This window comes from Candidatus Poriferisocius sp., from assembly GCF_965204015.1.
Lineage (GTDB): Bacteria > Actinomycetota > Acidimicrobiia > Acidimicrobiales > Bin134 > Poriferisocius.
Window position 1 is genome coordinate 173,014 of the sequence record NZ_OZ241965.1, and the last position, 113,480, is coordinate 286,493.

Consider the following 113,480-nt stretch of genomic DNA (forward strand, 5'->3'; position numbering starts at 1 on the left):
CGCTCGTACTGGAAAGCTGCGGGCTTCACAGGATCGAGCCGTCGTACGACACGCCGTAAACGTCGGTGCGCCGGTCGTCTCGGGGATGGATGAGCGAACCTCGGATCTGAGAGCGCCGCACATCGTCAAAATCCACGTCAACAACATGCTGTTCGTCTTCGGCACCCCCCAGCGGACCAGCGACAACTTTCCCAAAGCTGTCCACCACGACCGACGAACCCAGGAACTCAAAACCCGAATGTTCCCCTACCTGGCTCGCGCAGGCAATGAAGACTTGGTTGAGATTGGCCTGCAACACCGCGCCGTGGGCCTGGGGGCAGAATCCACCGGCGTCCCACCGCTGGGCATCGAATCCGGTGATCCAGGCGGATGGAACACAGATGAGCTCGGCCCCCGAGAGCGCCAATACTCGGACCACCTCAACAAACCGCAGGTCATAGCAAATGCACAGTCCAATGCGGCCCACCTGGGTATCGACAACGGGGAGACCCCGATCACCGGGTGTGAAGCACATCTTCTCATCGGCGAACAGATGCAGCTTGCGGTAGTGGCCGATGACCCCGGTTTGATCGACGACGACAGCGGTGTTGAAGAACTCACCGCCGTCGCGCTCGCAAAAGCCGCCAACGATCAAACCCGAGTGATCAGCGGACGCCGCCGCCCAGGCATCCACCGTGGGCCCCCAAAGAGGTTCCGCATGGTCATCCACTTCTTCTGGGTTGACCGTGTACCAGGGCACGGCCAGTTCGGGAAGCACGACCAATTGGGCTCCCTGGTCAAACAGCAGCTTCGCTGCTTCGGCCGTTGCAGATCGATTGGCACCTGCGTCTCCCGGTGGGCTCCCCATCTGGGCCAGCCCAATCGAGACGGGGCGCGTCATAGGGCGCCACTCAGTTTGAGCAGATACCGGTCTGGAGGGCATGGCCCGCCAACGCTGACGATCCGGCTGTCACGGTCGGCTCGAACTGCGTGCTTCACGCCGGTAGGTACATGGACCGCGTCCCCGGCCTCGAACTCGTGGACGATGTCATTATCGAGGTCGGCCACCGAACCGCGGCCCTCAAGGATGAAAATCGTGTCCTCCGACTCGGAGTGGGCATGAGGAACGTTTTCTTCGCCGGGCTCGAGCACGACGTAGTTCATGTTCGCCATCTCCGAACCCACCCCCGGCCATACCACCAGGCGGGCGTCGTTGGAGATCAACGGCATGTAGTGATCGGGCTGGTCTCGATGGAACTGTTTGATGGCCATTGCTCAATCTCCTATGTGGGCATAGAGCGCGGGATCGGGTGGACAAGGACCGCCCAAGATCACGGCCCCTTCCGTGCCCGCGGTGAATTGGTAGCTGGTTCCTGGCTCGATCAAGAACATCGACCCGGTGATCGCTTCGTAGCTCTCCTCGGCATCGAGGTCCACCATGGTGCCGGAACCCCTAGAGACGTGGTACACACACTCCGACTCATGGCTCAAATCGACGGTTCGCCCACCGGGGTCGAGGGTTATGAGGTGCATCGAGCGTTGCTCTGCCCCTGAGCCGGGCCACACGACCGCATGAGCCGACCCACCGGCCTCAACCACCGACAATCCCGGTCCGGGCTCAGAGGCTCGGACAACCTGTACTCGTCCACGCCGCATGTCTTCGATGGCATTGAACGCTACCACGACCCCCAATCGCTGAGTTTCGGGCGGTTCAGCCTTTTTGAGCGATATCTGAATGCCGCGACTATTCTCCCGCCTACCGACAGCGGGGTGAGTAGGTGAGTCAAGTCGAGAACATCGAGCAACCCGCCCGACCATGGTGGAAGCTCCCGCCAAGCTCTGAGCTGCCTCCTTCTGTAAACACGCTCCTCTCGCTGGCCATCACGCTCGCACTGGTCGCGGTGTTGATTCTCGCCATCGGAGCCAACCCCTGGGAGGCGGCCAAGGCGATCATCGAGGGATCGCTCATCGAGCCGTTCTTCCTCGGTCAAACCCTGATGATCGCGTCCATCCTTGCCCTTACCGGACTCGCCGCGGCCCTGCCTTTCACCTCGAGGCTGTGGAATATCGGTGGCGAGGGGCAGATGTTCGCCGGCGCCATCGCCGCGGTGGCCCTGGGAATCGAGTTGCCGTCGGGCACCCCGAAGGTGCTGTTCATCGCCATCGTCATCGTGGGGTCGTTCCTCGGTGGAGCGATTTGGGGGCTCATCCCCGGCGCATTGAAGGCGTTCTACGGGGCCAGTGAGATTGTCACGACGCTGATGTTGAGCTTTGTCGCTGTGTTCATCGCCAACTACATCATCTCCGAGGTTTGGCCCGACCCCTTTAGCCAGAAGACCGTTTCGATTGCCGAGAACGCCAAATTCCCCACCATCTGGGACGACGGCACCGTGGACATCAGCGTGATCATTGCCCTCGCGGCGGCGGCATTGGCTTGGCTGCTGATGGCCAAGACGTCGCTCGGTTTCTCCATCCGGGCAATCGGGGCCAATCCCAACGCGTCCCGGCTGGCCGGCGTTCGGACCAGACAGGTAACGATGCTGACCTTCTTGGTGGCGGGCGGCTTCGCGGGCTTGGCCGGCGGAGTGGCTGTAGCGGGGATCTTCGACGACCTCGATCTCAACTTCTCCAGCAACTTCGGGTTCATTGGCATTGCCGTCGCGCTGCTGGCTCGCCTCAAGCCGCCGCTGATCATTCCGGCCGCTTTCTTGTTCTCGATGCTGCGCGTCGGGAGCAACAGCCTCCAGGCCTCGGCAGACATCTCGCCCTCTTTGGGCGACATCCTGGTTGCCACCTTCGTGATCCTTTTGATGGTCACCGGCGCCATTCGATTCCGCTACGCCCAGAACGTGAGCGACTGATGCCAACCGAAGCCGTCGTAATAGCGTTCTTCGCCACCGGCTTGCAGTTGATGGTGCCGATCCTGTTAGCGGCGCTGGGCGAAACGGTTTCGGAGCGAAGCGGCGTGCTCAACGTGGGTATCGAAGGCTCCATGCTGATCGGGGCGCTGGCCACGGCCCTTGTCGGGATCAGGGCCGAAAATGTCACGTTGGCCCTGGCTTTCGGCTGGTTCGCCGGAATCTGCGCCGGGGTGGTCTTGGCGTTCCTCTATGTCAATCGCGGGACCGATCAGATCGTCACCGGCCTGCTCTTCAATGTGTTCGCGTTCGGCCTCACCGGATTGCTGGACGACCGGTACGTTGGAGGCCAGATCGGACCGACGCTGTCTCCAATTGACATACCGCTGATTGGGGATATCCCCAAGGTCGGAGATGTGCTCAACGGACAGGACGCGATGTTCTGGATAACGCTGGCCATCGTTCTCCTCGTCTTCTATTTGATGAATCGCACCTGGTGGGGCTTGTACGCCCGGGCCGCCGGTGAGCGACCGCACGCCACCGAATCCGGAGGGCTCGACGTCCAGCGCCTGCGCTACCCCGCAGTGATCCTGGCCAACAGCCTGGCCGGGCTCGGTGGAGGCGCCCTGGTCATGTCGTCGGCCGGCGGTTTTGTCCCCGGCATGACCGAGGGTCGAGGCTTCATTGCCCTCGGCGTTGTGGTCGTGGCCCGCTGGAACCCGATCTGGGCATTGGCCGTATCCGCCCTGTTCGGCCTCAGCCAGGCCCTTCAGTTCGTCGCCGGCCGAGTGGACCTGCTCGACGGCATCCCCAGCCAGGTTTGGCTGGCCCTGCCCTACGTTGCCACCGTGCTAGCCGTCTTGTTGTCGCGCGGCAGTCGGTATCCGGCGGCGGTGGGAATTCCGTGGAGGCGAGAAGCCGCCGGCCGAGCATGACTCGCTGGCGCTTACGTTGATTGCCCTCTACATTTATAGCAAGGCCAAAAGGGCCTAAATCCTAGGGGGGGATATGTCACGTCATCGACTACCGAAATTCCTGGCCATCTTTTTTGCGCTCGCACTGGTCGTAGCCGCTTGCGGAAACGACGATGACGAGCCTGCGGCGCCCGCGCCAGAGCCGGAGCCAGCCGCAACAGAGGCGCCCGCGCCAGAGCCGGAGCCAGCGGCGACAGAGGCGCCCGCGCCAGAGCCGGAGCCAGAGGAGATGGAGCCGTTCCGCGTGGCGTTCTTCTACCCGGGCACCAACGACGACATCAGCTGGTCGAACGCGTGGTGGGACGGCGCCCAAGCGGCGGCGGCCAATATCCCCAACCTCGAGCTGGAATTCGTCGAGCTGCTCAATGAGCCGGATGCCTATGTCCAGCAAGGATCGGCGTTCGCCGATCAGGGCTACGACTTCCTCCTGTTCGCCCATGGCGCCATGGTCGATCCTGCGATCCAAGTTGCCTCCAACTTCCCGGACACTCAGATATGCATGGCACCACACCATCCTGCGCCTGACGCACCGCCAATTCCCGACAACATGTGCTGGGTCGAAGTCGACCAGCACAACGCCAATTTCTTGACCGGTGTCATTGCCGCACTGGCCACCGAGACCGGCACCATCGGGTCGCTCAATGGCTTTGAGTTCCCGGCACTGACCCGTCAGCCCGAGGCCTTCCACCTTGGCGCCCGGTGCGTGAATCCCGACATCAACTTCGAACAGGAGTACATCAACACCTGGGTCGACACCGCGGTGGCCAAGGCGGCCGCGCAGTCCCTCATTGCGGGGGGTGCCGATGTGATCCTGTCGGCCACTGACCAAGCGGTGCTGGGGATCATCGATGCTGCCCAGGAAGCAGACACCCAGGTTTGGGTGGTGCCGTCCTACTACGACAGCTTCGACATCGCTCCTGACGTGGTTCTCACCTCGGCGGTTCACGGACTGGCCGATGCTGGCCAGGTCATGATCGAACGGGCTTATGCCGGTGAGATCGGTCCGGGGTCGTACCATCAGTTCGACGTCACCAACACGGCGGGTATCATTGCCGCACCGCTGTACGACAACGCCGGTGTGCTCAGCGATGAAGACTGGGCGATCTTCGAGGACATTGATGCCAAGGTCCGTACCGGAGAAATCACCATTCCCGACGAGACCGCTGGCGATCCCACCATCGGTACGTCTGGTTCGGCAGCTTCCATTGACGTAACAGCCCTCGGCTGCACGCCACGCTAACCAGCCGACGGTATTGAGTAATGGGCTTGCCCGGGGGCATGGAACTGCGGTTTCAGCCCCCGGGTGAGTTCTTTGGCAGTGCTAAGGATGCTTGCCGCCGCGACCTCGCGCCAGAACGACGAACGACTACAAATGAACAGGCAGAAACGAACAGGAGAGGACATCATGGCTGAGAACGATCGAGTAGCCGTTTGGGGGGGCGAGCCCAAACCCCTTATGCCCTACAGTCCAGCAATCAAAGCGGGCGGTTGGGTTTTCGTGGCCGGCCAGCTCGCGTCGGATTTTGTGACGGGCCTCGCGCCAGAGGCCGGGGGCGACGGCCGAAACCCCAACGGGTACGACGCCCTCGAGCTCCAATCTCGATTCGTGTTGGAGAATCTCCAGCTCACCCTGGAAGCGGCCGGCTGCGACATTGGCACCGACATCGTGCGCATCTACCAGTGGTTCTCGTCTCCCCATCCCACCATCGATGAGTTCTGGGAGGGGAACTCCTGGCCAAAGATCAGCATCACCCCGTATCTGCGGACCCGAGACGAGTTCGTCCATCCGCCGCGGCCAGCGTCAACCGGTATGGGAATCCGCGAGACAGGGCTCCTGGTCAACAAGACCATTCTGGAAGTCGACATGATCGCCATTCCCGGCGGCGGGAGCGAGGGTTTCGAGGTCCCTGAAGGCGTCCCATCGCCGTTGGCCGGGTACTCCCCCGCCATTCGGCGCGGCGATTGGATCTTCTGTGCCGGCGAAATCCCCGTTGACTGGATGGGCGACTACATGCAGGGCAACGACATGGGGACCCCCAGCGGCGTCGCTCCCGAGGCTCGCGTTAACCCGTACTTCTGGTATGGATCGGAGATCGAGAGCCAGACCGAATACGTCCTCCAAAAGCTGGACAAGATCGTTCAGGCTGCCGGTGGCTCCATACAGAACACCGTCAAGGCAACGGTGTATCTGGCCAGCCCAGCCGACTTCGCCGGCATGGAGCGGGTCTGGAAGCAGTGGTTCCCCGAGAATCCTCCCGCTCGCGTGGTGATCCCGTACATGGGTCTTGGCGGCAAGGGAAGCCGGGTCGAGATCGCTCTCAAGGTGCTCGCCGACGACGCTTCAATCGAAATCGAGACCATCGAGACTTCCGATGCGGTCCAGCCGCCGTGGCATGAGCCCCAAGCGGTCAAGGCTGGCGACTTCCTGTTCTTCAGTACCGCCATTGCCTATGACGAGCTCGGCAACCTGCCCGAGTCGGTACAGCGCCATCCCGAGTTCCCGTGGTACGGCCAGCCCCCCAAGCTCCAGATGGCCTACATCATGGACAACGTCTCGGCGATCTGCGAGGCGGCCGGAACCAGCGTCGAGAACATCGTCCGACGCCAGTGCTTCCACGATGACTTCACCCATTTCCAGCAATCGATTGAAGAGTGGGCCAGCTACTTCCCTGGTGACCGGCCCGCTTCTACGACGTTAGAGATCGGTGGGCCTCTCCAAGTCCCCGGTGCCCAGTTCCTCATGGACCTGATCGCCTACGTGCCGCCTAGCTGAGCAACCAGTAGTTGAGCATCCTTGGCAATTCCGTCCTACGGGTCGAGGATGATGGGCTCCTGACGGGCAGCCGCCCGTTCACCGCCGACCTCATCACCGGCGGCACGCTTCACGCCCGCTTCATCCGCTCCTCCGTTGCCCACGGGAACCTCGTGAGCGTCTCCGGCGGTCCCAGTCTCTACACCGCCGCATCGCTGGAGTTGCCCAAGCTCGTGCCGTGGCCGCCGACCCCCGACCGGTACGCCCGGGATCTGCTAGCGGTAGACAAGGTCCGCTATGTCGGCGATCCCATCGCCGTGGTTACCGGTACGAGCATGGCTGAGGCTGAAGACCTGGCCGGTGACGTATACGCCGAAATCGAGCCGCTTCCTCCGGTGGCCTCACCTCTTGAGAGCGACGAAGTGGCTTTCGAAGTGGAGCCGATGGTGGATCCCTCGGTGCTGGATGAAGCGGACGTGGTGGTCGAGGCCACGTTCTTGAACCAGAAACTGGCCCCGGTCCCCCTCGAGACGAACAGCATTCTGGTTGTGCCCGATGAAGACGGTGAAGGCCTGTGCCTCTGGGTCTCCACCCAGTTTCCGTGGGACAACCAGGCCGCGGTGGCCGCTGCACTGGAGCTCGACACCGACCGGGTCCGGGTGATCGCACCAGCAGTCGGGGGAGGATTCGGAGCCAAGGGCCACACCTATCCCGAACACATCGTGGTGGCGGCGATCGCCCACCTAACCGGCAAACCAGTGGCCTGGCAGGAGACCCGGTCCGAGAATCTCCTCAACATGACCCATGGCCGGGCCCAGGTTCAGCATGTGGCCTTGGGGGCTAAACGCGACGGGACTATCACCGGGCTTCGAGTCGAGGTTGTCGCCGATGCCGGGGCCTATCCCCACGTGGGCGCCTGGCTACCTAACTACACCCGGCTTATGTGCACCGGGACCTATCGCATTCCCCGAGTGGCCTTCAGCGCTCGAAGCATGGTGACCAACACCGCACCGGTCGGCGCCTACCGGGGGGCCGGGCGGCCGGAAGCCACCGCGTTCCTCGAACGTTCCATCGACCTGCTGGCCCGCCGGCTCGACATCGATCCGGTAGAAATCCGGCGGCGCAACCTGCTCGATTCGCACAACACCAACCACGTCACCCCCAGTGGTGCGGTGTATGACTCCGGGGACTACCGCGGAACCTTGGACCTAGTCGTCCAAGCCTCCGGCTATGAGACGTTGCGTCGAGAGCAATCCATGCGTCGGGCTCGGGGAGACCGGTGGCTTCTCGGCATCGGGGTATCCACCTACATCGAGGTGACGGGCAACGGACCCACTCAGGAGTTCGCCTCCGTCACCATCGAGACCGATGGCAGTGCGACCGTCCTCAGCGGTGTCTCGTCTCACGGACAGGGCCACCAGACCACCTACGCCCAAATCGCTGGCGCGCAGCTGGGTCTGCCGGTGGACAAGATCCGGGTGATCCAGTCCGACACCGCCGTCGTTCCCCGGGGCAATGGGACCTACGGCTCCCGCTCCCTCCAGTTGGCCGGCAGCGCGGTCGACAAGGCAGCAGAGGCGGTCGTCGAAAGAGCCAGCCAGGTCGCCGCCGAACGGCTGGAGGCCAATCCTGCCGACATGGTGGTTTACGACGGCGTTGGGGTCGGGATCATAGGCAGTCCCGCCACCGCCATCAGTTGGGCTGAACTGGCTCCACTGGCTGTCGAGCTAGATTTGGATCAAGGAGCGCGGACCTATCCCTCGGGCGCGCATGTTTCGGTGGTGGAGGTTGATCGGGAGACCGGCGCGGTTCGGTTGATCCGTCACATCACCGTGGATGATTGCGGGAACGTGGTCAACCCGATGCTGGCCCAAGGCCAGCAACACGGTGGAATCGCCCAAGGAGTGGCCCAGGCCCTGTGGGAGGAGATGGTCTACACCACTGACGGCCAACCGGTGACCTCAACTCTGCTCGACTACCTCGCCCCTACCGCTCAAGAGCTGCCCACATACGAAATCAACAGCATGGTCACGCCGACTCCCTTGAATCGGCTGGGGGTCAAAGGCATCGGTGAGGCCACCACTATCGGGTCGACGCCGGCGGTCCACAACGCGGTTCTCGACGCTCTTGCGCCAATGGGTGTAGAACATCTTGATATGCCCCTCTCCCCTGAGAAGATCTGGAGGGCCATCAATGGATGACATCCCACAAGTCAACGGCTATCCGAGATACTCGCCCGAGGAGATGGCCCAGCGGTACCGCCAGCTCCGGGAGCTCATGGACCGCGACGACCTGGATGCGGTCCTCATCGGAGGGGCCACCGGGCCGCACGACACCTCGGTCCAGTACTACTGCAACTGGCCGCCCCTGTTCCCGGTGTACTTGATCGTGCCCCGTGACGACGACCCCGAAATGGTGGTCCGGCTCTGGAATCACATTCCTGATGCCGAACGCATCTCGGTCATCCAGAACATCAGCTTTGGCGGCGACGACCATTCCGATCTGGTGGCTCGCGTCGCCGAGCGATTGTCCGGCTACCGCCGCATCGGCACGATCGGCGTGGTGCCCTACACCGACGCTTCTGCCTTCGGACCCGAGCGCCTGGTCAATCTCAACGCCGACTATTTCGCCATTCGAGTGGTCAAGACCGAAGAGGAGATGAAGTACGTCCGCATCGCCTCCCGCATGAACGATGACGCCGTGGCCGCGCTGGCGTCGAACACCGTTCCGGGGATGAACGAGTATGAGCTGGCCAAGGTGATCGAGGACGCTTACCTGCATCGCCGGGGAACCAACCTCATCCACTTCACGTTGACCACCTCGATGGCCAACCCGGAGTTCTTCGTGCCCCACCAATACCAGCCCGACCGGGTTATCAAAGCCGGCGACGTCTTGGTGACCGAGATCAGCACCACCTTTTGGGGCTACACCGGGCAGATCCTGAGGACGCTGTGCATCGCGGGAGAGCCCACTCCGCTGTACGAGGAGATGTACGAGGTGGCCGAGAACACCTACTCGGACATTGTGAGCGTCATGCGGTCTGGTGTGACCATCGGAGAAGTCTTGGACCGGGCCCAGTCCATACACGAGGCGGGCTTTGACATTTGGGACGATCTCGTGCATTGCTACGGGGGCGGTGGCTATTTGGCGCCAATTGTTCGCACTCGGCCGAACCGCGGCGCCACCCACCCCGACGACTGGGCCTATCCCGACGGCACGGTCTTGGTCGTTCAGCCGAACGTCATCTCCCCCCGGGCACGGGCCGGTGTTCAAGTGGGAGACTCAATGTGGCTTCGACCCAACGGAGTTGAGGTGACCCAAAACCACCCGAGGGAAATGATCCGCTGTGGATGAGAAGGTTGTAGAGCTTCGCGGCATCTCCAAGCGATTTGGCCATGTCCAAGCCAACGACAGCATTGACTTTGATGTGCGCGCCGGTGAGATCCACGTCTTGCTCGGTGAGAACGGAGCGGGCAAAACCACGCTCATGAACGTGATGTTCGGCCACATTCTCCCCGACTCCGGAACCATGTTGGTCAGGGGCCAAAAGGCCGACATCCAGTCGCCCCATGACGCGCTGGCGCTGGGAATCGGGATGGTGCATCAGCACTTCTCATTGGTGCCCACCTTCACGGTGGCCGAGAACATTGTGCTCGGATCGCGGCCTGTTCTCGATCTCCGCCTCAAACCGCTGGCCATCCGCCGCGAGATCTCCTCGCTGGCTGAGCAGTACAGCATGCCGCTCCCCCCCTCCACTCCCGTTCGCCAGCTCCCCGTTGACCTTCAGCAGCGGGTCGAGATCTTGAAGGTGCTCTACCGGGGCGCCAACATTTTGATCCTCGACGAGCCGACTTCGCTGCTCGGGCCCCAGCAGATCGAGAACCTGTTGGGCATCCTCGAAGATCTGCGCTCGAAGGGGCACTCGATCGTGCTAGTCACCCACAAACTGGCCGAGGTCACTCAAGTCGCCGACCGGGTTACCGTCATTCGCGCCGGCAAGAAGGTGGCCGAGGTCGAACGGGGGAACTTCGACGAGCGCACCCTTACCAGGGCCATGACCGGCCAAGACATCACCGCCGTCAAAGTGGACCATACGTCGCTTGGGGATGAGGCTGAAACCCTTCTTGAGGCAAACGGGCTGGTGACGACCGGTGTCGGGGGCAACTCTCTTGATGGCCTGAGCCTGTCGGTCCGCGCCGGTGAGATCCTCGGCGTTGCCGGAGTCGAAGGGAACGGACAACGAGATGTCGTCAGTGCCATCACCGGGCTCAGCCCCCTCGAGTCCGGCACCGTGGTGATCGACGGGGTGGATGTGACCGGATCTGAACCGGCCAAGCTCCGCGACAGCGGCTTGGCCGTCATCCCCGAAGATCGCCACGGATGGGGGCTGATCCTCGATATGTCCCTGGCTGAGAACCTCGCCATGAACGAGATCCCCGCGGGCCGGTTCTCCCGTCGAGGACTGCTCGACTGGAAGCGCATCAAGGATCAGGCCGCCGGACTGCTTGAGGAATACGACGTCCGACCGGCCGATTCCGATCTCTTTGCCGGCACCCTGTCGGGCGGCAACCAACAGAAGGTGGTGTTAGCCCGGGAATTCTCGCGGGATCCCAAGGTGCTCATCGCCGACAACCCCACGTGGGGGCTCGATGTCGGCGCGGTTGACTATGTGCACCGTCGGTTGCTCCAGGTCAAAGAGGCGGGGGCGGCGGTACTGCTGTTGACGTTGGATCTGGAAGAGCTCCTCAAGCTCAGCGACCGGGTTGTGGTGATGTTCCGGGGGCGGGCCGTGCTGGAGCGCAGCGTGGATGAGTTGACCATGGATGAGCTCGCATTGGCCATGGCCGGAAGCCCAACGGGAGTGTCGTAGCGGCCCAGGGAGGAGCGCAATGAGTTTCGTCGGGAGCTCGGTACCTCGACTCGAAGACCCCCGGCTCTTGCGTGGTGCGGGTCGATTTGTGGACGATGTCGATCTGCCCGGCCAACTGTGGATGAGGGTCGTGCGCTCAACCTATGCCCACGGCCAACTGGCGGGGATCGACACTGCCGCGGCGGAAGCCATGGCCGGGGTTCGGTTGGTGCTCACCGGCGCCGACGTCGCCCATATAGAGCCCATTCCGTTGCGGCTGCCGTTCGACGGCCTCGGGCTTGAAACCGCTCTTCAACCAGTCCTCGCCCAAGAGCGAGTTCGCTACGTGGGCGAGCCCATAGCGCTCGTTCTAGCTGATGACCCCTATTTGGCCGAGGATGCTGCGGAGGCGGTGGTTGTCGACATCGAGCCGCTGGATGCGGTGGTCGACATGCTCCGCGCCCCCGGCCAACAGTCGCTGTGGTCGGACTCGTCGAACGAGCTCTGCGTCCTTCAGAAGGGCTACGGCGATATCGCGGCGGCGTTTGAACTGGCAGAGCGTGTGGTGGTCACAGAAGTCGCTATCGGGCGTCACTCAGGCGTGCCCCTTGAAACCAGAGGACTGGTTTGCGATTTCGATACCGGCCGTGACGAGCTCACCGTTTGGGGTGCGACACTGGTCACGCACTACCACCGCCAGGTCTTGGCCCGCCTCTTGGGGCGGTCGCCGGCCACCATCCACATGCGCTCGACCGACGCCGGCGGGAGCTTTGGGGTCCGCGGCGATTTCTTTCCCGAGGACTTTCTGGTTGCCCACGGGGCGGTTTTGACCGGACGTCCGGTTAAGTGGATTGAGGACCGGGCTGAGAACCTCACCACCACCAACCATGCTCGCGAGCAGACCCACCGCTTGCGGGGCGCCTTCGACCCCGAAGGGCGCCTTTTGGGGCTCGAGGCTGAGGTGTGGCACAACAAGGGGGCGTACATCCGTCCCACCGGGGTCATCGTGTCTGAGCTGACCCTGGGAATGATCCCCGGCCCCTATCGACTGCCGGCCTACGCGGCCAAGATCCATGTCATCACCACCAACAAGACCCCAGTGGGCCCCTATCGGGCGCCCGGCCGCTATGAGCTCACCGTGGCCCGGGAGCAGCTCCTCGACCTGGCCGCCGCGGAATTCGACCTCGACCCGGTAGAGATTCGCCGCAGGAATCTGCTCACGGCCGCCGAATTGCCCTATGAACCCGGATTCGAGCTGGCCGGCGAGTCGTTTCTCCTCGACTCCGGGGACTTCATTGGATTGATTGAACAGACCGGGGCCAAGTACGCCGAGTGGTGCGACCACATCAAAGACATGAACGACCACCGTCGGGGAATCGGGCTGTCGATCTTCATGGACAAGAGCGGGCTTGGCTTCTATGAGACCGGGGCCGTTGATATCGATACGACCGGGACCGTCCGGGTCTTCATCGGGGGCGCGTCCTCAGGGCAGGGCATCGAGACCGTGATGGCGCAGATTGCCGCCGACGAGCTGGGAGTTGACCCTTCGGTGATCCACGTCATCTACGGAGATTCCGACCTTGTCCCCGACGGAGTGGGCTCGTGGTCCAGCCGCTCAACGGTGATCGGCGGGATGGCCGTGCAAACTGCGGCCCGCCACACGGCCGACAAGGCCAAGCGGATTGCCGCCGACCTGCTCGAAGCCGCGGCCGACGATCTGATTTTGGCCGACGGCGGCGTGCACGTCGCGGGGGCTCCGGCGAAGTCGGTGACTCTGGGCCAAGTCGCCGAAGCCTGCGGGACGCTGGAAGCGGCCGAACGGGGTGAGGAGCCGGGACTCGGTGCTCGTGAAGTGCATTTCGACGAGCGGATGAACTATCCGTACGGGGCCGTGGTGGTCGATGCCTCCCTGGATCCCGAGTCGGGCCAGGTGCGACTACACCGAGTGTGGCTGGGGTGCGAGGTCGGCAAGGCGGTCAATCCCAAGCTCGTCGAAGGCCAAGTACTCGGGGGGTTCGCACAAGGCTTGGGCGGCGCTCTGCTCGAGGAATTCACTTTCGATGAGAACGGGCAGCCCCAGGCGGCCAACTTCATGGACTACCTGATGCCCACGGCAGCCGACCTTCCCCCTATTGAAACGGCGATCCTGGAGAACGCTCCCACTCCGACCAACCCCCTGGGGGCCAAGGGCGCCGGTGAAGCCGGCATCGCGGGGGCGGGCGGGGCAATCGCCGCCGCCGTGGGCCACGCGCTGGGCGACCCCGGCGTGGTGAGGGCGCTCCCGATCACCCCCGATTGGGTATTGACTCAGCTCTCGGCCCAACAAGAGGGTTAGGGCTTGTGGCGCACATGACGCACAGCCATTAAATTCAGTTCGGTAGAAGCCCAGCCTTTCGAGGCAACACACGAAAGCCGAGCCACCCATGAAGACCGAGATGTACGCATACCTGGAAGGCAAAGACCGCGTTGTGTTGCCCTCGGGCACCAGCAACTTCGAGGATGCCTTCGAGCGCTGGCTCGACCCGGACAAGACCGCTATCGCCTGCATCGACATGCACCGCGGCCACATCGGTCCTGAGGAGGAGCTGACCTGTCCGTGTCCGCGGGCTCGGGCGAAGATCCCCGCCCACGACATGTTCCACCGAATGGCCCGGGCCATCGACATCCCCATCATCCATGTCCAGCACTGGCAGCGGTACGGCGGGATTGACGACTTGAACTCCAAGCAGTACAACCGCATGGCCAACTGGCGGGTGCTCTACGAGCTGTATCTGCCGCCGAATCCGTCCATGGATGAGCACAGCTGGGAAGGCACCAAGTGGCTGGACATCATGGTCGAGGAGGAAGAAGGCGACTACTACGTCCGGACCAAGAAGCGCCTGTCGTCGTTCGTCCCCACCGATTTCGAGTTCTTGCTCCGCCAGCTCGACATCAAGAACCTGGTGCTTACCGGGACGATGACCGACGCCTGCGTGCTGTCGACGGCCTTCGATGCCGCCAACCGCGATTTTCGGGTCATTGTGCCCGGCGACATCGTGGCCGGGGCCAGCGAAGAGGCTGAAGCCGCCGCGTTGCTGGTCACTTCCCTCCACCTTGGACTGGTCACCGACGGCCCGGCCCTGATTCGCGAGTGGTATGCCCGCAAGGGCGTAGCCGTTCCGTGGGAGCTGGACGGCGTGGTGAAGATGACCGAGGCATCGGGCGTCCTAGAGGACACCGAGGTGTTTGCCTAGAGGACGGTCAGACGGCGGTGTAGCCCCCGTCCACGTACAACAGGTGCCCGTGGACGAAGTCTGACGCCGACGAAGCCAAGAAAACAGCCGAGCCGGCAATATCGTTGGGCTGCCCGACGCGCCCGGCGGGAACCCGGGGAAGGAATGCCTCCAAAAAGCCCGGGTCGTCGAGCAGGTACGCGTTCATCTCGGTTCGAACCGCGGTGGGCGCGATGGCGTTGACGTTCACCCCGTGGGGGGCCCACTCCAAGGCCAACGTCCGGGTCAGCTGCATGACCCCGCCCTTGGAGGCGCAATAGGCGGCGAACCCGGGAAAGCCGACCTCGCTGAATGTCGAGGCGAGATTGATGATCTTGCCCGCACCCGCTTCGACAAAGCGATGGCCCGCCGCCTGGCAGCAGAAGAACAGGGCCTTCAGGTTGGCATCGATGGTGGCGTCCCAGTCTTGCTCGGACACATCGAGTGCCGGCGCCGTCAACTGCACGCCGGCCGAGTTAACCAGAATGTCGAATCCGCCGAGCTCGTCGGCCAGCTCCCCGAACACTCCGGGAATACCGCCCACATCGGTCAAGTCGGCGGCTCTGACCCCGGCAGACTGGCCGAGGGCCCGCACCTCCGTCGCTGTCTCGTCGAGCAACTCAACCGTGCGGCCGATCACGGCAACATCGGCACCGGCACCAGCCAGGGCAATGGCGATGGCCCGACCGATCCCCCTCCCACCACCGGTGATGATCGCCTTCTTGCCGGACAATGCCTTTTCAGTCATGTGTGCCTCGATTCTCTTGAGCGTCTCTGCCCGTCTCCTGTGGGACGACCGGTCAGCTAGCGTCTTGAACCGCCCGATAGACCGTTTCCGGCCCCAGCGGCGTCTCGGTGATCTTGGCTCCCAGTGGAATCAGCGCGTCGGCCACCGCGTTGGCGATGGCGGCGGGGGCGCCCACCGCACCGCCTTCACCTGCCCCCTTCATCCCATCGGGATTGAGGGGGGTGGGGACGATCATGTGTTCGACGACCATCTCGGGCATGTTGCCGATGGCGGGAACCAAGTAGTCCATGAAATTCGCGTTCTGGGGTTGGCCGTCATCGCTGTAGGCGATTTCCTCGAGGAGCGCACCCCCGATGCCCAGGGCGACGCCTCCCTGCACCTGTCCGTCCACCAGGAGGGGGTTGATCAAGGCCCCCGAGTCGTTGACCACGACATGGCGAAGCAGGGTGACCACACCGGTGTCGACGTCGACCTCGACGGTGGCAACGTGGCAACCGTAGGAGAAGGCGTTAGTCGGAGGGTGATAGATGTCGGTTGCATCCAGGGTGTAGTTGTCGACTCCTTCCGGCAATGGCTGACCAGGAGCCACCCTGCCGGCCACCTGGGCCAACGAGACACTGCTGGCCGGCGATCCCTTGACCCGGACCTCTCCCTCGACCAGCTCAAGATCCTGTGGCGAAGCCTCCAGCATCTCCCCGGCGATCTGGATGGCTTGCTCTTTGATAGAGCCGGCGGCATGACGCACCGCGGTGCCGCCAATGGGAGCGCTGCGGCTGGCGTAGGTGCCCACGCCGCTGGCCACCAGATCGGTGTCTCCGTGTACGACCACGATGTCATCGAAGTCGACGCCGAGCTCATCGGCGGTGATCTGGGCCAGCACGGTGTCGTGGCCTTGTCCGCTGCTGCACGCCCCCGTGAACACAATGACCTGGCCGGATGGTTCGACTCGGACGCGACCACTCTCGTAGGGGCCGAGACTGGTCTCCTCGACGAAAAAGCCGATGCCAATGCCCAGGTAGCGACCCTCAGCCCGGGCGCTCTGCTGCTCGCCGCGGAAATTGTCCCACTCAGCCGCTTCCATGGCCCGGCGCAAGCACTCCTGATAGTCGCCGGAGTCATAGATGATCTCGCCGGCCAACACGTTCCCGATGCCACGGTGGAGCGGGAACACATCGTTGGAAAACATGTTGCGCATCCGCACTTCGCCGGGGTCGATGCCAACGGCTTCAGCCACGAGGTCGATGATGCGCTCCATGGTGAACGCCGCTTGGACGTGGCCGACGCCTCGGAAGGGGTTGAGGGGGGTGGTGTTGGTCATGACCACGGTCGACACCAGTTGCTGATGCTCGATCACATAGGGACCGGACAGCATGGAGACCCCGATGAAGGGCTCCACCAAGGTCAGTCGCTGGAGATAGGCACCGGTGTTGGTGACCGCGTGGTCGTGGATGGCCAGGATCCTGCCGTTGTCGTCGTAGCCGACCTCCACGTCGTGGTACTGCTCGCGGCCGTGGGTGGACGCCAGAAAATGCTCGTAGCGGTCCTCCACCCACTTGATGGGACGGCCGACCTGCTCGGCGGCCAATCCGAGGACGATTTCCTCGGGATAGGGCTGGAGCTTCACGCCGAAGGCGCCGCCCACATCGGGAGCGATCACCCGGACGGCGTTCTCCGGCAGCCCCAGATAGCCGACCAGGGTGGCCTTGAGGCTGTGGGGAACCTGGGTGGACGACCACATGGTCAGGCCGCGGCGCGGCTCGTCCCATTGGACGATCACTCCCCTGGTCTCCAGCGGCGTACCGGCATAACGCTGGGTGACGAACCGCTCGGTGAGCGTGTGGGGGGCGGCCGCCAGCGCCGAAGGGGCGTCGCCCACCGAGTACTCCAAGACATCAACCACGTTGGATTCGAAGTGGACCAGTGGTGCCTCGGGGGCCATGGCGGCTTCGGCCGTCGACACCGCGGGAAGCGGCTCATAGTCGACGTCCACCAATCCGGCTATATCTTCGGCGATGTAACGGTCGCCTTCGACGACCACCAGCGCCACTGGCTCGCCCACGAAGCGGACCTTTTCGGTGGCCAGGATGGGCTGGTTGAACGGTTTGGTGGTCTCCTCAGCGTCAATGCAGGGCAGCGGGGGCAGCTCGGGCGGGAGATCGTCGGCTGTGAGGACGCAAACCACTCGAGGATCGGCCGTCGCCGTGCTGGCATCTATCCCCCGGATCAGCGCATGGGCATGGGGACTGCGCACGAACACCGCGTGGACCATGCCGTGCAGCTTGATGTCGGACAGATACCGGCCATTCCCCTGGAGCAGGCGGGGATCTTCTTTTCGGCGAATGCTCGCTCCGAACAAGCTCACGCTCCACCTCCCCGGAGGCTGACCGCCTCCTCCACTGCTTCCACGATCTTGACGTAGCCCGTGCACCGGCAGAGGTTGCCGCCCAGGCCTTCGATGATCTCTTCGCGAGTCGGGTTGGGGTTTTCGTCGAGCATCTCGGCGATGGTCAACACGAATCCGGGGGTACAGAAACCGCATTGCATTCCGTGCTTGGCCCAAAACGCCTGTTCGATGGGGCCGAGCTTGTCGCCTTCGGTGAGGCCTTCGAGCGTGGTTACCTCGCTGCGGTCGGCCTGCACGGTGAGCAGCAGACACGCTCGGGCGGTCTCGCCATCCACGAGCACGGTGCAGGCGCCGCAGACGCCGTGCTCGCAGGCCAGGTGGGTGGCAGTGAGGTCTAGCCGCTCTCGCAGGAAGTCGGCCAGGGTGAGACGGGCCGGCACCGATTCCGACCTCTCGACGCCGTTTACTCGGATGGTGACTGCGTGATCGCTCATGCGGCCCGCTCCAGGGCTTGGGTGAGTGCCCGCCGGCTGGTCACCGTGGCGAGGTGCAGACGGTAGTCACTTGAGGCGTGTACGTCACTGCCGGGGTTGAGCCCGTCGGGCGCCAGCGTGGCGGCCTCGGTCGGGCTGGCCCCACTGAGGACGGCGGCCTCCACGGCGTGGGCCCGCATGGGACGATCCCCGACCCCGATCAGCGCTAGATGGGCATTCAGGACGGTGCCGTCGCCATCCAATTGAACCTGGCAGAGCGCGCCGCACAATGCGTAGTCGCCGGGTCGTCGGGCGACCTCCACCACCGACCATCCGGTCCGAGGGCCCGATGCAGGAATTTCGACAGCCGTCAATACTTCCCCGTCAGCAATCGAAGTGCTCAGGAACCCCTGGAATAGTTCTTCGGCTTCGATGGCCCGGTCGCCAGCCGGGCCGGTGACATGCACCCGGCCTCCGAGGGCCAAGACCACCGCCGGTAACTCCCCTGCCGGGTCGGCGTGGGCCACACTTCCGCCGATCGTCCCCCGCGATCGGATTTGCGGATGCCCCACATGGCGCAGTGACTCAACCAGAAGGGGGCACCGCTCGGCCACCAGAGGGTCTCGCTCGGCCCGGCGCTGCCGTGTCATTGCCCCGATGACCAGGCTGTCGCCATCGTCGGTGATGTGGTCAAGCCCGTCCACCCGGGCCAAGTCCACCAAAAGCGAAGGCCCGGCCAAGCGAAAGGCCAGTAGCGGAATCAGGCTCTGGCCCCCAGCCAGTACCTTGGCCTCTGAATCACTCCCCAAGGCCTTGACTGCGTCGTCCACCGAAGTCGGCGCCACGTAGTCGAAATCAGGCGGTTTCATCAGACCTCCCTGCGAATCCGCGCCCAGGCATGTTTCAGGAGATCAACGTTGGACTCCCGCCAGCACTTCAGGGCCACCGACCCTTCGTGCATCAAACAGATGTTGCAAGAGACGCAGTCCACCATGCCGGTTCGACCCGCTTCGATCTGGCGAACAAGATCGGGCTCGCGAATGAACGGACGGGCCAGCGAGACGAAATCGGCCGACCCGTCTTCGATCACCTCGTTCATCAGCTCGATGGTGCGAACGCCACCAACAAGGATGGTCTTTCCCTTCGCCGTTGCTTTATGGCGGCGAGCCTCCTCCCGGTAGTACGCCTCTTTCACCGGTGCGGCCAGCACACGATGAAGAAGCTTGTCTTGCAAGGCCCGCTTCCGGGTCACACCCGCGTATCGGGCCGCGCTCTCCGCCTTGGGCGACATGAGGCCGGCAGAAATCTCAATGGCATCGACTCCGGCGTTGTCCATCATCGTGACCGTGGCTCGTCCCTCCTCAACCGTCAGCCCATCGGGTACGTAGTCCCAAAGCCCGATTTTGTTGGTGATCGGAAAGTCGTCGCCCACCGCAGCCCGCATGGCCCTGTAGGTCTCGAGCAGCAGGCGTTGGCGGTTCTCGAGCGATCCGCCCCATTCGTCCTCCCGGTGATTGGTGGCCGGCGACAGGAACTCGGACAAGAGGTAGCCGTGGCCCGCGTGTACGTGGACACCGTCGAAGCCGGCTTCCCTTACCCGCCTGGCCGCGTTGCCAAATCCCTCGATGGCCTCCCAGATCTCGTCGGAGGAGGCCGCGGCCAAGGGCAGGCGGTGGAACTGCGGGTTCTCCACCACCGACGGGGCTAGCGGCTCGATCGACTCGTCCCGGCTCTGGCTTCCCGCGTGGTTGAGCTGGGCGAATATCTTGCCGCCTTCGGCGTGGATGGCATCGGTCAGCTTCTGCATGGGCGGAATTACTTCGTCGCGGTCCAGCGCCGTCATACCTCGGATGTAGTTCCCCCGGGGGTGAACGGAGCAGTGGCCGGTGAAGATGAGCCCGACGCCATTGCGAGCCAGCCGGGTGTGGAAGTCATGGTATTGCTGGGTGATGATGCCGCGGTCGTCGGCCATGGTCTCTGAGGTGGACGACCGGATAATCCGATTGCGGGTCTCCACCCCTGCGAGATTCCCCGGCCTCAGTACCGCTGGCGTCAACATGGGCTACTCCCTCAAGTTCCGGGCCAAGTAATCGGCCATTCGGGGACGGACCACCGGTCCCATGTTGTGACAGCAGTGATCGCCATCGGGCTCGACCATGATCTCGGCCAAATCGTTGTGGGCTAGCCCAGCTTGTAGCAGCTCGGTCTGGTGCGGGGGGAAGATGGGATCGTGAACCCCCTGGAGCAGGAGGGTGGGACAGGTCAGGTCGCCGATTGACTCCGATAAGTCGAACGTCTCTTGCAGATAGGCGCGGCCCTCTTCGAGATCTTCGAAGCCCGACACGTATACGAATCCACCCCTGGTGTGAGGAGGCATGCCGTCGAAATCCGACATGTCGGAGAATCCGCCCCACGCCACACAGGTCTTGAGCCGCTTGTCGAAGGCCGCCGACTGCATGGCGTAGTAGCCGCCCAGGCTGCGGCCGAGCACTCCGATTCGGTTGCTGTCCACATCCGGCCGGGCGCTGATGGTGTCGAGGACGGCGGAGGTGTAGCGATGGAAGTCGGCGCAGAGCTTCACGTCGAAGTACATCTCGCCTTGGCCGGGACCGTCGAACGCGAAGGTGGCCAACCCGCGGCGGTGGCACAGCGCCTCAAAATGGTAGCTCTCCTCTTTGGTGGACTCCAGACCGCCGATGAGGACCGCGCATGGGTGAGGTCCGGGCCCGGCGGGTAGCCGGAGATAGCCGGGGATGATCGTCGATTCGAATGCGATCTCCACCCGCTCGGCCGGAGCCACAAGATGGGGCGCAGCCCGCTTGTACAACTCGACCTTCTTGTGTTGGCCGTGCTCGCGGCGGTCGGGTTCGTGGAACCACATGAGCTGCCCGTAGTGCCACGACAACGACGAGTGCCACAGCCACTCGCCGGCGCTGACCCGATCGCCAGCTTCCAACGCGGCCATGCCCAGGGCTTCGTAACGCTCGGCGGTGTCGGCCCAAAACGGCAGCCATTCGGCTAGGTCGTCCAGGGCACGGGCAGCTTCGAAGTCCGGGTAGGGGATGCCGTCGGCGAGCATCCGGCCCGGGTTCAGGATCGCCTCGACCTTTTGGGGCACCAAATCGTCAGCGCTCATGAACGGCCTGCGTTCCCAAGTGCGGACAACCGGTCATCGACGTTGGGCACTCTTATCCCCCCTCTTGGACACTAAACGCTGCTGGGAAAATCCGCTAGCGACTCTCCTGTTGATGGCTGGCCAGCGTGGCCTGGACTGCTTCAATGATGCCTTGATAGCCAGTGCAACGGCAGATGTTGCCGCTGAGCGCTTCTCGTATCTCAGCCTCCGTCATTGCGGCCAGCTCATCGAGCATCGAGTCGATCGTCATGAGCAATCCAGGAGTGCAGAACCCGCATTGCAGGGCGTGCGCGGCGCTGAAGGCTTCTTGAAGCGGGTGCAGGTCGTCGCCGTTGGCCAGTCCCTCCACGGTCTTGATGGCGCAGCCGTCGACCTGCACCGCGAAAAGCAGGCATGAGCGCACCCCTTGTCCGTTGAGTTGGACGGTGCACGCCCCGCACACGCCGTGTTCACAGCCCACGTGGGTCCCGGTCAGGTGCAACTCGTGACGCAGAAAGTCGGAAAGCAGCAGTCGCGGCGGGACCGTTCGGTCAAAGGCCACGCCGTTGACCTCAACCGTGATGGCGTGGGTCGTCATTGGAGTTCGCTCTGTGGAGGGACCGCTCACCAGCAGCTTCTGCTAATCCTCCGCCACCTGATCCAAGTGCTTCGGGCCCTTCATGTAGTTCACAATCCACCAGCTGAAGAACACATACCGAAGTACCTCCGCATCGGTCTCACCGAATTCTCCCGTCGCCACAAGCTCATCAAGCATGGTTTGATGCTCGGGGCTCAAGTTGACGGGGACGTCGGTGAGCACAATGGGGTAGTTGACGTAATTCGGGACGTACGAAGGGTCTTTGTACAGCTCTCGATCAGCCTTGATGGGCTGCGCCGCCAAGTCTTCAGTGGTGAGCTGAGATCGGTATTTGACCAACTCCGGCCGGCCTTCAAACTGGGCGAGGTCTTCAGGCAGGCCCTCATAGATGGCCAGCCGCAGAGGCTTCAGCTCGAAGCTGCTAGTGGCGAAGGTATCCGCACCACACACGTTTGGCACCGCTAGCAGATCGATCAAGGCGATGATCTCGATGTAATCCCCGTGCTTGGCCACGTTTTCGGCGATATACGGATGTCCTGCTTGATCGACGCCGGTGTGCATGAAGAAATTGAACGAGTCATGCACGTCGTCGCTGGTCAACCCGTATTCTCGCTGGGCTTCGGCTTGAATGTCGTGACAGTTCGTATGCGGATCCACCCCGAATTGGTATTCGAACAGCAAGCCGCTGCATCGGGGATACAGCACATCGTTGGTTCCAACGGTGTCGGTGATGATCGCCGCTATTGGCCGGTCTCGCGGCGGTGCCGACCAGAGGAAATCGCCCGTGGTTGGATGCATTCCATGCATGTGCCTGGTCCGACCGGTGTGGAAGCACTCCTTGTAATCGTGGAGATTGAAGCAATTGAAGTCGGCGCATTGACCGGCGACTCCGATCTGTTCGAGTCGCATGACCTGCCCGGCCAGGAGTTCGACTGCTTTGCCGGTGGCCGGTTCCATGATGTGCTCATACAACAGCCTTCGCTCGGTCATGAGGAATGTTCCTTGTGGAATTCCCGCAAGGCCCGCAGAAGGAGGTCTTCCCGGTCTCCGGAACTCGTTTCATCAACGGAATCGTCAACCAACTCCAGTTGCTGCTGGTTCAAACGGACGACTACTTCTCGGAAATATCCATCATCTTCATCGGCCATGATTTGGTCTCCGCTCGTTCGGGTATTACTGGTCTAAGGCAATTTACCAGACCACGTCCCGCTCAATTCGGGGGAGGATCCACCACCGCGATGGCGTCGATTTCGACCACTAATTCCGGGACGACGAGCGCGCTGATCTCAATTGTCGAGCTCGCCGGGGGATCAGTTGGGAAATACCGGGCCCGCACCTCCTGCACCGCGGGAAGGTAAGCCATATCGGTGAGGAACACGGTCAGCCGCACAACGTCTTTCAACGTTGCCCCGCCCTCGTTGAGCACTCGTTGGAGGTTCTCCAGCGTGGCCTCGGTCTGGGCTGCCGGGTCTCCAACGCCGATAACGGCGCCATCCGGATCGAGGGCAACTTGCCCGGCAGCGAAAACCATCCGGCCGGATTCGCACACAATGCCCTGGGAGAATGGCTGGGGATGTTCGAAGCCCGCTGAGGACGGGTCCCACACCCCCGCAGGGCGCAGTACGTGTTTGTCGACCATCGAACTCGGGACCTCCCCACGGGGAATGCCTGACGGAAAAACCCTATCCAAACCCCATCCCGGTCGCCCGGGCGTCGTCGCCGAGCATGGCCATGACCTCGAGGAGGCGAAACTCACCACCGGGGGCAGCCAGCAAGCCGACTCCCACCGAACGGGGATCGCCATCTCGGTGGACCGAAAACACCGCCTGAGGTGCCCCCGTAAGGCTGCTGGGAGCAGCCAGCCGGAAACACTCGCTTCTGAATTGGGCCAACTGCCGGTCGTCCCAGTCCCGCATCGGGCCATGCCGGAGCATCACCGGGAGCACCACCACCGTTCCCGGCTCGACCGCGACCCGGAGGGATCGGGTGTACGCCAGTCTCTCCGCCCGGTCATTCTGTTGAGCGCGGTCAGGATCCTGGGAGAAGCGCTCGCACCGTTCGAGCCGCATCCTCACGTCTTCGGCCAACGACGAACCGTGCTCGGCGACCCAAGGCCCATGGTTCGACCAGATTTCCCGTCCTTGCAGCCGGGCGAACAAATCACCGACATCGGTACTGGTGAACTCCCCGAATTCGGTCTCCTCAAATGGACCGCCCATTACATCGGCCGCGGCGCTGGCCGCGGCTCTTCCGATCCGGGCCGTCTGGGCATCAGCCTCATCGAACACGTCGGCCGCGAACTTAACTTTGGGAGGTTCCGTTATTTTGTCAGCACCCGGTGCGAGCACCTTGAGCACATCGGCGATGATCGAGGCCTGAAGCCCGAAAACACCGACCACGTCGAACGAGTGCGCCAGCGGGATGACCCCGTCGGGTTCGATCAATCCGTGCGACGGCCGAATGCTGTGCAGCCCGCAAGCCGCTGCGGGCACCCGAATCGAGCCGGCCGTGTCGGTGCCCAATCCGATGTCAGCCAGCCCGGCGGCCACCGCCGCGGCCGATCCCGAAGACGAGCCGCCGCAGAAGAGCCGGTCGTCGAGCACATTGCGCGGTGGCGCACCCTCGCCCACATTGCCGATCAGCGAATAGGCCAGTTGGTCCAGCTTGGTCAGACCGACGAGGTCGGCGCCGGCGTCGAGCATGTGGGTCAATATCGGCGACGTCACCGTCGCGGCGGCACCAGTCGACCGCCAGCGCTCGTGGCCGAAGGAGCTTCGATGGCCTTGGAGGCTGAACAGGTCCTTGGCCACGAACGTGCGGCCCTTCAAGCTGCCCTCCCCCGAGCCACCCATGGCAACGCTGTTGGGCACGAAGGCCTCAACGTCGTTCAGATGTTCCTCGTCCACCATCGGGTTGCAGTCTGCCAAGATTTAGGCGCAGGCGACATGGAGGAGCTTCGTTCCTATGCCTTTTGAAGTGCGCAAGATCCCATTCGAACACGTCACGGACACCTCCGGGCTCGAACAAGCCATCGCGGAGGGCGCCTTCCGGGGCGATCAAATCGTCGGCGTGGTTGGCAAGGTTGAGGGCAACGGCGGCGTCAACGACTTCTCCCGAATCCTGGCCGACCGGGTGCTCCGCGACTTCTTGGTGGAACAATGCGAGCACTCCCGTGAGTCGGCGCTCCAAGTGCCCATCGCCTGGTCTGGCGGAACCGACGGGGTGATCTCGCCGCACATGACGGTCTTTGCCAAAGTCGACGGTCCGGCGGAGCCAGCGGACGAGAAGCGCCTCACCGTCGGTCAGGCCGTTTCGGTGCCAATTCTGCCCGAGGAGATCGGCCGACTGGCCATGCTCGACAAGGTCACCGATGCGGTAAATCTGGCTGTGGCCGATGCCGGCATTGAGGATCCGGCCGATGTCCACTATGTGCAAACCAAAACGCCGTTGTTGACCGCCGAGCGCATCGCCGACGCCCATGCCCGAGGCAAGACCGTCGCCTTGGAGGACACCATGGAGTCGATGGCGGTTTCCAACGCCACGTCGGCTTTGGGCATCGCCACTGCGCTGGGCGAGATCGAGCGGCCCCGCGAGGACCAGATCGCCAAAGACCTGTCGGTTTACTCGTCGGTGGCCTCGTGTTCGTCGGGCGTCGAGCAGACCCAAGCCCAAGTCGTGGTGGTTGGTAATCGCCTCGGCGTCGGCGGCCGCTACCGGTCGGGCCATTCGATCATGGAGGACAACCTCGACTTCCCCGGGATCTACCGGGCGATACGTTCGGCTGGCCTCGACCTGCCCGAGCGGCCGATCCCCGAGGACCTCGACGGTCGGGTGGTCAATTGCTTTATCAAATGCGAGATCCATCCCAGCGGACGATTGCGAGGCCGGCGGCAAGTGTCGCAAAACGATTCGGACATCCACCACACCCACCACACCAAGGGCGCCGTCGGGGGTGTGGCCGCCGCCGCGCTGGGAGACCCGGCCGTGTTCGTATCGGTGGCCGGGCTCCAATCTGGACCGGCCGGGGGCGGGTCGGTCGCCGCCATCGTCGACCTCGGCTGAGATGGCGCGACTACCGGGCCTCCCCCCGGACAATCTCAATCCCGAGCAGCGGGCACTGTACGACTCCATCGCGGGAGGCGATCGGGCCAAGGACGCCTCGTTTCCGCTGACCGACCAGACCGGGGCTTTAGTCGGGCCCTTCAATGTGCTGCTCTACAGCCCCGGGGTCGGTGACGTTATCCAGCAACTGGGGGCCGCATTGAGGTTCCACACCGAGCTCAGCGCGCCCGTGCGGGAGCTAGCCATTCTCGTGGTCGCGACCTACCACGACTGCGAGTTCGAGCGGTGGGCCCACGAGTCCATCGCCCGGCGTGTCGGATTCTCCGATGACCAGATCGACGCCCTGCGGAATGGGACACGCCCCGAATTGGAAGCGGCCGACCTCAACGCGGCTTACGACATCTGCCTGTCGATTCTGCACGACAAGTCCATCCCCGATGATGTGTACGGCCGAGCGGTGGAAGCCTTCGGCCAAGACCGCCTCGTCGAGTTGCTGATGGTTGTCGGCTACTACTCGCTATTGGCCCAGCTCATCGGGGCATTTGAGGCCGAGCCACCCGACTGACCAGGACCCGCTCAGTCGTTGGGGATCTGCGGGACCAGGACCCAATTCGGATGGTCGGGTCCGAAGTGCACCGTGACCTGGTTGTCGAACACTTCTGGTGGTCGACTTCTGACGTCGTCGTGCAGGAACGGGCCGCAACCCCGTAGCTCATTCTTGAAGTTCGACAGCCGCAATCCAGTGGTGTCGCCGTCCCATTCGTAGTCGCGTCCTCGAATGGAGAAGCCGACGCGATAACCCGGCGGTATCACGATCGACGTGGGCCAGATCTCGATGTCGAGCTCGTAGACCTCCCCCGGTGTCAGGGGCTGTTCCTCGTCGTGGGTATGGTACGGCCTCCACTCTTCAGACAGGGATTCATCCAGCTTGCGATGTGACGCCCGCAGCCAGCCCTGGGCGATCGGCGTGTGGGGGTCAATGGCACCCATGAACGTGACTTCCTCGCCATCGGGGTCGAAGACCCGGAACACCAAGAAGAGGTCGGCATCGGTAGTGGACGAGGAGATGTGGAGCTTGGCAGCCAACGGACCGGTCACCTCGATCTCCTCCTCCACAGGCGGCATGAAGAAAGTGAGCCCGTCGCCCATGGCGTCGTAGGTGATCGTCGCCTCCGCGGTGACCGGATCATGCACCAGCGTCAGGTCAGAGGGATCGAGATGCAGCTTGGTCCAGTCGGTCCGTGGAATGGGCCAGTCGGATTCGGCCCGCTCGACAAAGCGGTCGACATGGCGAACCAGAAGCTGTACCCGCGACTGATCGTCCCACGCGGCGTCATCGCCCTGGAGATACTTGGCGAAGAAGCGCTTCTGGAGATCGACGCCGTAATCGGTGTAGTACTCGGTCCAGTGCTCAATCCCATGGCACTCGAGGAATTTCTCAGTGGAAGCGGCCCGGATATAGGCCTCGATGTTGCCGCGGGGGTGCAGTCCCTGACCACCCCAGTTCGACGCCGACAAAAACGGCACGGTCACCTTGGACCAATCAGGAGACCGATCCTGGTGGTACTGGTCGTCGAGGGGATGAGAGGCGATCTCGTTGCCGAAGTCGCATCGATTGGCCCGAAGCTCCTCATCTGTCAGCGTGTCGGGGCCAGCCACCAGCTCGCCGGTCACGATGCTCCTCGCCCCGTTCTCGCCGACGCCGTGCTGCACGGTCTTGATCTGCATGTCGTACCAGTTGTCCCAGAACGTCGACAGGATGCCGCCGTGGTAAGTCATGTCCCGGTACCAGTCGGCGGCCCCTTCCCAGGGAATCATCGCCGTGAGGTGGGGTGGCTGGAGCGAGGCGACATGCCAGGCGTTGATGGCGTAGTACGAGATCCCCGAAATGCCGACCTTGCCGTTGGACCAGGGCTGGACACCGGACCATTCGATGCACTCGTAGAAGTCCCGGGTCTCTCGGGGTGAGAAATGGTCGATATAGCCGGGGCTGCGGCCCGCTCCCCGGGAGTCCACCCGAACACACGCGTAGCCCTCGGGCACCCACTTCTCGGGATCGCAAACCTCCCAGTTCTGATACTTGTTGGTGGAACCAGCGGCCACGTCGGGGTGCTCTTCCACCATCCGGTCCCAAGCGCTGGGATAGCCCTCTTGGAAGGCCAGCCCCTTGGCGTAGGGGCCGTAGCTCAAGATGACCGGGTACTGCCCGTCGTCGTCGGGGCGGAACACGTCGGCCCGCAATTGCAGACCGTCGTCCATCTCTACGATGACATCCCAGTCGATCCGCATGCCGTCTCGCACTTCACTGTTGGCGCTCATGAGTCCCCCTGCCCGTCGGGTCGCTTGCGCTGGCCCGCGCAGTTTAGGAGTCTTTTTCGGAGCTGTTCTTAAGAACTGCTGGGGGGACACAAATGCACGCCTTCACGCCCGGCCGGATCGGTCGCCTTGAGATCAAGAATCGTTTTGTCCGGGCCGCCACGTCGGAGACCATGGCCACCGACCGCGGTGAAGTCACCCCCGAACTCATTGAGCTTCACCAGACGCTGGCCGCCAACAGCGTGGGGCTGTCTCTGCTCGGCCACGCCTTCGTCCACATCCGCGGCCAGTCGCTGCCCAACCAGACGGGAATCCACGACGATGACATGATCCCCGGCCTCGCCCAGCTCACCGGAGCGGTCCATAGTGCGGGCGGCAAGATCTTCGCCCAACTCGCCCACGCGGGCAACCAGGGTGGGATGAGTGACTTCGCCATGGTGGCCCCCTCAGCGATGGCTAACGCCCTCACCGGGTCGGTAGCTGAGCCGGCCAGCGACGAGGAGATCGAAGAGGTGATCGAAGCCTTTGGCGCGGCCGCCGCCCGGGCGCGGGAAGCGGGATTCGACGGCATCCACATTCATGCCGCCAACGGGTACTTGATCAGCTCGTTCGGTTCGCCGCACTCCAACATCCGTACTGATCGGTGGGGTGGTGATGCGGAGCGGCGCTCCAGGCTGCTGACTCGCGTGTACCAGTCGATACGTGACGTGGTTGGGCCCGAGTTTCCGGTAACCGCCAAGGTGGGTATGGAGGATCAGGTCGACAACGGCCTGGAGCTATCCGAAAGTGTGGAGCGCGTCCGGGACTTGGCCGGCCTCGGACTCGACGGCATCGAGGTGAGCGTCGGCCTCATGGCCTCGGGAGCCGACTCCTGCCACAAGTACGTTGCTGTGGATCGGCGGCGGGCGTTGGCCGACCACCTCTACTTCCGGATGTTCTCACCGCCAAGCGGCGAGGCGTACTTCGAGCCCTACGCCCAGGCCATCCGAGCAGTCGTTCCCGACTTGACCCTGCTTCTCGTGGGCGGGATGCGAACCACCGAGACAGTTGAGCGGGTCCTGGCCGAAGGCTCCTGCGATTTCGTCTGCCTCGCCCGGCCGCTCATTCGTGAGCCGGACGTGGTGGCCCAGATCGAAGCCGGGCGTCGGGGCCGGTTCGATTGCACTTCGTGCAACCTCTGCCTCGAGAACGAAGGGGCCACCCGTTTGCAATGCTGGCGCACCCCGCGAGTGCGGCTCATCCACGCTGCCGCGGCGCATATTCGCCGCCGGGTTCAAAGCAAGTCTCACTAGCTTACGAAATCAGGTCACACTTGAAACTCGAATGGATCGCGTGAAGTATGCATCCACGCCACGTTCACCGGCTTCGCAGCCGGTGAACACCCGAGGGAGGAGTCGAGCGTATGGCTGCGCCAGACATCACCGTTGAGCTGTTGCACAAATACTGCGACGAATACCGCAACTGGGGCCGTTGGGGTGATGACGACGAACTCGGGACCATGAACCACATCTCCCCCGAGAAGATCGTCGAGTCGGCTGGTCTCGTTCGTCAGGGAAAGGTCTTCTCGCTACAACTGCCTCTGGACGGAAACGGGCCTCAAACCGGCGCATTCGGCCGGGTCAATCCGATCCATCAGATGGTGGCCACTGGCACCGATCACGCCGAAGGCGCCCAGGATTGGCCGATGGGTTGGGGGGTGGCCGACGACACACTGTTCTTGTTCTTGCAGGGCGGGACCCAGTGGGATGCACTGGCCCACATATTCCACGACGGGTTGATGTACAACGGCTATGACGCCCGGCTCGTGTCAAGCACCGGGGCCGACAAAAACGGCATCGAGAACCAGAAGACCGTGGTTTCGCGCGGCGTCTTGTTGGACATCCCGCGAGTGCGAGGGATTGAGCACTTGGAACCGGGCGATGCCATCACTGGCGAAGACCTGGACGCAGCCTGTGAGCACCATGGAGTCGAAGTGGGCACCGGCGACATGGTTCTGATCAGAACCGGAGACATGGCTCGGCGGCGTGAATTGCCCGGCTGGGATGGATTCTCGGCGGGCGACTCGCCCGGCTTGTCGCTCCTGTCAGCACCCTGGCTGGCTGATCGGGAAGTGGCTGCCATTGCCACCGATACCTGGGGCGCCGAGGTGCGGCCCAATGAGATCGAAGGCAGCTTCCAGCCGCTGCATTTGGTCATGATCGTCGCCATGGGACTGTTCGTCGGCGAGATTTGGTACCTCGATGAGCTCGCGGCCGATTGTGCCGAAGACGGGGTCTATGAGTTCCAACTCGTTGCCCCGCCACTGGTGATACCCCGGGCGGTGGGCTCGCCCCTCAACCCCCAGGCAATCAAGTAGAGACCAAGCAACAGGTGGTAGAAGGACTCGCCGGCCGCCCAACGCGGCTCTCCTCCCACGCCATTGGACTGCTCTTAACCACCCTCGGCGTCCTGGTCCTTTCGCCGGACAGCCTGCTCATTCGGCTCGTGGACGCCGACGTGTGGACCCTCGTGTTCTGGCGCGGCTTCCTCATGGGGCTGACCGTTTTGACGGCAACGGCTGTGTGGTCGCGAGGCGATGCCGTGGCCCAATTTCGCTCCCTCGGTGGCGTGGGGCTCGTCGTTGCCATGTTGTTCGGATCGCAACTCACCCTGTTTGCAACCTCGATCACCCACACCAGCGTGGCCAACACGCTGGTCATCTTCGCCACCGCTCCGTTGTTCGCGGCGGTGCTCAGCAGGATCTTCCTCGGCGAACCGGTCCCCCTACGGGTCTGGCTGGCGGTAACGGCCAGCTTGGGAGCGATCTTGTACATCTTCTTTGGCAGCATCGGCACCGGTCGCATCGGCGGCGATCTCGCCGCAGCAGGCGCCGCTCTGGCCATGGCTATCGGCCTTACCGTCATGCGCCGCAACAGCCACGTCAGCATGGTCCCGGCCTGGGGGGTCGGCGGCCTGTTGGCCGCTGCTTTCGCCGCCTCTTTTGCCGATCCGTTCGGCATCTCGGGTGAAGACGTTGCCGTGCTGCTTCCCAGCGGGATCCTGGTTCTTCCCATCTCCTTTGCCCTGATTGGACACGGCCCACGACGACTCTCCGCCCCCGAAACCGGGCTGCTCATGATTCTTGAAACAATCATTGGCCCCTTGTGGGTGTGGTGGATCTTGGAGGAGCAGCCCAATGCCGAGGCGCTGGTCGGAGGAGCGATTGTCATCGCTGTTCTGGTGGCCAACTCAGTGGTTGGACTCCGCCAGCCCTCAATCGGTTCGTGACCAGCGAAACAGAGTCAATTGTTGGCCTCTGGGGGCAACCCAATCAGTTGCCCGGTCCGAACAACCCGAACCGCCAATCTGGATCACCGGGAACCATTGTCGACTCGAACTGCGCTCGCTCACCCATTCGCCTCGACTTGCCAGCCACGGTTTGAGCCAGTTCGAGTTGTTGGCGCTCCCAATCAGCCAGCGAAGCGTCTAGATCGTCGCCCGTGCCCAGATAGTCGCGCAGCGCCCAGCCGTCGGCGCATGCTTTGGCTGTTCCGGCCGCCACGTGAGGGCGCAGCGCCGTGGCTGCATCGCCGATAAGCGCGATGCGACCGTGGACAAATCGATCGGCGGCCATGTCGAAAATGGCCTGGATAAACGGCTCTTCGCAGACCAAGACGAGTTCCCGCAACTGCGGAGCAAGGAGCCGCTCTGCGTCGTGGCGAATTTCGGTCACAAAACGGTCTTGGGCCAACCCGGGGGGCATGGTGGCCGGGCGGTGCACGCCGTTTCGGTCCACCATGAGCTCTTCGAACTCGGGTCCCGGCGCATTGCGGTACCACACGAAATTGAGGGCCCGCTCTCCGGGGATTATCGAGTCGCCCGGGCCGGGGATGGCGTAGGCCAGTATGTGGGCGTGGTTGAGCACCTGATACACCATGGCGTCCTCGAAGACCGCCGCGGTATCCGCTTGGAGGTCACTCTCCAGCACGGTGCCCCGCCAGGCGACATAACCGGCGTAGTCGGTGGTGGTGTGCGGTGAGACGATGGCGCGCACCGTTGAGGCGATTCCATCCGCGGCCACGAGCAGGTCGCAATCCCGCGATTCGCCGTGCTCGAACGAGACGGTGACGCCCTGCGACGTTTGGGCACACCCGGTGACGTAGTGGGAGAGGTGGTAGCGATCGCCGGGCAGCACCTCCAGCAGTGCCCGGTACAAGGTATTCCAGGACGTGAAGCGGTTGTACGTCGCCGCCTCGTCGACAATGGAGCCGGACTCATCGACATAGCTCCAGTTGGTAAGCGTCAGGGCTACATCAGCCGCGCCGGCTTGGCCCTCCCCTAGCGCAGAACCCCTCTCGGTGAAATAGCGCTCGGTCATCGGCAGCACGACGATGCCCGCGCCTCGACCCTCAAGAGCGTTGGTGGACCGTTCGTAGATGTGTACGTCGTGGCCAAGCTCGTGAAGGAGTATCCCGGCCGTCAGGCCGCCGATGGATCCGCCGGCGATGGCGATTTGGAGCGGGTTGATCCCCGACGATGTCATGCAGCGGTTCCCCAGCGAGGCTCGGTGGCAGTGAGGCAAAGGATAAGAGGCAGGCTTTCGCCGTGCACTCTGGTCAACCGGCAAGGCGGCGTTCCGGCGAGCCTCAGTAGGCTGTGTCCGATCGGAGAACTGATGGCGGGCTACGCAAAAGGGCCATTCGCAGTCGACTGGGAAACCCGATACGACATGGCTCGGCTGCGGATCGAGCGCGTCCAGGCCGCGCAGCGGGAGTTGCGCAATTCGGGAGTCGACGGCCTGTTGGTTTGGAAAGACGAGAACGTCCGCTACCTGACCTCACTGCGAGCCCAACTCATCGCCGGCAAGACCACAGCGCTGAACGGCGCCCTGCTCCAGCCCGACGGCGAGCCGGTGCTGCTGTGCTCCGGCGGTGAGATCGACAAGGCCCGTTTGGGTATGCCGTGGATCGGCGAAGCACACGCCATCCCCATCATGGAACAGGCGGAGTTGGTGGACGGCTTCGTGAAGGACATCCTCCGGCCCATCCTGCGCAACCGAGGACTGGACAGTGGTCGGCTGGGTCTCGACGCCGCCAATATCTCGTTCATCGACGCTGTCCGCAGCCATCTCCCCCATCTTGAGCTAGTCGATGGCGACCGCCTCATGCAGCGAGCTCGGCTCATCAAGTCCGACGTGGAGATCGACATCATCGAGGAGGCCTGCGCCATCGGCGACGCGGTCACCCAACGAGCGCTCGACGAGACCCGCGCTGGCCGGCGCGAGCTGGAGATCGCCGGCGATGCCATGCAGACGCTGTTCTATCTCGGTGGTGAGATGGCCCACGTCATCACCCCGTTCGTCGCCACCGGCGAGCACATGTCGCCGCCTCATCGGCTGGCCACCGACAAACTGACCCGGAACATGGACCTCTGCTTCATCGACATCGGCGCCATGTGGAACGGTTACTTCGCCGACATCGGTCGGACCACAATCATCGGCAAGCCATCCCGGCGCCAGCAGGAGATCTACACGGCTGTCTATGAGGGGCTCATGGCGGGCATCGACAAGATGAGGCCGGGCTTCACCAACCAGGACGCCGCTGATGCCATCGTTGAGACGATCGGCAACCATGGCCTCGCCGAGCACCTGTTCAGCCTGTTCATCGGCCACGGCATCGGCATGGGTGCCAACGAGCCGCCCTACATCGGCGAGAACATGCCCGGCGCCACCGTGTACCCCTTCGAGCCGAACATGGTTTTTGCCGTCGAACCACTGGTTTGGGTGCCCGATGTTCCCGGCGGTGGCGGGGTGAGGATCGAGGACATGGTGTTGATCACCGAGGGCGAGCCCCGGGTCCTCTCCCGAGTCGAATACGAGGAAAAGCTCTTGCTCTGATCCTTTCCGCCCTGGGGAGTAGTTGGCTACAACCCGAACACCCGGGCGGCGTTGCCGCCTTTCATGGCGATCCGGTCGGCATCGGTAAGTCCCTCGGTGCGGTCGATGAGACCCATGGGGTCGGGATCTCCCATGTCGAAGGGGAAGTCGGTGCCGGCCATCACCCGGTCGCTGCCCACCACCTCGACAAGGTGGCGGAGATAGAGCGGCTGGAAGACCATCGTGTCGTAGAGGAGGCGCTTCATGTAGTGGCTGGGGGGATGGTCGGGAATGTTCACCCGGGTCTCGGGGCGGACCTCCCAGGTGTGGTCGGAACGAGAGGCGTAGAACGGCAGGTAGCCGCCCCCATGCACCAGCACCAACTTGAGATCGGGAAGCTCCTCGAACAGCCCGGAGAAGATCATGCGGTTGACAGCCACCATGGTCTCCAGGGGGTTGCCGATGCAGTTGGTCATGAAGTATTCGCCGAATCGGTGACTCTCCTCGTAACCGTTGGGGTGCAAGATCACCGGTATGCCCTTGGCCGCCACCGCTCGCCAAAACGGTCGAAAGCCCGGTTCGTCGAGGTTGCGGCCCGCGATGGTGCCGCCGATCTGCAAGCCCTTGAAACCCAGCTCGTCAACCGCCCTGTCCATTTCGGCGATGGCGAGGTCGATGTCTTGGAGGGGCACCGTAGCGCCGAACGCCGAGAACCGGGACGGCCGGTCAGCCACGGCCTGGGCCAGGTTGTCGTTTTGGAGTCGAGCAGCCTCGGCCCCCACCTCCGGCGGCGCCCAATACCCGTACTCGGACACGAACGTGGACAGGCCCTGAATGTCAACCCCCATCTCGTTCATGTGTTCGATCCGGGCTTCGGGCTTCGTCAGGGCATCGAAGATCTGGGGAAACATGACCTTGTTCTGGTCAAGGGAATCCTGGCCCATGAAGTAGATATAGGGCTCGTCTTGGGGCCGACCATGGGGACTAAGCAGCTCACCAGCCGATGGCGTGGCCAGATGGCAGTGAACGTCGATCGTCGGCCAACTCTCAGCCATTGCCGGTTCCCCTAACCGCATTCTCCAAGGACAAATCCGAACCCTATGTGATGGGGAGTGCGACTAGCCGCCCGGACCCGGCATGAAACGACCCCGGGGTGGGGCCCCGTCTTCGATGGGGTGCCCACGCAGCAGCACCGATTCCACGCGGCCCTGCACGTCGCGACCAGCGAAGGGCGTCCATCCTGCTCTTGAGACCACGGCCTCGTTGGTGATCTGCCAAGTCGCGTGAGGATCGAGGATGACGAGGTCGGCGTCATAGCCCACCTCCACTCGGCCCTTGCCGCGCAGTCGATACTGTTCGGCGGGCTGCTGGGCGTAGGCCTCGACCAGCCGTTCCAGCGTTGTTCGACCGCTCAGGGCGGCGTCCACCATGAGAGGTACGGTCGTGTCCAGCCCAGGCAACCCGAAATGGCACTCCCAAATGGTGCCCTCTCGCTTTTGGGCCTCGGTCGACGGGGCATGATCAGTGGAGAGGTGGCTGATCGAGCCGTCGTTGAAGGCGTTCCACATCCGGTCTTCGTCCTCCGCCGAGCGGATTCGGGCAGGCGGGGTGAATTTGCGGAATGGGCCGTGGTCATGGATCTCCGATTCATGGAGGTAGAGGTACTGGGGACACGTTTCCGCCACGATCGGTGATCCGGCGGCCCGCTCCCGCTGAATCAGATCGACCACATCGGCGCTGCTGGCGTGGGCGACCGTGGCCCGAACCCCGGTGACCTTGGCCAAGAGAGCAGCCGACCCCACCGCCACAAGTTCCGCCTCCCTGGAGCGCCATTCGGGGATGACCCCCGGGTCGATGCGGCCTTCAGCCTTGAGGCGGCGCTCGTTGCGTGCCGTCATCACATCGTCTTCGCAGTGAACCAGGCAAGCGGCGTCGAGGCTGGCCAGCTCCTCGAAGATCTCCAAAAGCATCTCGGCTGTGACCGCGGGGATCCCGTGGGTGGTGCAAGTGAAGATCTTGAAGAACGTGACGCCGGCCTCCCAGAGGCTGCGGATCTCGCCGGCATGCTCCGGAAATGCGTGAGCCGCCAGCGCATAGTCCACATACGACCGATCCCGCAGGTGGTGCCACTTCTCCTCGAAGCGCCCGGCACTGGTGAGCGGCCAGCCGTGGGTGTGCTCCACGATTGTGGTCACGCCCTGGCGGGCGGCGGCCCGAGTCCCCGTCGGGAAATCCTCTCGGGTCGAATCACCCGGCTCCATCAGATGGACATGGGTGTCGACCATCCCAGGCAGCACGAATCGGCCATCGGCGTCAAGGGTCTTATCGGCGGATTCGGGCGAGTCCGGGTCGAGGATTGCCGCCACGCGGCCATCCTGGACGTACACGTCAGCGCGTTGTCGGCCGGTGGCGGTCACCACCGTGCCGCCCCGGACTACGAGATTGAACGTCATATCGATTTCGGCAATCAAACCCGACGCGATGCATCGTGGCTGGCGATGTACGACGATATCAGGATGCCGTCAGCGGCCCGACCGAAAGCAGGTGCCTTATGAAGCTCGACGGGAAGGTCGTCGTTGTCACCGGCGCGGGCCGAGGAATCGGCCGGGAGATCGCCCTGACCTGTGCTCGAGAAGGGGGCATGGTGGTCTTGGCGGCCCGCTCCGTCGGCGCCCTGGAAGACGTTGCCGGCATGATCGAAACCGCCGGTGGCCAAGCCCAGGTGGTTGAAACCGATGTTTCCGACCCCGATGCGGTGACCTCGCTGACCAGTCGGGTCCTGTTTAGGTGGGGCCGCATCGACGTGTTGGTGAACAACAGCGGGATCGGCGGCCCTTCGGCACCACTGTGGGAGGTGCAGCCCGCCGACTGGGAGGAGACCTTCGCGGTAAACGTGACCGGGGTCTACCTGTGCTGTCAGGCCATGCTGCCGTCGATGATCGAGCGCCGGTCGGGTTCGATCATCAACATCGGCTCGATCACCGGCAAACGCCCGCTGCTGAACCGCACTGCTTATGCCGCCAGCAAAGCGGCACTCATCGGTCTCACTCGCACCCTGGCGGTGGAGACCGGACCGCACCAGATTCGAGTCAACCTCGTCTCACCTGGCTTCGTGGAGGGCGAGCGAATCGAATGGGTCTTCGAGCAACAGGCAGCCCAGCAAGACCGTCCCGTGAACGATGTCAGATCCGACGCCGAGAACATGACACCGCTGAAGCGGCTAGTAACCGCGGCCGACGTGGCCCAAACTGTTGCTTTCTTGGCCTCGGATGAGTCCGCGGGGATCACTGGTGCCGACGTCAATGTCACCGGTGGACTGGTGATGTACTGAGCCGGCGAGACCTGGGCCGTCAGTAGACGATCATTTCGATCATGTTGCCCCAGGGATCGTTGAAGAAAACCTGGCGGAGGGCAGCCGGTGAATCAGGGAGCTCCCAAACGGTCACGCCGTGCCCATCAAGATGCTGAATCATGGCCTCGACGTCGTCTACTTGAAAGGCCAGGTGGCTCTCATTCGCCCTGATCGGAGCCTCGGCACCCCTCAAAGTGCCGTTAGTTGTCAGGTGCACAGGGGTGCCGCTGGCGTCGAACCAGGCGCCCGGAAAGCCAAAATCAGGTCGCGGAATCTGGGCCAAGCCCAGCACATCGCCATAAAAGGCAACCGCCTCGTCGATGTCGCCAACGCATATTGAACCGTGGTCGAGCTTGGTGAGTCGCGGCATGAGAGATGGTGACACCTTCGTTTGGCGGGCCTACCACCAACAATAGTTCCATCGCAGGCGACTACGAGGGGCCACTTCACAACTAGTCTCATCAAATGCGCGCCGCGCAACTCACCGCACCCGGGGTGGTCGAGGTCGTAGACAAGTCCCCGCCAGATTCTGAAGGGTCGGCCGTCATCAGGATGGAGACTCTGGGGCTGTGCGGCACCGATCTGAGCATTGTGGCCGGAAAGGTCCCGGTCGAGATGCCTCGAGTGATGGGGCATGAGGGAATCGGCACCATCGAAGTGGCCGGCTCCACTGGGGCTTTCTCAATAGGCCAGCGGGTCCTCATCAATCCCGGGTTGTTCTGCGAACGCTGCGAGCTGTGTCGCCGCGGTTACCCCAATCTCTGTCCCAACGGAGGTCTGCTCGGCCGAGAAGTCGACGGGTTGTTCGCCGACTACGCCGCGATGGACGAACGCCAGCTGCTCGCCGTTCCCGATCACGTGACCGCGGACGCGGCTGGCGTCATCCAGGTGCTGGGCACCTGCGTTCACGCGGTGTCCAAGGCACCGGTTTCGCCGGGCGATACCGCTGTCGTTCTTGGCCTCGGCGTTTCCGGCCAACTCATCGCCCAGATCCTGGCCGCCCAGGGCGCGCAAGTCGTCGGCGTGACTCGGTCGGAGTGGAAGCGCGAGCTCGCGCTTCAGCTGGGGGTGACAGCCACCGCCGCCCCTGACCAGGCAGCCGCGGTGGTGGCTGAACTCACCAACGGCCGCGGGTCCGACGTTGTCTTCGAGGCGGTGGGAACGGTACAGACCTTTTCCCAGGCCATAGAACTGGCCGGGTCGGCCGCCACCGTCGTGTTCTTTGGCACCACGACCGGTGTCGGGAATGGCTTGCCCTACTATCAGCTCTATTACAAGGAGCTGACGTTGCGAAACCCGCGGGGAGCCACGATGGCGGACTACGAGCAGGCAATCGCCTTGGTTGCCGATGGAGTAGTCAATGGAGCTCCCCTTGTCTCGGCGCGATTCAGCCTTGAAGACGTCGACGGAGCCCTCGCCGCAACCCAAGAATCATCAACGCTGAAGGTGCTGATGGAAGTGGAATGAATGGAGCCAACATGAAGGAAGCATTCGGCGTTCTCGCTACCGACTGGCGCGAAGGCATCAACTGGCAAGAAGTCCGCGAATGGCGTTTGCGAAGGGCTCGGGAGGCAATGCGCCGCCACGGCCTCGGGGCGATGCTGCTGATGTACGACGAGAACATCCGCTATGTCACCTCCACGATGACTCCCGGCTGGAACCAGCTCAAGCCGGGCTTGCGCTATGCCGTGCTCACCGAGGGCAAGGAGCCGATTCTCTACGAGCAGGGCGACATCGGCTATCACATCCGCGAGCACTCACCGTGGATCCCCAAGGAGAACGTCCGCTACTCCTACGCCTGGATAAAAGGCGCGGCCGGGCCGGCATCCACAGCACAGGTCGCGAAGTTCACCAATGCACTGGTGAACGACCTGGAAGACGCCGGCGTCACCGATCAGCCCCTGGGCGTTGACTTCATGGATCTCAATATGATCCGCGCCTTTGAAGAGCGAGGCCTCAACTGGGTTGACGGTATGACTCCCATGATGGAAGCCCGGTCCATCAAGAGCCCGAATGAGCAAAAGGCGATGCAGATGGTTGGCTCCATCTGTGACGTGACTCACTACGAGCTGACCCAGTGGCTGAAGCCCGGAATCACCGAGAACGAGGTCACCGCATTCACCATGGAATACCTCTACAACTTCCCCGGGATGGAAAATGTAGAAGACGTCATCGTTTCTTCGGGGCCGAACGCTTGGCCCAATTGGCGAAACCACGGCGACCGGATCATCCGGCCCGGCGACATTGTGATCATCGACCTCGCCGCGCTGACGTGGAACGGCTTCAAGTCGTGTGTCTACCGGACCTACTGCGTGGGCGGGGAGCCCACCGATGAGCATCAGCAGTACTACGACCTAGCCTCCAAGTGGTTGTGGGATTCGATCGACATGGTCCGGCCGGGCGTGACTACGGCCGACATCGCCGCTGTGTGGCCGTCGGCCAAGGAGATTTGGGGTTACGAGGAGGAGGATGAGGCTGCCGCCAACCTCTGGGGCCACGGTCTCGGCTTGGCCCAGTACGACCAACCGGTGATCTCGAGGATCTGGTCGCTGGACCACCCCCAGGAGATCCAACCGGGAATGGTGTTCGCCCTCGAAACCCAACACGGCAAGCTTCATGAATTCGGAGTGCGGCTCGAAGAGATGCTGACAGTCACCGACACCGGCATCGAGATGCTGTCCACCTACAAGAGTCACGAGATCATCCGCGCCGGATGACCGCAGACCGCCTTCAAGTCCGCGGTCTCGACGATCCATCTGCTGTTGAGGTTGCTATCAGCGGCGCCAAGGGCGCTGGTCTGGCCCGCGCCCGGGCGGCAGGGTTCCCGGTGCTCGATGGGTTCGTCATCCCCCCGGCGTGCTCCGAAGAGGCCCTCGACCGAGCGGTCAACTTGCTTGAGGAGCGGGGCACCGGCGGAGCGAGGATGGCCATCATCGGCTACCCGCTGCCCGATTCACTGGTCGACGAGATCAAGCCGCTGGCCGCCGCGCTCGAGCCCCCCTTCATCGTTCGCTCCTCGAGTGTCCTGGAGGGCAGCGGCCAGTGGTCGGGGGCGTTCACCTCGGTTCCCGAAGTCCTGTCTGACGAGATCGGACAGGCGGCCAAGAGCGTGTGGGCCACCAGCTTTTCCATCGAAGTGCTGGAACGATTCGAAGCCGCCGAGTTGGCGCCGGGGAGCGCGCCGATGGGGGTGCTGGTTCAGTCTGAGGTGCAACCTGACTTCGGCGGGGCCGCCATCGTTGATTCCGCCGGCGCGGTGACCGTCAACGCAGTAAAGGGTTCGCCGCGGGACTTGATGGCGGGATGGGTCCCCGGGGTGCGCGCCGTGGTCGAAGACGGCGTTCTCCGGGGAACAGAGTGCGCCGACTTGGTGGGCGAAGATCAGACGCTGACCATCGCCGATATGGCGCTTCGGGTGGAACGGGAGCTGGGCTTCAACCTCATTGAGTGGGCCATCGTTGCCGGAGATCCCATCTTGTTGCAGGTTCAGCGTTCGGCCGGGCACGAACCCGAGGAGGCGATGGTGGTGCCCGCGGCGCTGGCCCACCCGTTTGCGCTGGACTTTGTGCGACTGGCCCAGCGCTACCCCGGCGCAATCGGCGACGAGCTGGTGCTCGGTTGGCTGTCGGCTGCTCCTCCTGGTCTGGAGGCCTCGGCGTATACCCCGACGGGCGACCGGGATGCGGTACTGAACGAGGCCCGCCGAATTGCGGCGACGCTGACCGCTCAAGCGTGGGGGAAGCCCGAGCAAGAAGCGTTGGCCCAGGCCGGGCTCGTGCTGAGGCGGATGAAGAGCGACCGTCCCAACGAGTCAATCGACGCACTGCGAGAGCTGCAGCCGGTCGACCTGGCCCTGGCCCAGAAGCTGTTGGGCATGGTCGAGTACCTCGTGGCCACTGACGCCGCACCCCCTCGACGGGGCATCGGCCGCTGGGAACCGGTTCTGGCGGGGGTGTTGGCCCTTCAGGGAGAGGTCCACGAAGGCGAACCCAGCGTTGGCGGGGTAGGTGCGGGCCGAATGGTGTGGCTCGACAGCTCAAAGCAGACTGGGCATGTGCAACCCCGTGACATCATCGTCACCCAGTATCCGCTTCAAAACTTCTCTCCCCTTCTGTGGGATGCCGCCGGGATTGTGACCGTTGGAGGGGCACCCACCGCCCACCTGTTCGAAGTCGCCCGCTCCTTGACGGTTCCCGCGGTCATCAACTGCCCCATCGCCCACATCGTCAAGGCCGGCCCTCGTTTGGGCATGCTCGACGGTGACGCCGGCCGAGTGGCCATCGCCAAGGACTGAGCGCAGTGGTGGAGAGGGCAACCGTCGGGGTCATCGGTCTCGGTGTCATGGGCTCGGCCATGTCGCGCCACATCATCGCGGCAGGCCATGAAGTGGTCGGATTCGACATCGATCCCGTTCGACGCGCCGAATTCGCCGGTTCGGTTGCCAAGTCGGTAGCTGACGTCGCTCGCCGGGCCCCGATTACATTGCTTTCCCTCCCGTCATCTGAGGCCCTGGCCCAAGTCGCCGCCGAGTTGGCCGACGGCGCCTCGCCCGGGTCGGTTGCGGTAGAGATGGGAACGCTACCGCTGGCCGACAAGGAAGCCGCCTGCGCTCTGTTGGCTTCGAGCGGCGTCGACCTCCTCGATGCTCCGGTCAGCGGAACTGGTCTTCAGGCCGCCGATGCGACCCTTGTGGTGTACTCCAGCGGAGAGCGGGCCGCTCATGAACAGGTGGCCCCGATCTTCGACCTGATCGGCAAGCAGACCTTCTATCTCGGCCCCTTCGGCAACGGCTCCCGGATGAAGTTCGTGGCCAATCTGTTGGTAGCGGTGCACACCCTGGCCGCGGCAGAGGCCCACCAGCTTGGCAGCGCGTGCGGTCTCGACCCCGACGTCGTCCAAGAGGTGATCGCGGCTGGTGTCGGCTCGTCGGCCATGTTCGAGATCCGGGGCCCGATGATGGCGGCGGACACCTATGAGCCACCGTCTGCCCGCCTCGCCATCATTTTGAAAGATGCGAGCATCATCGCCGACCACGCCCGGAGCCTCGACTCCCCCGCTCCTCTGCTCGACGCCGCTATTCCCCTCTATGAGGCCGCAGTGAATGCCGGCCTCGGCAACCTGGACGCCGCGGCCTTGCGCCGGCTGCTTGCAGAGCTCAATTAGCCGTCGACCGGATTGCCGACGGCCAGGACCATGAGGTGGTCGACAACAACGGCTCCCTGGCCGCGGTCGAGCACAACCACAGGGTTGAGGTCGAGCTCAGCCAGACGATCATCCAAGGCTGCCGCCAGGGTTGCGGTGGCCATGATGACATCGACGAGAGCGTCCACATCGGCGGGCGGGCGGCCGCGGGCACCGTCCAGCAGGGGGAAGCCCTTAAGAGACTGGATCATCTCGTAGGCGTCGGCCTTGTCCAATGGCAGTGGGCGGACAGAGGTGTCGGCTAGCACCTCGGCGAAAACGCCGCCGGTGCCCACCATGACGGCGGGACCGAGCGTGGGATCGCGGGTCACGCCCACAATCATCTCGGTGCCACCGGACACCATCTGCTGAATCTCCACTCCGTCGATGGCGGCGCCGGGGGCGGAGGCCCGAGCCCGGTCCAGTATCAGCTGGGCGGCCTGTTCCACTCCGTCGAGGGTGTCCACTCCCAGCACGACCAATCCGGCATCGGACTTGTGGGGGAAATCGGCAGAGCAGATCTTCACTGCCACCGGCAGGCTGATGCGCTCCGCGGCCCGGAGGGCATCGTCGGGCGAAGCGGCCACATCGCTGGCCACCAATGGCAACCCGAACGCGCGCAGCACCGCTCCGGTGTCGGACACCGGAGCACCCAGGGCGGCCTCCGCGGCCTTTGGCACGGCAGCGAGCAACGGTGGTCGCACCCGGAACGTGGACCGATGGCGCTGGTAGCGGTGATAGGCGGACAACGCGGCGAAGCATCCCCGGAAGGAACGAAACAGCGGAATCCCCGATTCCACCAGCCGGTCAAAACCCACCTCATCGACCTTGAAGGAGTTCCAAGTGGCGATGATGGGCTTGTCCACCTCATCGGCCAACGCCACGATGTCGTCGCCCAGCGGGTCGGACATCGACGGAACCGCCCCAGTGATGCCAATCACCGTGTAGCCCACCACCGGATCGTCGTCGATGTCTCTAATCACCTGTCGGCGGATCTCGGCCGGCTGGGTGATGATGAACGTGCCCCCGTTGTCGACGGGGTTGGACACAGCCAGGTAGCGAGGAATGTGGCGGTGCAGCTTCTTCTGGGTTTCCTCAGCCAACTCAGGGGCGGACACACCGGCCAGCTCCGCGGCTTCGGCCATGAGGGTGCTCGAGCCCCCAGAAATGGAATAAAGCCCGGCGCCTTCGCCAACATCGGGCCCCAGCTTGGCGAACAGGGCGGCCGTTTCCAGCAACTCGTCCAGGTCGCGCACCCGCACCACCCCGTACTGCTCGAAAAGGCCGTCGATCACCGCGTCCGACCCGGTGAGGTGGCCGGTGTGCGACGACGCCATGCGCGATCCGGCATCAGTGGCCCCGATCTTCAACAGCACCACCGGCTTGTGCTGGGCGTTGGCCGCCTCCAGCGCGGTGCGCAGCTTGTCAGCCGAGCGGAAACCCTCGATGTAGCCGGCGATCACTGCGGTGTCATCGTCGTAGGCGAAGTACTCGATGAAATCGCTTACTTCTAGATCCACTTCGTTCCCGCAAGGCACTTGGCGGCTAAACCCAATGCCGAAGTGAACCCCCTGAACGATGGGCCGGCCGTTGTGGCCCGACTGGGTGACAACCCCGATCTTCCCGCCCCGCAGCCCTGGCACTTCGGGAACCGGCTCGAAGGCATTGGTGTTGGTGTTGGGGCCGAAGATGCGGATGCCGTTGCGAAGGCCCGCCTCCCCCAGTTCGGCCTCCAGCTTGGCCCCCTCGGGGCCGACCTCGCTGAATCCCGACGAGAACACCAGGGCGTACCGAACCCCCACGGCCCCACACTCGTCCACGATTTGGGCGCATGCCGCTGGCGGGGTCGAGAGCACCGCCAGCGCCACCGGCCCGGGCACGTCGGCCACCGTCTCATGGATGGGAACCGATCCGATCGACCCGCCCTTGGGATTGACCAGATGCCAGTTTCCCTGCCCCCACCGAGAGTCCATTGCGGCCCGCAGCGCATCCTCAGTCTGGGCGCGGTCGACCCCGCCGATTACCGCCACCCCGTCAGGGTGGAAGAACTCCTCCAAGTCGACTCGACGCTGGGCCATGGGAAATCGATGGTAGTGAGCGGGCACCTTGCACCTAGAGGCAGAACCAACCCGGCAGGCTACGCTGGCCGTCATGGAGATCGGCCATGTCTATGAGATGCCGCCCATGCGGCCCGACGACGCCTATACCACTTACTTCGACGCTGGAGCGATCAAAGTCGGGGTGGAGTACCGCGACCTCAACCCCGAGGCGCTCATGGAGTATTACCAGGCCGACGAGGCCTACATCGAGGAACTGCGGCGCACCGCACCTCTGGGCATTGAGGACCGGGGCGTGTCTTTGCATGTTTTCGACGCCGACGGCGAGTGGGAGTATCTGCGCTTCGACTTGTTCGAAGACGCCCCCCACTACCACTACAACCACTTGGGCGGTGGGCGGAACCACATCATCCCCTTCGACGAGACCGCCCACGGCCCCATTGCCGAATGGGCGATAGACAAGATCCGCACCGGTGGGCTGGCCCCCATGCTTAGCCAGGCCGGCGCGCCTGAACTGGCCAACGCGCTGGATGCCGATGTGCTGGCCGAGACCGCCGACAAGGTGGCCTCGCTCACCGCCGATCTTCAGAAACGCCTAGCCACCACGGCCTAAGGGCGAGAGCTAGCCGGCCAACTCGCCGAAGTCCACCTGGCCGGTGATCATCGAGCCCTGGAAGGAGTTGTCGATGTTGACGTTCACACCCGACACGAATGACGCCGCGTCCGACCCCAGATAGGCCAGCAGGTTGGCCACCTCGGCGGCGGTCACATAGCGGCCCCCGGATTGGGCGGCCGTCCAGTCGATCATCTCCTCGCCCATGGTCTTCTTGAAATCGGGCAAGAGCGGGGTGTCGATGGGGGCCGGGCAGGCGCTGGCGATGCGAACGCCGTTGGACAGCATTCCCTTGGCGGCCTGCATGGTGAAGATCTGCACGCACTCCTTGGAGAACATGTAGCCGTCGGCCACCACCTCGGGGTGCTCCTCCACCCAGGCCACCGCCTTGTCCCAGTCGTCGATGGACAACAGCTCGGTGATCTCGCCCTGGTGGGCCGGCCAGTTCATGCCGGCGATCGAGGCGGTGTTGACCACTGCGCCCCCCGCGGGGATCTTGGGCAGCAGGGCGTCGGTGAGCCGCATCAGCCCCAGGGTGTTGACCTTCATCACGTCCTCGGGCGAGAAGGTGGCTGCGATACCGGCGTTGTTGAACAGCACATGTACCGGAGCGTTGATGGCCGCGGCGGCCTCGTCGACGGCCACTGGGTCGCCCATGTTGGTGGGGATGTAGCGGGTTATCGGACCTTGGGGCTCTTTGATGTCCAACGCGGTGATCGACGCCGCTCCGAGATCGTCCAGTAGTTCGACCAGCGCGGCACCCACGCCGGAGTAGGCGCCAGTGACCACGACGTTGCGGCCTTCGTAGCTCATGGGGTTCGACATTTGGGGCCTCCTGGGGCTTCTGGGGGATAGCTCGGCTGGCGAATATTACTGCGCCAAGTATCGTTGGAGTCACACTGGCGAGCGACGTAAACCGACGGAGGACGCTGTGAACCTCAACGAAATGATCATGGTCAGCGTGGACGACCATTTGTGCGAGCCCCCCGATATGTTCGACAACCATCTTCCGGACAAATGGAGGGATGAGGCCCCCAAGGTGATCCACACCGAGTCGGGCGACGACGTGTGGTCGTTCAACGGCGCCATCATCCCCAACGTGGGGCTGAACGCGGTGGCCGGGCGGCCCAAGGAGGAATACGGCATCGAGCCCACCGCCTTCGATGAGATGCGCCCCGGCTGTTACAACGTCCACGACCGGGTCAAGGACATGGACGCCGCCGGGGTACTGGGCTCGATGTGCTTCCCGTCGTTCCCCGGATTCGCCGGCCGGCTGTTCGCCAACCACCCCGACAAGGAGTTCGCCGCCGACCTAATCAGGGCCTACAACGACTGGCACATCCACGAGTGGGCCGGGGCCTATCCGGGCCGGTTCATCCCCATGGCCCTGCCCATGATCTGGAGCGCGGAGGAATGCGCCGCCGAGGTACGCCGGGTGGCTGAACTGGGCTGCCACTCCATGACCTTCACCGAGAACCCGGCCAAGCTGGGCGAGCCCAGCTTCCACAGCGACTACTGGGACCCGCTGTGGCAGGCGTTCAGCGACACCGGCTCGGTGTGCTCCATCCATCTGGGCTCGTCGGGAGAGATGGTGATCACCGCCCCCGACGCCCCGATGGACGTGATGATCCAGCTCCAGCCCATGAACATCAGCCAGGCGGCCGCCGACCTGCTGTGGTCGCCCATCCCCCGCCGCTTCCCCGACCTGAAGATCGCCCTGTCGGAGGGCGGCACCGGCTGGATCCCCTACTTCATGGACCGGGCCGACCGCACCTACGACATGCACCACCTGTGGACCGGGCAGGACTTCGACAACCTGCTGCCCAGCGAGGTGTTCCGGCGGAATTTCCTGACCTGTTTCATCAACGATCCGGTTGGGGTGGCGCTGCGCCACGAGATCGGCATCGACAACATCTGCTGGGAGATGGACTACCCCCACAGCGACTCCACCTGGCCCAACGCCCCCGAGCTGCTGGACGAGACGCTGACCGGTGTGCCCGACGATGAGGTGGACAAGATCACCCACCTCAACGCCATGGCCTGGTACCAGTACGACCCGTTCGCCCACCGGGAAAGGGCCGACTGCACCGTGGGAGCACTGCGGGCTTCCGCCGCCGACCACGACATCTCGGTTCAATCATTTGATAAGGGCCGCCACCAAGGCAAAGACCGCGACTTGGCCGGGTTCACCACCCGGAACAAGGGCGTCAACCGCTGAGGTTGCGGCCAGCCTGACCGCTCCGGCCCTCGGAGTTGTGCGCATCGGCATCGACACCGGGGGGACGTTCACCGACGCTGTGGTGGTGGACTCCGGCCCGGGAGAAACCCGGATCGGCCTGGGCAAGGCGCTGTCAAACCCTGGCGATCTGACCGCAGGTGCACTGGCCGCAGTTGAGGCGGCCGCCAGTGATCTAGGCCAGCCGCTTGCCGAAGTGCTCAAACGGGCCGATTCCATCGGCTACGCCACCACCGTTGGACTCAACGCCCTCCTGACCGGCACGGGAGCACCCATCGGCCTGATCACCACCGAGGGATTCGAAGCCACTTTGCCGGTGGCCCGGGCAGCCAAGGTGGCCGGCTTGTCCCCCGCTGAGGCCACCGAGGCCGTCTGCTGGGCCAAACCCCCGCTGCTGTTGAGCCGTCGGCGCATCGTGGGCGTGCCCGAGCGGATCGACGCCCATGGCGACATGGTTCGCCCGCTAGACGAGGCCGCCGCGGTTGCCGCCATCAAGGCGCTGCGGGACGACGGGGTGACCAGCTACGCCGTCAGCCTGCTGTGGTCGGTGGCCGACCCCCGCCACGAAGTCCGCATCGCCGAGCTGATCGCCGAAATCCACCCGTCTGCCCACGTGTCGTTGTCGTCGGCAGTACCCAGGATCGGCGAATACGAGCGGACCATGACCACGGTGCTCGACGCCAGCACCGCCCCGCTGGTGGCCGAAGAGATTCGGGCCCTAGTCGAAGCCATGGCCGAGCGGGGATTCGCCGGGCACCTGCGCGTCATGCAGTCCAGTGGTAGCACCTGTGCTGCCGGCGGCGCACTCCGATCAGTGGAGACCCTGGGATCGGGGCCGGTTGCGGGGCTGTTGGCGTCAGCCGAACTGGTCCAGCAACTGGGCCGAAGCGAGGCCATCGCCACCGACGTGGGCGGAACCAGCTTCGATGTCGGCCTGATCACCGGCGGCGAACCCACCATGGCGACGCGCCCCATGATCGGACGCTGGGCCCTTGCTCATCCTGTGGTGGAGGTGGTGTCGATCGGCACCGGTGGCGGGTCGCTGGCTTGGATAGATCCGGTGCTGGACAGTCTGCGAGTCGGACCCCAGTCAGCCGGCGCCCAGCCTGGACCGGCGTGCTACCGCCGGGGCGGGACCGCTCCCACCCTGACCGACGCCGCAGTGACCCTGGGCTACCTCGGTGGACTAGGTGAGGTTCTGGAATTGGACCGAGAGGCGGCCGCCTTCGCCTTGGAACAGGAAGTGGCCGCACCGTTGGGGTTGTCGGTGCCCGACGCGGCCGATGCAGTGGTTGGGGTGGCCTGCTCCCAGATGGCCGACTTGATCCGGCGAGTGACTGTCCAGCGTGGCCACGACCCCTCCGGCTTCACCATGCTGGCCTATGGCGGCGCTGCCCCCCAGTACGCCACCCGGTACGCCGCCGAAGTGGGTGTGGCCGAGGTCGTGGTACCCGCAACCGCATCGGTGTTCTCCGCTTTGGGCGTAGCTGGAGGAGAAGCGGGAATTGGGCCGCTGCACACCTCTGGGGCAGAGCCGCCGTCGGTCGGACACCGCGACGCCTGGTTTGGCGGTCACCTCATCTCCTGTCCGGTGTACGACGGCCTTCGCTTGGCGCCGGGCACTCGCTTGGATGGCCCAGCGCTCATCGACTATCCATCCACCGCCATCGTGCTACGCCCTGGTGATCGGGCCGAGATCACCGCTGAGGGCCATACCCGCCTGTTCCCCGGACCACCGTCATGAGCTCAAGTCCCGCTCCCCCGCTGGACGCCGCGTTGTTCGAGGTGCTGCGCAACCGGCTGTGGGCCATCAACGACGAGGCGGTGGACGCCATCGTGGCGGTGTCGGGGTCGCCTATTGCCACCGAGGGCAACGACTTCAATTCCGGCATCTTGACCGCAACCGGTGAGGTGGCCCTGGCCGGACCGTATGTGTTGGTTCACGCGGCAGCACTGGGTCAGGTGGTGAGACACGTCATCGATCAATTCGGCGACGATCCCGGCATCGGGCCCGGCGACATGTTCATCACCAACGACACCTACGTGGGCGCGCCCCACCAGCCCGACGTCATGGTCATGGCCCCCGTGTTCCGGGGCGACCGGCTGATCGCCTGGTGCGGCTCGTGTGTCCACCAAAACGACGTGGGCGGACCAGTACCGGGGTCGATCACCGTAGGGGCCACATCTATCTACGAGGAGGCCGTGCCCATGGCCCCCACCCGAATCGTGGAGGCCGGGGAACTGCTCGCCGATGTGGAGCAGGAGTACCTGGGCCGGTCCCGCACTCCGGAGTTGAACCGGCTCGACCTGCTGGGCCAGATCGAAGCCAACCGGGTGGTGGATGGTCGGATCAGCGGGCTATGCGATCGCTACGGCACCGACACTGTTGTGGCCGTGCTCGACGGACTCATCGACCGCACCGAGGCCGCAGTGCGATCCCGGTTGGCCTCTCTGCCGGATGGGCGGTGGCGCCATCGTGGACTGGTGGAACACGACGGCATCGACGACCGGGTGTACGAGATCGGTTTGACCATGACCAAGCGGGGCAACTCCTTGCACCTGGACTTCACCGACGCCAGCCCCCAGGCCCCGGCGCTGATCAACACCAGCCGAGCCATCACCTCCAGCTACGCCATGGCCGCAGTGATGACCGTGCTGGGCTACGGCCTACCCTGGACACCCGCGGCGTTCTGGCGAGTCATGGAAGTTGACACCACTCCAGGCACCATCGTGGACTGCCTTTGGCCGGCAGGTATGTCCATGGGGGTGACCGCCGCCGGCCAAGAAGTGCGCACCGCGGTAAACGTCTGCTTGAGCCGAATGTTCGATGCCACCGACGACCCCGACGTGCGCGGTCAGATCCTGGCGTCGTGCGTGTCAGGGTCGTTTACCCAGACCATCTCAGGATCGTTCGACGACGGGCGGGAATTCTCGGCCATGCTCCTCGACGGGCTGCCTGGCGGGTCCGGAGCCCGGTGGGGCGGAGACGGCCCCGACACCGGCGGCTATCTCACCTCCCCCGCCGGCCTGTGTACCAACATCGAGACCAACGAACAGCACTACCCCGTGCTCTACCGCTACCGCAAAGAGCGCCCCGACTCTGGCGGCCCCGGCCAATGGCGAGGCGGAGTAGGCGTGGAGAACGCCTACCAGTTGCACCGGGCTACCGGGCCGGCGACTTCGACGGTGTTCGCCCACGGCCAGCAGCCCCCCACCGCCGCGGGCGTGCTCGGCGGCGAACCCGGCATGCAGCACACCGGGGTGTACGAGCGGTCCGACAGCACAATAGAAGTGCCACCCCCCAAACAAGTAGGCGAACTGGCCCCCGGTGATGTTTACACCAACCTCTGCGGCGGCGGGGGCGGAGTGGGCGATCCCTTGGATCGCGACCCCGTTGCGGTAGAGCACGACGTGGCCGAAGGCCTGGTCACCAAAGCCGGTGCCACCCGTGACTACGGCGTGGTAATCGGCGATGAGGCGGCCACCGAAACCCTGCGAGCAGCCCGCCGCCAAGAGCGCATCGGCCGCGACCCGGCTCCGCCGCAAGAAGAGCCTCCCCTAGGTCGACGGCTCAGCTCAACCGTGGTCTTGACCGACGGCCATTACCTATGCCGTCGCTGCGCCCACGACCACGGTCCCACCACCGAGCCCCTAGTCAGTCTGCTAGCCATCGCCCGCTCCCCTGTTGACGAGCGCACCCCTTGGCCCTCATCCCGCCCCGGCGCCAACCGCTTCGAGATCCGCCGCCTCTACTGCCCCGCCTGCGCCGTCCAGGTGAACGTTCAGGTCGCTCTTGCCGACGCCCCCCTCCTAGAGACCGCCGAGCTGCTCGACGACTGACTACCAGCGGGAGCCGCCGGCGACGGTGATGCATTCGCCGGTGACGAACGAGGCCTCGTCGGAGAGCAGGAAGGCGATGACCGCGGCGGTTTCGTCGGGGTGTTGCAAGCGTTCGAGGGCGATCTTGGACCGCACCCATTGGCTGCGATCACCTCCAGACTGCGCCACGGTTTGCTCCAGATAGGGATGGCCGCTGTCGGTGGCGTCGGGATCGACTCCTAGCGGGCGAACTCCGTTGACCCTGATCCGGTGGGGGGCCAGTTCCATGGCCAGCGCAGCTACCAGCCGGTCGACCCCGGCTTTGGCTGCAGCGAATGCCGAGGTGCCGACGGCCGCGGCCACCGTGGCATATGAAGAAAGCAGCACAATCGACCCGCCTTCACCCTGTTCGACCATCTGGCGGGCGGCGGCCTGGGCCACCAGGAACGCTCCGGTGAGGTTCACGTCCGTCGAGCGCCTCCACGACGCCTCGGACAGCTCCAGCAGCGGTGCCCACCCCATGTCGGGCCCAAGCCCGCCGGCCACGTTGACCACCAGGTCGAGCCTCCCGAATTCGGCAATGCACCGCCCCACCGCCTCGTTCACCTGATCGGCGTCGGCCACGTCGGCCTCCAGTCGCAACGCCGCCTGCCCCTCGGTCCGCACCGCCTCCACCGTGGCGTCCAGAGCCTCCGGGGACGCGCAGGCGGTATCCGGGTGGCCAATCTCCACCCGGTCAGCACATGCCACATCGGCCCCAGCCCGGGCCAGCCGCACCGCCACCGCCCGCCCGATCTCCGGTGGACACGCCGCCCCCATCACCAGAGCCACCTTCCCGGAGAAGTCATCCATCCCCCCAGCATCCCCTACCCGCCCCGCTGGCTTCCACCACTGGTACCCCGAATGACGGTCAGTAGGGTGATGCAGTGCAGGTGGGGACGGCGCGATATCAGATGGCGGGGGGGATTCACAGGATTCCGGTCCCCGAAGCGGCCGGGCATCTCCACGCCACCGCATTCGCCGTGACCGGGCCTGATCCGGCGGCGGCGCTGGAGGATGTGGGGGCCGAGGTGATGGTGTGTCTGCTCACCGACGCGGAGATTTCCATGCGCTATCCCGACTATCCCGCTTGGTTGGCCGACCCCACCCCCTACCAGGCCATACATGTGCCGATTGTCGATCAAGGGGTCACTGGCGACGACACTATTCGGGATCTGGTAGACGACATCAACCAGCACCTCGACCAGGGCACGGGGGTGGTGGTCCACTGTGGGGCCGGATATGGACGGGCCGGGATTGTGTGCATCTCCGTGCTGACGTCCCGGGGGATGGACCTCGACCATGCGGTGGCCGCGGTGCGAGCCGCTCGTCCGGCGGCTGGACCCCAGTCCAATTCGCAAGAGGCTCAGATCGCTCGTTTGTCCAACGGAGTCTGAAGGGCTGCGGGTTACATGCCGCCGGCGATTTTGAAGTCGTGGCCGGTGGCGTATGACGAGGCGTCGGAGGCCAGGTACAGGGCCAGGCCGATGATCTCGTCGCAGTCGGCCACCCGCTTCATCATGGTGGCCTTGCCTGATCTCTCCGGAAACTCTGGGTCGAACCGCATCGATCCCTTCATCATCTCCGACATGAAGGGCCCCGGCACCAGGGAGTTGACCCGCACATTGAGCCCAGCCCACTCTCCGGCCATGGCCCTAGTGAGGTTGTGCAGCGCCGCCTTGCTGGAGGTGTAGATCCCCACCCCGGGACCGCCGCCGTAGGCCCCCATGGTGGTCACGTTGATGATCGATCCTCCACCAGCCTCGCCCATGCGGGGGGCCACGAGCCCGGCCAAACGGATCGGCCCCTTCACGTTTACCGCGTACACCTTGTCGAAGTAGGCCTCGGTGCAGTCGGACACGGTGACCGGCGCGGGGTTGATGCCGGCGTTGTTCACCAGGACGTCGATGCGGCCGAAGTCGCCATACACCCGATCGACCAGGGCGTCGATCTGGTCCCACTCCCCCATGTGGCAAGCAATGCCTCGCACCGATTGGCCGCCCAACTCATCATTCAGCTCAGCGGCGGCCTCGTCGCAGCCCTCCTGGCGCCGTCCGGTGATCACCACCTCGGCGCCGGCCATGGCATAGCCCTTGGCAATGGACCGGCCGATGCCCTTGGTCCCCCCGGTAACCACCGCCACTTTCCCCGTCAAGTCGAACAAACTGCTCATGGCCCGATCTTACGAACCGCTCCAGGCTGACCCTCATGCAGGGAAGGATGGTCGCGGCTATTGGGACGTGGACTCAGTAGATGCCCAGATCCAAGCCGGCGGCCAGGGTCATGCCCAGTTCGCGGCAGGCCTCCAGATGGGCATCGGTCAGCTCGCCGGTGGCCACCACCGGCGGAGCCACCGCCTTCCACCCCAGCCCGGTCACCAGAGGCTCCACTGCCCGCACCGCGCCGGTGCCGTCGTTGCCGGCCCTCACGAACAGCCCGTAGGGCCGCCCTCGGGTGTGGTCCAAGCAGTCGTAATACACGGTGTCGAAGAAGTGCTTGAGCGCGCCGCTCATGTAGCCGAAGTTCTCCGGTGTGCCCAGCAGGTAGCCGTCGGCGGCCATCACATCATCGGCGGTGGCTTCCAGCGCGGCTACCTGAACCACCTCCACCCCGTCGATGTCGGGATGGGTGGCCCCGGCTACTACGGCCTCGGTCATGGCTTTGGTCCCCCCGGTCTTGGAGTGGGACACCACCAGCACTCGCACCCAACCGACGGTACTCCTCCGCCGCGAGCGCCCGCGGGTCAGGTGACCGCAGTGCCCACGTCCATGGAAGCGAAACGACGGGTGCTAACCAGCCAGGCGGCCAGAACCACGATGATGCCCGCGCTGATCGACACCGTGATTCGGGGGCCGATCCAGTCGAACAGCGCCCCTTGGATCATGGTGCCGGCGCCGATGGCCAGGTTGATGGCCATCAGGTACAGGGCAATGATCCGTCCCCGCATGGACTCCTCTACTTGGAGTTGGATGACGGTGTTGAGCGTGGAGGCGGTGGCGAGGTGGCAGCCGCCGAGGATCAGTAGGAACAAGATAGCCATGGCGTACCACGGGGCGAGGCCGAACCCGGCCAGCGCCAGGCCGTAGGCGCTCAGCCCGATAGCCAGCAATCGGGATCGGGCGGTGAACTGTCCCCTTCCGGCCACCGGCGGGAAGAAGATCACCGACCCGATGCCGGTGCCGGCGGCCAGCAGGCCGAGTTGCCACCCGGTGGTGTTGAACTCCTCTTCGGCGAACACCACGATCAAAAAGATCAGGGGCTGGGCGCAAGTGGCGGTGATGAGCACCGTCTTGAACGCCCGCTTGATGCCGGGCTGGGTTCTCCAGTAGGCCAGCACCTCCCGCAGATCGGCGAACACCCTGATGGGGGGCGGGTCGTCGGGCAGCAGGCGGGGCACCTGGATGAGCAACACGGTGAATAGCACTGCAAAGAAAGAGACCCCGTTGGCGAAGAACACCCAGCCCGGCCCGAAGAATCCCAGCAGCACTCCGCCGAGAGCCGGCCCCACCGCCCGGGTGGCCTGGAACTGAGTGGAGTTGAGCGTGACCGCGTTCAACAACAGCTCCTTGGGCACCAGCTCGGATATGAACGCCTGCCAGGCAGGCAGCATGAAGCCGTTGAGAATGCCGTAACCCCAGGCCAACAGCATGTAGATCACCGGTGAGCGCACCCCGGCTCCCCACAGGGCGGCAAACCCGAAAGCCCCCACGCACAGCAGGCTCTGGGTCACCAGGATGATGCTGCGGCGGGGCACCCGATCGGCCAGCGGCCCGGCCCACAGGTTGGTGAACACGGTCAACATCATCTGGGTGATCGTCACCAGCCCAACCCACGCCCCCCGGTCGGTGATCTCGTCGATCACATAGGCCAGCACCAAGATCTGCATCCACGTCCCGGTGTTGGAAACCAGAGCCCCGAACCAGAACAACCGGAAGTTGCGCAATCGCAGGGCCCGAGTCGAAGCCCGAAACCCCGGTCGATCAGCCACCCAGCGACCCTACCGCCCGACCAGTTGCCTGGCAGACCGTCGCCGCCACCGCAGTAGGCTGCGCTGCCGTGCGAGCTTGGCGTGTGCATCAGTATGGGAGGCCGTCGGAGGCGCTGCGGCTGGACGAGATTGACGAGCCGGTGCCGGAGGCGGGAAAGATCCGGGTGGCGCCCACTCGGACGGTGCTGAACTTCAACGAGATCGACGGCTGCCACGGGCGCTACCGCACCGTGAACCCCGATCTCCCCTACACCTTGGGCATGGAGGTGCTGGGCACGGTTGACGCCGTGGGAGAGGGGGCCGAGGAGTGGCTCGGACGCCGGGTGCATGCCACCGCCGAGAGCGCCTTCGGGGGCTACGCCGACAAGGTGATCTGCCAGCCCGACATGGTGTTCGACGCCCCCGAGTCGCTGGACGACACCGAGGCGGCCGCCTTCTTCTTCCCCTTCCACTTGTCCTGGCTGGGCTTGCACGAGCGGGGCCAGGTGCAGCCGGGAGAGTGGGTGCTGATCCACGCCGCCGCTGGCGGGGTGGGCTCGGCCGCGGTGCAGCTGGCCGTGGATGCCGAGGCCCGGGTAATAGGCACCGCGGGTAGCGAGGACAAGTGCGAGTTTGTGCGCTCCCTGGGAGCCGAGGCCGCGGTGAACTACCGGGACGGAGACTTCGCCACCGAGGTGCGCGACATCACCGGCGGAGCGGGCGTCGACCTGGTGTTCGACGGGGTGGGGGGCGAAGTTACCGAAGCCTCGCTACGGTGCATGACCCGGGGCGGGAGGCTGATGATCATCGGCTTCGCCAGCAAGATCGAGGCCGAGGACGCCGTCGGCCTCCCCCCGAGGCTGCTGTGCTTCTCCCAAGTGTCGATCGGAGGGGTGCTTTTGGCCTACAGCAGCAACCCAGCGGTCTACGGCGGCATGGCCGGGTTCAACATCAACCCCCGATCACTGGGCGACCGGATCCACGAAGAGCTCTGCGAGCGGCTGGCCGAGGGGCGGATCGCCCCGCTGGTGGGCGGCACCGTGCCCTTCGAGGAGCTGCCCGCCGCCCTCGAGCAGATGGAGGACCGCCTCACCACCGGTCGCATCGTGGTGGTCTGCTGAAAAACGCCCCGGCACGGCCCCGCCGGTGGTCGATTGCCGAGCAAACAAGCCAGAATAGAGCCATGACTGAGCTCGGATATCTCGCCTTCGACGCCGACAACCACTACTACGAGGCCACCGACGCCTTCACCCGCCACATCGACCCCAAGATGGCCAAGCGCTGCATGCAGTGGGCCGACATCGGGGGCAAGCAGCGGCTGATCGTGGCCGGGCGGATCAACCGGTTCATCCCCAATCCCACCTTCGACCCGGTGGCCAAACCCGGCATCCTGGATGAGTACTTCCGGGCCAAGACCTCGGCCAGCGACATGCGGGAGGCCTTCGGCGAGCTCGACCCCATCAGCCCCGCCTACCGCAACCGCGACGCCCGCCTGGCCCTCATGGATTCGCAGGGCCTGGGCGGCTGCTTCATGTTCCCCACCCTGGGGGTGGGCATGGAGGCCTGTCTGGAAGACGACCTCGGGGCCATCACCGCGGCGTTCGGTGCCTTCAACCGCTGGCTGGACGAAGACTGGGGCTTCTCCTACCAGGAGCGCCTGTTCACCGCCCTGTACCTGAGCCTGGTGGATGTGGACTGGGCGCTGGGCGAGCTGGAGTGGGCCATCAGCCGGGGCCTGCGGCTGGTGAACTTCCGGGCCACCTCGGTGCCCGACGGCCACGGCAACTACCGCTCGCTGGGCCATCCCGACCACGACCCGGTGTGGCAGTTCCTCAACGACCACGGCGTGTGCGTGGCCTTCCACTCCGGCGACTCGGGCTACTCGTTCATGAACCACCGCTGGGGGCTCGGCACCGAGACCGAGGCCTTCCGCTACAACCCCCTCCAGAGCCTGCTGTCGCACTCCCCCATCAGCGACACCATGGCCTCGCTTCTGGCCGACGGGGTGCTGGTGCGGTTCCCCAACCTGCGGGTGGCCACCATCGAGACCGGCTCCTATTGGGTGCGACCCCTCATCCAGAAGCTGGCCAAGACCTACGGCCAGCACCGCTACGCCTTCGACGAGGACCCGGTGGAGACGTTCCGCAACCAGGTGTGGGTGTCGCCCTACTACGAGGACGACTTGCACGAGCTGGCCGGGCTGATCGGCACCGACCACATGCTGTTCGGCTCCGACTTCCCCCACGCTGAGGGGCTGGCCGACCCGGTTTCGTTCGTGGACGACCTCGACGGGTTCAGCGACGACGACATCCGCCGCATCATGTGCGACAACGGCGCCGGCCTGTCGCAGCTGGCCGTTTAGCCGACCGGCGAACCCTCATATCCAACCGAAGGAATCAGCGTCATGGCCTGGGATTTTGAAACCGAGCCCGAGTTCCAAGAGCAACTGGACTGGACCCGGGCTTTTCTGGACGAGCACATCCTGCCGCTGGAGACCATCGATCTGGAGGTGACCGACGAGCAGTGGAAGTCCCTGACCGCCCCGCTGAAGCAGCAGGTGAAAGACCGGGGGCTGTGGGCCTGCCATCTCGACCCCGAGCTGGGGGGCCAGGGCTTCGGCCAGGTGAAGCTGGGGTTGATGCACGAGATCTTGGGTCGGTCGTCGATCGCGCCAGCCATCTTCGGCAACAACGCCCCCGACTCGGGCAACGCCGAGCTGTTGGCCATCGGCGGCAACGAGGAGCAGAAGAAGCGGTGGATGGAGCCGCTTTTGGCCGGCGAGCTGCGCTCGGGGTTCTCCATGACCGAGCCCGAGACCGCCGGCTCCGACCCCACCCTGTTGGAGACCAAAGCGGTGCGCGACGGCGACACCTGGGTGATCAACGGCCACAAGTGGTTCACCTCCGGCGGCTCGGGGGCCGACTTCCTGATCGCCATGGTGGTGACCAACCCCGACGTCCACCCCTATCAGGGGTCGTCCATGATCGTGGTGCCCACCGACACTCCCGGCCTGGAGATCGTGCGGGACGTGCCCAACATGCACCACCCCTACCCCGGCCAGTTCGCCCGCCACCCCATGGGCCACTCCGAGGTGATCTACCGCGACGTGCGGGTGCCCGCCGAGAACCTGATCGGCAATCCTGGCGACGGGTTCGTGCTGGCCCAAAAGCGCCTCGGCCCCGGCCGCATCCACCACGCCATGCGCTGGATCGGCCAGTCGCAGCGGGCGCTGGACATGATGTGCGAGCGGGCCCTGTCCCGGTACGCCCACGGCAGCCTTCTGGCCGAGAAGCAGATGGTGCAGGACTTCATCGCCGAGACCCGTATCGACATCGCCTCGGCCCGGCTGCTGTGCCTCCACGCCGCCTGGCACATGGACAAGCACGGCTCATCGGCGTCGCGCACCGAGATCGCCATGATCAAGGTGTACGGCACCAAGATGCTGTACAACGCCATCGACCGTTCCATCCAGGTCCACGGCGCGCTGGGCTACTCGGCCGACATGCCCTTGGAAGAGATGTACCGCAACGCCCGGGCCTCCCGGCTGGTGGACGGTGCCGACGAGGTGCACAAGGTGTCCATCGCCCGCCGCACCCTAAAGGAGTACTCCGCGGTGGACGGCTTCCCCACCGAGCACATCCCCACCCGCCGAGCCGCCGCCCTCGAGCGCTTCGGCGACCTCCTCGACATCGAGGTCATGAACAGCTAGCCGCTGGCAACCCTCAACTTGGCCCGACGAAGGGGCCGGTAGCCTGTCGGAATGTCCAAGCCGCTGGCCCTGCGCTTTCTGCGGTCGGCCAGCGACGCCGGCCAGCTGCCCGAGTCCCGCTGCGAGGTGGCGTTGGTAGGGCGCTCCAATGTCGGCAAGTCGTCGCTCCTAAATGCGGTGGCCAACCGCAAGGGCTTGGCCCGCACGTCCAAGGCCCCGGGAGCCACCCGGCTGCTCAACATTTTCGAGCTGGAGAGCGAGCCCGGCCGCTGGCTGGTGGATCTGCCCGGCTACGGCTTCGCCAAAGCGCCCAAAGCGCAGCGGGTCGGATGGCAGAAGATGATGGACGGCTACCTGATCGACCGCCCGACCTTGGTGGAGGTGCTGCTGCTGGTGGACGGCCTCATCGGCCCCACCCCTCTAGATCTCCAAACCGTGGAATGGTTGGCGCACCACGACGTGCCCCTGCAACCGGTGGCCACCAAAGCCGACAAGGTGAAATCGTCCCAACGGGGCACCCGAAAAGCCGAACTGGCCAAGGGCCTCGGCGTCGCCCCCGGCGATGTCATCTGGACCAGCGCAACCAAAGGCCAGGGCATCCCCGAGCTCCGGGCCGAGATCAACTCCGCCCTCCGGCTCAACCCCTGAGCGAAAACCCCACCACAGCCTCCAACTCGGCCAAAGCCTCGTCGGGATCTACCACCTTGATGGTGGTCATCCCCATAGCCCGAGCCGGTTTGAGGTTCACCCCCAAGTCGTCGAGAAACACGCACGCCGACGGCGCCACGTCCAAAGCCTCACAGGCCATCGTGTAGAACGCCGGATCGGGCTTGCGCACCCCCAACACCGACGACTCCACCACCACGTCGAACCACCCCATGACCTCGGCCAGCTCCGCCGACCGCTCCGACGACGCCATCGGCGAGTAGTTGTTGGTCAACAGCCCCGTCTTGAGCCGCTCCGAACACCGCCGCACCGCCTCAGCCACCTCCGGCCGCAACTCCCCGCTCAGCCCGTTCAGCACCGCCATCCCATCCACCCGATACCCCAGCGCTAGGGCCTCCCCCTCAAACGCGGCCGCAAACTCCTCCAGCCCAATCTCCCCCCGCTCCATCCGCGCCCAAGCATTGGTATCCGAATCAGTCGAATTGATCCTCCGAATCAACCCCTCCGGCAGCCCATTCTCCCGCTCATAAGTCGCAAACCCCTCCCAAGGCCCCACCACAATCACCCCACCCAAATCAAACAAAGCCGCCTCAACCACCGCCCGAGGCTATTTGACCTTTCCCGTTGGTGGCGAGATGTTAGCCAGCTTCTAGGCGGGAAGGATGTTGACCCCGTAGAGCCCCATTTGGGAGTCTCGAGTGACGAGCAGAAGGTCGTGGTTCAGCGCTTGGGCGATGAGCATGCGGTCGAACCGGTCCCGGTGGTGATCAGGCAAAGAACCGGCCAGGCGGGCGTCGTCGTGGGAGATGGAAAGCGGTTCGAAGTCGTCAATTCTCACGTCGAATATGGCGTCGTCAACCTTCAGCTTCCCGCTAGCCCGCTTGATGCTGATCTCCCAGATGCTGGCCGCACTCACATAGGCGATGTTGTCGGGATCAGCGATCGCCGCAAATGCCTCGGAGGAGATCTTCTGCTCGTCGGCCCACCACAGCAGAACGTGGGTGTCGAGCAGGAGGTTCACTCCCAGCTCTCATCGTCAAGATCGCCCTCGAAGGCAGCGATGATGTCCTCTGGCGTTTCGTCGAAATCAGGGGCAATCCACATCTTCCCCGCCAGGCGACCGGGTTTCCGAGGTTGCCGTACCTCCCGGTAAGGCACCAGCCGAGCCATAGGCTTGCCGGCCTTGCCCAACACGAACTCCTCCCCCTCGGCAACCCGTTCGAGCAGCTTCGACAAATGGGTCTTGGCCTCGTAAACATTGATCACCATAAACCTACCCTACCCTATGTTGGTCAGACTAGACCAGACTATTGCTGGTCGGCAGCCAGCTGTACGATGACCAATATGGCGAATCCGAAGAACGGAATCAGGGTGAAGGAGGAAGCCAGGCTTTAGGACATCATGATATTCTAAAGTTTATGTTTGATCGGTTGTTGGTGCTGCCGGCGCCTGGGACGGAGACCTTCTTCTTGTGGGGGCCGCGGCAGGCGGGGAAGAGCACCCTGCTCAAACAGCTCTATCCCGATGGCGTGTGGGTTGATCTGCTGAAGGCGGACGAGTTCCGCCGCTATGCGACGCGTCCCGAACTGCTGCGCCAGGAGCTCGAGGCATCGGGACCGGACCCCTCCCGACAAGTCGTCATCGACGAGGTCCAGAAGGTGCCCGCCCTGCTCGATGAGGTGCATTGGTTGATCGAGAACCGCGGGCTGCGCTTCGCGCTCTGCGGGTCGAGTGCAAGGAAGGTTCGCCGGGGCGCGGCGAACCTGCTCGGCGGACGCGCCATCCGCTATGAGATGCGGGGCCTGACCGCCGGGGAGATTGGCGACGGGTTCGACCTCGACCGCGCCCTCAACCACGGCTACCTGCCCCGAATCTACGAGTCGGCCCGGCCCCGGCAACTCCTCGATGCCTACATTGCCGACTACTTGAGAGAGGAGGTGGCCGCCGAGGGCCTGGTGCGGAACCTGCCCGCCTTCTCCGACTTCTTGGACGCGGCTGCGCTGAGCGATGGCGACCCCGTCAACTACTCGAACATCGCCCGCGAGTGCGGCGTATCTGGCCCCACCGTCAAGTCTTATTTCGACATCCTCACCGACACGCTGCTCGCCCACAGGCTGCCGCGCTGGCAGCGGCGGGCGAAGCGCCGCCTCGCCGGGGCGCCGAAGCTCTACTTCGGCGACGTGGGCGTGGTGAACCGCCTGGCGCGCCGGGGCGAGCTCGAACGCGGCTCCGACAGCTACGGCAAGGCATTCGAGAACTGGGTCTTCCACGAGCTGTCCGCCTTCGTCTCCTATCGCGACCTCGACGAGCGACTGGCCTACTGGCGACTCCCCAGCAAAATCGAAGTCGACTTCATAATCGGAGACATGCGACTCGCCATCGAGGCAAAGGCGACCGCCAGAATCACCAGCAAACACCTCAAGGGCCTCCGCACCCTGGCCGAAGAGCACCCCGAAGTCCGCAAAACCGTGGTATGCCTCGAACCCCGCTCCCGCCGCACCGACGACGGCATCGACATCCTGCCGGCCACCGAATTCGCCCACCGACTCTGGCAAGGAGATCTTGCTTAGCTGAACTGACATGGTGACGAGGACCCCGCCGTCAGTAGCGTTCGAAGCGGGCGTTGAGCTGTGACATGTCCTCGTGGTCTGTGGTGAGGATGAATGTGCCCAGGCTCTCTGCGACGATGGCGAGATGGGCGTCAACCACATCTGAGGTACCGGAGTCGGCGAGCCTGAGCCCCACGCCCACCGACTCGTCGAAAGGGTGGATATAGAAGGAGGGCAGCGCACGGGACAGGTTCGCCTGTCTCGCCGGTTCCCGCCAGACCTGCGCGAGCACCGGATGGGTCGTGTGCAGATCATCGCCGCGCTCGGCGGCCCGCTTGATCAGAGCCCACAACCGGGAGTTCAGGTTCTCGCTATCGAGGATCAGCGGACCAGCGTCCACGATCAACGACCCACCCCCTGCCGGTCAAGAACGCCGTCGGCCCACTCGAGATGCTCGGAGCCGATGGGGCCCTCATCTGCCTCCCACGAAGCGATCATGTCGAGCATCGCGCGACTGCTGCGGCGCCGCTTCACCTCGGCGAGAAGAGACCGCTTGATGGCCAGCTTCTTAGTGCCGTCCAATGCCACCAGCTCCGCGAGTGCTGCTTCCATCTCATCATCGAAGTTAATGGTCGTCTTAGAACCCATATAAGTATGGTATTACAACCATATATGTACGGCAACCCTGGCTCTGGCAGCGACCGTCGAGCCACCACAAGACCCCGCTTCCAGGCAGACCGACAAACCACGTCTCAATTCGGGGTCGACTTAGAACGGAAGTATATTGAAATGTATTTTAGTTGTATTACCGGAGGGCGGAGTGTAAGGTGGTCGCAAGGAGGTTGATGCGTTCATGTCGGTCGATTTGATCCCGTTTTTCGCCACTATGGTGGTGGTCGTGGCTGGGCTGATGCGCTATCAGCACCTTGACAGCACGAAGACCCGTGAGCTCATCGACAAGGCGAGCAAAGAGAACCGCGAGCTCATCGACAAGGCGAGCAAGGAAAACCGCGAGCTCATCAAGGAGAAGAGCGATGAGAACCGGGATCTCATCAAGGAGAACCGGGAGCTGGTGGACAGGAATCGGGACTTGATTGAGAAGTACCACTTGGAGACGGCTGCCAGCATCGGGGAGGTCCGGGAGCGCCTGGCCCGCATCGAGGGGCGCTTGGAGATTTGGCCGACGCCGCCGCCTGACGAGCCCACCGCCGAGGCGGCCTGACCCTTTCGCCCGCAGCCGCCGGGAGCGGGCGGGGTGGTTGTTGCGGGTCGGGTGGGAAACCCTCTCAGGCTTTGGTGCCTTCTCCATTGGCTTCACCGAGGGCTGCCTTTTCCAGGGCAAGCAGCCGCCATAGCATCGCCAACGACGCTCCCAGCACCGCGCCCAAGAACATGTAGGCAAAGCCCACTACAAGAGCCCGCAAAGGCGTTGCCGGCGGAATCGACAGCGCAGCCAGTGCGGCGGCGAAATATGCCACCGTCAGCCCCACGTACACCAGAGACAGGCCGACTTGGACCGCGAATGGGCTGCGGTCTCTACGGCTGTCTCGAAACGCATTCCCCGCCGCTCCGCTGAACACCAAGGTGGCCGATGCCGCCAACACCGCAACTGGGGTCATCGCCGCGCCCAGCACCCCGTTCACCTGCCCAGACCAGCGCCCTTGCGCGGCATATTCCCCACGGTGAGTTTCTATGGCCAGGCCGCCGAGGTAGTGGCGATTCCCCCCCGCCTCCTAGTCTCCATCGCCGACGCCAAAGAAGAAGTACAGGAGGGCGATCCCGGCGATGACAACAAACTCGTGTTCGAGATGAGGTTCAGCACGCCCAACACTCAACGAGTGGAAATCAAACACGAGGGGATAGCACTTATAACAGGCGCGCATTCCGTGGTAGTCGACGAGGGGGAATGCTGCTTTTGGGAAATCGAAGTCCCCGTCATCGGCGACGACGATCACGAGGGAGATGAGACTCTTCAACTTGAGTTGGAGCTAGTTCTCGCAGGCCCGTGCGCCCCCGACGCCCCTGCTCTGGCCAACCCGATGGAGGAGAGTTCCGAGATCGAAATTCAGTGCGACGACAAAGATGCTTCGACGTACAGGATGCCCGTTGATCCCGTCGGGGATCTTAAGCCGGGCTACTGGAAGACCCAGGTGGAGGGCACAATCACAGACGACGACCCACCACCACCACCCAACTCTTAAGCCTGGATCCCCAGGCTCTGTCAGGATGCGCGGTGTTTGAAGGAGGTCTGGTGTGGGCCGCGGTGGGGGTGTGGGCCGTGATGGGGGTCTACGTCTCGATCACCGACCTGCGAGAGGCCATCATCCCCCGCCGGGCCTGCTGGACCGCCGGCGGGGCCATCGCCGCACTGCTGGCCGGCGCCGCCGCGGCCACCGGCGACCCTCTCCGACTGGGGCTGGCCGCGGCCGCCGCCGCGTCGGTGGCCTTGCTGCTTGAGTTGGTCTACCGCCAATGGCCCGAAAAGATCGGCTACGGCGACGTGCGGCTCATCATCGTCAACAGCCTGCTGGCCGGGTGGTGGGGCATCCCCTGGGCCTGGTGGGCCCTGTGCGCCGGGGCACTGGCCGAGTGGCCCATCGCGGCGGCCGCGCTGGGCCGCGAGGGCCGCACCGCCCGAGTGCGATGGGCCCCCGGCCTGGTAGCCGGCACCGCCGCCGTCCTGGCCTGGCGCCTATGGGCCGAAGGCCCCACCGGATAAATCAACGCCATCCAAGGCAGCTATGAGTTGAGATCAGGGGCTATCTACTTGGAGTTCGCGGTTGACAGCTTGGCGGATCCAAGAGGACACCGAGCGGTCGTCGGCTTTTGCGGCTGCCCTGACTTGTTCTAGCACGTCAGGAGGAAACCTCACTGGCACCAACTCGGTCAGACGCTGCTTGCGCCGCCTCCCTGGTCCCTGAGGAGTCAAGTTCTCGGGATTGCTATAGAAAGCGTGCTCCTCTTCAGGAGTCATTTTCGAATCGTTCATCGATCCTCCATGTACTGCATTGCCAAGCGGGCCAACGCGACGTAACACCCAATGGGGCGACACTTCTCTGGTTTGCCAGAATCTGGCGGAGCCAATGGCACGACCAGAACTCTTCCCCCCAAAGCAGACACCATCAGCCAGTGGGCTGGGGGTTTCGCCGGGAAGAAAAGCGGATCGCTCTGCCACATTTCGATGACGTCATCAATGCCCAGAGAGCCATGTTTGAACAGGTGAGCTGCCTGGTAGTCGATCTCAAACGGGTCATTGTCATCGAGAAGGTCTAAATCAAAGCGGTCTTCTAACCGCATATTGTATTACAAGCGGATACGAAAACCAACACGCATCCCCCTAGGGGAAGGCTAAGTTGGGGTCCTCCTCGCCGATTTCTTGGAAGATGGCCCACAGGTCGTCCCCTTCGAGCAGTTCAGTCAAGGCCCGACGACCCTCGGGCGATAAACGCGGGTCTCCATCACCTGGCCCGCTGTCTGGCACACCGTCAGAACTGAACTGAACCGCCAGGGCATGCTCGCATTGGGAAGCTTCAGCACCTGCCTGTTCAACCGGATGGTGAACCATTTTGTGACTATACCGACCGTCTACCTGAAAGACTCCCAAGCTGCCATGGAAGGAGGCCCTTATTGCCGTTGGCGGACTGAGGCGGGGGTTAGATCAGACGCTTTGGGGACGCCGATAAGGGCGAGGGTGCGGTGGAGGTCTTCGGTGAATTGGTCGATTAGGTGGTCTACGCCGGGTTCGCCGGCGGCGGCTAGGGCGTAGAGGTAGGGGCGACCGAACATCGCGGCGTCGGCGCCCAGGGCGAGGGCCATAGCTACGTGGCTGCCGCGGCGGATGCCGCCGTCGCAGATGATGTCGAGGTCGCCGCCTACGGCATCGGCCACCTGGGGGACCAGTTCCAGGATGGGGGGTGCGCCGTCTAGCTGGCGGCCGCCGTGGTTGGAGAGGATTATTCCGTCGACCCCCTGTTCAGCGGCTACCTGCGCGTCGGCCACTGATTGAACGCCCTTCAATACGAGCTTTCCGGTCCAGCGTTCTCGCAGCCAGTCCAGGTCATCCCACGACAGCGCCTGATTGAACTGGTTGTGGGCGAACTCGGCCAGGCCTAGCGCCGAGCTGCCGTCGTAGCCCTGCACTCCGGTCAGATTGGCAAAGGTGATGGGGTCGGACCGCAGCAGCGACCACGTCCAGCCCGGTCGGCGCAGGCCGTCCAGCACGGTGTCGGGACCCAACGTGGGCGGCAGGGTGAAGCCCCGGCGCACGTCCCGCTCTCGGCGGCCGAACACGGGCGTGTCCACCGCCACCAGCAGGGCCTCGTAGTCGCAGTCGACCGCCCGCTGGAGCCATTCGGCCACCAGGCCCCGGTCTCGCCAGAAATAGAGCTGGAACCACAGCGGGCCGTCGCTCACCTCTCTGATCTCTTCAATAGAGCAGGTGCTCAGCGTGGACAGCGAATAGGCGATTCCCTTGCGGGCCGCGGCTCGGGCCACGGCCAGCTCCCCGTCGGGGCAGACGATGCGCGTGAACCCGGTGGGCGATAAGGCCAGCGGCAGCGGGTGGCGCCGGCCCAGCAGCTCCACCGAAGTGTCCAGCGCCGACACGTCCCGCAGTACCCGGGGGACGAACTCCCACTGGTCGAACGCCGCGGCGTTGCGCTCCATGGTCAGCTCATCTTCGGCCGCGCCGTCGATGTAGTCGAACACCCCCGCAGGCAGCCGCCGCCGGGCCATCTCCCGCAGGTCGACCACCGACGCCGCCCGGCTCAACCGCCGCTTGGCCCGTTTCGGCTCAAAGCGCCGAAACCGCGCCACTGACCGCAGCGTCCGGATCATTCCCACCACCTGAACTTACAGTGGACCTGCCCACTGGTGGAGGCGGCCGACGAGATGTTGACGACAACGCCGGCGTACTGCATACCTCAACGGCACGCTTCCCCAAAGCCTGTTACGGTATAGCCCAGCGACCCGGATGGTCCACCTTGAGGTCGGCCAAATGGTCCATATAAGGGGGGGTCATGTCGCGAACACACACACACACATATCGATTGTTAACTGTTGCCATCGCTTTCATACTGCTGGGGGCTGTAGCTGCCGCATGCGGAGACGATGATGATGGCCGACCTAGCAAACTTGTCTTCAGTCAGGTGCCAGCCGAAGATGCAACCGGTATGGCCCAGGCCTACTCAACGACGATTGACATTCTCATTGACAATGTTGAAGGCCTAGAAGAAATAGAGTTCGTCCTAGCCACTGAATACGCTGGAATGGTTGAAGGCATTATCGCAGGGCGCATTGATTTGGCCCAATTCGGTCCTTTTGCCTATGTAATCGCAACTAAGAATGGGGCCAACCTTGAAGTCGCTGGTGCCGCCATTAGGAAACGAGGAGCGGCTCCAGGGTATCGAAGTTATTTGGTAACTGGGAAGGATAGTGGAATTTCAAGCCTCGAAGATCTTGCAGGTAAGTCAGTATGCTTCACCGACCCAGGTTCAACTTCGGGCTTCTTATTCCCCTCAGAGGGTCTGCTCTCAGTAGGTCTTGACCCATCAGAAGGCTCAACTGATATAACACCAGTTTTTGCCGGTGGGCACGACGCATCCGTCTTGAGCGTCGCCAATGGAGATTGTGACGCAGGTTTCGCAGCCGATATCTTCCTAAAGAGCCAACCCGATGACGCTGGTCCCGGCAGGCTCCAAGACTCCGGAGACCTTGATGGCATTCTCGACAGAGTGGATCCTGGATCTGATGTCAACCCTGAAAATGCTGAATTAGCAATCATCTGGAAAACAGAATTCATTGCTGGCGCGCCGTTCGCAATTAATACAGATACACTTCCTGAAGATATGGTCGACGAGATCACAACTGTCCTGAACGAAAAAGCTAATGCTACCTACGCCATAGCCAACGGTTATTGCGAGGGGACTGAAGACGACCATACTTGTAACATCGGTGCAGGAGGTCCTGGAGATTGGGGATACATCGACGTAGGAGGCGACTCTTATTACGATGGTATCCGTCGAGTCTGTGAAATAACTGGCGCTGTCGAGTGTGAAGGCTAGTCAGAGAAGTCACATCTACACGCCAGAACTCTTATTGACAGGAGTCAAGGCAGTATGGCTTCCCCCGATGATGGCAACGTTATCGTTCCAGATTCGGGGGAAGCCGCTGTTAAGGTTATAAATCTCGTCAAGACGTTTGACAATGGGAGCGTTACGGCCCTTGATCGGGTTTCCTTTACCGTGCCTAAAGGTCAATTGCTCGTTATTATTGGGCTTTCTGGTTCTGGTAAATCAACGTTGCTTCGCCATCTCAACAGACTTCATTTACCAACAGAAGGGTCGGTAGAGGTTCTCGGTCAAGACGTGCCTGCACTGACCCGACCAGAACTGCGGATTCTTCGACGTAATATCGGTTTCGTTTTCCAGCAATTTAATATAGTTGGAAGAGTTACCTGCATAGAGAATGTTCTAAGTGGTGCGCTAGGTCGAATACGAGGACCACGTATCGGCGCGATGATGTATCCAAAATGGTTGCGCGTCGAAGCATTCGAACAACTTGACAGAGTTGGGCTGGCCGATCGGGCTTGGCAGAGAACAGACACACTTTCTGGGGGTCAGCAACAACGTGTGGCTATAGCGCGAAGTTTGATGCAGAAGCCTAAGATCGTTCTCGCCGATGAGCCTGTTGCGTCCCTAGACCCTGAAATTTCAGGACAGGTAATGGACTTGCTTGTCCAATGCTGCATAGAAGATGAAATCACAGTTCTTTGCAGTCTCCATCAAGTTGATCTGGCGTTGGGATGGGCACACCGTCTAATAGGGCTTCGCGATGGCAAGGTAGTTCTAGATTCACCAGTTGATGAATCGCTGGACCACAATAGGGTTATGGATGTTTATCGGGAGTTGGACCCAACCGGAGCCAAACGAGATGAATACGCTAGCTCCGATATTGACCCCATCTCATAATGAGTACTCTAGAAACCTCAGATCAACGAACCCAAAGAAACCATAACGGTACGAAAAGCGGCTTCTCGGATCAGGTTTCTCGCCCATGGACCCTCCAGAGGGCACAAATCTGGAGTGTCGTTGTCCTCGTTGTGGTTGCCTTTGTTTGGTCTATTCGCCGTGTAGGTCTCTCATTCAGTGGTATAGCAGAGATCATTGAAGGCTGGCCGGCAACCTGGCGCCTACTCGGTAGAATGGTGCCACCGTTTATACCCAGTGAAGATTGGGATGTAGTCACATCCGCCGCTTTTGATACGTTCTTCATGGCCTTTGCCGGTACAGCGCTTGGATTGGTCCTAGGAATACCACTCGGTCTTCTTTCAGCAAGGAACGTTATGCCATGGGCCCCTGTTCGTGGGCTCGCAAAATTGGCAATAGTCTTCTCACGGGCTATACCTGCTCTGGTCTTTGCAATCTTCTTCGTCAGGATATACGGCATCGGCGTTTTACCTGGAGTGATAGCGATTGGCATTCACTCAATCGGTATGATCGGCAAACTCACCGCTGATGCAGCAGAAGACATTGATCCCGGCCCTCGTGAAGGAGTGGCTTCTACGGGTGCTGGCCCTATGCAGGACCTTTCCACCGGTGTGTGGAGTCAGATGGTTCCAACAGTTATCACAATTTCCCTGTATCGGCTGGAACTTGATTTCCGTTCCGCTCCTATTCTTGGTTGGGTAGGGGCAGGAGGGATTGGGGTTCTTCTCCGCGCCTACCAAGGCAGTCTCCGCTATCAGGAAATGCTTGGAGTCACGCTACTCATCGTAGTCCTTGTGATTGTCTTAGAAGCGCTCTCTGCATTGACTCGCCATGCACTTCTCGGAACAACCGAGAGACTCTCGGGTAAAGTAAAACAGGCAAAGTCCAATAGATTAGGAAGTGGCCTGGCTAGTCCTGGAAAAAAGATAGCAGATTGGATTATCGACAGATCTAGACAAAGAGCCACGCTACGTAATCAATTATCTCCGAGGCGCCTGACCCCACCGTGGACTACAGAGCGGGTAAAAGTAAATACAGTTGGTCTAATATTCTCTGCACTCCTCGTGCTTTCGTTGATCATCCCAGACATCGGTGCTGATGAAGTGATTACTGGTAGTGGGAACATACCAGAGATGCTAAGAAGACTAACCCCCAATGATTGGTCTTGGTTCACCGATCGAATCGTTTCTGACCTCATTGATACGTTGGGGATCGGAATTTCTGCCACGGGGTTGGCACTACTGTTCGCAATCCCATTCTCATTCCTTGCTGCGAGCAACACGGCCCCAGGACGGTTTGTTTATCTCTGCTCACGGTCATTCATGCTTCTTGTCCGTTGCGCTCCCGAACTAGTAGTCGCTGTTATATTTGTTGCAGCAATCGGCCCAGGCCCTAGAGCTGGTTCGCTTGCACTGGCTATTGCAATGTTTGGCTTTATCACAAAACTATTTGCTGATGCCATAGAAGAAGCCCGTCAGGGAATTCGTGACGGGGTGACTTCAACTGGGTCAACCAGGCTTCAGGAATCAACTACTGCAGTTTTGCCGCAGGTAATCACTTCCAAGATCAGCAACTCCATGTATCTATTAGATGTTGCAGTACGAAATTCAGCAGTCGTGGGTATCGTCGGTGGCGGTGGAATAGGATTCCTGGTGATCAATGCCTCTAGACAACTGGAGTGGGAAACTTTAGGCGGAATCATCTTCTGCATATTCGTCGTGGTTTATGCCATCGAACTTCTTGCCACCTGGGTCAGAAGGAAGGTGACGTAGGGGTTGTGAAAATGGGCCTCCTTTTGGGGCAATATGGTCTGTGATGGAAACCGACTACTGGCGGGACGGCTATTTCATTCGGCGCAAGCTGGTGCCCGAGGAGATGATCGACACCCTCAACCAGCGGTTCGCCGATATTGCCGACGGCACCGTCGCCCAAGCCCCCAACATGCAGGTAGCCCGCAACGTGGAGATCGCCAAAGGGCTGGTCACCCCCCGAACTCCAGCGCACGGCATCGCCAAGGTGAACTTCGTGAACGGCGACCCGGTGATGTCCCGCTATGCGCACTACGAGCCGATCATCGACCAGGTGACCGAGCTCATCGGCGACGACCTGATCGCCCTGAACAGCATGTACCTCAACAAGCCCACCGACGTCGACGGCCGCCACCCCCTCCACCAAGACCTGCTCTACTTCCCGCTCCGTCCCGCCGACCACATCGTCGGCGTCTGGACGGCGCTCGATCAGATCACCCGAGAGAACGGCTGCCTGGTGGTCATCCCGGGCACCCACACCGGTGAGCTCCTGGAGCACGACTACCCCGACTGGGAGCACAAGAACTTTCTGTTCTTCGGGGCCAAGGGCATCAAGGTCGACCTGCGGGTGCACCTCGAGATGGACCCCGGCGACACCCTCTTCTTCCACCCCCTGCTGGTCCACGGCTCCGGTTACAACCGCACCGAAGACCTTCGCCGCGCTATCGCCGTCCACTACGCCAGCGCCCACTGCGAAGACATCTGGCGCGGAGAAACCAAAACCATCGGCAACTTCAACCCCCGCCTTGACATCCGCCTTATACGGGGCAACGACCCCCACAACTACGCCCAACCCGCTTCGTAACGACTGCAACCCGCAACAAGTACCCAAGTACGATGACCAGGCGATGACCGCCGCCCGCAACGTTCCTGAGAAGCCCGCGCTTGAGGGCCTCGAAGCCAAGTGGGACGAAATCTGGGAAGCCGACGGAACGTACCGCTTCGACCGCACCGCCACCCGCGACCAGGTCTACTCAATCGACACCCCGCCCCCCACCGTCAGCGGCTCGCTCCACGTGGGCCACATGTTCAGCTACACCCACTGCGACACCCTGGCCCGGTATCAGCGCATGCAGGGCAAAAAGGTGTACTACCCCATGGGCTGGGACGACAACGGCCTGCCCACCGAGCGCCGGGTGCAGAACTACTTCGGCGTCCGCTGCGACCCCTCCCTCCCCTACGACCCGCACTACCAGCCCCCCGACGAGCCCGGCAAAGACCAGCTCCCCATCTCCCGGCGCAACTTCGTCGAGCTGTGCGAGCAGCTCACCGCCACCGATGAGCAGGCCTTCGAGGAGCTGTGGCGCCGCCTGGGCCTGAGCATCGACTGGGCTCTCACCTACGCCACCATCGACGAGCGCAGCCGCCGGGCCTCTCAGCGGGCCTTTCTCCGCAACCTGGCCCGGGGCGAGGCCTACCAGAGCGAGGCCCCCAGCCTGTGGGACGTGACATTCCGCACCGCAGTGGCCCAGGCCGAGCTGGAGGACCGAGAGCGCCCCGGCGCTTACCACCGGCTGGCCTTCCGCCAGCCCGACGGCGGCGACCTGCCCATCGACACCACCCGCCCAGAGCTGCTGGCCGCCTGCGTGGCTGTGGTGGCCCACCCCGACGACCAGCGCTACCAGCCCCTGTTCGGCCAAACCATCACCACTCCCGTGTTCAAGGCGGCGGTGCCCATGGTGGCCCACACCCTGGCCGACCCCGAAAAGGGCACCGGGGCGGCCATGATCTGCACCTTCGGCGACACCACCGACGTGACCTGGTGGCGGGAGCTGAACCTGCCGGTGCGAGCCATCGTCGACCGGGGCGGCCGCATTGTGGCCGACGCCCCCGAGGGGATCGACCCTGCCCCCTACGCTGAGATCGCCGGGCGCACCATCCACGGCGCCCAGCAGCGCATGGTGGAGCTCCTCACCGAGTCGGGCGAGCTGATCGGCGAGCCCCGGCCCATCACCCACCCGGTGAAGTTCTTCGAGAAGGGCCAGCGCCCCCTCGAGATCGTCACCTCCCGCCAGTGGTACATCCGCAACGGCGGGCGCGACGAGGCCCTGCGCGACGCCCTCATCGAACGGGGCCGGGAGCTCAACTGGGTGCCCGAGCACATGCGGGTCCGCTACGAGAACTGGGTCGGCGGGCTGAACGGCGACTGGCTCATCAGCCGCCAGCGCTTCTTCGGCGTGCCCTTCCCCATCTGGTATCCGCTGGACGACGACGGCCAGCCCGACTACGACCACCCCATCGCCGCGGATGAGGCCGGCCTCCCGATCGATCCCTCCTCCGACACGCCCCCCGGCTACGCCGAAGACCAGCGGGACCAGCCCGGAGGGTTCACCGCCGACCCCGACGTGATGGACACATGGGCCACCTCGTCACTGAGCCCCCAGATCGCCTGCTACTGGGAGGACGACCCCGACCTGTTCGAGCGCACCTTCCCCATGGACCTGCGCCCCCAAGCCCACGAGATCATCCGCACCTGGCTGTTCGCCACCGTGACCCGGGCCCACTTCGAGCACGGCGGGCTGCCGTGGTCCACCGCGGCCATCTCCGGCTGGGTGCTCGACCCTGACCGCAAGAAGATGTCCAAGTCGAAGGGCAACGTGGTCACCCCCATGGGCACCCTTGAGCAATTCGGCGCCGACGCCCTGCGCTACTGGGCTTCGTCGGGGCGGCCTGGCACCGACACTGCCTTTGAGGAAGGCCAGATGAAGGTGGGACGGCGCCTGGCGGTGAAGATCCTCAACGCCAGCCGGTTCGTGCTCGGCCAAGAGTCGGCCGCCGACGCTCAGCCCACCGAGACCCTCGATCGGGCCCTGCTAGCCCACCTGGCCGACCTGATCGACGATGCCACCGCCGCCTTCGACAAGGGCGACTACGCCCGAGCCTTAGAGAGCACCGAGACGTCGTTCTGGTCGTTCACCGACGATTATCTGGAGCTGGTGAAGAACCGGGCCTACGGCGGCCGGGGTGGACCGGAGGGCGAATCGGCCCGCTACACCCTGGAGACTGCTCTCACCGCTTACCTGAAGCTGTTCGCCCCGTTCCTGCCCTACGTGACCGAGGAAGTGTGGTCGTGGTGGCAGGAGGGCTCGGTCCACCGCTCCGCCTGGCCCGTCAGCGCCGAGCTGCGGGCCGCGGCCGGCGACGTGAACCCCGAGGCCGCCGCTGTGGCAGCCGACACCCTTCGGGAGATTCGCCGCATCAAGAGCGACGCCAAAGTGCGCCTGGCCACCGCCATCACCACCGCCACCGTCACCGATACCGCCGAGCGGCTGGCCATCTTGGAGCAGGTGGCCGACGACGTGGCCGACGCCGGGCGGTGCCGAGAACTGCTCACCACGGTGGGCCCGGAGTTGTCGGTGACCGCCGAGCTGGAAACCGAGACTGCGGCCTGACATGCGCGCATTGGGCCTCGGTGTTCTAGCCGGGGTTCTTGCCTGGTTGGTGACAGGATGCGGGGGTGGAGGCAAGACCACAGTGACCGTCTACGCCGCGGCGTCGCTGTCGGAGGCGTTCGAGGACTTGGCCACCGAGTACGAGGCGGCCAACCCCGATGTCGACGTGAAACTCAACTTCGCGGGCAGCGCCCGGCTGGCCGCCCAAATCAGCGCCGGCGCCCGAGCCGACGTCTTTGCGTCAGCCAACAGTGCCACCATGAACCGGGTGGCGGCCGAAGGGCGCACAGCGGCACCCCCCGTATTGTTCGTCCGCAATCGACTGGCCTTGGTGGTGCCGATCGACAACCCGGGCAATGTCACCGAGCTGGCAGACCTGTCAGATGGCAGCTTGGTGTTGGCCATGTGCGCCCCCGAAGTGCCCTGCGGCGCCCTGGCCCGGGCCGTGCTGAACGACGCCGGGGTCGACGCTGACGCCGACACCGAAGAGACAAGCGTGCGGGCCGTGCTGACCAAGGTGACCCTCGGCGAGGCCGACGCCGGACTGGTGTATGCCACCGATGTGGCGGCTGGCGGCAACGAGGTGGCCTCCGTGCCCCTCGGCCCCCAGATAAGGTTCAACGACTACCCAGTGGCCGCGGTCAGCGAGCGGGCTGTTGCCGCCGATTTTGTGGATTTCCTCCTCGGACCCGACGGGCAGGACATCCTTCGCAGCCACGGATTCCAATCGCCATGACCGATCGCTCACCCCCCAAAGAGCCGAACAACCGGCCGCCGATCGCGGTCATGGTGATGGCCCTCATCGCGTTGGCGGTCCTGGCGCTGCCCCTGGTGGGCCTGTTGCAGCGGACCCCGTGGTCTTCGCTGGGCACCACCCTGGGTGAGACCGCCACCTTGGAGGCTCTCCGAGTCTCGGTGGTGGTTTCGCTTCTCGCCGCAGCAGTGTCGGTCGTGCTGGGGCTCCCTCTAGCCTGGGTATTGGCCCGACTGACGTTCCGGGGCCGGGCGCTGGTCCGGGCCATCGTGCTGTTGCCCATGGTGCTGCCCCCGGTGGTGGGCGGCATCGCCCTGTTCTTCGCTCTGGGACGAAAGGGGCTGGTCGGACGGGCGCTGCACAACTGGTTCGGCCTTGACACCCTCATCGGCACCACGGCGGGAGCGGTGATCGCCGCGGCCTTCGTGTCGATGCCGTTCTTCGTGATCACCGCCGAGGCGGGGCTGCGACAGCTCGATCCCCGGCTGGAGTCGGCCGCCTCCACCCTGGGCGCCGGGCGCTGGACGGTGCTGCGCCGGATCACCGTGCCGCTGCTGGCCCCGTCGCTGGCCGCGGGGGCCACCTTGTCGTGGGCCCGGGCTCTCGGCGAGTTCGGGGCCACCATTACTTTTGCCGGCAATCACCCGGGGCGCACTCGCACGCTGCCCTTGGCCATTGCCCAGGCCAATGAAGCCGGCCAGCCCGAGGCGGCCATTGCCATGTCGGTGCTGCTGATCGGGGTATCGCTTCTCATCCTCATCGGCCTGCGCCACCGCTGGATCGCCCCCCGCCAGCCTCAGCCGCCCCGTTCGCAAGAGACCTCGCCGTCATGAGCATCCAAGCAGACATCCACGCCGCAACCGGAGACTTCGCCATCCAAGCAGCATTCAACGCGCCGATGGGAAGCTGCACCGCCATCGTCGGCCCCAACGGAGCGGGCAAGACCACCCTGACCCATGTACTGGCCGGGCTGATCCCCGTGCAACAGGGCAAGGTTGTGTTGGCCGGTCAGGTGGTCGACGATCCCGACCAGAGCATCTGGGTACCTCCCGACCGTCGGCCTATCGCCCTGCACAGCCAGCACAACCTGTTGTTTCCCCACCTCAGCGTGGTAGACAACGTGGCCTTTGGCCCCCGGTGCTCAGGACTGGCCGCTCGCCCCGCCCGCCAAATGGCCGAAGAGTGGCTGCACAAGGTTGGCCTGGCCGATCTGGCCGAACTGCGCCCGGCTCAGCTGTCCGGCGGCCAGGCTCAGCGGGTGGGACTGGCCCGGGCCGCGGCCTGCCAACCAGTCGTGCTTCTGCTCGACGAGTCGCTGGCCTCTCTCGACGCCGAAACCCGCACCGACGTACGCCACCTGCTGGCCGACATCGACACCACCCGGGTGCTGATCACCCACGACCCCGTCGAGGCCCGAGTGCTGGCCGACCAGCTCCTGGTGATGGAAGAAGGCCAGGTCGTCCAATCCGGGACTCCCGAGGAGGTGACCGCCGACCCCCGAACCCCTTGGACCGCGGGGCTCTTGGACGTGAACCTGGTCACCGGCCACGCCTCTGGCACCCATGTGGCCCTCGACTGCGGACTCACCCTCACCACCGCCACCCCCAAGAACGGGCCGGTGCTGGTCACCTTCTCCCCCGCAGCCGTCACCTTGTCGACTGTCCAACCCCACACCAGCGCCCGCAACACCTGGGAGGCCCAAGTGGCCCGAATCCAACCCGAAAGCGACCGGGTACGGGTGCTTTTGGAGTGGCCTCTGCCCTGCCATGTGTGGGTCACGCCCCAAGCAGTGGGCGAACTCGGCCTGAGTGCGGGATCGCGGTGCTGGGCCGCTCTCAAAGCCACCGAGTTGACCGTTCGAGACGCCTAGTCCGCGCGCGCCAATACGCCCACTTTTTCGTAGCCCCATTCTAAAGGCCCAGGTCACAGACCTAACCCGCAATGACTATTGCGTAATTTCCCGTGTGTAATTACACTTTGAGGACTTAGCGCTTGCAGCATCCAAGCCTCGTTCTCAGGGGGGACTGATGACACTCATACAGGAGCCACTGGCCGCAGTAGCAGGCAATGGGGCCGATGCCGACCAGAATGGGGCCAGCGCGACCGGGATGCGAGTGCGCAAGCGCAACGGCGAACTGGAGCCGGTAGACGTCAACAAGATTGTCAACGCGGTGGCCCGCTGCGCCGAGGGACTGGTGGGCGTCGACCCCATGCGGGTGGCCACTCGGACCATCTCCGCGCTGGCCGACGGGGCCACCACCCGAGAGCTCGACGACCTGTCGATCCGCACCGCCGCCGGACTCATCGTCACCGAGCCCAACTACTCCAGGCTGGCCGCTCGCCTCCTGTCCACCTGCATCGACAAAGAGGTCCGCAACCAGAACATCCCGTGGTTCACCGAATCGATCAAGGCTGGCCACAGCCTGGGCCTCATCAGCGATGAGACCGCCGATTTCGCCGAAAAACACGCCCCGGCGCTGAACGCCTCCATCAGCTCGCTACGCGACCGGAACTTCGAGTTCTTCGGCCTGCGCACGGTGTACGACCGCTACCTGCTGCGCCACCCCGACACCCGCCAAGTGATCGAGACCCCCCAGTACTTCTTCTTGCGGGTGGCCTGCGGCCTGTCGGCCGACGCCGATGAGGCCATCGCCTTCTACGACCTGATGAGTTCGCTGGCCTACCTGCCATCCAGCCCGACATTGTTCAACTCGGGCACGGCCCATCCCCAAATGTCGTCGTGCTACCTGCTCGACTCCCCCGAGGACAGCCTCGAGGGCATCTACGAGCGGTACACCGACATCGCCCGGCTGTCGAAGTTCGCCGGCGGCATCGGCGTGGCCTGGCACCGCATCCGCTCCAAGGGGTCGCTGATCCGGGGCACCAACGGCCTGTCCAACGGCATCGTGCCGTGGCTCAAGACCCTGGACAGCTCGGTGGCCGCCGTCAACCAAGGGGGCAAGCGCAAAGGCGCGGCCTGCGTGTATCTGGAGACCTGGCACGCCGACATCGAGGACTTCTTGGAGCTGAAGGAGAACACCGGCGACCACAACCGCCGAGCCCACAACCTCAACCTGGCCAACTGGATTCCCGACCTGTTCATGGAGCGGGTGGAAAAGGACTGGCAGTGGTCGCTGTTCGACCCCAAGGAGGTCCCTCACTTCACCGACTTGTACGGCGATGAGTTCCGGGAGGCCTACGAGGAGGCTGAGCGCGAGAAGAAGTACGAGGTCCAGCTCCCCGCCCGCCAGCTCTATAGCCGCATGATGCGATGCCTGGCCCAAACCGGCAACGGTTGGATGACCTTCAAGGACGCCTCCAACCTGCGCTGCAACCAGACCGGCCAAGAAGGCCGGACCGTGCATCTTTCCAACCTGTGTACCGAGATCATCGAGGTCACCAGCGCCGATGAGACCGCGGTGTGCAACCTGGGGTCGGTCAACCTGGGGGCGTTCGTCGATACCGACACCAACAAGATGGACTTCGATCGGCTCGGCGAGGTGGTCCGCTCGGTGGTTCCCTTCTTGGACCGGGTGATCGACATCAACTTCTACCCCACCCCCGAGGCGGCCAGCTCCAACGCCAAGTGGCGCCCGGTGGGGCTGGGCCTTATGGGCCTCCAAGACGTGTTCTTCCATCTGGCCATGCCGTTCGACAGCGACGAGGCCCGCCGGTTGTCGGCCCGCATCTCCGAGGAGATCTACTTCAACGCCCTGTGGGCTTCCACCGAGCTGGCCGAGAAGCACGGTCCCCATCCCGCGTTCCCCGAAACCCGGGCAGCAAGCGGTCACCTCCAATTCGACCTGTGGGGCAAGGAAAGCTCCGATCCGGCTCGATGGCAGACGCTGCGGGACCGCATCGCCGAGCATGGGCTGCGCAACTCCCTGCTCATCGCCATTGCCCCCACCGCCACCATCGCCTCCATCGCCGGGTGCTTCGAGTGCATCGAGCCCCAGGTGTCCAACCTGTTCAAGCGGGAGACCCTGTCCGGCGAGTTCTTGCAGATCAACCGGTACCTGGTGAACGACCTCCAAGAACTGGGCCTGTGGGACGACCAGATGATCTCCGACGTGAAGCGCTCCGAGGGATCAATAGCCGACATCGATCGCATTCCCGACGACTTGAAGGCGGTGTACCGCACCGCCTGGGAGATCCCCCAGCGATCGCTCATCGACATGGCCGCCGACCGGGGGGCGTTTATCGACCAATCCCAGTCGCTGAATCTCTTCATGGAGTCGCCCACCATCGGCAAGCTCAGCTCCATGTACTCGCACGCCTGGAAGTCGGGTTTGAAGACCACCTACTACCTGCGGTCCCGCCCGGCCACCCGGATCAACCAGACCACCACCGGCGGTACTCCCACAGTCCCTGATTCCGCCCCAGTTACCGACGCCGAGGCGGTGGCCTGTTCCCTGGAAAACCCCGAAATGTGTGAGGCATGCGACTGATGGCACTGGCAGAAACCCCCTTCCTCGAAGAAGACCTGGCCCTCAGCCCCGCGCCGCAACCGGCGCCAGCGGCCGCACCGGCCAATGGTCGCATTCTCGATCCCGGCTTCAAGCTCACACTGCGCCCCATGCGCTATCCGCAGTTCTTCGACATGTACCGCGACGCCATCAAGAACACTTGGACGGTGGACGAGATCGACTTCTCCGACGATTTGGTCGATCTGGAGCGCACCCTTTTGCCCGCAGAGAAGCACCTGGTGAACCGACTGGTGGCGTTCTTCGCCACCGGCGATTCCATCGTGGCCAACAACCTTGTTCTGAACCTCTACAAGCACGTCAACGCCCCCGAGGCCCGGATGTATCTGTCCCGGCAGCTCTATGAGGAGGCATTGCACGTCCAGTTCTATCTGACCCTGCTCGACAACTACATCCCCGACCTCGCCGAGCGGGAGGCCGCCTTCGCGGCCATCGACAACATCCCTTCAATCCGCCAAAAGGCCGAGTTCTGCTTCCGGTGGATGAACTCGATGGATGACATCGAGCGGTGCGAAACCCACCAGCAGCGCCGCCAGTTCCTGTTGAACCTCATCTGCTTCGCCACCTGCATCGAGGGGCTGTTCTTCTTCGCGGCGTTCGCCTACGTGTACTTCCTGCGGTCCAAGGGTCTGTTGAACGGGCTTGCCGCCGGCACCAACTGGGTGTTCCGCGACGAGAGCTGCCACATGAACTTCGCCCTAGAGGTGGTGAACACCGTTCGGTCCGAGGAGCCCGAGCTGTTCGACGCCGAGCTCAGCGAGCAGGTCACAACCATGATCCGCGAGGCGGTGGACTGCGAGTACCAGTTCGCCGAAGATCTGTTGGGCCAGGGCGTTCCCGGAATGTCGGTGGCCGACACCCGCCGCTACCTGGAGTTCGTGGCCGACCAGCGTCTGACCCAGCTCGGTTTGCCCAAGCAATTCGGGTCCAAAAACCCGTTCTCGTTCATGGAGCTCCAAGACGTGCAGGAGCTGACCAACTTCTTCGAGCGCACGGTGGCCTCCTACCAAGTAGGCGTCGAGGGCGACGTGGCCTTCGACGAGGACTTCTAACCCGCCCCTTCTTCGGCGCTCGGCGGGGCGAGAAAATGCTGTGGCCGCCTTTTGTCGAATGGACGCGCTGCGCCCCTGGGCCGGAGGGGGGCAGCCCAGGGGCGCACTTACCCTGTTGAGGGATCCTCTATCAGGCTACGGGCACGGTGGGGATTCTGGGTGGATGCTGTAGGTATTGGGGTGACCCGGTCCCCCGCCTACGCCTCCGGGCGCAGCAGCTCCAGTAGGGCGTGGGCCTGCTCGGGCTCCCACTCCGACTCGCGGAGCTTGTCCATGGCGGTCTTCAGGGTGGCCACCCGGCGCAGCAGGTCGTCGTCGGCCGAGCCGGTGCGGGCCTGGCGCTCGAGGTAGGTCAACTCCCGCTGGGCCGACTCGTATAGCAGGATGGCCATGGCCACTTCTTGGCGGTGGCTGCTGGCTCGCAGGTCCTCGTCTTCTACGACCAAGAGTTCCTGCATGAGGGCCACCAGCCTCGGGTCGGCCTCGGCGAGCAGCGCGTTCATCTCGGGGTACTCCAGCAGAGCCTTCAACAAATCCTGGTACAGGGGATAGTGGAACATCTCGGGGCCGATCTCCGGCCACACTGCGCTGGGCTCGTTGGCCGCCAGCCACAGCACTTGGCGCTCCACATTGTTGGGCGGTAGTTCCTGGTTACCGTCGATGGTTTCGTGCTGGCTATATCTCTCGCCATTTTCGCTAGCGAAACCCTCGGCAGTCTCAGCAGGGTGAGGGGCATCGTCTGGCCGATCATTAGCGGAAAAGCGGGCATTACGAGGACGCGGCGGGCGGTATTCCTGAGCTATACGACTAAGGCGCTCCAAGGCGTTCGCGTCGTCCTGGCGACACCTAGTAGCGATTTCCAGCAAATAGGGATCGCGAACCAAAGGATCCTTGATCGGGGCCACAACCTCGGTAGCTTGCCTGGCTGCTAGAGAACGACCTCTGATAGTCGCCAAATCGGCTTGGGACAAGACCCGTTCATAGCGGAACCGCGGAAAAGCCATCGCCTCTTCGACAGCAACTACCAACCCCTCCGGGTCGGTCTTGGCCAACTCTCCAGGATCGGTGCCAGTAGGGAAAACAGCCACCTTGACTTCAATTTCCCCTTCCCACTGCAAGAAGCGCTCAGCTGCATCACTTCCAGCAGTGTCCGGGTCGAAAGCCAAGACGATCCGACTGGCAAATCGACGCAACATCTGGATGTGGTCTTCGGTTGCCGCCGTGCCACAGGTGGCCACCGCCCGGGAGATGCCGGCCTGGGCGAAGCCGATCACATCGGTATAGCCCTCGCATACGATCACCTCGCCGGCGTTCACGATGTCCTGCTTGGCCCAGTTGAGGCCGTACAGAATCCGGGACTTGCGGTACACCGCGTTGTCCACCGAGTTCTTGTACTTGGGACCCTCCCCGCCGGGCAGCACGCGCCCGCCGAACCCCACCGGCTTGCTGCTGGGGTCGAAGATGGGGAACAGGAGCCGGGCCCGGAAGCTGTCCTGAATGCGCCTGCCCTTGTTGCGGAACCCCAGCCCGGCATCGGAGAACACCTGCACCGGCATTCCCCCTTCGGTGCCCACCCCCAGGTCTTTGGCCAGCGCGTCCCAATCGTCGGGAGCCCACCCCAGCTTGTACTGGCGCACCACGTCGCCGTCGTAGCCCCTTTCCCGCAAGTAGCGCCGGGCCATACCGGCGTCGGGAGCGGTCAGCAGGCGCTGGTGATACCACTCCACCGCCTGTTCAAGCGCTTCGGAGAGCTTGCCCCGCTTGGCGCGATCGGCCCCCTCTCCCGGCGCGGTGTAGCGCAGTGCGATTCCCGACCGGCCAGCCAGTCGCTCCACCGCCTCAACGAAATCGGCGTGCTCTATCTCCCGGACAAAGGTGATGGCGTCGCCGCTGGCCTTGCACCCAAAGCAGTGGTACACGCCCATCTCGGCGTTGACCGAAAACGACGGAGTCTTCTCAGCATGAAACGGGCACAGTCCCTGCCAGCGGCGCCCGACCCGCTTCAGCTGCACGTATTCGCTGATGACCGCGACGATGTCCGTCGCCTCTCGCACCCGGGCCACGTCTTCGTCGTGGATGCCCACAGTGTGAGATTACGCCGAACCGATGACAGCTTGGGCAGTCGCTAGCCGGACCCCGAGGCCACAACAGCTTGGGCCGCTGCTAGGCGAGCCACCGGGACCCGATGCGGGGAGCAGGACACATAGTCCACCCCTGCGGCGGCCCAGAACGTGATCGACGCGGGGTCACCACCGTGTTCGCCGCACACCCCGATCTCGATGCCGGGGCGGGCGGCATGGGCCGCAGCCACCGCATCGGCGACCAGCCGACCCACCCCGGTCTCGTCCAGGGTCTCGAACGGGTTGGCCTCCAGCAGACCGTGATGGATGTAGGGACGCATGATCCGAGCCTCAATGTCGTCGCGGCAGAATCCGAAGGTCATCTGGGTCAAGTCGTTGGTGCCCACCGACAAGAAGTCGGCGCAGGCGGCGATCTCGGCCGCGGCCAGCGCCGAGCGGGGCGTCTCGATCATGGCCCCGACGGGAATCCTCCGGTCCCCCAGTCGGCTCCCGAAACCGGCCAGTTCCTCGGCTACCGCGGCCTGCACATGGGCCAGCTCGGGGCCGCCCACCACCAGTGGCACCATAATCTGCACCTGGGGATCGCCCCCGGCAGACAGCCGGCGGGCGGCGGCCTCAGCCACCGCTTTCGCTTGAGCTCGATACAGCTCGGGGCGCAGTACTCCCAGTCGGGCCCCCCGCACACCGAGCATGGGGTTCTCCTCGACCAGCTCGGGATGGTCGGGCAGAAACTCGTGCAGCGGCGGGTCCAGCAGCCGGACGGTCACCGGCAGACCGTCCATGACCTCCAAAAGCTCAACCTGATCCTCTACTTGAGCTTCAGCCAAGGCGTCCAGCGCAGCCGGCCCCCCGTCGGTGATGGCCCGCTGGATGAGCGGCAGCCGCTCCCCCAAGAACATGTGCTCGGTCCGGCACAGCCCCACCCCAGTCGCCCCGAACTCCCGGGCCAGCCGGGCCGAGTGGGCGTCGTCGGTGTTGGCCCGTACCGCCAGCCGCCCGCCTCGTAGCTCGTCGGCCCACCCCAGCAGCGTGAACAGCTCGTCGGGGATCTCCACGTCGCCCACCTCAGCGGCCCCCAGCATGATCGTTCCTGCCGACCCGTCCACGGTGATGGGGTCGCCGTCGCACAGGTCCACGTCGCCCAGCCGGGCTTTTCCGGCGGCAAGGTCCACCGCCAGGGTCTCCACCCCCACCACCGCGGGAATGCCCCAGCCTCGGGCGATCACCGCCGCGTGGCTGGCCATGCCCCCTTTGGCGGTGATGATGGCGGCAGCCGCCGACATGGCCACCTCGTCGGCCGGCGTGGTGAACGGTCGCACAAACACGGCGGGGATGCCCTCATCGTCGGCGTCCAGAACCGCGTCCACCGTCAAGCACACCCGGCCCGACGCCGCTCCCGGCGAAGCCGCCACCCCATGGGCGGCCACCGGTACCTGCGGGTCGTCGGTCATCTTGGCGTGGAGCAGGTCTTCCACGTCATCAGGGGCAACCGCCAGCACCGCATCGGTCCGATCCAGCTCGCCCCGCTCGGCGGCCTGCACCGCGGCAACGATCGGGCCGGTCACCAGAGTCGCCTCACAAATCGAGCTTGTCGTCCAAGTGCTCGGCCAGCCCTTCGATGGGCACCCGGTCCTGCTCCATGGTGTCGCGGTCGCGCACCGTGACCGCCCGGTCATCCAGGGTGTCGAAGTCCACCGTCATGCAGTAGGGGGTGCCGATCTCATCTTGACGCCGATAGCGGCGGCCGATCGATTGGGTGACGTCGTAGTCGGTCATCCAGCGGGGTTGGAGCAGGCCCAGCACCTCCTCGGACACCGCCTGGAGCTCGGGCTTCTTCGACAACGGCAGCACCGCGGCCTTGTAGGGGGCCAGCCGGGGATGGAGCCGAAGCACCGTGCGGGTCTCCCCTCGCACCTCTTCGGTGTCGTAGGCGGCCAGTAGAAACGCCATCATCGTGCGAGTGGCCCCGGCGGCCGGCTCAATCACGTGGGGCCGATAGCGCTCGTCGGCCTGCTGGTCGTAGTAGTCCAGGTCGACGCCGGAGTGCTCAGCGTGCTGGGTAAGGTCGTAGTCGGTGCGGTTGGCAATGCCCTCCAGCTCACCCCAGCCCCATGGAAACAGGTATTCCACATCGGCGGTGCCAGCTGAGTAGTGGCTCAGCTCGTCGGCGTCGTGGGGCCGCAGCCGCAGCTTGTCGGCGGGGATGCCCAGCTCGGTGTACCAGTCCATTCGGGCACCGCACCAGTACTCGAACCACATGGCGGCCTCGTCGGGGGGCACGAAGAACTCCATTTCCATCTGCTCGAACTCCCGGGTGCGGAAGATGAAATTGCCCGGGGTGATCTCGTTGCGGAACGACTTGCCGATCTGGGCGATGCCGAACGGCGGTTTGTTGCGCATGGTGTTCAGCACGTTGGCGAAGTTGATGAACATGCCCTGGGCTGTCTCGGGCCGCAGGTACACGTCGGCCCCAGCCCCGGCCACCGGGCCGGCCTGGGTTTGGAACATCAGATTGAACTCCCGGGCCTCGGTGAACTGGCCCTTTGCGCCGCAACTCGGGCACGTATCGGGGTCTTCCAGCTGATCCTCGCGGTGGCGTGCGCCGCAATTTCGACAGTCCACCAGGGGATCGGTGAAGTTGGTCAAATGCCCCGATGCCTCCCACACCTGGGGAGGCGACAGGATAGAAGCGTCGAGGCCGACCACATCGGTGCGAAGCTGCACCATGGTCCGCCACCAGGCATCCTTCACGTTGCGCAGCAGCAGCACGCCCAGCGGGCCGTAGTCGTAGGCGCTACGGAAACCGCCGTAGATCTCCGCCGACTGGTACACGAACCCCCGCCGCTTGCAGAGGTTCACCACCTTGTCCATCACCTCGTCGCCCCCACCATGGACGACATCACCGCTGCTCATGGCCCGCAGGCTACCGGCCCTCAGCCACAGAGCTGGCACCGAAAACCAGTAGCGGCCTGAACCTCTCAGCCGTAGGCGCCCGCAGCGCGGAGGCGGCGTTCTAGGTGGTGTTCTAGGGCGGCGGTGGACAGGTGCTCTACCTCGTTGGTGGCGGGTGAGGGGGGTAGGGCTAGGGCGGCGGTTAGGTTGCCGCCTAGCACCATTCGCATCAACTCCAACGCGTCGGGCGACAGGGGGGATCCCCGGCGGCAGTTGCGGCACAGCGCGCCGCCGCTGGCGTAGTCGAAGGCGGCGAGGCCGTCAGCGGCTCCACAAGAGGCGCACACCCCTACTTCGGGCCCGACACCGTCGTGAACCAACAGCTTGAGATAGAACGCGGGCACCACCAGCGTCGAATCGCCCGCGTCCAGGGTCCGCAGGCCGCCCAGCAGCATCCGGTATAGCGCGCCGTCGGACTCCCGATCGACGCCTACCCGGTCGACCGCCTCCAGCATGGCCATGGCCTTGCCCAGCCGGACCAGATCCTCCCGCACCGCCCGAAACTGGTCTACCGACTCGGTCTGGGTCACGATGTCGAGCTCGCTTCGGCCCCGATGGAGCTGAACCTGCACATGGCTGGTGGGTTCGAGGCGCCCGCCGAACCGGCTGCGGGTCTTGCGCACTCCCTTGGCCACCGCCCGCACCTTGCCGTGCCCCCGAGTGCAGAACACCACGATGCGGTCGGCCTCGCCCAGCTTGTAGGTGCGAAGCACGATCCCCTGGTCCCGGTAGAGGCTCACCGCAACTAGTCTCCCACTCTCCAACCCCGGCAATGGCGCACCGGGGCCACCGCTATCTCACCCGACCGAAGCGGCGATGGCGGTGCTGGTATTCGGCGATGGCGGCGAACAGGTCGTGGCGGGTGAAGTCGGGCCACAGAACATCGCTGAACACCAGTTCGGAATAGGCCAGCTCCCACAACAGGAAATTGGAGATGCGGTATTCCCCCGAGGTCCGGATGATGAGGTCGGGCTCGGGCATCTCCTGGTCGTAGAGGTGTCGGGCGATGGTCCGCTCATTGATCATGCGGGCCGGGATCCGCTGGGCGGCAATCTGTCGCACCGCGTCCACAATCTCGGCCCGGCCTCCGTAATTGAAAGCCACCACCAGCGTCATCCGCTCGTTGTGCTGGGTGAGCTCGATGGCCTCGTCCATCTCTTTGATCAGGCCCTTGGGCACCCGCCAATCGCGGCGGCCTACAAAGCGAATCCGCACCCCCATCTCGTTCAGCTCGTCACAGCGCCGACGCAGGATGGTGCGGTTGAAGTTCAGCAAGAAGCGAACCTCGTCGTCGGGGCGGTTCCAGTTCTCAGTGGAAAAGGCATACACCGTGAGCCATTTGATGCCCAGCTCCAGCGCACCCTCGATCACATCGAACAGGGCATGCTCGCCCTGCTCGTGGCCCTCGGTGCGGGCCATGCCCCGCTGCTCGGCCCAGCGCCCGTTGCCATCCATCACGCATCCGACGTGGCGGGGAATGCGATCCCGGTCAAGGCAATGGTCGGACAGGCCCACACCTGCACGGTACTCCCCCGCGAGCCCCGACAGGGTGCGGGAGAGGGCCTTCAATCCGGTTTCTCCGCAATCGGGCGCCCACCCACAAGTAGCGTCGGAGTGATGCCGGAAATCGCCGCGGTTGAGGAGGCCCTGGAGGCGGCCGTCTCGTCGTTGGACGGCGGAGGCGAGCGTCGTCCCGGACAGCGAGACATGTGTCATGCAGTGGCTGAGGCGATGGAGTCGGGACGGCACCTAGTGGTTGCCGCCGGCACCGGCACCGGCAAGTCGCTGGCCTACCTGGTGCCGCTGGTGCTGGGTGAGGGCCCCTCGGTGGTGGCCACCGCCACAAAAACCCTCCAAGACCAACTGGTCGACAAAGACCTCCCCCAACTCGCCGAGGCTCTGGGGCAACCGGTGCGCTTCGCCGTGCTGAAGGGACGATCCAACTACCTGTGCCTCCAGCGGTTGGAGGAGCATCTCGCCGACGACCAGTTGAGCCTGGACATCGCCGACGGCACCCGGGCGGAGATCTCCCGGCTGGCGGCGTGGGCTGGGCACACTGACACCGGCGACCGGGCCGAGTTGGACTTCGAACCCTCCCCCGCCGCCTGGGATGCCCTCAGCGTGTCGGGCCGGGAGTGTCCGGGGGCACAGCGCTGCCCATCGGGTGAAGTTTGCTTCGCGGAAAAGGCCCGCCACCGGGCTAACGCCGCCGATGTCGTGGTGGTGAACACCCACCTCTACTGTCTGCACCTGTTCAGCGAAGTCCCGTTGCTGCCCGAGCACGACACGGTGGTCATCGACGAAGCCCACGGCCTGGAAGACATCGTGTCCGACACCGCAGGGCTATCACTGAGCGGGGGGCGGTTCGACGATCTGGCCCGACGCGTCCGGGCGGTGGTAGCCGAATCGGCCGCGGCAGGCGATCTGGAAGACGCCGGCGCGCTGCTGCGGGAGACCCTGTCCCCTTACCGGGACAAGCCGTTGCCGGTTCCGTTGCCCGACGAGCTCCAGAGCATGGCCGTTTTAGCCCGAGGCCGGGTGGAGCAGGCTCTTGTCGAGCTGCGAGGAGTGCCCGACGACGCCCCCGGCGATGTCGCCCCCCGCAAACTACGGGCCATGCTGTCGGCCGGAGCCCTGGCCGAGGACCTGGCTCGGGCGGTGGAGACCACCCCCGCCGAGGTGGCCTGGGTGTCGGGCGCTGAGACCTCGCCCGCGTGGCGAATCGCCCCCATCCAACTGGGAGAACTGCTGATCGAGCACTTGTGGGAGCACACCACCGCAGTGCTGACCAGCGCCACCATCCCCATGAACCTGGGTGAGGTGCTGGGGCTCGACCCCGACGAGCACGACGCCATCGACGTGGGCAGCCCGTTCGACTACGAGGCCAACGCGCTGCTCTACTGTGCCAAACACCTGCCCGACCCCCGCAATCCCGACTACGAGCCAGCCGCTCACGAGGAGCTGGCCGCGCTGATTGAGGCCGCTGGAGGCCGCACCCTGGCTTTGTTCACCAGCTACCGGGCCATGGACCGAGCCGCCGAAGTGCTGAAAGAGCAGCTCGACTTCGAGATCTACACGCAACGTGACCTGCCCAAACCCGAGCTGCTGCGGCGTTTCGCTGCCGAGGTGGAGAGCTGCCTGTTCGCCACCATGAGCTTCTGGCAGGGGGTGGACGTGCCCGGCGAGTCGCTGTCGCTGGTGGTGATCGACCGTTTGCCGTTCCCCCGTCCCGACGATCCCCTGTTGGAAGCCCGGCGGGAGCGCTATGGCAAAGAGGCCTTTCGCCTCGTGGACCTGCCCCGCGCCGCCACCCGGCTGGCCCAGGGCGCCGGGCGGCTGATCCGTCGAGGCGACGACCGGGGCGTGGTGGCCGTACTCGACTCCCGTATGGCTCGGGCCGGCTACCGCTGGACGCTCGTCGACGCCCTTCCCCCCTTCCCCCGTACCGCTGAGCGCGACCGGGCCGTCACCCTCTTGAGGATGATCCGCGACGGGGTCTGATCTACAGATCGAGGCCTAAAGATCGAGGCCAGCCTGAGACCTCGGTCCGTAGCCGAAGCGGTCGAGCATTTCGGGGCGGCGCTGCCAGTTCTTCTCCACGCCCACGCGAAGCTCGAGAAACACTCCTTCGGGAAGCTGGGCCCGGGCGGCGGTGCCCACCTGTTTGAGCACCGTGCCCTTCTTGCCGATCACCATGGGCTTCTGCGACTCCCGCTCCACCAGGATCTCCACCTTGATGCGGGGCCACTCCCACTCGGTCACCGCCACGGTGATGGAGTGGGGCAGTTCCTCACGGGTCACAGCCAAGAGCTGTTCGCGCACCAACTCGGCCACCCAGCGGGCCTCGGGCATGTCGCGCACCATGTCGACCGGGTACAGCGGCGGACCGGGGGGCATGAGCTCGCACAGCCGGTCGACCAGGGCGTCTACTCCGTTGCCAGTACGGGCCGAAGTGGGGAAGTACTCGGCAAAACCCAGCTCGCCGGCCGCGGCCAACTGGGCCACTACCTTCGACCGAGGAGCGGCGTCGATCTTGGTCACCACCACGATGGAGTCGGGGCCGAGCCGCTCAGCGATGAACCGGTCTCCCCGGCCAAGCGGCCGGGTGGCGTCGATGCACAAGCACACCACGTCAACATCGTCGGCCGCTTCGACCGCGGTGGCATTCAGCCGCTCGCCCAACGCCGTTTTGGGCTTATGGATGCCGGGGGTGTCCACGAACACCACCTGCACCCCGTCGCGGTGCAGCACACCGCGTACCGCGTGGCGAGTGGTCTGAGCCTTGTCGGACACAATGGCCACTTTGGTGCCCACGATGGCGTTGGCCAGGGTGGACTTGCCCGAGTTGGGGCGGCCCAAAAGCGTCACGAACCCCGAACGGAAGCCCTCCCACAGATTCTGACCGCCGGAGTCGCCGACATCTTGGGGCGTCGACATATCTCCCTGGTCGGCCATTGTGCCCACACTACCCGTCAATTGCCGCCGCCCATCCCCCATCGGCGGGGTACTTTGAGCCAATGGCCGGGCCGAAGCCGGGATCGAATAGCGAGCAGGAGCGCACCAAGGTGGTGGCCACGAACCGCCGCGCCCGGCGGGACTACGAGATCCTCGACGAGTACGAGGCCGGCATGGTGCTGGTGGGCTCGGAGGTGAAGTCGCTGCGGGAATCCAACGTGACGCTCACCGAGTCATACGCCCGCATTGCCGACGGCGAGCTGTGGCTCCAGTCGCTGCACATCGCCCCGTACTCCCATGCCGGGGGGGCGTCAGGTCACGACCCCGACCGCCCCAAGAAACTGCTTCTTCACCGCGGCGAGCTCAACCGCATCAAGGCCCGCCTGGAGCAGGACCGCCTAACCGTGGTTCCCCTGTCGCTGTACTTCAAGCAAGGCCGAGCCAAAGTGCTGCTCGGGCTGGCCCGGGGCCGCCGCCGAGCCGACAAACGCCAAGTCATCGCCGAACAAGACGCCCGCCGGGAGGCTCGCCGCGAAATGGGCCGAGCCGCCAAATGCAGGGGAACGCCGTCAGGGTGAGCCGGTATCATGGCAGGGCACCTTGACAAGAAGTGCACACGGGGCTGATCGGTTTCGACGTTGGGACCGGGGGCTGCGCTGTGCGACCCGAGTTGCTCAGACTCGCAAAACGGGGCAACCAAATAACCGACACCAAAAGTGTCCCTCTCGCAGCCTGATCCATCAGGTCTAGAGAGTCATCGCGACCGGTAACGGCACGCGGGGCCGGTCCATCGCAGCCCGGCAACAGAAGCGGTGGAGACAGTAGGGACAGACCACTGACGGCGGGAAAGACCGCTGACTCCGGGAAACAGACCCGGTGGCGGGCCCCCTAGCGGGGTCACCCGACCCAGCGACGCGGCTGCCATCGACGCCGCACACCGGGAATGGTCGTATCACAGTCAGACACCGCCCAGCGGACGGGGGTTCGATTCCCCCCAGCTCCACTTTGGGGGCCCACTCCGCAACGCCCGGCCTCACCGGTTACGAAGTGCGGGGCCGGGCCGGGCTGCCCGGCCTTGAGTCCATGGCCCGGTCGGAACCGGCCCGACCCTGCTCGGTGTCGCCGGCATCGCACATCTTCACCGCCGACAACTGGAACATGGTGGCGACCTTCACCGTGACCGGCGAATCCGACGACGACACCCAAGACGAGAGCGTCGCCGTCTCGCACCGCATCACCCGCTCCGGCGCGGACTACGAAAACGTGCTGGTGAGCACGGTGCGGGTTGAAGTGACCGACACCACCACGCCGCCAATGCAGCGCAGCGCGATCGAGCTGCCCGGCCCGCCGACGGAGATGAGCCTGTCATCGAGCGCCTCGGGCGAGGTGACGGTGAGCTGGCAGCCCCCCACGACGGGAGGTGACCCGGACCGCTACATCGTGCATCTGCGCCCCCAGCACGGTGGCAAGGGCAAGACCAAGACGCCGAAAGCGAAGAAGACAGCGGTGACCTACAGCGGGCTCACTCCCGGCGAGACCTACAGGGTGTGGGTCCGGGCCCGCAATGAGGCCGGCAAGGGAGAGCGCGTCCACGCCACCATCACACTGCCTCTGCCCTAACCCCAATAGCCGGACCCCGCCCGGATCCCGCTAGCTAGCTATCCGTCTTTTGATATGGCAAGAAATATTATTCATCTGCTAATCACATCAATACTGTGCCGATTCGCGATTGTTCACTTATAGAATGCCCGCGATGCGATACATGGCTTCGACCTCATCCAAGCACGGGCTCCCCTCTCCAGTGAAGGGAGCCCGCTCTTGGCTGGCCCTGCTGTTGGCCGCCGCCCTACTGGCAGTTGGGGCGGCCATTCCGTCCGCCGCCGCGCAGGGCACGTCCGACGACGCCGACCTCGCCGGGCTGACCCTGGTCAGGCCCTCTACCCTGCACAGCCTGCTGAGCGATGACGCCACCGACAGGCTGATGCGCCAAAAGGCGGTGCAGCCTCCGCTGGCGGTGTCGCTCAACGAGGCCTTCTCCTCTGAGACCACCGCGTACACGGTGAATGTGCGAGATCACGTCCGCCAGGTGCTCGTGACCCCCGCCCTCAGCGACTCCAACGCCACTGTGACCGTGAACGGCGGCGACCCCGCCACTCCGGTGAGCCTGTCTGCCGGCGAGAACGTCATCGACGTCGTGGTGACCGCGCAGGACGCGGTGACGACCAAGACCTACACGGTGACGGTGACACAGACGCCATACCCGTTGCTGCGCGGCGACCTGACCGGCCTGACGGTTACCGACGGCAACGGCAACCAGGTGCCGATGGTGCCGTCCGCAAGCCACGTGCCCCACTTCGCCCTCCATCGGGTACCCGACTTCTACTCCTGGATCTCCACATATTCGATATGGGTGCCGTCCGATGTGGAAACAGTGACGGTCACGCCCACTTGGGATGCAAGCTCGGACTATTGGATAGAGGTGCGGGCCGCCACCGACTTCGAGCATCCGACCCGCCACAACAGACTGACCGCCCCCAACACCAGGGTCGATGCGTCCGGCCAGACCAGCACGGCCATCCCCCTCGCTGAGAACCTTGCCAAGAGGACTGAGATCTGGCTCGGTGTCCATGTTGACGGAGGGGTTCACCTCTACTTCTTGAACGTGCTGCGAGGCACCAGGCTGGAGGAGCATTGCCACCTGCGACCCGATTCCTCCCTATGCCCCCAAGAGGAGGAGGTTCCGGCCTTCTACGCCTCTGAGAGCGATGACTCCGAAACGCCGCCAGGTCCGGTACAGGACCTCGAGCTCACGGTCAAGGACAATCGCATCATCGCGACGTGGAATGCCCCGGCCAGCGGCGGCGCGCCCTCCGGCTACCAGGTGAAGATCGAAGACAGCGAAGGGGAGAAGGCGAAGAAAACCAAGCGGACCGGCGCCAACAAATTCAAAGCCGTCTACCGCAACCTAGAACGCGGCGAGACATACCAGGTAAGTGTGCGCGCCCGAAACGAGTGGGGCAATAGCGCCTGGACCACTTCTCAGACCACCGTGGAATAGGGCAGGCTCGCACCAAGTCGTGCTCACCCAAATACGGGGCTCTCTGGTTCAGCCTTCAGGCGCGGCAGTGCTTCGGCGGCGGAACTGGGCGTCCCGGTATTTGCTCAGCTCTTCGGCCAGCTGGTCTTTGAGGCTGAGGCGCTTGGCCTTGCCGGTGACGGTGAAGGGCACGTCGTCGCCGAACAGCACGACTTTGGGGCAGTAGGCGAAGTCGAGCCGTTCGGCGCAGAAGTCGAGGACCTCTTGTTCGGTCACGGGGCTGGATTGCACGATGTAGGCGGCGATCTCCTCGCCGTAGTAGCGGTTCTCGAACGGGACGGCCAGACCGAACTGGACCGCCGGGTGGGAGTTGAGCACCTCGTCAACCTGGAACGGGGAGATGTTGATGCCGCCGCGGATGATCAGCTCCTTGATGCGCCCTGAGATGAAGAAGTACGGGGTGCCGTCGTCGGCCCGCTGCCAGAAGCCCTCGTCGCCCGAGTGGAACCAGCCTCCCTCGAAGGCGCTGGCGGTGGCCTCTGGTCGCCCGGCGTATCCGCCCATCACCGTGGCCCCCCGGATGACGATCTCTCCCCGCTCCCCCGCCAGGCACTCCTGGCCGTTGGTGTCCTGAATCTGCACCTCCACGTGGGGTATGGCGCAGCCGATGCTCGGGAACCCATGGTCGACATACCAGGACCGGCGATCACCGTTGGACATGGAGGGCATCATGGTTGACACCGCAGTCACCTCAGAGAGCCCGTACAGATGGCGGACTGGGATGGCGAAGGCTTCTTCGAAGGCCACGACGGTTTCGGTCATGAGTGGCCCCGCACCGCAGAACACCTCTTGGAAACAGGCCGGTGCCGGACCGCGGCCCTCGCCGAGGAGGAACTCCAGCAGGGTCGGGACCAGGCTGGACACCGTGGCCCCCTCTGCCTCGGCATCGGACCAGAACCGATCAGAGCGGAAGCGATCGCACAGAACGGCCGAGCCGCCCACATACCAGGCTTGAAGGCACGACACGACCAGTCCGTTGACGTGGTGGATGGGGAGCACCACGATGACCCGGGTGTCGGCGTCCCACCCGGTTGCCCGGCTCAGGGCATCGCAATCGACGATCAGGTTGCCGGTGCTCAGCTCAACGCCCTTCGGCTCACCGGTCGTGCCGCTGGTGTAGACCCGAAGCGCCGGAGTCTCCCACCCGCTTCCGGTGCCGGGAAGGCTCATGGGGGCAGCCCCCACCTCGGCGAACGGGACAGTCGGGACGCCGGCAGCCTCGCGCAACTGGTCGGCTCGGGCGGCCTCAGAGGGGCCGTGGATAAGGATCTGGGCCCGGGCGTGGTTAAGGATGAAGGCTCGGCGCTCGGACGTCTCGTGCGCGTTCAACGGCAGGTACACCCACCCGTGTGTCCAGCATGCGAACGCCACCGCCAAAGCGTCGGCGGCGTTGCCGGCGAGCGCCGAGACCGGCTCGCCCGGCTGGACTCCCCGCTCGGCCAGTCCGGCCGCGGTTCGCGCCACCTGGGTAAGCCACTCCGCCCGAGTCCACTGGCGGCGAGTCCCGCTGGCGTGGTCGATCTCGGTCAGGTAGGGAGCGTCGGGACGGTCGATCGCCGGGCCCGCGAAGAACTCGCCAAACGAACTCCATTCCGGCTGCCAGTCGTCGACCGGATGTGATGGGCTCATGGCGGCGTAGGACCGCTAGGCAGCGAGCACCGGAGGATGTTGGCGGTGATGATCAGTAACTGACTGGATTGCGGCCGCACACCGCAACAGCGTCGCCTCGGCGAACGGGCGCCCGATGAGCTGCACGCCCACGGGCATACGATCCTGGTCGAAACCGCCCGGAACCGAAACGGCGGGAAGCCCGGTGAGCGACGGAAGCCCGGTGAACTGCATGATCGCCGACAGCATGTCCTCGTCCTCGCCGTCGATGTTGACCAGCGTGTCTCCCAGGGGTGTGGCCGTAAACGGAAGGGTCGGACACACGATCACATCCACTTCGCCGTAGGCCGCCAGCATCTGCTGGCGCAACAGCGCCCGATAGCGCTGGGCCTGGACGTAGTGGACAGCGGGAATCAACTCCCCGACTTGGAGCAACAGCCGGACATCGTCGGCATAGTCATCGCGGTTGGCCCGCAGCGAGCGCTGGTGATACGTGCTGGGCTCGACGGACTCAACCGTGAGCTGAGCGGAGATGTTGCCCTCGATATCGGGGATGGACACCTCCCTCACCACGGCGCCGAGATCTTGGAGCACGTCGACGGCCTCGCGAACCGCCTTTTCAACGGCAGCCTGCATGTGGTGGAGCGAGTAGCCCTCGATCAGCCCGACTCGCAGGCCGCTGACCCCGCCATCGAGGGCGCCGGCATAGTCGTCAACACCGACATCGGCCGAACCAGGATCGCGGGGATCGTAGCCGGCCAGCGCACCGAGCAAGAGCGCGCAGTCACGGGCGCTGCGAGCCATTGGCCCAACGGTGTCCATGCTCCAGGCCAGCGGAATGACGCCCGCGTTGGAAACCCGGCCGATGGTCGGCCGCACGCCGGTTATCCCGTTGAGCGCGGAGGGCAGCCGGACCGATCCGCCGGTGTCGGTGCCCAAGGCGCCGAAGCAAGCCCCCGACGCCACCGCCACACCGGAGCCCCCACTGGAGCCGCCGGGCATCCGCTCTTGGTTCCAGGGGTTCTTCACAAATCCGAAAGTGACGTTGGCCGAGGTGCCTCCCCAGGCGAATTCGTGAAGGTTGGTCTTGCCGATGATGATGGCCCCGGCCGAACGCAGGCGCTCCACCACCGTGGCATCGCTGGTGGAGATGTTGTGTTTGAGAACTGCACTGCCGGCGGTGGTCAGCTTGCCGGCCACGTTGATGTTGTCCTTCAGGGCGATAGGCATGCCGTGGAGCGGTCCGATCCGGTAGCCGGCCCGGATCATGGCGGCCGACGCCTCGGCAACCTCAAGGGCATCTTCGAACACCGAGATGTAGGCATTGGTGTCGGAGATGGCGGCCGCCTGGTCGAGGCATGCCCCCACCAGATCGACCGGCGACACCTCGCCAGCAGCCACGCGCCACGCGGCCGTATGGAGCTCCATGGTCAGAAGCTCGCTGCGGGCCGTCATCCCTTTGCCCCTGCCAACTCGTGGGGGGCCATCCCGGTTGTGGTGTTGAACGTGGAGGCCGGCATCAGCTCCTGAACCGACTGCATGCGGGTGCTGAGAGCGACGGCGGCAGGCATCCAGGCGCTGAGCAGCTCGGCCACCTCCACAGCGTCGGCGTCGGTGAGCGGGAGGTCGATCAGCGCGGCGGTTGCCTGGACGTCCTCCACGGTGAGCTGGGAACTTCGCATGTCACTCAAGGGGTCTCCCCTCGCCCGCCCGAGACGGGACGATGGCCACCGGCTCGCGCGCCGGTGGGTGGTGGTGAGTATTGGCGGGCGTCGCCAGCACCTCGGCGGTGCGCCGGTCGAGCTCTTCGGCGTCGAGCATGCCCTTGTCGCCCAGGAGCTTCTCCAGAGCCTCCATCCACCGGTCGTAGTAACTCCAGCCAGTAGTCGAGTCGTTGTCCGACTCCCAGGCTTGGACCGAGCGGATCAGCTCCCCCTGGAACTCCCGCCAGTCGAAGGCTCCATCGTCAGCCATGGCGGTGGCGATGGCGAAGGCCCTGATCTCCCAGGCATGGTTGAACGCCACGTCCCCAGACCGGCGGGGGATCTCCTCGTTGTAGGGCAGTTCGTCGACAAGGCGCTCCAGCCTCTCCCGAACCTCGGGAGGGATCACCTCGTTCATAGGGGGCAGGGTCACACCGATGGCCTTTACTCCGGAGAGGTGGCGTCGGTGAGCCCGAGCAGGGAATCACGGGTGACCAGGGCGGCGAGCTCCTCCTCGCTCCAACCCTCGGTGCCCTCCGGCCGCCGGGGCAGCACCCAGTAGCGGAGCTCGGCGCTGGAGTCCCACACCTTGACCTCCACGTCATCGCCGGGATCGAACCCGAACTCAGCCATCACACCGCGGGGGTCCCGCACGGCACGGGACCGGTAGGCGGGGTACTTGTACCAGTTGGGGGGAAGCCCGAGGACCGGCCACGGATAGCACGAGCACAGCGTGCACACCACGACGTTGTGCACGTCTTCGGTGTTCTCAAGAACGATCATCTCCTCGCCCTGGATGCCCCCGATGTCGATCTCGCGGCACGCCGCGGTGCCGTCAGCCAACAACAACAGCTTGAACTCGGGGTCGACCCAGGCTCGGGCGGTGGCCCTGGCGCCGAGATGCGGCCCGAGCTCGTTCTCGAACACCGAAGACATGTAGTCGATGGCGTCGCTGGCGATGAGGTCTTTCTCCACCAGGATCGACTCCATTGCCTTGACCCGAGCAGCAATCTCCTCGTCGCTGCGGGGGAAGGTTCCCGATACTGGGTGTGGACCTTGCGTTGTCATTTGGGCCTCCTATCGTGGTGACGGGGTTGGCGGTGACGAACAGTGCGAGCCGGCCTGAGGTCGCTCAGGCCGGAAGAAGATACGGCTCCCACAGATCGATGTAGACGGTCGAGTTGGCACCCTCATCGCCCCACAGCTCCTCGCCGGAGAACTCGACGGTGTACACGTATTCTGAGCCCTCGCCCTCGCCCATGGCGTTGGTGTCGGGATATACGTAGGAGCCGTGGACGGTGGCGATGGACCCGGTGCGGCCCCGGACGTAGGCGGGCCGCCGGGTGTGACCCAAAGACGGGCCGTCGATCACCGTCACCCGGTCGCCGGTGGCGAACTTGGCGGGCTGGTCATTGGGCCGGTGGTAGTCGTCTCCCGAGGCGATCAGCCCCTTCAGCGTCTCGACCATCTCCGGCTTGCTGCTGGGGGGTAGCTCCTCGTCGGGGTTTTCGAGGTAGTACTGGGTGCGGCGCTCAAGCTCATCGGCGTCGAAGACGCCCCTTTCCACGCCGTAATGGATCATTGAATCGATCCAGTGCTCGTAGTACCGCGCCGTGATGTAGTCGTGCGGGGGGATCTGCTCCATTCCGTGGCGGAATTCGTCGAGGTTGAAGGCGCCGGCCATGGCCATGGCCGGGAAGAAAACCAAGACAGACTTCTCCCAGTCGGAGTGGAAGATGGGCTCGTCATCGGGATGAAGAACCGGGCCGAAGCCATGCCGGCCCCCGAGGTCGTGAATACCGTCCATATCAAGCGCCTCCTCTTCCTAGAGCTTCGACCCTAGACCGCGCCCCCGAACGTGTCAATCAGCATCGACCTATAGACCTGACGGCCAGACAGCAGATAGCGGCCTGCTACGCCACCACCTCGTCGAGCACTCTGATCACGTCTTCTTCTGCTCGGGCGAGGTACAGCCGCTGGGTGGCCATGTTGCGCTGGCCGACGCTGTCCCGGTCGGATTTGCGGGTTCGCCAATCGGCGGCCAGTTGGCTGGGAGTGGCGTCGGGGTGGAGGGCAGCGAGCTCGAGGTATTGCCTGATGGCCTCATACACGTTGGTGGACAGCGACGAGAGCGGCGGCGCCCAGGGCCCGAAATGCTCGCGATAAGCATGTAATAGCTCGCTGTTGCCCGGACTCGTCACACTCTGGAAGTAGTTGAGGGCGGTCCAGATGCCATTGCCCGCCGCCGGGCCGACATGCTCCAGCGTGCACTCGTCCATCACCAACGACACGTGGTTGGCCAGGTCGCGCAGCCCGGCCTCATGGGCCTGCTGCTGGAAGGCAACCTCATCGGCGCCCACCAGCGACGACATCACCACATCGGCACCCGAGGCGCGGATGCTGTCGATGATGGGGGCAAACTCCCGGGTCCCCAGCGGGGTGAAGCGCTGGGCCACCACCCGGCTGCCCGACGCGTCGAGGATCTTGGCTGCCGCCCGATGCGCTCCGAACGACCAGCTGTACTGCTGGCCCACCAGGAACCAGCGATTCCCGCCGGTCTCGCGCTCCACGATTCGCGACAAGGCGCTCATCTGGGCTTCGGGGCGCTCGCCAAACCGGATCACCTTTCGGGCCTCCATGCCGCCCTCGTTGATCACCGGATGCACCATGAGCACGTCGTGGGCTTCGGCGGCTTCGGTGGCGGCCGCGAAGCTGGCCGAGGTGACGCAGGCGAAGATGGCCTGGCAGCCGGCTTCGATGAGCCTGATGGTCTCCCGGCGGGCTTGGAGGTGATCGGTCGAGTCGTCGGCGATGAGGAGGTCAACCGGACGATGATCCACTCCCCCGCTGGTGTTGACCTGTTCGACAGCGAGCTGGGCCATGTACTCCGCAGCCATCGAGTACACCGCCCCCGACCCCGACTTGCTGGTCAACAGGCCGATCCGACGAGCCCCGGTCGGTGCGGGCGAAGGCAGCGATGCCCCCCGGTGGCGGGCGAGCCATTCGATGCCCTCCGACGGCACCTGCGCCCGGAACCGCACCCGGGTCTGCGCCGCGCCGGTCCGCTCGAACTTGATGCGAAGCTGCCCCCGCCAAGGCTGGTCCTGTTCGATAACGATCTCGCGCCCGGGGAGTACAACCCGCAGCCGGCCCAGCACCTGGGCATCGCAGCCGCCGGGCAAATCGATGGCCACCGCGTAGCCCGGCGCGACCCGGTGACACCGAGCCCGGAACATCCACCCCGCGTCGTCCCGCCTGCCGAAGCGCTCGAATGCCTCTGCTGGCGTCAGATTGACGTCAGCCTCACTCGACAGGGTGACGGTCGCGGAAGTCACCCCACTGCCAATTTCTCCTCGAATGGGTCGCGGGGCTCAGCGGTCGAGGCCGAAGCGCTCAACTCGTCTGCTGCCTGCGTCATGATCCGCTGAAGGAAATCGAGCGCTTCGCGCACCGAACCGTCAGCGTCCAACCGAACATAGCGATAGCGCCCAACCTTGCGTTCCTGGACCACTCCAGAGGTGCGGAGCACCCGCAAATGCGATGACACCGTTGTCCGTCCGACGGAGTCGATCCGCTCGGTGATCTCCGACACGGTGCACTCGCCGTGCTCGCTCAAAATGGCCAGGATCTGCCGCCGAACTCCGTCCGACAGGGCATCAAAAGCAAGACTCTCAGTAGATGGACGCACCATGAGATCCTACACCTCGACTCTTCTCTCTGAGCACATCAATGTGCTGCGCCGAACCATAAAACACCCGCTCACTTCACCAAATTCTGCATGCGGCCCCGGTCGATCGTGACCAGCACGGCGAGGATCACGACGAGGCCCCGGAGGATTTCCTGGGTGAAGATCGACACCCCCGTCACGTTCAGGCCGTTGCTCAGAACAGTCAACAACGCCACCCCCAGAAGTGTCCGAGGCATGCCCCCCACTCCCCCGGTAAGGGCGGTGCCCCCGATCACTATGGCCGCGATCGCGTCGAGCAAGAATGACTCGCCCATTCTCGGAGTGGCCGATCCAAGTTGCAGCAGCAGAATCGCCCCGCCGAAACCAGCGGTAGCTCCCGACACGATGAAGGCCAGCGTCTTGTAGCGGCGGACGGGCACCCCGCTCAGCGCGGCTACTGGTTCACCGGCACCGATGGCCACCAGATACCGCCCAAAGCGGGTGTAGCGGTTGATGAACACCAGCAGTACCCACACAATGATCGCGGCCAGGAAGGTGTTGGGGACATCGGGGATCAGCTCTCCCCGGGCGAGCCACTCGAAAGGCAGCTCGTCCACAAAGACGGCCCTGCCCGACAGAATGTGCAGAGCGATCCCGGTGAAGATCGAGAGCGTTCCCAGGGTCACGATGAACGATGGAAGCCTCAGCGCAATCGAGCAGAATGCGTTGAACCCGCCGAGGGCCATTCCAACGAAGATGGTGAGGATAAACCCGGCCGTACCCCATCCGTGATCGGAGATCAAGACGGCGGCCGCGGCCGCGGACAGGGTAGCGATGGCTCCGACCGACAGGTCGATTGATCCCATCAGTACCACGAGTGTTGCCCCCAGCGAGATCATCAACAGTGGACCGGCCTGGGTGAGCATCACATTGAGGTTGGTGATGGAGATAAAGCGCGACTCGAAGGCGGTGAACAAGCCGATCAGTACCGGCAGCACCAGCACGGGCACCAGCGGCCGCCCCCACCGCTGAATGAACTCCACCACATCGAAGAAGACTTCGACAGGGCGGGCCGCGGCCTGTTCGGAAGCGGCTGGCTCGGGGCCCGGAGTCTCGTTGTCTGCCATCCGGCGTCTTCCTTATCTCTTATCTCTCGTGACTCATGTCATGAGCCCAATGACGTAGGCCTCATCGGGCTTGTTGTCACTGGATGCGTCGATGGTCTCCACCAAGCGGCCGCTCCTCATGACGAGGATGCGATCGCTCAACCCGATCAGCTCGGGCAGGTCGTCGCTGACGATGATGATGCCCGCGTGGGTCTCGGCCAGGTCGCGCAGAATGCCGTAGATCTCTCCCTTGGCGCCCACGTCCACTCCGGCGGTGGGGTTCTCCAGGATCAGCACCCCCGGCTCCCGGCGGATCCATTTGGCCAGCGCCACCTTCTGCTGGTTCCCACCGCTCACTTGCGAGATTCTCTGGCCGTCGGTGGCCCTGATGTCGAACCTCCCGATGGCGGCCACGGTCTCGCTTCGCTCCAAGCGGTTCTTCCACACTCCTCCCCGATACACGAATCCGTACTCGTCGCGGTCCCCGCTGGGAAGCGAGAGGTTGAACTTCACCGAATCGGTCTGGATGAGGCTGTCGGTGTGGCGGTCGGGGGACAGGTAGCCCAGCCCCCTGCGCTTCATGCGAACAGTGGAGGCGCGGTGCACTGAGGCATCGTTGAAGGTCATGTGGCCCTCATCCATGCGGTCGGCGCCGGCCAAGCTGCGGGCCAGCGACGTTTTGCCCGAGCCCAACAAGCCGGCGATGCCCAGAATCTCGCCCTGACGCAGATCGAAGGTGACGTCGCGGAACAGAAATTTCTGCGCGTCGGCCCGGTTGTATTGCGCCCGGTCGCGACAACCCGCGCTCCGCACCGACAGCACGATCCGGTCCTGCAATCCGCTGCCCTGGCGGTCCTCGGCGTGAAAGTCGGCCTGTCGGACCCGGCCTACCATGAGCTCGTGCAGCGTGGCCTCGTCGGTATCCGCCGCGGTGGTCTGCGCCACTTTCTCGCCGTCTTTAAGCACCACGATGTCCTGGCAAACCTCCAGTACCTCCTTGAGCCGGTGGGAGACGAACGCCACTCCCAGCCCCCGGGTGGCCAACTCGGTCACCATGCCCAGCAGGTGGGGCACCTCCTCGTGGCTGAGCGCCGCGGTGGGCTCGTCGAAGAGCACGAACGTGCGGGGCAGGCCCAGCACGTCGGGCACGGCGGTGGCCTTCACCGCCTCGGCAGCTTGGCGGATCGAGTAGTTGAACTCGCTGGTGAGGCGGGTCACGTCCACATGGATGCCGAACTCGTCCACCACTCGCTGGGCCTCTCGGATCATCCGAGAGTGGCTCAGGATCCCTCGGTTGGTGAAGGCGATCTCATGGCCCAGAAACAGGTTCTCGTACAAAGGGATGCCAGCGATCAACGCGGGCTCCTGGAACACCCGCCAGATGCCCAGGGTGTTGGCCGCCTTGTAGCTGGGAGGGTCGAACCGGTCGCCGTTGAGGTGCATTGCGCCCCGATCGGGCCGGGTAATGCCGCAGACAATGTTCAGCATCGTCGACTTCCCAGCCCCGTTCTCGCCGACGAGACCGGTGACTTTTCCCGGCTCAAGCGACAGGGTGACGTTGTCAAGCGCCAATTGAGCGTCGTAGCGCTTCGTGACGCCCTCGATCCGGAGCATCGCTAGGCTCTTTCCCCCTCACTTCGGGTCGCGGAATGGTGGAACTTTACGCGTGATGCAATGACACGTCAACAATGATCGACGTATCGGCCGCGCCAGGTGAGCCCCGAAAGGGCTGGTGGACTGCCGGGTTTCGATGGCTTAGAGCTGCACTCCGGTGAAGTCGAAGTTGTCCATCTTTATCTTGTAGTGGCTCTCGTAGAGGGCATCGGTCTCGGCGATGCCTCCGGCTGCCGCGGCCTCCGACCAGTCAGAGGGAAGCTGGTAACCCGACGGCGGGTCGGCAATCCCTACCCAGTATTCCTCGAGGTGGATCGCGGCCAGGCTGGTCTGCGGATCCCAGCTATCCGGGTTGTGCACCCGAGAGGCGAGAATGGGATCGAACGGGAGACGGTCCTCCGCGCCGTAGTAGCGGCTGATCAGGCCATCCACGTTCTCTTGCGTGACGTGAATACCGTTCACCCACATCTGCCGCTCAATCGGGCCGAACTCCACGCCTTGCAGCGTGTCGTACATGCGGGTGATGGGATGGACCGCGAAGGAGTGCGGGCCGTGGAAGTTGGTTGAGAACACCTCGCCCCGCTGGATGTTCTCCAGGATGTCGGGGTTGCCGTCTTGACCACAGAACAGCACGTCGTCGCCCGGCGTGTAGCCCAAGCCCTCGGCGGCGGGCAGCACGCCGGTGAGCATGGCGTCGTTCGAGCAGGCTACGCCGTCGGGCTTGCCGTGCCGTCCGACGAGGTCTTGGAACGCCTGCTGAGCCAGCACCGGGTCCCAGCTGCCGGGCAGCTCTCCCACGATGCTGAGGGTGGGGAACTCATCCACGGCCTGGTGGACGCCGGCGGTGCGGCGGAAGGCGAGCGACCCGCCGGGGAAGCCGGCGATGTGGAAGATCTTGCCCTCGGCCGAGCCGAGCCGGTTCACGATCTCCTGGCACATGAGCTTGGTCGACCCGTAGATATTGGGCGGGTCGTGCAGATCCCAGAACGCCGTGTAGTACTCGTTGGTGTCAACGGGCATGAACCACGGTCCGGCTGCCCACATCTGTGAGTGGTAGGCCTCCGCTGGAGTGGCTGCCTGGTTGATGGGTCGGACCTCCGAGCCATCAATGCCGGACACCCAGATCATGTTGTGGCCACTGCCGATGTACTGGCGAGCAAGGTCGACAGAGTTCACCGGGTCGAGGTTGGTGTTGCCCTCGGTGTAAGCCGAGATGCCCAGCACTTCGACGGTCTGACGGCCGGCGTCGGCCATGGTGCGCGTGTACTGGTTGGGCGTCAAGATGAGGTGGGCAAGCCGCCCCTCTTTGCGGGAGACAACGGCCACGGTCTGCGTGGGCGCCGCGGTAGCCGGTGCCGCCGTGGCGGCCGGTGCGGGCGCGTCGTCATCGTTGCCGCAGGCCACTCCGATCCCGGCCATCGCCAAGCCGACGGCCGACATCCGCAGCACATCCCGACGGGACATCCCCTTTGTGTCAAGGTGCTCCAGGATCGGATCGATCGTGCTGTTGTCACCAGGGGTCGGAACCGTTGAGGTTACAACCGATTTGGACTTTGAAGAACCCTTCATTGTGGCCTTCCCCTCTCTCTTTTCCTCTGCTCCACAAGGGCCACGAAACCGCGGGTCTCCGTCGGCTCTTGGTGCCACGGAACAGATTTGAGGGAACCTTACGCCCAATCCGCCAACACGTCAACAGCTATCGACGCATCAACTTCCGGTGCTACCTGTCGATGTCCATTGACCTATTTATGACGCTGTGGTTAGCCTGTCACCATGAGCTCCCCCACCACCCAAGTCCTAGGTCCAACTGCTGGCGGGCGGCTGTCCATGGTCGAGTGGGCGCTCACGGCAGTCGCGCTGTTCGCCGTGTACCTCATCCTGCAAGAGAACGGGGTCTTGTTCTCCGAACAGGTCGCCAACTATCTGCACGAGTTCACCCACGACGCTCGACACGCCCTCGGCGCTCCCTGCCACTAACCGCTCTGGTTCTATGGGCGTCGAGACCTGGGTTCAGCGGCTCGGCCGCGGCGCGTGCGCCGGCTTGGCGGGCGGGGCGGCCTCGGCCATCGCACTGTGGCTCGCCGTTGAGCCCCACATCACCAAGGCCATCGATCTGGAGAACGCCGCCGCTGAAGGCCATTCCCATGGCGACGAGGATGAGCTCATCTCCCGAACCACGCAGCTTGTGGGGGGAACGGTCACCGCCGTGGTGGTGGGTCTGCTGTTGGGCGTGGTCTTTGCGGTGGTATACGCCCGGTCCCAGCACCGCCTGGCCGGCCACACCGATCTCGGTCGGTCGCTGAGTCTCGGTGGCCTGGCTTTCGGGGTAATCGCCGTGCTCCCCGCGCTGAAGGTGCCCGCCAACCCCCCGGCCGTGGGAGACCCCGGCACGGTCAACGACCGCACGCTCACCTATCTGGCCATCATTCTCCTCGGTTTGGTGCTCGTTGGGGTCAGCTTCGCGGCCGCCCAAGTCGCCCGCCGCCGCACCGAGCGTGCTGAAGTGCGGTGGGCGGCCGGCATCGGCGCAGCCGTGACCGGTGGCGCTCTGCTCCTCTACCTCGCCCCCAGCGGCACCGTCGATATTCCAGCCACCATCCCCGCCTCGCTGTTGTGGAAGTTCCGCATCGGCTCCCTCGCCCAGCACGCCGCCATGTGGCTCGGCATCGCGGTGGCCTACGGCACCCTCGCCCACCGCCGGTCGCTCGATCAGACCTCGGTGGCCCGCCAGCAGTACCAGGCGGCGACGCTGCGGTAGGGACGGAACTGGTCGCCGAGAGGTTCGAGCTCTTCGGGGGTGGGGGGCTCGGTCCAGCCGTGGGCCAAGCCGTAACCCTTGCGGACCCCGAAGTCGCCCACCGGCCAGACGTCGAGGCGACGCAGCGAGAAGATCAGAAACATCTGAGCGGTCCAGGTGCCGACACCCCAGACCTGGGTGAGCTGATCGATCACCTCCTGATTGGACAGTCGGCCCAGCCGGGCCAGATCCAGCGATCCCTGTTCGCAGTGGGCGGCCAAGTCGAGCATCGCCCGGGTCTTGGCCCCTGAGAGCCCCGCGCCCCGCAGCGGCTCCTCCCCCAAAGACAGCACCGCGTCCGGCACCCACTCCGGCGTCTGCTCCCTCACCCGGCCCCAGATAGCCCCTGCCGCCTTGCCGGCCAGCTGCTGGTAGGCGATTTCCCGGCTCAGCACCTCGAACCGCTCCCCTACCGCAGGCTTGGGACCGAATCGGGCAGGTCCGAACCGCTCCACGAGCCCGGCCATCACTTTGGACGTCTCCCCCAGGGCAAGACTGGCCTCGGTCAGGCTCACTTTCGCCACGCTGATGCTCCTGCGATGAACTGATCAGAGAAACGCGTTAACCGTCCGACACCGGCTGCGAAACCGGCTTCACGATCACCCGGGCGATGCGACGGCCGGTGATCCGCTCCACCAGCAGCTCCCAACCATCCACCACCAGCGTCTCCCCCTCGTCGGGCACGTGGCCCAGGGTGTTGAAGATCAGGCCGCCGACGGTGTCCCAGTCGCCGTTGGGCAGCGGTGCGCCCAGTACCTCGCTCAGCTCGTCGATGGGCACCCGGCCATTCACCCGCACCGTTGCGGGCCCAACCCGCTCGATCATGGGCTCCTCTACATCGAACTCGTCGACAATCTCGCCCACCAACTCCTCGATCAGGTCTTCCAGCGTGACCACTCCGGCGGTTCCGCCGTACTCATCCACCACGATGGCGATGTGGAACTTCTCTGCCTGCATCTCCCGCAGCAGCAGGGCTATCCGCTTGGTCTCCGGCACGAATCGGGGGGTCCGAGCCACCGCAACCGCTGGAGAACCCTCACCCTGCTCCCGCTCGGCCCGCATCAGATCCTTGGCGTGCACCACGCCCACAACATCGTCGATCCCCTCGGCGTACACCGGCACTCGGCTGTAGCCATGCTGGATGACGATTCCGATGGCTTCGGCCACCGTGTGCTGATCGCTCATCGACACCATGTCGGTGCGGGGCACCATCACCTCGCGGGCCACGGTGTCGCCAAACTCGATGATCTGTCCAATCAGCTCCCGCTCCTCAGGCTCGATGGCGTCGGATGCCTCGGCCGCTTCGGCCATGGCCAGCAACTCCTCCTCGGACACCTGCGGTGACTCCCGGCTCCAACTGGCCCGCAGCAGCCGCCCCAGAAGCCCGAATCGGCCCAAGACGCTCATGGCGGCCCTGCCTGTGACCCAGCCAACGCGTCCCCAGCCGATGCCAACGCCAGCAGCTCCTGCTCCCGTCTCTCCATCAACCGGGCGTCGTTGTCGTCGACGTGGTCGTAGCCCAGCAAGTGCAGGGCACCGTGGACTATCAGCAAGGCCAGCTCTTCGTCGACGGTCCTGCCGTGGGCTGCCGCGTTGGACTCGGCCACCGAAGGACAGATCACCACATCGCCCACTAGGCGGGGCTCATCATCAGCTCGGGGGGCGCTGCCGTCGTCGGTACCGAAGGCGAGGACATCGGTGGGCTGGTCGATGCCCCGGTGCTCCGCGTTGAGCGCGGCCATCTCGCCGGCAGCCACGAACGACAATCCTGCTTCCCAGGGGGCGGCCACCTCTTCTTCGGCCAGCACCCGGCGAAGCAACCCGGCCCAGCGGTCTTGGGCCACGAGCAGATCTTGTAGGCGGTCGGACACCACGACCACCTCTCGATCGAACTCAGAACCGCTGGGTTTAGGAACCCCGTCGCCGTCGGCCATCACTGCTGGGCCCGCTCGTAAGCGTTCACAATGTCGGCCACGATGGGGTGGCGAACCACGTCACGGGAGCTCAGATGGATAAACGACAGACCATCGATGCCCGCCAGGATCTTCTCCAGGGAGACCAGCCCGCTGCGGCCGCCCTCGACATCCACCTGAGTCACGTCACCAGTCACCACTGCCTTGGAGCCGAACCCGATGCGGGTCAAGAACATCTTCATCTGCTCAGGGGTAGTGTTTTGGGCCTCGTCCAGGATGATGAAGCTGTCATTGAGAGTGCGTCCCCGCATGTAGGCCAGCGGGGCGATCTCGATGACCCCCCGGTCGATAAGCGACTGCACCTCCTCCGCGTCCAGCATGTCGTAGAGGGCGTCGTAGAGGGGACGCAGGTAGGGGTCGACTTTGGCGATCATGTCGCCGGGCAGGAATCCCAGGCGCTCTCCTGCCTCCACGGCGGGCCGGGTCAGGATGATCCGCTCCACGCTGTGGGCCTTCAGCTCACGCACCGCGGTGGCCACCGCCAGCCAGCTCTTGCCGGTGCCGGCCGGTCCGATGCTGAAGGTGATTATGTTGCTCCGCATGGCGTCGACATAGCCGCGTTGGCCAGCCGATTGGGGCCGGATAACCCGGCCTCTCCCCGACCGCAGCACATCGGTATCCATCACCCCTGAGGGGCTCTCGTCGGCCTCCACCATCTTGATCGCCCGACCCAGCGTACGGGTATCGAGTTGGTGGCCGCCTTGCACCAGTTGAACCATTTCGTCGAACAGCCCGGCCACCCGTTCGGCGCCTTGGCCCGACACCGTGATCCGGTTGCCCCGCACGAAGATGTCGGCGTCGGGAAACGACTGCTCGATCTGGCGGAGATGCTGGTCGCGCTCACCCAGCAGGGCTGCCATGAGCCCATTGCGCGGAATGTCTATGGTGACCGGCGCGGCGGTGGTCATTCAGGAGTCGGCGTCTGCGTCGCCGTCATCGCCCCCATCGTCACCGCCGGTGGAGACGGGATCGGGATACAGATGACCCAGTGTGCCGGGCTCGATTCGACTGCGCTCGATGAAGGTATCCACATCGGTCTGTTTGACCCGGATCACCCGACCCATCCGATACGCGGGCAGGCCGCCTTCGTTAATGAACCGGTACAGCGTTCTGGTGGTGATACCCAGCCGCTTAGCCGCGGTCTCGGTGTTCAGCCACACAATTTGGGTATCGCTCATCCACCTCCATCCTATCTTGTTCTCTCGCTGTGCATCCCAAAAAACTTGAGTTCGTGGTTGGTCATACCGCTTCGCTCGGCGGCGGGGGATCGTTGGCGTGGCGCAGCATCTGCACTGCGCTGGCGATAAGCAGGATGGCGAACAAGATGCCCGACAGCCGAGGACTGAGTGCACTGGCGCCGAGGGCGCCGACAAACGCCGAGGCCACCCCGGATGCCCCAACGGTCAGCGCCGACTTGGGGTCGATATTGCCGGAACGGCGGTTCCGGAGAGTGCCGATGATGGAGGTGGGGAGAATCACCAATAACGAGGTGCCTTTGGCAGTGGGGTCGACAAAGCCGAACAAAAGGATCAATGCCGGAATCATGATCACGCCCCCGCCCACCCCCATGGTGCCCGACAACAGCCCGGTGGCCAGGCCGCAGGCCACATAGGCAAAGGCCAGAGCCACCGTGATGTCGCTGTGGCCGTCGGTGTCGGGGGCGACGGCCAAAAAGCGGGCTGCGGTAGCCAGCAGCAGCAGGGCAAAGCCAACCCGAAGCGACCGGATGGGAACTCGATCGAGCAGCGAGGTTCCGGCGGTGACCCCCACCGAGGAGCCGGCAAAGATCAGCAGGCCGGGCGCCCAAGCCACCGAGCCCTCAAGCAGGAACCCACCGAGGGCGGAAGCTGAAATGAGCACCATGGCGCCCAGAGAGGTGCCATGGGCTCGACGCTGCTCCATTCCCAACATCAGCACGAGGCAGGGCACCATCAGGATCCCGCCGCCCACTCCGAACAACCCGGACAGAAAGCCGGTGGCGACTCCGACCCCGATAGGCCCCCACTTCGAGTTGTTCATGAGGTGGCCACCCGACCCACATTTGAGTTGTTCATGACATGGCGATAATTGCAGTGTCAGGGGCTATAACAGCATTCAATCGGCAGCTGCCTGCTCGCGAAGCACGTACTTCAGCACTTTCCCCGACGCGTTGAGCGGGAGGGCGTCGGTGAACCGCACCCGGCGGGGCACCTTATAGTTGGCCATCTCGTCGCGGCACCAGGCGATGACATCCGTCTCGGAAAGCTCGGCCCCGGGAGCGGGAACCACGGTGGCCACCGCCACCTCGCCGAGCCGATCGTCGGGCATTCCGATCACGGCCACCTGCCCTATCTGGGGATGGGCCAGCATGATGTTCTCGATCTCCGCGGGGTAGGCGTTGAAGCCGCCCACAATGAACATGTCCTTCTTGCGGTCGGTGATGTCGATGTTTCCCCGCTCGTCCATCACCCCGATGTCGCCGGTGTGGAGCCAGCCGTGGGCATCGATGGTCTCGGCCGTCTGCTCGGGGTCGTCCAGATAGCCGAGCATGACGTTGTAGCCCCGGACCACGATCTCACCGGGCTCTCCCCGGGGCATCTCGTTGCCGTCGTCGTCGGTGATCTGCACCTCCACATCGGGGATGGCTCGGCCCGAAGTGTTGGCGATGGTCTCGGGGTCGTCGTCGTGGCGGCACATGGTGGCGATTCCCGATGCCTCAGTAAGGCCGTAGCCGGTGACGATGGTCTCGAACCCCAGCCGGGACCGCATCTGGAGGATCATCTCCACCGGGATGGCCGCCGCGCCGGTGACCGCAAGGCGCAGGGTGGACATATCGAAGCTGTCGAGGTCGGGGTGGTTGAGGATGGTCTGGTAGATGGCCGGTGGGCCGGGAAGCATGGAGATGCGCTCCTCGGGCACCCGGGCCATTACCGCGGGCACATCGAACACCGCGTGGGGGATGTTCGTGGCTCCGGTCATGAGACAGGCCAAGATGCCCGAGTTGAGGCCGAATGCATGAAAGAAGGGGTTGATGATCAGGTAGCGGTCACCGGCCCGCAGCCCGATCACCTCGCACCACGACTGGAAGCCCCGGCAGATGGCGGAGTGGATGAGCATGGCCCCTTTGGGCAGGCCGGTAGTGCCCGAAGTGAACATGATGTGGCACAGGTCGTCGCCGCTCACCGCGGCGGCCCGGGCGTCGCCGTCGGCCTCGGCCACCTGCTCGGCCCGATCCAAGAAGTCGGCGAAGCCGGTGGTCCCTTCGGGAACGGTCCCCCGCAGCACGACGACCTCGTCGAGGCCATGGCCGCCGTCAGCATCCCGTAGCAGAGCCACGTAGTCGGTGTCGAGGAAGTCGGTGACGGTGAACAGGATTCGGGCCCCCGACTTCTGGAGGATGAAGTCGGCCTCCCGGCCCTTGAACCGGGTGTTTACCGGCACCAGCACGCCCCCGGCCATATGGACTCCCAGGCCGGCCACCACCCATTCCCAGATGTTGGGGGCCCATACCGCCACTCGATCGCCGGGTTCAATTCCCGATGCCATCAGCGCCCGGCCAGAGGCTCGAATACGGTCGCGCAGTTCGGGGAAAGTCCAGCGCACTTCGCCGTCCACCAGCGCCTCCAAATCAGGGAACCGACGGGCCGCATCGTCAACCAATTCGCAGATGGTGGTCCACGATCCTTCAGACATGGCTGCGACCCTAATTGACTGCTTTCGGCCCAACGGAGTTGGCCAGCTAGTCGGCGGTTTGGACCGCGCCCAGGGCGATCAGCTTGTTGATCTCCTCGTCGTTCATCCCAAGGTCTTCGGCCAGGATGGCGCGGGTGTCTTCGCCGAGGCGGGCCGTTCGGGGGGTGACGCCGACGGTGGCGTCGCCCATGGCGAACGGCTTGGCTGGCACGGGGACACCGGGGCGGATCTCGGCGATCAAGCCCCGATCCTGAGCCCAGTCGGTGGCCGCCAGCTCAGACACCGAGCGGATGCGGGCCGCGGGCAGCGGCTGGCCCTCCACCGCTTTGGCCAAATCCTCATGAGAGGCAAACGTGGCCGCCAGTTCCCGAAGGATGGCCACGGCCTCGGTCTGGGTGGGATTGTCGGGATAGTCGGCGGGGTCGCCGCCCAGGGCGTCCACCCACCGGGGCAGGAGGCGCTGGGGGTTGCCCACCAGCGACACGGCCTGGCCGTCGGCGGTGTGGGCAATGGCGTAGTTCCAGGTGTCGAACTCCCGGGGTCCGTCGTAGCCCGACAAATCGTTGCCGGTCTGGTCGTTGGCGTAGATGAGGGTCTCGGCCATGGCAATGTCAAGCTGCTGTCCGGCGCCGGTGTGCTCCCGCTGATAGAGGGCGGCCAGCACCGCAGATAACGACATGAACCCGGCGTACAGGTCGCCGTGCTGGTGGATCTCCTGGAGCGGCTCGGCCCCCCGGAGTCGGGCGGCCATCTCGATGGTGCCGGCCTCTGCGTGCATCATCGGGGCGTGGGCCTTGCGGTGCGACCACGGGCCGGTCTGGCCGAACCCCGTGATAGAGCAGAACACCAGCCGCGGGTTGCGGGCTGAGAGATCCTCGTACGAGAGCCCGTAGCGGGCCATGACACCGGGGCGGTAGTTCTCCAGCAGCACGTCGGCCCGATCGGCCAGCCCGGCCACCACCTCGGGGCCGCCGTCGGCCTTGAGGTCGACGCAGATGTTGCGCTTGCCTGCGTTCATGTGGCTGAACGTGGGCGAGATGCCGTCATCGTCCACCGGGGGCACCGGCCGGGTGAGATCGCCGGAGGGGGGTTCGATCTTGATGACATCGGCCCCCAGGTCGGCCAGTACTCGTCCGCAGATCGGTCCAGAGAAGATCCGGGTGAGGTCCACCACTCGGATGCCGTTAAGCGGTCCGCCGGTCATGGTCGGCTAGAGGATGAAGACGCGGCCGTGCCCGACCCGCCGCCGACAAGGCAGCCGATCGGGCACGGCACAGTGACTATGGGGCCTTTTGCCCTAGTGATTTACCGGTCGGGATCGCCGTAGCAGACGAACGGGTGAGCCACCACGTAGTCGGCGTCCACCACCTGCACCATGCCGGTGCAGTCGGGGGCGATGACGTGGTCGGCCGGCCACTTCACTGGGCCGAGAGCGCCGGACTGCTGGGTAGTGGTGAAGCCGTCGATGTTGACCGCCTGGTAGAAGCTGCCGGTGTTCAGATCCTCGCCGGCAGCCGCGATCAGCTGGATCATCAGATCGGCTGACCAGTAGCCCACCAGACTGCCGAAGCCGGGGAAGGCCCCGACAGCGTCGTAGTCTTCCAGGAGCTGCTGAATGGCCGGCTCAGAGTCGTCCAGCGGGGGTACCTGGGTCACGGCGTAGCCGCCTTCCAAGGCCTGGCCCAAGTCGGGGCTGGATCCGGGAAGACCGGGAACGTAGGTCAGGTAGTCGGCCACCGGGCCCTCATAGCCCGAAGCGGCGATGGACGCCTTGAGGGTGATGGCTCCGGCGAAGTCGGTGGAGAGAATCACCAAGTCGGGCTCGTGTTCCAGCACCGTGTTCACGAACCGGGTGGGATCGGTGATGCCCCCGGCCGTCTGGGTGGGCACGAAGTCGTTGAAGGCCAGCTTGCCGGCC

The 113,480-nt window shown here is 64.4% G+C and carries 110 protein-coding genes and 1 other RNA gene (2 of these 111 only partly in view); 50 read left to right on the forward strand and 61 right to left on the reverse strand.

From position 1 onward, the window contains the following. The 4 genes in view from ACOGJC_RS00745 to ACOGJC_RS00760 are tightly spaced (at most 3 nt apart) and all read right to left on the reverse strand, a layout consistent with a single transcriptional unit that may run on beyond the window. Positions 1-29: the start of an FAD binding domain-containing protein gene (locus tag ACOGJC_RS00745; protein ID WP_419846599.1), read on the reverse strand. Its footprint begins 814 nt before the window's first position; 29 of the gene's 843 nt are visible here — the first part of the coding sequence; the start codon lies at positions 27-29; the stop codon falls past the left edge of the window. Next, a complete protein-coding gene (locus ACOGJC_RS00750; protein WP_419846600.1) occupies positions 26-880 on the reverse strand; it encodes a nitrilase-related carbon-nitrogen hydrolase in 855 nt (284 codons plus the stop codon). Before ACOGJC_RS00750 ends, ACOGJC_RS00745 begins: the two co-directional genes overlap by 4 nt. Continuing rightward, positions 877-1,251, reverse strand: a complete 375-nt coding sequence (locus ACOGJC_RS00755; RefSeq protein ID WP_419846601.1) for a cupin domain-containing protein — start codon at positions 1,249-1,251, stop codon at positions 877-879. The genes ACOGJC_RS00750 and ACOGJC_RS00755 overlap by 4 nt, the downstream gene beginning before the upstream one ends. A gap of 3 nt (positions 1,252-1,254) precedes the next feature. Then, positions 1,255-1,671 (reverse strand): hypothetical protein, encoded by a 417-nt coding sequence (locus ACOGJC_RS00760; protein WP_419846602.1) that lies wholly within the window; start codon positions 1,669-1,671, stop codon positions 1,255-1,257. A gap of 86 nt (positions 1,672-1,757) precedes the next feature. Between ACOGJC_RS00760 and ACOGJC_RS00765 the strand changes: the two genes are divergently transcribed. The 9 genes from ACOGJC_RS00765 (at position 1,758) to ACOGJC_RS00805 (ending at position 14,645) form a co-directional block, all read left to right on the forward strand. Then, positions 1,758-2,840 carry an ABC transporter permease gene (locus ACOGJC_RS00765; RefSeq protein ID WP_419846603.1) on the forward strand — a complete coding sequence of 361 codons (1,083 nt, stop codon included), beginning with the start codon at positions 1,758-1,760 and terminating at the stop codon, positions 2,838-2,840. Then, positions 2,840-3,772 (forward strand): ABC transporter permease, encoded by a 933-nt coding sequence (locus ACOGJC_RS00770; protein WP_419846604.1) that lies wholly within the window; start codon positions 2,840-2,842, stop codon positions 3,770-3,772. The genes ACOGJC_RS00765 and ACOGJC_RS00770 overlap by 1 nt, the downstream gene beginning before the upstream one ends. Positions 3,773-4,040: 268 nt before the next feature. After that, on the forward strand, positions 4,041-5,051 hold the full coding sequence (locus tag ACOGJC_RS00775) for a BMP family lipoprotein (protein ID WP_419846605.1): 1,011 nt from the start codon (positions 4,041-4,043) through the stop codon (positions 5,049-5,051). A gap of 165 nt (positions 5,052-5,216) precedes the next feature. Continuing rightward, positions 5,217-6,584: a RidA family protein gene (locus ACOGJC_RS00780; protein WP_419846606.1), complete on the forward strand. Its 1,368-nt coding sequence runs from the start codon at positions 5,217-5,219 to the stop codon at positions 6,582-6,584. An 11-nt stretch (positions 6,585-6,595) separates the two neighbouring features. Next, a complete protein-coding gene (locus ACOGJC_RS00785; RefSeq protein ID WP_419846607.1) occupies positions 6,596-8,764 on the forward strand; it encodes a xanthine dehydrogenase family protein molybdopterin-binding subunit in 2,169 nt (722 codons plus the stop codon). Next, positions 8,757-9,917 (forward strand): M24 family metallopeptidase, encoded by a 1,161-nt coding sequence (locus ACOGJC_RS00790; RefSeq protein ID WP_419846608.1) that lies wholly within the window; start codon positions 8,757-8,759, stop codon positions 9,915-9,917. The genes ACOGJC_RS00785 and ACOGJC_RS00790 overlap by 8 nt, the downstream gene beginning before the upstream one ends. Next, entirely contained in the window at positions 9,910-11,433 is a 1,524-nt protein-coding gene (locus ACOGJC_RS00795; protein WP_419846609.1) for an ABC transporter ATP-binding protein, read from the forward strand. The genes ACOGJC_RS00790 and ACOGJC_RS00795 overlap by 8 nt, the downstream gene beginning before the upstream one ends. Before the next feature lie 19 nt (positions 11,434-11,452). Further along, a complete protein-coding gene (locus tag ACOGJC_RS00800) occupies positions 11,453-13,747 on the forward strand; it encodes a xanthine dehydrogenase family protein molybdopterin-binding subunit (RefSeq protein ID WP_419846610.1) in 2,295 nt (764 codons plus the stop codon). Positions 13,748-13,835: 88 nt separating this feature from the next. Further along, positions 13,836-14,645, forward strand: coding sequence for an isochorismatase family cysteine hydrolase (locus tag ACOGJC_RS00805; protein WP_419846611.1), 810 nt, complete (start codon positions 13,836-13,838; stop codon positions 14,643-14,645). A gap of 7 nt (positions 14,646-14,652) precedes the next feature. On the opposite strand, the gene ACOGJC_RS00810 is transcribed toward ACOGJC_RS00805, so the two are convergent. The 11 genes from ACOGJC_RS00810 to ACOGJC_RS00860 all read right to left on the reverse strand — a co-directional run bounded on the left by ACOGJC_RS00810 (position 14,653) and on the right by ACOGJC_RS00860 (position 24,850). Further along, entirely contained in the window at positions 14,653-15,411 is a 759-nt protein-coding gene (locus ACOGJC_RS00810) for an SDR family oxidoreductase (protein ID WP_419846612.1), read from the reverse strand. Positions 15,412-15,463: 52 nt separating this feature from the next. After that, the gene (locus ACOGJC_RS00815) at positions 15,464-17,773 is read right to left on the reverse strand and encodes a xanthine dehydrogenase family protein molybdopterin-binding subunit (RefSeq protein ID WP_419846613.1); all 2,310 of its coding nucleotides are present in this window, start codon (positions 17,771-17,773) and stop codon (positions 15,464-15,466) included. Next, positions 17,770-18,249: a (2Fe-2S)-binding protein gene (locus ACOGJC_RS00820; RefSeq protein WP_419846614.1), complete on the reverse strand. Its 480-nt coding sequence runs from the start codon at positions 18,247-18,249 to the stop codon at positions 17,770-17,772. The genes ACOGJC_RS00815 and ACOGJC_RS00820 overlap by 4 nt, the downstream gene beginning before the upstream one ends. After that, entirely contained in the window at positions 18,246-19,097 is an 852-nt protein-coding gene (locus tag ACOGJC_RS00825) for an FAD binding domain-containing protein (RefSeq protein ID WP_419846615.1), read from the reverse strand. The genes ACOGJC_RS00820 and ACOGJC_RS00825 overlap by 4 nt, the downstream gene beginning before the upstream one ends. Then, positions 19,097-20,287: an NADH:flavin oxidoreductase gene (locus ACOGJC_RS00830; RefSeq protein WP_419846616.1), complete on the reverse strand. Its 1,191-nt coding sequence runs from the start codon at positions 20,285-20,287 to the stop codon at positions 19,097-19,099. Before ACOGJC_RS00830 ends, ACOGJC_RS00825 begins: the two co-directional genes overlap by 1 nt. Before the next feature lie 3 nt (positions 20,288-20,290). Then, positions 20,291-21,364, reverse strand: a complete 1,074-nt coding sequence (locus tag ACOGJC_RS00835) for an alpha/beta hydrolase family protein (protein WP_419846617.1) — start codon at positions 21,362-21,364, stop codon at positions 20,291-20,293. Positions 21,365-21,458: 94 nt separating this feature from the next. Beyond that, positions 21,459-21,941: a (2Fe-2S)-binding protein gene (locus ACOGJC_RS00840; RefSeq protein ID WP_419846618.1), complete on the reverse strand. Its 483-nt coding sequence runs from the start codon at positions 21,939-21,941 to the stop codon at positions 21,459-21,461. Between the two features lie 42 nt (positions 21,942-21,983). Further along, complete coding sequence (locus tag ACOGJC_RS00845; RefSeq protein ID WP_419846619.1) at positions 21,984-22,931, reverse strand: DUF1989 domain-containing protein; 948 nt, start codon at positions 22,929-22,931, stop codon at positions 21,984-21,986. Continuing rightward, positions 22,928-23,089, reverse strand: a complete 162-nt coding sequence (locus ACOGJC_RS00850) for a hypothetical protein (RefSeq protein ID WP_419846620.1) — start codon at positions 23,087-23,089, stop codon at positions 22,928-22,930. The genes ACOGJC_RS00845 and ACOGJC_RS00850 overlap by 4 nt, the downstream gene beginning before the upstream one ends. A 62-nt stretch (positions 23,090-23,151) precedes the next feature. Next, positions 23,152-23,580 carry a RidA family protein gene (locus ACOGJC_RS00855; RefSeq protein WP_419846621.1) on the reverse strand — a complete coding sequence of 143 codons (429 nt, stop codon included), beginning with the start codon at positions 23,578-23,580 and terminating at the stop codon, positions 23,152-23,154. A gap of 43 nt (positions 23,581-23,623) precedes the next feature. Further along, the gene (locus tag ACOGJC_RS00860) at positions 23,624-24,850 is read right to left on the reverse strand and encodes an amidase family protein (RefSeq protein WP_419846622.1); all 1,227 of its coding nucleotides are present in this window, start codon (positions 24,848-24,850) and stop codon (positions 23,624-23,626) included. A 55-nt stretch (positions 24,851-24,905) separates the two neighbouring features. On the opposite strand from ACOGJC_RS00860, the gene ACOGJC_RS00865 reads away from it, so the two are divergent. Both ACOGJC_RS00865 and ACOGJC_RS00870 read left to right on the forward strand, forming a co-directional pair. After that, positions 24,906-26,003 (forward strand): ring-opening amidohydrolase, encoded by a 1,098-nt coding sequence (locus tag ACOGJC_RS00865; RefSeq protein WP_419846623.1) that lies wholly within the window; start codon positions 24,906-24,908, stop codon positions 26,001-26,003. Position 26,004: 1 nt separating this feature from the next. Next, entirely contained in the window at positions 26,005-26,568 is a 564-nt protein-coding gene (locus ACOGJC_RS00870) for a carboxymuconolactone decarboxylase family protein (RefSeq protein ID WP_419846624.1), read from the forward strand. 11 nt (positions 26,569-26,579) lie between these two features. Here the strand turns inward: ACOGJC_RS00870 and ACOGJC_RS00875 are convergent, their stop codons facing one another. After that, positions 26,580-28,322 carry a CocE/NonD family hydrolase gene (locus tag ACOGJC_RS00875; RefSeq protein WP_419846625.1) on the reverse strand — a complete coding sequence of 581 codons (1,743 nt, stop codon included), beginning with the start codon at positions 28,320-28,322 and terminating at the stop codon, positions 26,580-26,582. Between the two features lie 92 nt (positions 28,323-28,414). On the opposite strand from ACOGJC_RS00875, the gene ACOGJC_RS00880 reads away from it, so the two are divergent. The 3 genes from ACOGJC_RS00880 to ACOGJC_RS00890 all read left to right on the forward strand — a co-directional run bounded on the left by ACOGJC_RS00880 (position 28,415) and on the right by ACOGJC_RS00890 (position 31,586). After that, complete coding sequence (locus ACOGJC_RS00880; protein ID WP_419846626.1) at positions 28,415-29,611, forward strand: NADH:flavin oxidoreductase; 1,197 nt, start codon at positions 28,415-28,417, stop codon at positions 29,609-29,611. A gap of 110 nt (positions 29,612-29,721) precedes the next feature. Further along, positions 29,722-30,675 (forward strand): cyclase family protein, encoded by a 954-nt coding sequence (locus tag ACOGJC_RS00885; protein WP_419846627.1) that lies wholly within the window; start codon positions 29,722-29,724, stop codon positions 30,673-30,675. Between the two features lie 14 nt (positions 30,676-30,689). Beyond that, positions 30,690-31,586, forward strand: a complete 897-nt coding sequence (locus ACOGJC_RS00890) for a DMT family transporter (protein ID WP_419846628.1) — start codon at positions 30,690-30,692, stop codon at positions 31,584-31,586. A 43-nt stretch (positions 31,587-31,629) separates the two neighbouring features. On the opposite strand, the gene ACOGJC_RS00895 is transcribed toward ACOGJC_RS00890, so the two are convergent. Then, entirely contained in the window at positions 31,630-32,841 is a 1,212-nt protein-coding gene (locus ACOGJC_RS00895; protein ID WP_419846629.1) for an FAD-dependent monooxygenase, read from the reverse strand. A gap of 132 nt (positions 32,842-32,973) precedes the next feature. Between ACOGJC_RS00895 and ACOGJC_RS00900 the strand changes: the two genes are divergently transcribed. Further along, positions 32,974-34,194, forward strand: coding sequence for a M24 family metallopeptidase (locus ACOGJC_RS00900; protein ID WP_419846630.1), 1,221 nt, complete (start codon positions 32,974-32,976; stop codon positions 34,192-34,194). Between the two features lie 26 nt (positions 34,195-34,220). On the opposite strand, the gene ACOGJC_RS00905 is transcribed toward ACOGJC_RS00900, so the two are convergent. Both ACOGJC_RS00905 and ACOGJC_RS00910 read right to left on the reverse strand, forming a co-directional pair. Beyond that, positions 34,221-35,228 (reverse strand): amidohydrolase family protein, encoded by a 1,008-nt coding sequence (locus ACOGJC_RS00905; RefSeq protein WP_419846631.1) that lies wholly within the window; start codon positions 35,226-35,228, stop codon positions 34,221-34,223. 63 nt (positions 35,229-35,291) lie between these two features. Next, on the reverse strand, positions 35,292-36,626 hold the full coding sequence (locus ACOGJC_RS00910; RefSeq protein ID WP_419846632.1) for a dihydroorotase: 1,335 nt from the start codon (positions 36,624-36,626) through the stop codon (positions 35,292-35,294). A gap of 98 nt (positions 36,627-36,724) precedes the next feature. Here ACOGJC_RS00910 and ACOGJC_RS00915 point away from each other — a divergent pair, with 98 nt between their 5' ends. Next, positions 36,725-37,504 carry an SDR family NAD(P)-dependent oxidoreductase gene (locus ACOGJC_RS00915; RefSeq protein ID WP_419846633.1) on the forward strand — a complete coding sequence of 260 codons (780 nt, stop codon included), beginning with the start codon at positions 36,725-36,727 and terminating at the stop codon, positions 37,502-37,504. Positions 37,505-37,523: 19 nt separating this feature from the next. Here ACOGJC_RS00915 and ACOGJC_RS00920 read toward each other — a convergent pair whose 3' ends face one another. Further along, complete coding sequence (locus tag ACOGJC_RS00920) at positions 37,524-37,895, reverse strand: VOC family protein (protein WP_419846634.1); 372 nt, start codon at positions 37,893-37,895, stop codon at positions 37,524-37,526. A gap of 95 nt (positions 37,896-37,990) precedes the next feature. Here ACOGJC_RS00920 and ACOGJC_RS00925 point away from each other — a divergent pair, with 95 nt between their 5' ends. Genes ACOGJC_RS00925 through ACOGJC_RS00940 form a run of 4 tightly spaced genes read left to right on the forward strand, consistent with a single transcriptional unit; the run spans position 37,991 to position 42,688 of the window. Next, positions 37,991-38,992, forward strand: a complete 1,002-nt coding sequence (locus ACOGJC_RS00925) for a zinc-dependent alcohol dehydrogenase (protein WP_419846635.1) — start codon at positions 37,991-37,993, stop codon at positions 38,990-38,992. Positions 38,993-39,003: 11 nt separating this feature from the next. Continuing rightward, positions 39,004-40,242: a M24 family metallopeptidase gene (locus ACOGJC_RS00930; RefSeq protein WP_419846636.1), complete on the forward strand. Its 1,239-nt coding sequence runs from the start codon at positions 39,004-39,006 to the stop codon at positions 40,240-40,242. After that, complete coding sequence (locus tag ACOGJC_RS00935) at positions 40,239-41,819, forward strand: PEP/pyruvate-binding domain-containing protein (protein ID WP_419846637.1); 1,581 nt, start codon at positions 40,239-40,241, stop codon at positions 41,817-41,819. Before ACOGJC_RS00930 ends, ACOGJC_RS00935 begins: the two co-directional genes overlap by 4 nt. 5 nt (positions 41,820-41,824) lie before the next feature. Then, positions 41,825-42,688, forward strand: coding sequence for an NAD(P)-dependent oxidoreductase (locus ACOGJC_RS00940; RefSeq protein ID WP_419846638.1), 864 nt, complete (start codon positions 41,825-41,827; stop codon positions 42,686-42,688). On the opposite strand, the gene ACOGJC_RS00945 is transcribed toward ACOGJC_RS00940, so the two are convergent. Further along, on the reverse strand, positions 42,685-44,784 hold the full coding sequence (locus tag ACOGJC_RS00945) for an acetate--CoA ligase family protein (RefSeq protein ID WP_419846639.1): 2,100 nt from the start codon (positions 44,782-44,784) through the stop codon (positions 42,685-42,687). The two genes, ACOGJC_RS00940 and ACOGJC_RS00945, sit on opposite strands and share 4 nt — an antisense overlap. A gap of 73 nt (positions 44,785-44,857) precedes the next feature. Between ACOGJC_RS00945 and ACOGJC_RS00950 the strand changes: the two genes are divergently transcribed. After that, positions 44,858-45,376 carry a DUF7700 domain-containing protein gene (locus tag ACOGJC_RS00950; RefSeq protein WP_419846640.1) on the forward strand — a complete coding sequence of 173 codons (519 nt, stop codon included), beginning with the start codon at positions 44,858-44,860 and terminating at the stop codon, positions 45,374-45,376. Between the two features lie 9 nt (positions 45,377-45,385). Here the strand turns inward: ACOGJC_RS00950 and ACOGJC_RS00955 are convergent, their stop codons facing one another. Next, positions 45,386-46,201: a coniferyl-alcohol dehydrogenase gene (locus tag ACOGJC_RS00955; protein WP_419846641.1), complete on the reverse strand. Its 816-nt coding sequence runs from the start codon at positions 46,199-46,201 to the stop codon at positions 45,386-45,388. A 121-nt stretch (positions 46,202-46,322) separates the two neighbouring features. Between ACOGJC_RS00955 and ACOGJC_RS00960 the strand changes: the two genes are divergently transcribed. Genes ACOGJC_RS00960 through ACOGJC_RS00970 form a run of 3 tightly spaced genes read left to right on the forward strand, consistent with a single transcriptional unit; the run spans position 46,323 to position 51,452 of the window. Next, entirely contained in the window at positions 46,323-47,594 is a 1,272-nt protein-coding gene (locus tag ACOGJC_RS00960) for an amidohydrolase family protein (RefSeq protein WP_419848278.1), read from the forward strand. 37 nt (positions 47,595-47,631) lie between these two features. Continuing rightward, positions 47,632-49,356, forward strand: a complete 1,725-nt coding sequence (locus ACOGJC_RS00965; RefSeq protein WP_419846642.1) for a hydantoinase/oxoprolinase family protein — start codon at positions 47,632-47,634, stop codon at positions 49,354-49,356. Next, positions 49,353-51,452, forward strand: a complete 2,100-nt coding sequence (locus ACOGJC_RS00970) for a hydantoinase B/oxoprolinase family protein (RefSeq protein ID WP_419846643.1) — start codon at positions 49,353-49,355, stop codon at positions 51,450-51,452. The genes ACOGJC_RS00965 and ACOGJC_RS00970 overlap by 4 nt, the downstream gene beginning before the upstream one ends. Here the strand turns inward: ACOGJC_RS00970 and ACOGJC_RS00975 are convergent, their stop codons facing one another. Beyond that, the gene (locus ACOGJC_RS00975) at positions 51,453-52,283 is read right to left on the reverse strand and encodes an SDR family NAD(P)-dependent oxidoreductase (RefSeq protein WP_419846644.1); all 831 of its coding nucleotides are present in this window, start codon (positions 52,281-52,283) and stop codon (positions 51,453-51,455) included. A 74-nt stretch (positions 52,284-52,357) separates the two neighbouring features. Here ACOGJC_RS00975 and ACOGJC_RS00980 point away from each other — a divergent pair, with 74 nt between their 5' ends. Beyond that, the gene (locus ACOGJC_RS00980; protein ID WP_419846645.1) at positions 52,358-52,867 is read left to right on the forward strand and encodes a protein-tyrosine phosphatase family protein; all 510 of its coding nucleotides are present in this window, start codon (positions 52,358-52,360) and stop codon (positions 52,865-52,867) included. An 11-nt stretch (positions 52,868-52,878) separates the two neighbouring features. On the opposite strand, the gene ACOGJC_RS00985 is transcribed toward ACOGJC_RS00980, so the two are convergent. The 3 genes from ACOGJC_RS00985 to ACOGJC_RS00995 all read right to left on the reverse strand — a co-directional run bounded on the left by ACOGJC_RS00985 (position 52,879) and on the right by ACOGJC_RS00995 (position 55,458). Further along, positions 52,879-53,643 (reverse strand): SDR family NAD(P)-dependent oxidoreductase, encoded by a 765-nt coding sequence (locus tag ACOGJC_RS00985; protein WP_419846646.1) that lies wholly within the window; start codon positions 53,641-53,643, stop codon positions 52,879-52,881. A 73-nt stretch (positions 53,644-53,716) separates the two neighbouring features. Beyond that, positions 53,717-54,127, reverse strand: a complete 411-nt coding sequence (locus ACOGJC_RS00990; protein WP_419848279.1) for a flavodoxin family protein — start codon at positions 54,125-54,127, stop codon at positions 53,717-53,719. 86 nt (positions 54,128-54,213) lie between these two features. Then, complete coding sequence (locus ACOGJC_RS00995; protein ID WP_419846647.1) at positions 54,214-55,458, reverse strand: MFS transporter; 1,245 nt, start codon at positions 55,456-55,458, stop codon at positions 54,214-54,216. Between the two features lie 68 nt (positions 55,459-55,526). On the opposite strand from ACOGJC_RS00995, the gene ACOGJC_RS01000 reads away from it, so the two are divergent. The 4 genes from ACOGJC_RS01000 (at position 55,527) to yihA (ending at position 59,794) form a co-directional block, all read left to right on the forward strand. Continuing rightward, on the forward strand, positions 55,527-56,558 hold the full coding sequence (locus ACOGJC_RS01000) for an NADPH:quinone oxidoreductase family protein (RefSeq protein ID WP_419846648.1): 1,032 nt from the start codon (positions 55,527-55,529) through the stop codon (positions 56,556-56,558). Positions 56,559-56,620: 62 nt separating this feature from the next. Next, positions 56,621-57,799: an amidohydrolase family protein gene (locus ACOGJC_RS01005; protein ID WP_419846649.1), complete on the forward strand. Its 1,179-nt coding sequence runs from the start codon at positions 56,621-56,623 to the stop codon at positions 57,797-57,799. Between the two features lie 42 nt (positions 57,800-57,841). After that, the gene (locus ACOGJC_RS01010) at positions 57,842-59,146 is read left to right on the forward strand and encodes an acyl-CoA dehydrogenase family protein (protein WP_419846650.1); all 1,305 of its coding nucleotides are present in this window, start codon (positions 57,842-57,844) and stop codon (positions 59,144-59,146) included. Between the two features lie 51 nt (positions 59,147-59,197). Further along, the gene (gene yihA / locus ACOGJC_RS01015) at positions 59,198-59,794 is read left to right on the forward strand and encodes a ribosome biogenesis GTP-binding protein YihA/YsxC (protein ID WP_419846651.1); all 597 of its coding nucleotides are present in this window, start codon (positions 59,198-59,200) and stop codon (positions 59,792-59,794) included. On the opposite strand, the gene ACOGJC_RS01020 is transcribed toward yihA, so the two are convergent. Genes ACOGJC_RS01020 through ACOGJC_RS01030 form a run of 3 tightly spaced genes read right to left on the reverse strand, consistent with a single transcriptional unit; the run spans position 59,784 to position 61,081 of the window. After that, a complete protein-coding gene (locus ACOGJC_RS01020; RefSeq protein WP_419846652.1) occupies positions 59,784-60,410 on the reverse strand; it encodes an HAD-IA family hydrolase in 627 nt (208 codons plus the stop codon). The genes yihA and ACOGJC_RS01020 overlap by 11 nt on opposite strands. Before the next feature lie 51 nt (positions 60,411-60,461). Then, positions 60,462-60,833 carry a type II toxin-antitoxin system VapC family toxin gene (locus ACOGJC_RS01025; protein ID WP_419846653.1) on the reverse strand — a complete coding sequence of 124 codons (372 nt, stop codon included), beginning with the start codon at positions 60,831-60,833 and terminating at the stop codon, positions 60,462-60,464. Continuing rightward, the gene (locus tag ACOGJC_RS01030) at positions 60,830-61,081 is read right to left on the reverse strand and encodes a type II toxin-antitoxin system Phd/YefM family antitoxin (protein ID WP_419846654.1); all 252 of its coding nucleotides are present in this window, start codon (positions 61,079-61,081) and stop codon (positions 60,830-60,832) included. The genes ACOGJC_RS01025 and ACOGJC_RS01030 overlap by 4 nt, the downstream gene beginning before the upstream one ends. A 149-nt stretch (positions 61,082-61,230) precedes the next feature. Here ACOGJC_RS01030 and ACOGJC_RS01035 point away from each other — a divergent pair, with 149 nt between their 5' ends. Continuing rightward, positions 61,231-62,382 carry an ATP-binding protein gene (locus ACOGJC_RS01035; protein WP_419846655.1) on the forward strand — a complete coding sequence of 384 codons (1,152 nt, stop codon included), beginning with the start codon at positions 61,231-61,233 and terminating at the stop codon, positions 62,380-62,382. A gap of 31 nt (positions 62,383-62,413) precedes the next feature. Here ACOGJC_RS01035 and ACOGJC_RS01040 read toward each other — a convergent pair whose 3' ends face one another. Together ACOGJC_RS01040 and ACOGJC_RS01045 are read right to left on the reverse strand one after the other, a co-directional pair. After that, entirely contained in the window at positions 62,414-62,767 is a 354-nt protein-coding gene (locus ACOGJC_RS01040) for a hypothetical protein (protein ID WP_419846656.1), read from the reverse strand. After that, positions 62,764-63,009, reverse strand: a complete 246-nt coding sequence (locus ACOGJC_RS01045) for a hypothetical protein (RefSeq protein ID WP_419846657.1) — start codon at positions 63,007-63,009, stop codon at positions 62,764-62,766. Before ACOGJC_RS01045 ends, ACOGJC_RS01040 begins: the two co-directional genes overlap by 4 nt. A 205-nt stretch (positions 63,010-63,214) precedes the next feature. Here ACOGJC_RS01045 and ACOGJC_RS01050 point away from each other — a divergent pair, with 205 nt between their 5' ends. Continuing rightward, complete coding sequence (locus tag ACOGJC_RS01050) at positions 63,215-63,583, forward strand: hypothetical protein (protein ID WP_419846658.1); 369 nt, start codon at positions 63,215-63,217, stop codon at positions 63,581-63,583. Positions 63,584-63,647: 64 nt separating this feature from the next. Here ACOGJC_RS01050 and ACOGJC_RS01055 read toward each other — a convergent pair whose 3' ends face one another. Then, the gene (locus tag ACOGJC_RS01055) at positions 63,648-64,004 is read right to left on the reverse strand and encodes a hypothetical protein (protein ID WP_419846659.1); all 357 of its coding nucleotides are present in this window, start codon (positions 64,002-64,004) and stop codon (positions 63,648-63,650) included. 18 nt (positions 64,005-64,022) lie between these two features. Between ACOGJC_RS01055 and ACOGJC_RS01060 the strand changes: the two genes are divergently transcribed. Both ACOGJC_RS01060 and ACOGJC_RS01065 read left to right on the forward strand, forming a co-directional pair. Beyond that, complete coding sequence (locus ACOGJC_RS01060; protein WP_419846660.1) at positions 64,023-64,562, forward strand: hypothetical protein; 540 nt, start codon at positions 64,023-64,025, stop codon at positions 64,560-64,562. A 32-nt stretch (positions 64,563-64,594) separates the two neighbouring features. Then, on the forward strand, positions 64,595-65,080 hold the full coding sequence (locus ACOGJC_RS01065) for a prepilin peptidase (RefSeq protein WP_419846661.1): 486 nt from the start codon (positions 64,595-64,597) through the stop codon (positions 65,078-65,080). A 33-nt stretch (positions 65,081-65,113) separates the two neighbouring features. Here the strand turns inward: ACOGJC_RS01065 and ACOGJC_RS01070 are convergent, their stop codons facing one another. The 3 genes from ACOGJC_RS01070 to ACOGJC_RS01080 form a co-directional block, all read right to left on the reverse strand. Next, positions 65,114-65,350: a YlcI/YnfO family protein gene (locus ACOGJC_RS01070; protein WP_419846662.1), complete on the reverse strand. Its 237-nt coding sequence runs from the start codon at positions 65,348-65,350 to the stop codon at positions 65,114-65,116. Next, positions 65,347-65,658, reverse strand: a complete 312-nt coding sequence (locus ACOGJC_RS01075; RefSeq protein WP_419846663.1) for a hypothetical protein — start codon at positions 65,656-65,658, stop codon at positions 65,347-65,349. Before ACOGJC_RS01075 ends, ACOGJC_RS01070 begins: the two co-directional genes overlap by 4 nt. A gap of 327 nt (positions 65,659-65,985) precedes the next feature. Next, entirely contained in the window at positions 65,986-67,197 is a 1,212-nt protein-coding gene (locus ACOGJC_RS01080) for an alpha-hydroxy acid oxidase (RefSeq protein WP_419848280.1), read from the reverse strand. Between the two features lie 182 nt (positions 67,198-67,379). On the opposite strand from ACOGJC_RS01080, the gene phnD reads away from it, so the two are divergent. The 10 genes from phnD (at position 67,380) to ACOGJC_RS01130 (ending at position 80,837) form a co-directional block, all read left to right on the forward strand. After that, a complete protein-coding gene (gene phnD / locus ACOGJC_RS01085; RefSeq protein WP_419846664.1) occupies positions 67,380-68,423 on the forward strand; it encodes a phosphate/phosphite/phosphonate ABC transporter substrate-binding protein in 1,044 nt (347 codons plus the stop codon). Between the two features lie 54 nt (positions 68,424-68,477). Further along, positions 68,478-69,329 (forward strand): phosphonate ABC transporter ATP-binding protein, encoded by an 852-nt coding sequence (gene phnC, locus ACOGJC_RS01090; RefSeq protein WP_419846665.1) that lies wholly within the window; start codon positions 68,478-68,480, stop codon positions 69,327-69,329. Further along, on the forward strand, positions 69,329-71,119 hold the full coding sequence (gene phnE / locus ACOGJC_RS01095) for a phosphonate ABC transporter, permease protein PhnE (protein ID WP_419846666.1): 1,791 nt from the start codon (positions 69,329-69,331) through the stop codon (positions 71,117-71,119). Before phnC ends, phnE begins: the two co-directional genes overlap by 1 nt. Before the next feature lie 43 nt (positions 71,120-71,162). Further along, positions 71,163-71,960: a phytanoyl-CoA dioxygenase family protein gene (locus tag ACOGJC_RS01100; RefSeq protein ID WP_419846667.1), complete on the forward strand. Its 798-nt coding sequence runs from the start codon at positions 71,163-71,165 to the stop codon at positions 71,958-71,960. 43 nt (positions 71,961-72,003) lie between these two features. Further along, the gene (valS, locus tag ACOGJC_RS01105) at positions 72,004-74,547 is read left to right on the forward strand and encodes a valine--tRNA ligase (protein WP_419846668.1); all 2,544 of its coding nucleotides are present in this window, start codon (positions 72,004-72,006) and stop codon (positions 74,545-74,547) included. Between the two features lie 82 nt (positions 74,548-74,629). Then, positions 74,630-75,283: a molybdate ABC transporter substrate-binding protein gene (gene modA, locus ACOGJC_RS01110; RefSeq protein WP_419846669.1), complete on the forward strand. Its 654-nt coding sequence runs from the start codon at positions 74,630-74,632 to the stop codon at positions 75,281-75,283. Continuing rightward, a complete protein-coding gene (gene modB / locus ACOGJC_RS01115; RefSeq protein WP_419846670.1) occupies positions 75,280-76,134 on the forward strand; it encodes a molybdate ABC transporter permease subunit in 855 nt (284 codons plus the stop codon). Before modA ends, modB begins: the two co-directional genes overlap by 4 nt. Next, a complete protein-coding gene (locus ACOGJC_RS01120) occupies positions 76,131-77,171 on the forward strand; it encodes a sulfate/molybdate ABC transporter ATP-binding protein (RefSeq protein WP_419846671.1) in 1,041 nt (346 codons plus the stop codon). The genes modB and ACOGJC_RS01120 overlap by 4 nt, the downstream gene beginning before the upstream one ends. Positions 77,172-77,328: 157 nt before the next feature. Next, the gene (locus ACOGJC_RS01125) at positions 77,329-79,749 is read left to right on the forward strand and encodes a ribonucleoside-diphosphate reductase subunit alpha (RefSeq protein ID WP_419846672.1); all 2,421 of its coding nucleotides are present in this window, start codon (positions 77,329-77,331) and stop codon (positions 79,747-79,749) included. Between the two features lie 128 nt (positions 79,750-79,877). Next, a complete protein-coding gene (locus tag ACOGJC_RS01130; RefSeq protein ID WP_419848281.1) occupies positions 79,878-80,837 on the forward strand; it encodes a ribonucleotide-diphosphate reductase subunit beta in 960 nt (319 codons plus the stop codon). 197 nt (positions 80,838-81,034) lie between these two features. Here the strand turns inward: ACOGJC_RS01130 and dnaG are convergent, their stop codons facing one another. From dnaG to uppS, 5 genes are all read right to left on the reverse strand, one after another. After that, complete coding sequence (gene dnaG, locus ACOGJC_RS01135; RefSeq protein WP_419846673.1) at positions 81,035-82,921, reverse strand: DNA primase; 1,887 nt, start codon at positions 82,919-82,921, stop codon at positions 81,035-81,037. Positions 82,922-82,962: 41 nt separating this feature from the next. Beyond that, positions 82,963-84,483 carry a putative PEP-binding protein gene (locus ACOGJC_RS01140; protein ID WP_419846674.1) on the reverse strand — a complete coding sequence of 507 codons (1,521 nt, stop codon included), beginning with the start codon at positions 84,481-84,483 and terminating at the stop codon, positions 82,963-82,965. A 10-nt stretch (positions 84,484-84,493) separates the two neighbouring features. Further along, entirely contained in the window at positions 84,494-85,831 is a 1,338-nt protein-coding gene (locus ACOGJC_RS01145) for a glycine--tRNA ligase (RefSeq protein WP_419846675.1), read from the reverse strand. A gap of 65 nt (positions 85,832-85,896) precedes the next feature. After that, complete coding sequence (gene recO / locus ACOGJC_RS01150) at positions 85,897-86,610, reverse strand: DNA repair protein RecO (RefSeq protein ID WP_419846676.1); 714 nt, start codon at positions 86,608-86,610, stop codon at positions 85,897-85,899. A 52-nt stretch (positions 86,611-86,662) separates the two neighbouring features. Then, positions 86,663-87,385 (reverse strand): polyprenyl diphosphate synthase, encoded by a 723-nt coding sequence (gene uppS, locus ACOGJC_RS01155; RefSeq protein ID WP_419846677.1) that lies wholly within the window; start codon positions 87,383-87,385, stop codon positions 86,663-86,665. A gap of 102 nt (positions 87,386-87,487) precedes the next feature. On the opposite strand from uppS, the gene ACOGJC_RS01160 reads away from it, so the two are divergent. After that, entirely contained in the window at positions 87,488-89,371 is a 1,884-nt protein-coding gene (locus ACOGJC_RS01160; protein ID WP_419846678.1) for an ATP-dependent DNA helicase, read from the forward strand. A 15-nt stretch (positions 89,372-89,386) separates the two neighbouring features. On the opposite strand, the gene era is transcribed toward ACOGJC_RS01160, so the two are convergent. Beyond that, complete coding sequence (gene era, locus ACOGJC_RS01165; RefSeq protein ID WP_419848282.1) at positions 89,387-90,307, reverse strand: GTPase Era; 921 nt, start codon at positions 90,305-90,307, stop codon at positions 89,387-89,389. Between the two features lie 80 nt (positions 90,308-90,387). On the opposite strand from era, the gene smpB reads away from it, so the two are divergent. The 4 genes from smpB to ACOGJC_RS01185 all read left to right on the forward strand — a co-directional run bounded on the left by smpB (position 90,388) and on the right by ACOGJC_RS01185 (position 93,383). Further along, positions 90,388-90,903 (forward strand): SsrA-binding protein SmpB, encoded by a 516-nt coding sequence (gene smpB, locus ACOGJC_RS01170; RefSeq protein WP_419846679.1) that lies wholly within the window; start codon positions 90,388-90,390, stop codon positions 90,901-90,903. Between the two features lie 40 nt (positions 90,904-90,943). Continuing rightward, positions 90,944-91,331, forward strand: a transfer-messenger RNA (tmRNA) gene (ssrA, locus tag ACOGJC_RS01175). Between the two features lie 77 nt (positions 91,332-91,408). Further along, positions 91,409-91,945 carry a fibronectin type III domain-containing protein gene (locus ACOGJC_RS01180; RefSeq protein WP_419846680.1) on the forward strand — a complete coding sequence of 179 codons (537 nt, stop codon included), beginning with the start codon at positions 91,409-91,411 and terminating at the stop codon, positions 91,943-91,945. 133 nt (positions 91,946-92,078) lie between these two features. Next, positions 92,079-93,383, forward strand: a complete 1,305-nt coding sequence (locus ACOGJC_RS01185) for a cadherin-like beta sandwich domain-containing protein (RefSeq protein WP_419846681.1) — start codon at positions 92,079-92,081, stop codon at positions 93,381-93,383. A gap of 48 nt (positions 93,384-93,431) precedes the next feature. Here the strand turns inward: ACOGJC_RS01185 and ACOGJC_RS01190 are convergent, their stop codons facing one another. From ACOGJC_RS01190 to ACOGJC_RS01240, 11 genes are all read right to left on the reverse strand, one after another. Continuing rightward, a complete protein-coding gene (locus tag ACOGJC_RS01190; RefSeq protein ID WP_419846682.1) occupies positions 93,432-95,051 on the reverse strand; it encodes a class I adenylate-forming enzyme family protein in 1,620 nt (539 codons plus the stop codon). Positions 95,052-95,066: 15 nt separating this feature from the next. After that, a complete protein-coding gene (locus tag ACOGJC_RS01195; protein WP_419846683.1) occupies positions 95,067-96,485 on the reverse strand; it encodes an amidase in 1,419 nt (472 codons plus the stop codon). Then, entirely contained in the window at positions 96,482-96,721 is a 240-nt protein-coding gene (locus ACOGJC_RS01200) for a hypothetical protein (RefSeq protein ID WP_419846684.1), read from the reverse strand. Before ACOGJC_RS01200 ends, ACOGJC_RS01195 begins: the two co-directional genes overlap by 4 nt. Further along, the gene (locus ACOGJC_RS01205) at positions 96,714-97,166 is read right to left on the reverse strand and encodes a nitrile hydratase accessory protein (protein WP_419846685.1); all 453 of its coding nucleotides are present in this window, start codon (positions 97,164-97,166) and stop codon (positions 96,714-96,716) included. Before ACOGJC_RS01205 ends, ACOGJC_RS01200 begins: the two co-directional genes overlap by 8 nt. 11 nt (positions 97,167-97,177) lie before the next feature. After that, entirely contained in the window at positions 97,178-97,801 is a 624-nt protein-coding gene (nthA, locus tag ACOGJC_RS01210; protein ID WP_419846686.1) for a nitrile hydratase subunit alpha, read from the reverse strand. Between the two features lie 64 nt (positions 97,802-97,865). Further along, on the reverse strand, positions 97,866-98,540 hold the full coding sequence (gene nthB / locus ACOGJC_RS01215) for a nitrile hydratase subunit beta (RefSeq protein WP_419846687.1): 675 nt from the start codon (positions 98,538-98,540) through the stop codon (positions 97,866-97,868). Positions 98,541-98,646: 106 nt separating this feature from the next. Beyond that, a complete protein-coding gene (locus ACOGJC_RS01220; protein WP_419846688.1) occupies positions 98,647-100,068 on the reverse strand; it encodes an ABC transporter substrate-binding protein in 1,422 nt (473 codons plus the stop codon). Next, on the reverse strand, positions 100,065-100,421 hold the full coding sequence (locus tag ACOGJC_RS01225; RefSeq protein ID WP_419846689.1) for an ArsR/SmtB family transcription factor: 357 nt from the start codon (positions 100,419-100,421) through the stop codon (positions 100,065-100,067). Before ACOGJC_RS01225 ends, ACOGJC_RS01220 begins: the two co-directional genes overlap by 4 nt. 71 nt (positions 100,422-100,492) lie before the next feature. Next, the gene (locus tag ACOGJC_RS01230; RefSeq protein ID WP_419846690.1) at positions 100,493-101,527 is read right to left on the reverse strand and encodes an ABC transporter permease; all 1,035 of its coding nucleotides are present in this window, start codon (positions 101,525-101,527) and stop codon (positions 100,493-100,495) included. A gap of 33 nt (positions 101,528-101,560) precedes the next feature. Beyond that, on the reverse strand, positions 101,561-103,120 hold the full coding sequence (locus ACOGJC_RS01235) for a sugar ABC transporter ATP-binding protein (protein ID WP_419846691.1): 1,560 nt from the start codon (positions 103,118-103,120) through the stop codon (positions 101,561-101,563). 141 nt (positions 103,121-103,261) lie between these two features. Next, positions 103,262-104,584, reverse strand: coding sequence for a sugar ABC transporter substrate-binding protein (locus ACOGJC_RS01240; RefSeq protein ID WP_419846692.1), 1,323 nt, complete (start codon positions 104,582-104,584; stop codon positions 103,262-103,264). 309 nt (positions 104,585-104,893) lie between these two features. Here ACOGJC_RS01240 and ACOGJC_RS01245 point away from each other — a divergent pair, with 309 nt between their 5' ends. Together ACOGJC_RS01245 and ACOGJC_RS01250 are read left to right on the forward strand one after the other, a co-directional pair. After that, complete coding sequence (locus ACOGJC_RS01245) at positions 104,894-105,097, forward strand: CbtB domain-containing protein (RefSeq protein ID WP_419846693.1); 204 nt, start codon at positions 104,894-104,896, stop codon at positions 105,095-105,097. 13 nt (positions 105,098-105,110) lie between these two features. Continuing rightward, positions 105,111-105,878: a CbtA family protein gene (locus tag ACOGJC_RS01250; protein ID WP_419846694.1), complete on the forward strand. Its 768-nt coding sequence runs from the start codon at positions 105,111-105,113 to the stop codon at positions 105,876-105,878. On the opposite strand, the gene ACOGJC_RS01255 is transcribed toward ACOGJC_RS01250, so the two are convergent. The 9 genes from ACOGJC_RS01255 to ACOGJC_RS01295 all read right to left on the reverse strand — a co-directional run. Continuing rightward, positions 105,830-106,441, reverse strand: coding sequence for a DNA-3-methyladenine glycosylase family protein (locus ACOGJC_RS01255; RefSeq protein ID WP_419846695.1), 612 nt, complete (start codon positions 106,439-106,441; stop codon positions 105,830-105,832). The genes ACOGJC_RS01250 and ACOGJC_RS01255 overlap by 49 nt on opposite strands. 37 nt (positions 106,442-106,478) lie before the next feature. Beyond that, positions 106,479-107,324, reverse strand: a complete 846-nt coding sequence (locus ACOGJC_RS01260; protein WP_419846696.1) for a hemolysin family protein — start codon at positions 107,322-107,324, stop codon at positions 106,479-106,481. After that, positions 107,321-107,851: an rRNA maturation RNase YbeY gene (gene ybeY / locus ACOGJC_RS01265; RefSeq protein WP_419846697.1), complete on the reverse strand. Its 531-nt coding sequence runs from the start codon at positions 107,849-107,851 to the stop codon at positions 107,321-107,323. The genes ACOGJC_RS01260 and ybeY overlap by 4 nt, the downstream gene beginning before the upstream one ends. Continuing rightward, entirely contained in the window at positions 107,851-108,750 is a 900-nt protein-coding gene (locus tag ACOGJC_RS01270) for a PhoH family protein (protein ID WP_419846698.1), read from the reverse strand. The genes ybeY and ACOGJC_RS01270 overlap by 1 nt, the downstream gene beginning before the upstream one ends. 48 nt (positions 108,751-108,798) lie before the next feature. Next, positions 108,799-109,068 carry a helix-turn-helix domain-containing protein gene (locus ACOGJC_RS01275; protein WP_419846699.1) on the reverse strand — a complete coding sequence of 90 codons (270 nt, stop codon included), beginning with the start codon at positions 109,066-109,068 and terminating at the stop codon, positions 108,799-108,801. A 61-nt stretch (positions 109,069-109,129) separates the two neighbouring features. Next, positions 109,130-109,909 (reverse strand): sulfite exporter TauE/SafE family protein, encoded by a 780-nt coding sequence (locus tag ACOGJC_RS01280; RefSeq protein WP_419846700.1) that lies wholly within the window; start codon positions 109,907-109,909, stop codon positions 109,130-109,132. A gap of 75 nt (positions 109,910-109,984) precedes the next feature. Then, on the reverse strand, positions 109,985-111,562 hold the full coding sequence (locus ACOGJC_RS01285; protein ID WP_419846701.1) for a FadD3 family acyl-CoA ligase: 1,578 nt from the start codon (positions 111,560-111,562) through the stop codon (positions 109,985-109,987). A 46-nt stretch (positions 111,563-111,608) separates the two neighbouring features. Continuing rightward, positions 111,609-112,766: a CaiB/BaiF CoA transferase family protein gene (locus ACOGJC_RS01290; protein WP_419846702.1), complete on the reverse strand. Its 1,158-nt coding sequence runs from the start codon at positions 112,764-112,766 to the stop codon at positions 111,609-111,611. A gap of 101 nt (positions 112,767-112,867) precedes the next feature. Beyond that, positions 112,868-113,480, reverse strand: the final stretch of a protein-coding gene (locus tag ACOGJC_RS01295; RefSeq protein ID WP_419846703.1) for an ABC transporter substrate-binding protein. The gene runs 854 nt beyond the window's last position; only the last 613 of its 1,467 coding nucleotides appear in the window; its start codon lies off the right edge, out of view — the gene reads right to left on this strand; the stop codon is at positions 112,868-112,870.

Bases quoted from the DNA above. Each gene is read 5' to 3' on its own strand.
- ACOGJC_RS00750 (WP_419846600.1), bottom strand. From the start codon at position 880: ATGACGCGCCCCGTCTCGATTGGGCTGGCCCAGATGGGGAGCCCACCG.
- ACOGJC_RS00755 (WP_419846601.1), bottom strand. From the start codon at position 1,251: ATGGCCATCAAACAGTTCCATCGAGACCAGCCCGATCACTACATGCCG.
- ACOGJC_RS00770 (WP_419846604.1), top strand. From the start codon at position 2,840: ATGCCAACCGAAGCCGTCGTAATAGCGTTCTTCGCCACCGGCTTGCAG.
- ACOGJC_RS00775 (WP_419846605.1), top strand. From the start codon at position 4,041: ATGGAGCCGTTCCGCGTGGCGTTCTTCTACCCGGGCACCAACGACGAC.
- ACOGJC_RS00780 (WP_419846606.1), top strand. From the start codon at position 5,217: ATGGCTGAGAACGATCGAGTAGCCGTTTGGGGGGGCGAGCCCAAACCC.
- ACOGJC_RS00790 (WP_419846608.1), top strand. From the start codon at position 8,757: ATGGATGACATCCCACAAGTCAACGGCTATCCGAGATACTCGCCCGAG.
- ACOGJC_RS00800 (WP_419846610.1), top strand. From the start codon at position 11,453: ATGAGTTTCGTCGGGAGCTCGGTACCTCGACTCGAAGACCCCCGGCTC.
- ACOGJC_RS00805 (WP_419846611.1), top strand. From the start codon at position 13,836: ATGAAGACCGAGATGTACGCATACCTGGAAGGCAAAGACCGCGTTGTG.
- ACOGJC_RS00810 (WP_419846612.1), bottom strand. From the start codon at position 15,411: ATGACTGAAAAGGCATTGTCCGGCAAGAAGGCGATCATCACCGGTGGT.
- ACOGJC_RS00820 (WP_419846614.1), bottom strand. From the start codon at position 18,249: ATGAGCGATCACGCAGTCACCATCCGAGTAAACGGCGTCGAGAGGTCG.
- ACOGJC_RS00825 (WP_419846615.1), bottom strand. From the start codon at position 19,097: ATGAAACCGCCTGATTTCGACTACGTGGCGCCGACTTCGGTGGACGAC.
- ACOGJC_RS00830 (WP_419846616.1), bottom strand. From the start codon at position 20,287: ATGTTGACGCCAGCGGTACTGAGGCCGGGGAATCTCGCAGGGGTGGAG.
- ACOGJC_RS00835 (WP_419846617.1), bottom strand. From the start codon at position 21,364: ATGAGCGCTGACGATTTGGTGCCCCAAAAGGTCGAGGCGATCCTGAAC.
- ACOGJC_RS00840 (WP_419846618.1), bottom strand. From the start codon at position 21,941: ATGACGACCCACGCCATCACGGTTGAGGTCAACGGCGTGGCCTTTGAC.
- ACOGJC_RS00845 (WP_419846619.1), bottom strand. From the start codon at position 22,931: ATGACCGAGCGAAGGCTGTTGTATGAGCACATCATGGAACCGGCCACC.
- ACOGJC_RS00850 (WP_419846620.1), bottom strand. From the start codon at position 23,089: ATGGCCGATGAAGATGATGGATATTTCCGAGAAGTAGTCGTCCGTTTG.
- ACOGJC_RS00855 (WP_419846621.1), bottom strand. From the start codon at position 23,580: ATGGTCGACAAACACGTACTGCGCCCTGCGGGGGTGTGGGACCCGTCC.
- ACOGJC_RS00860 (WP_419846622.1), bottom strand. From the start codon at position 24,850: ATGGTGGACGAGGAACATCTGAACGACGTTGAGGCCTTCGTGCCCAAC.
- ACOGJC_RS00865 (WP_419846623.1), top strand. From the start codon at position 24,906: ATGCCTTTTGAAGTGCGCAAGATCCCATTCGAACACGTCACGGACACC.
- ACOGJC_RS00870 (WP_419846624.1), top strand. From the start codon at position 26,005: ATGGCGCGACTACCGGGCCTCCCCCCGGACAATCTCAATCCCGAGCAG.
- ACOGJC_RS00875 (WP_419846625.1), bottom strand. From the start codon at position 28,322: ATGAGCGCCAACAGTGAAGTGCGAGACGGCATGCGGATCGACTGGGAT.
- ACOGJC_RS00880 (WP_419846626.1), top strand. From the start codon at position 28,415: ATGCACGCCTTCACGCCCGGCCGGATCGGTCGCCTTGAGATCAAGAAT.
- ACOGJC_RS00885 (WP_419846627.1), top strand. From the start codon at position 29,722: ATGGCTGCGCCAGACATCACCGTTGAGCTGTTGCACAAATACTGCGAC.
- ACOGJC_RS00895 (WP_419846629.1), bottom strand. From the start codon at position 32,841: ATGACATCGTCGGGGATCAACCCGCTCCAAATCGCCATCGCCGGCGGA.
- ACOGJC_RS00900 (WP_419846630.1), top strand. From the start codon at position 32,974: ATGGCGGGCTACGCAAAAGGGCCATTCGCAGTCGACTGGGAAACCCGA.
- ACOGJC_RS00905 (WP_419846631.1), bottom strand. From the start codon at position 35,228: ATGGCTGAGAGTTGGCCGACGATCGACGTTCACTGCCATCTGGCCACG.
- ACOGJC_RS00910 (WP_419846632.1), bottom strand. From the start codon at position 36,626: ATGACGTTCAATCTCGTAGTCCGGGGCGGCACGGTGGTGACCGCCACC.
- ACOGJC_RS00915 (WP_419846633.1), top strand. From the start codon at position 36,725: ATGAAGCTCGACGGGAAGGTCGTCGTTGTCACCGGCGCGGGCCGAGGA.
- ACOGJC_RS00920 (WP_419846634.1), bottom strand. From the start codon at position 37,895: ATGCCGCGACTCACCAAGCTCGACCACGGTTCAATATGCGTTGGCGAC.
- ACOGJC_RS00925 (WP_419846635.1), top strand. From the start codon at position 37,991: ATGCGCGCCGCGCAACTCACCGCACCCGGGGTGGTCGAGGTCGTAGAC.
- ACOGJC_RS00930 (WP_419846636.1), top strand. From the start codon at position 39,004: ATGAAGGAAGCATTCGGCGTTCTCGCTACCGACTGGCGCGAAGGCATC.
- ACOGJC_RS00935 (WP_419846637.1), top strand. From the start codon at position 40,239: ATGACCGCAGACCGCCTTCAAGTCCGCGGTCTCGACGATCCATCTGCT.
- ACOGJC_RS00945 (WP_419846639.1), bottom strand. From the start codon at position 44,784: ATGGCCCAGCGTCGAGTCGACTTGGAGGAGTTCTTCCACCCTGACGGG.
- ACOGJC_RS00950 (WP_419846640.1), top strand. From the start codon at position 44,858: ATGGAGATCGGCCATGTCTATGAGATGCCGCCCATGCGGCCCGACGAC.
- ACOGJC_RS00955 (WP_419846641.1), bottom strand. From the start codon at position 46,201: ATGTCGAACCCCATGAGCTACGAAGGCCGCAACGTCGTGGTCACTGGC.
- ACOGJC_RS00960 (WP_419848278.1), top strand. From the start codon at position 46,323: ATGATCATGGTCAGCGTGGACGACCATTTGTGCGAGCCCCCCGATATG.
- ACOGJC_RS00970 (WP_419846643.1), top strand. From the start codon at position 49,353: ATGAGCTCAAGTCCCGCTCCCCCGCTGGACGCCGCGTTGTTCGAGGTG.
- ACOGJC_RS00975 (WP_419846644.1), bottom strand. From the start codon at position 52,283: ATGGATGACTTCTCCGGGAAGGTGGCTCTGGTGATGGGGGCGGCGTGT.
- ACOGJC_RS00985 (WP_419846646.1), bottom strand. From the start codon at position 53,643: ATGAGCAGTTTGTTCGACTTGACGGGGAAAGTGGCGGTGGTTACCGGG.
- ACOGJC_RS00990 (WP_419848279.1), bottom strand. From the start codon at position 54,127: ATGACCGAGGCCGTAGTAGCCGGGGCCACCCATCCCGACATCGACGGG.
- ACOGJC_RS01005 (WP_419846649.1), top strand. From the start codon at position 56,621: ATGACTGAGCTCGGATATCTCGCCTTCGACGCCGACAACCACTACTAC.
- ACOGJC_RS01010 (WP_419846650.1), top strand. From the start codon at position 57,842: ATGGCCTGGGATTTTGAAACCGAGCCCGAGTTCCAAGAGCAACTGGAC.
- yihA (WP_419846651.1), top strand. From the start codon at position 59,198: ATGTCCAAGCCGCTGGCCCTGCGCTTTCTGCGGTCGGCCAGCGACGCC.
- ACOGJC_RS01030 (WP_419846654.1), bottom strand. From the start codon at position 61,081: ATGGTGATCAATGTTTACGAGGCCAAGACCCATTTGTCGAAGCTGCTC.
- ACOGJC_RS01035 (WP_419846655.1), top strand. From the start codon at position 61,231: ATGTTTGATCGGTTGTTGGTGCTGCCGGCGCCTGGGACGGAGACCTTC.
- ACOGJC_RS01045 (WP_419846657.1), bottom strand. From the start codon at position 63,009: ATGGGTTCTAAGACGACCATTAACTTCGATGATGAGATGGAAGCAGCA.
- ACOGJC_RS01050 (WP_419846658.1), top strand. From the start codon at position 63,215: ATGTCGGTCGATTTGATCCCGTTTTTCGCCACTATGGTGGTGGTCGTG.
- ACOGJC_RS01070 (WP_419846662.1), bottom strand. From the start codon at position 65,350: ATGAACGATTCGAAAATGACTCCTGAAGAGGAGCACGCTTTCTATAGC.
- ACOGJC_RS01075 (WP_419846663.1), bottom strand. From the start codon at position 65,658: ATGCGGTTAGAAGACCGCTTTGATTTAGACCTTCTCGATGACAATGAC.
- ACOGJC_RS01080 (WP_419848280.1), bottom strand. From the start codon at position 67,197: ATGATCCGGACGCTGCGGTCAGTGGCGCGGTTTCGGCGCTTTGAGCCG.
- phnD (WP_419846664.1), top strand. From the start codon at position 67,380: ATGTCGCGAACACACACACACACATATCGATTGTTAACTGTTGCCATC.
- phnC (WP_419846665.1), top strand. From the start codon at position 68,478: ATGGCTTCCCCCGATGATGGCAACGTTATCGTTCCAGATTCGGGGGAA.
- phnE (WP_419846666.1), top strand. From the start codon at position 69,329: ATGAGTACTCTAGAAACCTCAGATCAACGAACCCAAAGAAACCATAAC.
- ACOGJC_RS01100 (WP_419846667.1), top strand. From the start codon at position 71,163: ATGGAAACCGACTACTGGCGGGACGGCTATTTCATTCGGCGCAAGCTG.
- valS (WP_419846668.1), top strand. From the start codon at position 72,004: ATGACCGCCGCCCGCAACGTTCCTGAGAAGCCCGCGCTTGAGGGCCTC.
- modB (WP_419846670.1), top strand. From the start codon at position 75,280: ATGACCGATCGCTCACCCCCCAAAGAGCCGAACAACCGGCCGCCGATC.
- ACOGJC_RS01120 (WP_419846671.1), top strand. From the start codon at position 76,131: ATGAGCATCCAAGCAGACATCCACGCCGCAACCGGAGACTTCGCCATC.
- ACOGJC_RS01125 (WP_419846672.1), top strand. From the start codon at position 77,329: ATGACACTCATACAGGAGCCACTGGCCGCAGTAGCAGGCAATGGGGCC.
- ACOGJC_RS01130 (WP_419848281.1), top strand. From the start codon at position 79,878: ATGCGCTATCCGCAGTTCTTCGACATGTACCGCGACGCCATCAAGAAC.
- ACOGJC_RS01145 (WP_419846675.1), bottom strand. From the start codon at position 85,831: ATGAGCAGCGGTGATGTCGTCCATGGTGGGGGCGACGAGGTGATGGAC.
- ACOGJC_RS01160 (WP_419846678.1), top strand. From the start codon at position 87,488: ATGCCGGAAATCGCCGCGGTTGAGGAGGCCCTGGAGGCGGCCGTCTCG.
- era (WP_419848282.1), bottom strand. From the start codon at position 90,307: ATGTCGACGCCCCAAGATGTCGGCGACTCCGGCGGTCAGAATCTGTGG.
- smpB (WP_419846679.1), top strand. From the start codon at position 90,388: ATGGCCGGGCCGAAGCCGGGATCGAATAGCGAGCAGGAGCGCACCAAG.
- ACOGJC_RS01180 (WP_419846680.1), top strand. From the start codon at position 91,409: ATGGCCCGGTCGGAACCGGCCCGACCCTGCTCGGTGTCGCCGGCATCG.
- ACOGJC_RS01185 (WP_419846681.1), top strand. From the start codon at position 92,079: ATGCGATACATGGCTTCGACCTCATCCAAGCACGGGCTCCCCTCTCCA.
- ACOGJC_RS01190 (WP_419846682.1), bottom strand. From the start codon at position 95,051: ATGAGCCCATCACATCCGGTCGACGACTGGCAGCCGGAATGGAGTTCG.
- ACOGJC_RS01195 (WP_419846683.1), bottom strand. From the start codon at position 96,485: ATGACGGCCCGCAGCGAGCTTCTGACCATGGAGCTCCATACGGCCGCG.
- nthA (WP_419846686.1), bottom strand. From the start codon at position 97,801: ATGACAACGCAAGGTCCACACCCAGTATCGGGAACCTTCCCCCGCAGC.
- nthB (WP_419846687.1), bottom strand. From the start codon at position 98,540: ATGGACGGTATTCACGACCTCGGGGGCCGGCATGGCTTCGGCCCGGTT.
- ACOGJC_RS01230 (WP_419846690.1), bottom strand. From the start codon at position 101,527: ATGGCAGACAACGAGACTCCGGGCCCCGAGCCAGCCGCTTCCGAACAG.
- ACOGJC_RS01235 (WP_419846691.1), bottom strand. From the start codon at position 103,120: ATGCTCCGGATCGAGGGCGTCACGAAGCGCTACGACGCTCAATTGGCG.
- ACOGJC_RS01240 (WP_419846692.1), bottom strand. From the start codon at position 104,584: ATGTCCCGTCGGGATGTGCTGCGGATGTCGGCCGTCGGCTTGGCGATG.
- ACOGJC_RS01245 (WP_419846693.1), top strand. From the start codon at position 104,894: ATGAGCTCCCCCACCACCCAAGTCCTAGGTCCAACTGCTGGCGGGCGG.
- ACOGJC_RS01250 (WP_419846694.1), top strand. From the start codon at position 105,111: ATGGGCGTCGAGACCTGGGTTCAGCGGCTCGGCCGCGGCGCGTGCGCC.
- ACOGJC_RS01260 (WP_419846696.1), bottom strand. From the start codon at position 107,324: ATGAGCGTCTTGGGCCGATTCGGGCTTCTGGGGCGGCTGCTGCGGGCC.
- ybeY (WP_419846697.1), bottom strand. From the start codon at position 107,851: ATGGCCGACGGCGACGGGGTTCCTAAACCCAGCGGTTCTGAGTTCGAT.
- ACOGJC_RS01270 (WP_419846698.1), bottom strand. From the start codon at position 108,750: ATGGCAGCCCTGCTGGGTGAGCGCGACCAGCATCTCCGCCAGATCGAG.
- ACOGJC_RS01275 (WP_419846699.1), bottom strand. From the start codon at position 109,068: ATGAGCGATACCCAAATTGTGTGGCTGAACACCGAGACCGCGGCTAAG.
- ACOGJC_RS01280 (WP_419846700.1), bottom strand. From the start codon at position 109,909: ATGAACAACTCGAAGTGGGGGCCTATCGGGGTCGGAGTCGCCACCGGC.
- ACOGJC_RS01285 (WP_419846701.1), bottom strand. From the start codon at position 111,562: ATGTCTGAAGGATCGTGGACCACCATCTGCGAATTGGTTGACGATGCG.
- ACOGJC_RS01290 (WP_419846702.1), bottom strand. From the start codon at position 112,766: ATGACCGGCGGACCGCTTAACGGCATCCGAGTGGTGGACCTCACCCGG.